The organism is Streptomyces sp. NPDC030991 (assembly GCF_055571235.1).
In genome coordinates, this window is the sequence record NZ_JBVIFR010000028.1 from 1 (window position 1) to 92,802 (window position 92,802).

Consider the following 92,802-nt stretch of genomic DNA (forward strand, 5'->3'; position numbering starts at 1 on the left):
CGTCGGTGAGTTCATGTCGTCGCACCATACGAAGCCACTTCCCACCCGACCAAAAGATCCACCCAGCACACCAAGAGCCATCAGAAACGGCCTAGGGCAGGGCGTGGCGAAGTACGCGGCGCCACATCGAGCCGTACTGGCGCCGCAGTGGCCCCGTGACGTAGGGGAGGCCATACCGGTCGCATATCTCCCGTACACGCGGGGCGAGTTGGGCGTAGCGGTTGCTGGGCAGGTCGGGGAAGAGGTGGTGCTCGATCTGGTGGCTCAGGTTGCCGGAGAGGAGGTGCAGCAGGGGGCTCCCCTCGATGTTCGCCGAGCCCTGGATCTGCCGCAGGTACCAGTCGCCGCGGTTCTCGCCGTCGAGCCGGTCCTCGGTGAAGGTCTGCACGTCGCTGGGGAAGTGGCCGCAGAAGATGATGGTGTGGGCCCAGATGTTGCGGGCGCCGTTGGCGGTGAGGTTGCCGACGAGGCAGGGCAGCGCGGACGGGCCGGCCAGGAGCGGGAAGAGGACGTAGTCCTTGGCCGCCTGATGAACGGCCTTGCGGGCGAGGTCGGTCGCGTCACGCAGGAAGGCACCGACACTCTTGCGGCCGGCCGTCACCGCGTCGGCCTCCAGGTCGTACAGGGCGATGCCCCACTCGAAGACGGGCGCGAGCAGGGCGGTGTACAGCGGCTGGAACAGATGGACCGGCCGCCACGGCTGGTCGGGGCTCATCCGCAGGACGGTGTACCCGAGGTCGCGGTCGCGGCCGACGACGTTGGTGTACGTGTGGTGGAGGTGGTTGTGGGTGTGTTTCCACGCGTCGGCCGGGGTGAGGAAGTCCCACTCCCAGGTCGTCGAGTGGATCGCGGGATCGCCGAGCCAGTCCCACTGGCCGTGCAGGACGTTGTGGCCGAGTTCCATGTTCTCCAGGATCTTGGCGACCGCGAGGAGGCTGGTGCCCGCCACCCAGGCCGGCGGGAACAGGGAGACGGCGAGTGCGAGCCTGCCGCTCACCTCACAGCCGCGCTGGACCGCGATCACCGTACGGATGTAGTGGGCGTCGTCCGGTCCGCGGGCGGCGATGATCTCCGCCCGGAGCCGGTCGAGCTCCCGGCCGAGCTCCTCCGCGCGGTCGGTGCCGGGCTCCACCGCGGGAGGCGGGTCGCCGGGCCCGGGGTCGGCCAGGGGCGGGTGTGCGGGCAGGTCCGTGGGCACGTCCATGGTGACGTTCATGAAGGTGAGGCCTCCTTGGAGAGCTCTGATGTCCGGGGCTGCTGTCCGTCCGAGAATGCACAGGCCAAGAATTCACAGGCCGATGGTGCGCGAGCCGTTGGGCGCGGGCCGATGGTGCGCGGGTCGATGGTGCGCAGGTTCATGGTTCACGTGTCGATGGTTCACAGGTCGAGGACGAGCGGACCCGCCGCGGCGTTGACGCAGGTCTGGATCGACTCGCCCGGCCCGCCGTGCTCCTCACCGGTCCGCAGATCGCGCACGCGACCGTCGAGAAGCGGGACGAGACAGCCGAAACAAATACCGCGCCGGCACCCGTGAGGCATCGCCACGCCCGCCTCCTCACCGACCGCGAGGAGGGGCGTGGCGCCCGTCGCGGCCGCCTCCGTGCCGCTGCGCGCGAACCGCACCCGGCCGCCGGCGGCAGCGGCGCCGGTCGACCGCACCGGCGCCAGGTGGAAGCGCTCAAGGCGCAGTCGCTCGCGTACGCCTGCGGCGGCCCACTGCCGCTCGGCCGCGTCGAGCAGGCCCGCCGGTCCGCACACCCAGGCATCCCGGCGGTGCCAGTCGGGGCAGAGCGCGGCGATCCGGTCCGCGGTGAGCCTGCCGTCCGTACGCGTATGGGTCACGCGGACGCTCAACCAGGACAACTTACGGCTCAGCGAAGCGAGTTCGGCACGGAAGAGGCACTCGTCCGGTGACGGCGCGCTGTGCAGAAGAAGCGTGTCCGGAACGGGTCCTTGGTGCCGGGCGAGGGTCCGCAGCATCCCCATGACAGGTGTGATGCCGCTGCCGGCCGTCACGAACAGCATGCGGTGGCGCAGCGGTCGCGGAAGCACGAAGGCGCCCTGCGCCGGACCGAGACGGAGCACCGTGCCGGGTGTGATCCGGTGCGCCAGATGCGAGGAGACCGTCCCGTCGGGGCGGGCCTTCACGGTGACGGTGACCTCGGCGGGCCTGTCGGTGGCCGGTGAGGTGATCGAGTACGTGCGCCAGTGCCGTACGCCGTCGATCTCGATGCCGAGCGGAAGGTACTGCCCTGCCCGGTGGCCGTGCCAGCCCCGGCCCGGCCGGACGGTCAGGGTGACCGCGCCGGGGCCCTCCGGTCGTACCGCGCCGACCCGGCCCGCGGGATGCCGTGCCGACCACAGCGGGTCGAGCAGGCCGAGGTAGTCGTCCGGCGAGAGCGGGCTGGTCAGCCAGGAGAGGGCGGACAAAGCGGCCCGGCTCACCGGCCACCCACCCGCCCGGCTCGTGCGGGACGGCGACAGCGGCCCCGACGGCCACTGGGGATACCTGGACATGCGGGCGCCTTCCCTGTCCTGATCACCTGTTGGGACGGTCGCGAACTGCCTGCGGACGCAAGGGGGTTGGCCGGATGCGCGCATACCGGGACGTCCACATCACTGCGACGCGGACCCCCACATCCACACCCGCAGCCGTACACGCACCCACGTCCGCGCCCGCCGCCGTCGCCGGGCCGCTTGCGCCGAGGGAAGCACATCGCGGGCCGGAGCACCTCGCCGTACGGCCTGCTTTGCGCCATTCGTCGCGCGTCCCCTGTCAGGCCGGACGCGCCGGCCTCCAGCGTGCCGCCGTCCTTCACACAGCCGAGGATGGCCCGATGGCGACGCCTCGGTGGGGCAGCGGCGAGTCACCAGACGCAGTCGATGTCGGTCCATCCTCCGCGCAGCACCGGGTCGGTGGGCGTGCCGCTGACGCGCAGAAGCCCACCGTCCGCCCGCCAATCCAACGCGTAGTGCCCATCGGCGACGGGCCGGTAGCCGTCGTCGACCGTCCAGGCTCCCGCCTCGCCCCAGGACAGGCCGGTGCGCCCGACCGCGTACGCCTCACCACTGCCGCTCACGAGGAAGGACGTCTCTCGGACCACAGCCGTGCAACCGCCGGGCCCGGCCGGACGCAGCACGTAGTACTGCGCCGACGAGACCAGGTCGTCCACCGCTCCCCAGCCGGTGCCGGAGACCGCCGCGACGGTCAGCAGAAGGCCGACCAGCCGTGTCCCCTTCGCTCTTTTCCGGGGCAGCTCCGAGGGGCCGGTCGGGGGCTTCGCCCGGTCGAGGGCCCGCCGGAACACGAGTGCCGCCACCAGAAGGGCCGCGCTCACCACCCAGCCCGGGACGACCCGCTCCCGTACGACCATCAAGGGGTCGCTCCAGCTCGCGACGGCGGCCAGGCCCAGACTTCCGACACCTGCCGCGGTGAAGACATCGGGCGTCGACCGCGCGGCAAAGCGCGTACGTGTTCCGATCATGGCGGTTACGACTCCTCGCGCGCCCCGACGGTTGCGGCCGACGGCGTCGATCACGCGGTGACGACCTCGCGCTTCTCGCGCAGGATGTCCACGTCGGACGCGGACGGCAGTTGCGCGTCGTCCGGCAGCCCGACGGTCGAGCCGCCGAAGTAGGCACCCCGAACGTCAGGACAGCCCTCTCAGGCCCAGGTGACCAGCGCGTCCAGCGCCTCCACCCGGGCACCGGAGACCAGAAGGGGATTGACTTCGAGGGACTCCAGGCGCGGGCCGAGCGCGCGGGCGAGTTCGCCGATGCGCACCACCGCGTCGGCCACCGGGCCGAGGTCGGCGGGTTCGGTGCCGCGTGCGCCGTCGAGGAGCCGCGCTCCGCGTAGTTCGCCGAGGGCACTCCGGACGTCCGCCGGGGTGACGGGCAGCAGGCGCAGGGCCGAGTCCGCGAGGATCTCGACCCAGACGCCGCCGAGTCCGACCGCGAGGGTGAGGCCCCAGGCCGGGTCGCGGACGACGCCGACGAGGAGTTCCACGCCGCCTGTGCGCTGTGGCTGTACGAGCACGGAGGGGCTGGAAGGGCCGGCCGGGTCGGTCGCGTAGCCGTGCCGGCGCAGGGCGTCGCGGATCTCCTTGAAGGCGCCGCGGACGGCGTCGGGTCCGGCGAGGCCCAGCCGGACGCCGCCGATGTCGCTCTTGTGCCGCAAGCCTTCGGCCGCCGCCTTCAGGACGACGGGGTAGCCCAGCCGCTCGGCGGCGGCGACCGCGTCGTGCTCGTCCGCGGTGAGGGCGGAAGGGACCACGGGCACGCCGTGGTCGGCGAGGAGCCGCGCGGCCCGGTGTTCCGCCCATGCCTCGCCGGGCTGTCCGGGGAGCACATCGACGGAGCCGGGGTCGGGCGGGTCGGCGCGGTCCACGCCGGGCAGCGAGCGGGACCAGCGGACGGCCGCGCCCAGCGCCTTCATGGCGTGGTCGATGCCGCCGGCGATGTACGGGAATCCGGTCTCCGCCTGCACCTGGCGCCCGGCCTCGGTGACGTCCGTGAGGACGTTGCCACTGACCACGACGGGTTTGCCCGCCCGGTGGACGGCGTCGGCGAGGGCGCCGAAGTACGCGCGGGCCGCCTCGGGGTCGGCCGGTTCGGTGCGCGGCAGGTCGACGAGGGCGAGCACCACGTCGATCCCGGGGTCGGCGGCGACGGTGTCGAGCGCGCGGGCGAGCAGGGTGCGGTCCACCAGTACGTAACCGGTCACGTCGAGCGGATTCTGCACGGTGGCGAAATCGGGCACGCTCTCCTTGAGCCGGGCCGTGGTGGCGGCCGCGAACGGCGGTATCTCCAGGCCCTCCTGCTCGGCGCGGTCGGCGATGAGCTCGCAGGCCCCGCCGGAGGGAGTGACCACGCCGATCCGTCCGCCGGGCAGCGGTCCGGTGCGGGCGAGCAGTCCGGCGGTGAGGATCAGCTCCTCCAGCGAGTGGACACGGACGACGCCGAGCTGCCGGAAGGCGGCGTCGACGACGCGGTCGTCACCGACGAGCGCGCCGGTGTGGGCCTGGGCCGTGCGGGAGGCGAGGCGGCTGGCGCCGATCTTCAGCGCGACGACCGGTTTCCCCGCACGCGCCGCGCGGCGGGCGACCCGGGCGAACTCCCGCGGGTGGCGCACCGTTTCGAGAAAGAGGGCGATGACTTTGGTCGCCGGGTCGTCGATCAAATAGTCGACGACATCGGTGACACCGAGCGACATCTCGTTGCCCATGGAGGTGAGCATGCTGAGGCCGATGTTGCGGGCGTGCATGAAGGTGAGCACGGCGCTGGCCAGCGCCCCGCTCTGCAGCACCACGCCGACCGGGCCGGCCGGTGGCGGCTGGGTGATGGCGAGGCCGTACGGGGTGACACCGGCGGCGGCGTTGACGTACCCGTTGCCGTTCGGACCCAGGACGTTGAGGTCCCGTTCCCGGACGAAGGCGTGCAGGGCTTCCTCGCGGGCGCGCCCCTGCGCGCCGGTCTCGCCGAACCCGGCGGTGAGCACGACGTAGTTGCGGATCCCGAGCTCGGCCCCCTCGCGCAGTACGTCGAGGACGACACCGGTCGGCACCATGACGAAGGCCAGGTCGACCGGTCGGCCGATGTCGGTGAGGCTCTTGTGCGCCGGGCGCCCGTGCACGTGGGACGAGCGCGGGTTGACGAGGTGGACAGGGCCGGTGAAGCCCTGGGTGAGCAGGTTCTGGTACGTGCTCAGGGACCAGCCGGACTTGTCGGTGGCGCCGACGAGCGCGATGGACGTCGGTGCGAACAGCCCTCGCAGCGAGCCGGCGGTGCCTGTCTTCTCGGGGTCGCTCACGCGTCCACCTCCTCGCGGAGACAGGGGAGTTCGGGGTCCCCGGGCCCGTCGTCGAGCCGTGGCACGTGCGGCCGGAAGCGGTCGCCGATCGACACCGGTGTCCCGCCGACGATCCTGGACATCATGCGGGCTCCCTCGTCGAGATCGGTCAGGGTGATGGTGAAGGGGACCTGCTCCCCGAAGGCCCCGAAGGCGCGGTGGACGACCTTCTGCGGGTGGACCGTCCCGGTGCCGCTCGCGGTGGACTGCCCCAGCCCGTCCGAGAAGCAGTGCGGGCCGACGGCCCGCGCGGCGAAGACGGCCCGTGCGCAGTCGCGGCAGTGCCGGCGGCGCAGCCGGCCCCGGGCGACGCCGTCCCGGGACGGCCGGGATTCCCTGTCCGTCCCGGTGACCCCGACGACGCCCGCCCGGCGCCGCGGGGTCACTCGCCGATCCCGCCGAGCCGCGCGTGGCCCTTGAGGAGGTTGCGGGCGATCGTACGCTTCTGGATCTCGTCGGTGCCCTCGAAGATCCGCAACAGCCGCAGCTCGCGGTACCAGCGCTCGATCGGCAGCTCCTTGGTGTAGCCCATGCCGCCGTGGATCTGCAGGACGCGGTCGACGACCTGGTTGGCCATCACGGCGCCGTTGAGTTTGGCGATGGAGGAGGCGTGCCGGGCGTCGAGCCCCTGCTGCACCCGCCAGGCCGCGTACAGGGTGAGCCACTTCGCCGACTCGATCTCCACCTGGGAGTCGGCTATGTGCCACTGGATCGCCTGGTAGTCGGCGATGGGCCGGCCCATGGAGTGCCGTGTCCTGGCGTAGTCGACGCCCATCTGCAGCATCCGCTCGGCGGAGCCGATCGCGCGGGCCGGGATGAGATAGCGGCCCTGGCCGATCCACCGCATGGCGAGCTCGAACCCGTTGCCGACCTCGCCGAGGACATTGCGGCCCGGGACGCGCACCTCGTCGAAGACGAGCGAGGCCGGGCCCCACTCGCCCATGGTCGCGATCGGTTCGGACTTCCAGCCCATGTCACGGTCGACGAGGAAGCAGGTGACGCCTCCGTCGGCACCTTTCTCCGGGTCGGTGACGGCGAACACCATCACGAAGTCCGCCTCGTTGCCGCCCGTGATGAAAGTCTTCTCACCGCTGATCAGCCAGTCGTCGCCGTCGCACACGGCGCGGCTGCGGATGTTGCGGGCGTCGGAGCCGGCCCCGGGCTCGGTGATGGCGAAACAGGAACGCCGCTCGCCCTCGATGGTCGGCAGGAGATACCGCTGCTTCTGCTCGTCGTCGCAGGCGTAGAGGATGTTGTCGGCACTGCCGCCGAAACTGAAGGGGACGAAGGTCCGGCCGGTCTCCATCGCGATGATCGCCGACATCACCGCGCCGAGGTTCATCCCCCCGTACTCCTCCGGCGTGTTGACGCCCCAGAAGCCGGACGCGCGTGCCTTGGCGCGGAGTTCGGTGATGACCTCCAGCGAGATGCCCGGGGCCCCCGCCCGCTCGTTGCGCAGGACCTCCTGCTCCAGCGGCATCACCTCCTTGGTGACGAAGGCCCGGACGGTGTCCCGGATCTGGCGTTCCTCGGTGGACAGTGAGAAGTCGACCACGGCGGTGTCCCCTTCCACAGGCTCCGCAAGCGGGCCCGGCGAGCGCGCCGGACGGCCGCGAATTCCTAGAACGGGAATCCAGGAATGTGTTCAACGTGCCTGCCGCGAAGCAGTCGGTCAAGAGGTCGGAAGAGTTTCAACCGTGCTTCTGGTGCATCGAGTTGGAGGATTCTAAAATGCGGTTCGGTATGGGGTGCGGTGTCGGGGACGGCCCGGCGGCAGAGGGGCGGCTCGGATGACACGCAAGGCGGGGCGGACCGCGCCCAAGGGCGGCGCCTGGCAGTGGAACCGTTCGGAGCAGACCCGGCGAGCCCTGCTCGACGCCGCCCGCGAGATCTTCTGCGAACAGGGTTTCACCGACTCCGCCATCGTCGCGGTGGTGCGCCGCGCCGGGTCCAGCGTCGGCAGCCTCTACCACCACTTCGGCGGGAAGACGGAGCTGTTCGTGGCCCTCTGGGAGGACTACGAGGACGTCCGCGAGCGCGACGCCTCCGAAGCTGTGGCCCGGGCCAGGGAAGCCGGCGAGAGCGACCCGCTGGAGCTCTTCCTCGTCGGCACCCGGAGCTTCCTCGACGGCTGCTGGCGCAGGCGGGACCTGGTCCGGCTCTGGATGGACGGCGACGGGCCACCCGGCTTCGAGCTGATGCGCCGCGCGCGCGGACGCGAGTGGATCCGCCGCAACGCCGTGCTGCTCGGAGCCGGCAGCGAACCCGTGGACCGGCTCGTCGTCGGCGTCCTCACCTCGGTCATCGGCGAGGCAGGCCGGGAGATCGGCACCTGTTCGCGCAAGCGGGACGCCGACGCGGTCTGCCGGGCCACCCTCGTCCTCATCCGCAGACTCGACCCGCTCAACCTCCCGTAGCAGTACGGAACATCGGCACGGCCCGGCAGGGGGCCGTACGGAAAGGGGGCCCACTCGTGGCCCAGACCGAGAACGCGGCGCCCTACTTCACCCTCGACGGCGACGCCTTCGTCCCAGGACCGCACGCGCGGGGCTGGTGGGCGCCCGGCACCGTGCACGGCAGACTCCTGGGCGGCCTCGCCGCGCGGGCCCTGGAGCGCGAGCACGCCGCCGAGGGGATGCACTTCGCCAGGCTCACCGTCGATCTCTTCCGCAGCGCGCCCTTCGCCCCCGTCCGGGTCCGGACCGACCGGGTCCGCGACGGTCGCCGCATCCGAGTCGCCGACGCCGTCGTGCACAGCGACGGCGTGCCGCTCGCGCGCGTCAGCGCGGTACTGCTGCGTACCGGCACCCCACCGCCCGGACACGTCCCGGCCACCGGCCCCTGGGACGCGCCGCCGCCCGACGCACTCCCCGCGCCCCACACGTCGCACACCTTCTGGCGGTTCGACGAGGAGCTGCGGCCGGTCCGGGAGTGGCGGGGCGACGGGCGCCGCCGCGCCTGGCTGCGCGAGACCCGGCCGCTGGTCGCCGGGGAGTCCGTCTCCCCTCTCGTGCGCGTCACCCTCGCCGCCGACACCGCCAGCCCCATGGCCCACGCGAGCGACGAGGGCCTGCACTACATCAACGCCGACTACACCCTGAGCCTGAGCCGGCTCCCGCTCAGCGACGAGATCGGCCTGGAGGCCGGCGCGCACACGGCCGAGGACGGCATCGCCGTCGGCCACTGCACCCTGTACGACGCGGCGGGCCCCATCGGCTACTGCGCCACCACCGCGATCGCCAACACCGCACCGGGCCGGTGACCGCCCACGGCGACCCTGCTGCGCCCCGGGGCCCCGCCCGCGACGAGTCGGTATCCTGAGAGCGGTGTTCAGGCTCCGGGATACAGTCCAGGACATCTCAGAGGAGTGGGGGAGCGAAGTGACCGAGCCGCGGGCGAGCTATTCGCCGGAAGGCGGAAGCGCGATCCGTGTGGCCGAGTTGAGGTTCTCTCCCTTGACGGGCCGCGCCGGACTGAAAGTGGCCGGGGAGATCTGTCTGCCCACGCACGACACGTGGGAGAGAGCCCTGGAGCGCGTGGTCCAGCATGGCGAGGATGCGTATCACCTCGAGCTTTCGGCGGTGACCTTCGTCGACATCGCCGGGGTCACGGCTCTGGCGGTCACCGCGCAGAACCTCGACCGCGGCCGACGCGTCGTGCTCGACCGCCCGCCGGCCAGTATGAGCCGCCTGCTGGAACTGTTCTGGCCCGATTTGCCCGCCATCGAGGTGTCCGCCGCATGAGCACCGTGTCCGCAACCGAACCCTTCGACCATCCGGCCCTGTTCTACCGGGACGAGCAGGAGTACCTGGCCGGCACCGTACCGTTCGTCCGCGAGGGTCTCGCCGCCGGCGACCCGGTGGCCGTCGCGGTGCCCGGTCCGGGCCTCGCCCTCATCCGCGCCGAACTGGGCGAGCAGGCCCAGGACGTCCGGCTGCTCGACATGACGCGAGCCGGCCGCAACCCGGGACGGATCATCCCCCGGGTGCTGCGCGCCTTCGCCGACAGCCACCCCGGGCGGCGCCCGCGCATCATCGGCGAGCCGATCTGGGCCGGTCGCTCCGAGACCGAGTACCCCGCGTGCGCGCAGCACGAGGCGCTGATCAACCTGGCCTTCCAGGGCCGTGACGTGACGATTCTCTGCCCGTACGACACGACGCGGCTGGCGGAGTCGGTGCTCGCCGACGCCTGGGCCACCCACCCCACGGTCATCCGTTCCGGCACGCGGACCGTCAGCGCGGAGTACGCCCCTCAGGTGCTGGTCGACCGCTACAACCAGCCGCTGAGCGCGCCGCGCGGCGTGGCGGCGACGGCCTACGCGAGGGCCACCCTGACCGCGGTCCGTCAGTACGCGACCCGCCAGGCGGCCGACCTCGGCCTGCCCGGCTCACGCCTGGACGACTTCGAGCTGGCCGTCGCCGAGCTGACGACGAACAGCGTGGTGCACGGCGGGGGAGAGGGCTCGCTGCGGATCTGGGCCCAGAACCAGCACATCATCTGTGAGGTCCACGACGCCGGACTCCTCGACGACCCGCTCGCCGGCCGCCGGCTCCCGGCCGGGGACCAGCGCGGCGGGCGCGGTCTCCTGCTGGTGAACGTGGTGGCCGACCTCGTCCGAGTCCACTCGACGCCGGAGCACGGCACGACCACGCACATCTACTTCCACTCCTGACCGTCACCGGGCCGCTCCCGGGCGGTCAGGTCGTGCAGGGGCAGCTGATCCCGCAGCACGCTGTGCGACAGGGCCTCGTGCACGCAGCGGCTGGGGTTGGCGAGGGTGAGGCTGCCGCCGGCGAGGTGGACGGCCTGGCGGATGCCCAGGAGCGTGTAGAAACTGGCGTTGTCGCAGCGGGTCACCGCGGACAGATCCATGATCAGATGCCGGCTGCCCTCGGCCAGGACCTGCGAGGTGAGTTCGCACAGCGCGGGAATGCTGCCGGTGTCGAGCTCGCCCTCGAAGTCCAGGGTCATGAAGTAGTGGGCCGTGATGGGGGTGCGCTTCAGCGCCATCCGGACGTTGTGGCCCTGCCCCTCGGCCGGTCCGCCGCTCACCGCGCCTCGCACTCGCTCGGCGACGCGCGCGGCCACCAGGGGCTCCATGGGAAGCGGCGGGGCCCAGCGCCGGCCGGACGCCGGCCCCGCGCGGCTGTCGGCGTCGGCCGGCGGCGCGCCCGCGCCCGATTCGGCCCGCCGCGCAGCACCACGTACAGCTCGACCTCCCACACCGGCACCCGCATCCCATCCTCCCCACGGGAGAAACCCATCCATTGTCCCACCATGAAGCCCTCACCGCCTTCGAAACCGGGATACATCGCATAGATCGCCCGCTTCGGTTCCCGCGGGCCCCCGGGGTGGCGGGGGCTCTGCAACTTTTTTGCGCGGCAGGCGCCGCGCCCGCTGCGCCGCGCCGCGGGGGCTGCTTAAGATCCGTTCGTGGAGCTACCTGACGACTTGATCGAAATGCAGCGCGCGGCCGACGTCGAGGGCAAGAAGCTGGAGCGCCTGGACGACGCCGAGCGGGAGACACAGCGCCTCGTGTGGTTCGGTGCCGCCGAGGAGGTCAGAACCGCGGTCGCCGACTACGCGCACGAGCACGAGCTGAACCAGCACGAGGTCGCGCAGAACCTCAGGCAGACCGTGCGCCACCCCCCACGCCCTCAGGAGTAGACCGCTCATGGCACGGGCGGGGCGACGACCAGCGCGTTGCCCCGCCAACTGACTCCGAATTCACGGGTGTTCGACGCCGAGAAGGCCGCTGAGGCGCTTCGCCGAGCGGATCGCGGAGGCCCTCAGGAACCGAGGGGCCCCGAGCCGATGTGCGGGCGGAGGGTGTTCGGCGCAGACTCGTCCTGTGCAGAGGAAGAGCGGCGGCGAGCCGAGCGACGAAGGCCGCTACATCGTCATTAACGGCCGCAGATGGCGGGCCACCGATCCGTCGGTGCCCGAGGAGGTCGCGGCGGAGCTCCGGCGGCAGCTCATGGCGGCCCGCCGGGCCGTGCGTGACGCTCTGCGTCAGGAGGACGCCGAAGCCGAGAGCCGGGCGCGGGCCCGGGTCCAGCTGGCGAAGACCGCACTCGGCGAACGAGGCACCGCCTGGTGGGAGCAGTCGGAGGCGGAGCGCGAGGAGCGGTGGGAGCAGGGGTTGGAACAGCTGCGCGAGGAATGACCCCGCGCCTCGGCCGGAGCGCCGGGGCGAGCGACAGGACGTCGCCCACCCCGGCCGCCTACCGAGCGGACAGCACCAGGATCAGTACTGCTCGGTCTCGATGAAACCGGTGTCCGCGTCGTCCGCGGAGGCGAACGTGTCGGCAGCGGTGGTCGGGTCGAACCCGGGAGGGCTGTCCCTGAGCGCGAGGCCCATACCGGCGAGCTTGGCCTTGATCTCGTCGATCGACTTCGCACCGAAGTTGCGGATGTCGAGCAGGTCCGCCTCGGAGCGTGCGACGAGCTCACCCACGGTGTGGATGCCCTCGCGCTTCAAGCAGTTGTACGAACGGACGGTGAGGTCGAGGTCCTCGATCGGCAGCACCATGTCCGCGGCCAGGGCGGCGTCCGTGGGGGACGGGCCCATGTCGATGCCTTCGGCGTCGATGTTCAGCTCGCGGGCGAGACCGAACAGCTCGACCAGCGTCTTGCCGGCCGACGCCATGGTGTCGCGGGGACGCATGGCCTGCTTGGTCTCGACGTCGACGATCAGCTTGTCGAAGTCGGTGCGCTGCTCGACACGCGTGGCCTCGACCTTGTACGTGACCTTGAGAACCGGCGAGTAGATCGAGTCGACCGGGATGCGCCCGATCTCCTGACCGACCTGCTTGTTCTGCACGGCGGAGACGTAGCCGCGACCGCGCTCGACGGTCAGCTCCATCTCCAGCTTGCCCTTGCCGTTGAGCGTGGCGAGGACGAGGTCGGGGTTGTGCACCTCGACACCGGCCGGGGGCGCGATGTCGGCGGCGGTGACCAGACCCGGGCCCTGCTTGCGCAGGTACATCACCACGGGCTCGTCGTGCTCCGAGGAGACGACGAGCTGCTTGATGTTGAGGATCAGGTCGGTGACGTCTTCCTTGACGCCCGGCACGGTGGTGAACTCGTGCAGGACACCGTCGATACGGATGGACGTGACCGCCGCACCCGGGATCGAGGAGAGCAGAGTCCGGCGCAGGGAGTTGCCAAGGGTGTAACCGAAGCCCGGCTCCAACGGCTCGATCACGAACCGGGAGCGGAATTCGTCGACGACCTCTTCGGTCAGCGAGGGTCGCTGGGCGATCAGCATGAAGTGTTGCCTCCAGTATTCGGCGCCCGCCATTTGGCGCCCTAGACACTGTGAAGCGTAACGGGCGAAAGAGGTCCGCAAGCGCCGACCTGCCCCGCGCCACGCCCTTTGCCTCCTCGCGGCCGGCCAGGCGTGCGGCCCCACCGTCACCACTCCCACGGTCAACTCCGCTTCCCCGTGGGCGACTTCGCCGACTCGTCGGGCCTGGCGCCGCAGCTCCGCCGACTGTCCCGACGTGAGTTTTTCCATTGGGTCGACAGTGATCACGATGCGTTCACCCGGTCAGTGCGGCGCTCTGCTCCATGGGGGGCACGCCCGGATTCGTGTACGGCACCTGCCGTCCCCGGTCCGCCCCGGAGGCGAGCGCCCCACGGTGCGTGCGCGTACGTGCTCAGGAACGGGGCCAGGGCTGGCCGCTGAGCCGCTCGATGCTCGTGTTGAACCGCTGCACGTAGTGGGCGAAGGTCTCCACGTCCTCGGCCGACCAGTCCTCGAAGACCTTGTCGAGTTCGCTGATGTGCACCTCGCGCTCGACGTCGAGGCGCCGCCCGCCCTCCTCGGTCAGGCGGAACTTGCGCGCCATGCCGCCCTCGGGGTCGGGGATCCGCTCGAGGAGCCCCGCTTTGACCGCGCCCGCCGTCTGCCGGTTGAGGGTGGAGGCGTCGAGCTGGAACGCCTCGCTGAGCTGGCCGATCGACATCGGCCCCTGCACCCGGATCCGGCTGAGCATGATGTACGCGCTCCGCTCCAGGCGGTCCTGCTGCCGGCGGCGCCTGTCGTTGCCGAACTGATGGCGGCCGAGAACCATGTGCTCGAACTCGACCAGGTGCGATGGCTTGTCCATGTACGTGCGTCCTCCCGGACCGACGTTATCGCAAGCCATTGCGGCTCCCCTTCATGTATGTGGCACGTACACGTAATATGCATGATGCATGCCATGTGTACTATGCACATCGTTTCCTACGTGGAGAGATTGAGGAGTCCGTCATGGATGCCCCCGAGTCGAGCAGCCGGGCGGGCGCGGTCATCGCCACCCTCGCGCTCGCCGGCACCGTCGCCGCGATCATGCAGACACTGGTGACGCCGCTGATCGCCGAACTGCCGCAGATCCTGCACACGTCGTCGTCGAACGCGGCGTGGGTGGTGACCGTCACCCTGCTGGTCGCGGGCGTGTGCGTCCCCGTCTCGGGTCGCCTCGGTGACCTCGTGGGCAAGCGCCGCATGATGCTCGTCTGTGTAGTGCCGCTGATGGCCGGATCGGTGGTGTGCGCGCTCTCCTCGTCGCTCGTGCCGATGATCGTCGGACGCGGCCTGCAAGGCATGGGCATGGGCATGGTGCCGCTCGGCATCGCGCTGCTGCGGGACGTCGTGCCCGCGGAGAAGCTCAGCGGCTCCATCGCCCTCGTCAGCGCCTCCATGGGCATCGGAGGCGCGATCGGCCTGCCGATAGCCGCCGCCGTCGCGCAGTACGCGAACTGGAGGGTGCTGTTCTGGGGGTCCGCCGTCCTCGCCCTGCTCGTCGGCCTGATGATCTTCATCATCGTGCCGGACGCTCCGGCGGCCGCCAAGGGGCAGCGCTTCGACGCGCCCGGCGCGGTCGGGCTCGCCATCGGTCTCGTCTCGCTGCTGCTCGCGATCTCCAAGGGCGCCGACTGGGGCTGGGCCTCGGGCACCACGCTCGGACTGTTCGCCGTCGCCGTCGTCGCGCTGCTGGTCTGGGGCGGCTACGAGCTGCGCACCCGTGACCCGCTGGTCGACCTACGGACCACCGCCCGTCCGCGCGTTCTGTTCACCAACATCTCCTCCATCCTCATCGGCGTCGGCATGTACTCCTTCATGCTGATCGCGCCGCAACTGCTCCAGTTCCCGGAGGCCACCGGCTACGGCCTGGGCCAGTCGATGCTGGCGGCCGGCCTGTGGATCGCGCCCGGCGGCGTCATGATGATGCTCATCTCCCCGCTGGGCGGGAAGCTGATCAACACGCGCGGCCCGAAGTCCGCCCTCATCTGCGGTGCCGTCGTGATCGCGCTCGGCTACGGCGTCGCCCTGCCGCTCATGGGCACCGCCTGGGGCGTCATGATCGCCGGCATCGTGATCAACAGCGGTGTCGCCCTTGCCTACGGCGCCATGCCTGCCCTGATCATGGGCTCCGTGCCCCTCTCCGAGACGGCCGCCGCCAACGGATTCAACGCGCTGATGCGTTCGCTGGGCACCACGATCGGCTCCGCCGTGATCGGTGTGGTCCTGGCCCAGATGACCACCAGCCTGGGCGGCGTCAGCTTCGCCTCCGAGGACGGATTCCGTACCGGTCTGATGATCGGCTGTGGCGTCGCCCTGCTGTCCGCCGCCGTCGCCGCGCTCATCCCGGCAGTGCGGGACGCCGCCGGTACCGTGCCCGTCGGCGAGCAGCCCGCCGACGCCGACGAGGCCGCGGCTCGCGCCTGACCCATCTGCGCCGTGCGGCGCGCACCGGCCACCCGTCCCGCAGAACAACGTAGGGGGGCCTTTTCCTGCGTGGACAGACGATCAGTGGGCACATGGGGCTGTCTGAAGGTGTTCACCTTTTCGTTCGGACGGTGATGCGCCTCCGTCCCAGGAGGCACATCATCGATCGTGGAGAGCGATGGTACGTACCGGGACAACCGGGGCGCTCCTGTCCGGCGGGAAGCCAGAGGAAGGAAGACCGTCCGTGAGCGCGGAGACGACGCAGGCGGCAAGTGAGAGTGAGCCGGAATGGGATCCGGAGGCGGTACGCCGCCACCGGGGACTGTTCCGGGCGATCGAGCGGCGCCGCAACCCCAAGCTGCGGCGCAGCGACATCACGGTGACCGAGGAGCCCACGGTTCGGCGCGCGGTGAAAGCCGCGATGCTCGGCAACGCCATGGAGTGGTTCGACTTCGGCATCTACTCCTACATGGCCGTCACCCTGGGCAAGGTGTTCTTCCCGTCGGGCAACCCGACGGCCCAGACCCTCGCCTCCTTCGGCGCCTTCGCCGCGGCCTTCCTGCTGCGGCCGATCGGCGGATTCGTCTTCGGCCCGCTCGGTGACCGCATCGGCCGCAAAAAGGTCCTGTCCCTCACGATGATCATGATGGCGCTCGGCACCTTCGGCATCGGCCTGGTGCCCTCCTACGCCGCCATCGGGATCTGGGCGCCCGCCCTGCTGCTCCTCTTCCGCGTCATCCAGGGCTTCTCGACCGGCGGTGAGTACGGCGGCGCCGCCACCTTCATCGCCGAGTACGCGCCCGACAAGAGGCGCGGCTACTTCGGCAGCTACCTGGAGTTCGGCACGCTCGCCGGGTACGTGGGCGCGGCCGGGCTCGTCACGATCCTGACGACGGTCCTGGACGACGGCGCCATGACCTCCTGGGGCTGGCGCGTGCCGTTCCTCGTCGCCGGTCCGCTCGGCGTGGTCGGCCTGTACATGCGGCTCAAGCTGGAGGACACCCCGGCCTACCAGGAACTGGAGCGCGAGCAGAGCCGGGCCGAGCGCCCCAAGTTCCGCTTCGGCCCGTTCTTCCGCGAGCACTGGCGCGCGCTGCTGCTCTGCATGATCCTCGTCGCCGCCTACGACATCGCCGACTACGGCCTGCTGTCGTACATGCCGACCTACCTCACCGACGAGCTGCAGTACGGCTCCACCGCCGGGCTCGTCGCCCTCGTCATCGTCATGATCGTGCTGATGTGCCTCGTGCACCCGCTCGGCAGCCTCTCCGACCGCATCGGCCGCAAGCCCGTACTGCTCGCCGGCATGGCCGGCTTCGTCGTACTGACCCTGCCCGCGTTCCTGCTGCTGCGCACGGGCGGGCACGTGGCGATCTACGCCGGTCTGCTGCTGCTCGGGCTGTGCCTGCTGGCGTTCCTCGCGACGATGTCCGCCGTTCTGCCCGCGCTCTTCCCGACGGAGGTGCGCTACTCGGCGCTCGCCATCTCCTTCAACGTGGCCGGCTCCCTCTTCGGCGGCACCACGCCTCTGGTGATGGAGGGCCTGACCAGCGCCACCGGCAACAACCTCATGCCGGCGTTCTACATCATGTTCGCGTCGGTGATCGGCGCGGTCGCCGTCCTGTTCGTCAAGGAGACCGCGCGGCTGCCGCTGGAGGGCTCCCCGCCCGCCGTCTCCACCGCGGAGGAGGCCGGGGACCTGGTCGCCGCGCAGTACGTCCGCGGGCCGCTCGCGCAGTACCCGGCCGACAGCACCGACCGCGACACCCCGGAACCGGCCACGGCCGCCTGAACCCGGGTACGCGAAAGAGGCAGCCCCTGAGCTTGTTCCTTGAGGTCCAACGATCTTCGGGACCTTGAGGAACAAGGGCCTGGGCGTTTTCCGCAGGCTCCGCCGATCAGAGGCTGTCGAGGATGCGCTCCAGGTCGCGTTCGCCCTCCCGGGTCTGCACGCCCGCAGCGAGCTGCTTGTGGGCCGACGCGACCATGTCGTCGGTGAACAGGGAGAACAGGGCGGTGTTCTCCACGGCGTACGCCTGGTGGGGGATTCTCGGGGTGATGGTCTCGACGGTGGCCTTGATGGCGGCGACGACCTCGGGGCGCAGGCGAGCGATCCGGCGCGCCAGCCGGTCGACGAAGGCGTCGATCTCGTCCGCGGGGACCGCACGGTTGACCAGGCCGTACCGTTCGGCCAGCTCGGCGTCGACCAGCTCGCTGCCGAGGAGCAGTTCCAGGGCGCGTGCCCGGCCGAGCAGACGGGCCATGTTCACCGTTCCGCCGCCGCCGGGAAGGATGTCCATCACGGCCTCGGGCTGGGCCTGGCCGGACCGGCCGATCGCCGCGAACCGCATGTCGAGGTACATCAGAAACTCGTTGCCGGCGCCCCGGGCGAAGCCGGCGATCTTGCCGATGGTGACCTGCGGCGGGCGGTGACGACGAGGCGAAGGCGCGACGCCGGGTGATGATGGCGACGGCAGGGATCTTCACGGGGCGTCAATGACCGAACCCTGATCCCGCCTGTCTGTCGTGACCAGCCATATTCCTGATCAGTGATCACTGATCAGTGCACGGCTCCGGCCGCGCGTACGTCGGCAAGCGCCTGTCGTGCCAGCGGGCCGAAGCCCTCTCTGTTGTCGGCGTCGATCCACTGGTCGTAGGCGATCTCCCAGGCGAGCGCGCCCAGTTGCGCGGCCACGCGCGCGGACAGGCTCGGGACTCCGCGGCGGTCGAGGGCCTCGATCATCGAGGCGGTGAGCTCGATCCTCTTCAGGGCCTCGCGTTCACGCAGTTCCGTATGGGCGTTCAGCACGGCCTGGCGCCGCCCACTGAACTCGCGGCGATCGGCCGTGAAGAACGTCCGGCCGAGCGCGTCCAGGGCCTCCGCCACCGCGCCGAGCGGCCCGGCCGTCGGCGGCGCCGACGCGATCCCTTCGACGAGGAGACCGCTCATCGCGCCCCTGCCGAAGAGCACCTCGCGCTTGTCCGGGAAGTGCCGGAAGAAGGTGCTCTTGGTGAGCCCGGCGTGCTCCGCGATCTCGATCACGGTCGTGTTCTCGTAGCCCTGTTCCTCGAAGAGGTCGAGGGCAGCGGCGGCGAGTCGTCCTGGTGCGTCGGGTTGCCAGCGAGCCATGGGGACAGTGTACGGGACTTGGTCCCATCAGTGGTGTACGGTCGATAAGACCAAGTCCCATCACTGGCCAGGAGTCATCGATGAGCAGAGCTGTCCGTTACCGGCGATCTGGCGGTCCCGAAGTACTGGAACTGCAGGAGATACCCGAGCCGCACGCCGCGCCGGACGAGGTTCGCGTCCGGGTCACGGCCGCCGGACTGAATCCGATGGATTGGCAGATCACCACCCAGCCCGACATGGCGGCGCGGTTCGGCATCACCCTGCCGGCCGGGTTCGGCAGCGACTTCGCCGGAGTGGTGGACGAAGTGGGCGCCGAAGCCACCGGATTCGCGGCCGGCGACCGGGTGTTCGGGGCGGCGATCGGCCGGTCCGTCGCGGATTTCGTGCTGGTCAAGACCCCCGCCGCAGACCTGTGGCCCACCCCGGACGGCATCGGCGACGAGGTGGCGGCCACGCTTCCGGTGTCCGGTCTGACGGCCTCCGCCGCGCTCACCGCGATCGAACTCCGCGCCGGGGACACCGTCCTGATCGGTGGAGCGGCGGGGGGCGTGGGCATCTTCGCCGTGCAGCTGGCGAAGCTCGCGGGTGCCCGGGTGATCGGCACCGCATCCGAGGGCACGTTCGGATTCCTGCGCGGGCTCGGCGCCGAACCCGTGGCGTACGGCCCTGGCCTGGCGGACCGGGTGCGGGCCTTGGCGCCCGAGGGGATCACCGCCGCAACCGACCTGTTCGGAAGGGAGGCGGCCGAGACCGCGTTCAAGCTCGGCGTGGCACCCGAGCGGATCTCCGTCGTGGCCGACGGCCCCGCCCTGCCGCCCGGTGTCCGCAAGGCCGGAGCCCTCGACGCGGGTCCGGGCACCCTGGAACGGATCGCCGACGCGATCCATGCCGGCGAGATCACGGTTCCGATCGCGGCGACCTTCCCGGTCGAGCAGATCCGCGAAGCCGTGACGACACAGGCCGAGAGGCACGTTCACGGCAAGATCGTGATCGCCCTGTGAACCGGCACGAGGTGGACTCGGCGACCAGGATCCACTTTCGCCACAAGCTCTCGTGATCCTGAACCCCATGGAACCGGTCTGATTCAAAGACAGCCCCTGACGGCCCGCGCGACGACACGCGGGGGCCGTCAGGGGCTGTCCGGCTCCTCGGACTTGCCGCGTCCGTCGATGACCTGCTGGGCGGCCTCGCCCAGCGGGATGGCGTTGGCGTAGGCGTGCGCGCGCAGGCGGGCCAGGGCCTCGTCGGGCGTGGAGCCGTTCTTGGCGGCCAGCATGCCGGCGGCCTGGTGGACGGCCGGGGGGTAACCCTGCGGCCCGGGCCGCGGAGCGACCGCCTCGACGTGCAGGATGTGGGGGTGCTCGTCGATCGCCAGCAGAGTCAGCACCCGGGCCCAGGCGTGTGACCTGTCCCGCTGCTCCTCGCTCAGGGCCTGTGAACGGCGGAGGTAGACATCCATCGCGCCGATGCACATGTGGCCGACCTTCAGGGGCAGGGCGGCCACGGACCGGATCCCCAGCTGGGCCGCTTCCGTGGCGAACGCGGGCCACCGCTCGACGGCCCGGTACAGGTCGCCCTCCTCCACGAGGCCCCGGCGGACGAACGCCTCGGTGCAGGGCCCTTCGCCGGTGACCAGCTGGGTGTTCTCCAGCCGGTGGGCGACCTCGTCGGTGGCGCAGGCCAGTACCCGCAGTTCACCGCCGCTGATCAGGGTGACGCCCATCGCGTCGACCCCGAGGTCGGTCGCGCAGACGGCGCCCGCGGCACTCAGGGTCAGGGGGCCGTCCGCCGGCGGGGCGGCCTGGGAAAGCAGGTTCCAGGCGTTGGCCTGGTGTCGGGCGTCATCCACTCATGTCTCCGCGTGCGCAGGGGTCAGGGCCGGGTCATTCGAGCGATGTCCAGACTGCCGTCGACGATCTGGGCGGCCAGGAGGGACAGGCGCATCCGGTGCGTACGGGCGTGCTGGCGCAGCGCGTCGAAGGCTTCGTCCAGGCTCGTCTGCCAGCGTTCGGCGAGAAAGCCCTTGGCCTGCTCGATGACGATACGGCTCGACAGTGCCTGTTCCAGCTGGGCGCGCTCCACGTAGCTCTGCCCGACGGTGCGCTGCTGGAGGATGGCGATGGTCGCCACGTCCGCCAGTGCCTGCGCCGCGCGGGCGTCGGCGTCCGAGAGGACCTGATGGCGGGTGTGGAAGAGGTTGAGCGCGCCGACGGCCTGCCCGCGCAGCCGCATCGGCAGGGCGTGTGTGGTGGCGAAACCCGCTTCGCGGGCGCGGGCGGCGAACGCGGGAAAGGTCCGGGTGGCGCCGGGCGAGGTGAGGTCGATGGTCAGATGGGCGTGGCCGTCGCGGTAGCACTCCACGACGGGGCCCTCGTCGTGCTGCAGGGCGAAGACCTCCAGCAGCCGGGTGTGCTCGTCGGACGCGGCGATCAGCTGCAGCCCGTGGTGCGGGTCGGCGAGCATGACTCCGGCGGCTGAGATGTCAAGGAGCTCCAGGCAGCGGTCGCACAGCCGGTGCAGGAACTCGATGAGATCGAAGTCGTCGACCAGCGTGTCGACTGCCTCCACGATGGCCTCCAGGAGGCGTTGCTCGCGAGTCATGGACCCTCTTCCCTTCCCTGGCCAGACGAGTCCGGCTCGATTCCGTCTTCCGTGAAGCGCACCCGGCGCGCGACCACGTCCTCGGCGAGGTCCACCACGGTGAGCCCGTGCCGGTAGGCGTGCGCCCGCAGCAACAGCAGGGACTGCGCCAAGGGCACCCCCGCTTGCGCGCTGACCATGCCGGTGGCCTGGTGGACGACCGCCCGGTAGAAGTCGCTGCCGTTCTCCGCCGCGGCGAACGCGTCCGGGCCCCGGCGTTCGGCCAGCACGACCGCGGTCAGCGCCCTGGCCAGCAGATGCGCGTCGCTCGTGGCCGAACCCTCCAGCGGACCCGCCGCAGCGCGCTGCAGTGTCAGAGTCCCCAGGCACGCCCCGCCCACATGGAGGGGGAGGGCGAACACGGCCCGTACCCCCAGATCCAGGACGTCGGGCAGGAGGGCGGGCCAGCGGCCGGCGGCCACCCGCGACAGGTCCGGTTCCGACACGGCGGCGCACGTGGCGACCGCTTCCGGTCCGGGCCCCTGGCCCAGCGTGTACTGGAGATCCTCGAGCCGGGCGCTGGTGGCCGACGAGTACCACACCAGTTCACCCAGGCCCGTGCCCATGGTGCTGGTGGCGAGGGAGACCGCGATGCCGTCGACGTGCAGCACCCGGGCGCACAGCGCCGGATCGCCGCCGATCAGTCCCGCGCCGTGGGGACGTAGATTGCCGAGAACAGTGGCGATGCCCTCCCTCTCGGCCACCGCTGCCTCCGCTTCGTGCTCATGCGAGGTCCCCGCGAGTCCACGGGCGTACGCTCCCACCCTAGTCTCCCCAGCTGCCGCGATACGGCTGACCGCGGTGTGTGCGCCGGGGGACTCCCCATGGGGTCTCTGGCGTGAGCCGAGTCGGTACGACTGCTGGCCTCATGGCGTACCGGCCGGTATACAGACGACGTTGGCTTCAGGGGAGGGGCATGATGATGAGACAGACACGTCCGGGCGAGGCCGTATCGAAGCGACGTACCGCGGTGGTGCTCGCCGTGGTGGGCAGTTGCGTGCTTGCCGCCGGCACCGCCGGAACGGCCTCCGCCGCGGGGGAGCGGCACGGGGAGCCGCACTCGAACTACGTGGCGCTGGGGGACTCGTACACCTCCGGGCCGCTGATCCCCCGCCAGGTCGACGCGGACTGCGCGCGCTCCGACCACAACTACCCGTCGATCACCGCGCGCGAGCGCAAGGCGACGTCGTTCACGGATGTCAGCTGCGGCGGCGCGACCACCGCCGAGATGTGGCAGGCGCAGGGGAGCAACGGACCCCAGCTGGACGCCGTCGAACGCGACACCGACCTCGTGACCGTGCAGATCGGCGGCAACGACATCGGCTTCGGCTCGATCATCGGCACGTGTGCGGCGCTCAGCGCGAAGGACGTGAACGGCAACCCCTGTCAGCAGTACTACGGGGCGTCGGGCCACGATCAGTTGACGGTGAAGATCCTTCAGACGGCGCCCAAGGTGGCCCGCGTGCTGCGGGCGGTACACGCCAAGGCCCCCCACGCGCGCGTGGTCGTCGTCGGCTACCCCGACCTCCTGCCCGACGACGGAACGGGCTGCTACCCGTCGGTCCCGTTCGCCGCGAAGGACTTCCCCTACCTACGGGACACGGGCAAGCGCCTGAACGTCATGCTGCGCGCGGTCGCGCTCCTGAACCGGGCCGAGTACGTGGACACGTACCGCCCGACGGTGGGCCATGACATGTGCAAGGCCCCGGCCGATCGCTGGATCGAACCGCTGAGCCCGACCTCACCGGCGGCTCCGGCCCACCCCAACGCCAAGGGCCAGCAGGCCATGGCGCAAGCGCTCATGAAGACGCTGGACAGGCCCTAGTCCGTCCCGCGTCCGGACGCGGCGCCCCACCGCGCGAGTTGTCGCAGCAGGGCGTTCCGGCCGCGAGACGGTACGGTCCACAGCTCGTGGCCCCGGAGCCCCCACCGCCCGAGCAGCGCGTTGGCCGCGAGCATGCCACTGGTCGCGGCCCGTTCCATCAGAGCCACCGGCAGCGCGGTGCGCACCAGGTCACCGGCGACCATGAGGGAGGGGTTCGACGTGCGCACGGTGGGCCGGTCGTCGTATCCGTCCACGGCGAACATCGGGCAGTCCTGACGCCATTCGTGCCGGACGTCGACGACTCGCGCCGCGCGGGTCTCGGGATACAGCCGATGCAACTGGTCGATGAGGCGCTTCTGCTCGACCTCCCGGTCGGCGTCGTCCGCGACGGCGTAGGCGTGCAGTTCGACCACCGAACCGCCCGTGCGGCGCGCCCAGTTGTGCGCCTCGTGCTCCCACCGATCCAGCACACTCACGTTGTCGAGGCCGGCGTAGCCGCTGGTCCCGAGAAAGCCCGCCCGGTCGGCGGCGACCGGCCGGTCGAGCCACAGTCGGGAGACGAGGAAGGCGGGCGCGGTCCGCAGGCGCGCGACGCGGGCGTACCAGTCCTCGTCGGCCAGACCGGGGCTGCGCCGGAGCAGATGTTGCAGGCCGCCCGTCTCGAGCGCGAGAACACAGGCGTCGTAGTGGCGTGTGTGCGCTCCCGCGTCCACCTGAAAGCCGCCGCCCGGCGCCGGGGCGACACGGTCGACCGGTTCGGACACCCGGACATCGACGCCCAGGCTCTCCAGGTAGTCGCTCAGGGGGTCCCAGAGAGCGGTCGGAAAGGGGGCGTTGGGCACGTCGAACAGGAGCCCCTCGGCCGACCCGAGGAAGTAGATGTGGAACATCAGCGCCATCTCGGCAGCCGAGAGCCGGCGCGGATCGGCGAAGAAGCTGCGCGAGAACACCTCGAAGGCCAGGTGGTGGGCGGCCTCGGGGAACCGGATCGAGGCCAGGAGGCCGTGGGCGCTGACCGAGTCCAGCCGTTCGTAGATCTCCGGAACGCGTACGTCCATCAGTGGCAGGGCCGCCCGGGCGTTCATCCGGGGCAGGTCGCGGGGGGTGAAGGTGGGGCTGCGCAAGGCAAACCCCATGGCGCTCCACGGTGGCGTGCGCGGGACATGTCGGAAGCTGTCCCGCGTCCCGGACGCGTGCCACAGCGGATAGTCGGGCAGGGGCGTCAGCCGCTCCAGCCGCGGATCGGTGCGGCGCAGCAGAGCCCGCAGGTTGTAGTACTGACGGAAGAAGGCGTGGAAGCCGCGGCTCATCGTGGCCGACGACCCGTCGGCGAGCTGGGTGCGCCAGCCGGCAAGACGCCCGCCGAGCGTGCTCTCGCGTTCGAAGAGGGTGACGCGCACCCCGCGTTCGGCCAGCCCGACGGCGGCCGCGAGACCGGCGATCCCTCCTCCGACGACGGCCGCCGACGGGGGCGCGCCGCCGGCCCCGGAGGATCCGGGAGAGGCCGGCAGGTATACGGCCCGGCGGTCCCGCGCGCCCGGCGGCAGCGGGTGTCGGCGCTTCATCCGCGGAGCCCCTCGTCCGGTCCCCGGCCGTCCGGCGGCCTCGCACCGTCCGGCCCCCGCCCCTCCGGCACCCGGCCCACGACGGTGTGCGTGATGCCGGTCTGCCAGCCGGGCAACGGCAGGATGCGCACCTGCGCGAACCCCGCGGCCGTCAGCCGGGCGGCGAAGACATCGGCGGTGTCGAACTCGATGACACTGCGCCACAGATGGCGGTACAGGGCGCCGTCGCCCAGGGCGGTGGTGACCGGCAGGAGCCCGGCACACACGACCGACCACAGGGCGCGGTGGTGGCGCCTGCCGCTGAGCGTGTAGTCGTGCACGGCCAGTCGGCCGCCAGGTGCGAGCACGTCACGCACCGCGGACAGGATCCGGTCCGGGTCGGCCGTGTTGCGGAACAGGTAGGCGGCGAGGACCGCGTCGAACGGGCCGCGGACGCCGGCCTCGGCCAGCCGCTCCGCCGGCGCGTGGACGAAGGTGACGTTGTCCGGCCAGCGTTTGGCCGCCGCCCGCTCCAGCATCCCGGCCGACGCGTCCACCGCGGTGATCTCCGCCTCGGGCAGCACCGACAGGAGGGCCGCGGTCGACGCGCCGGTACCGCACCCCAGGTCGAGCACGCGCAGCGACCGCCCGCGCCCGGAGTGGCCGAGGCGGCGCACCGAGCGCCGCAGATGGGCGTGGTAACCGGGGTTGGCCCGCACCAGGGCGTCGTAGCTGCGTGCGGCATGGTCGAACGCCCGGGCGAGGGAGGCGTCGCGCAGGGTGGGCATGGGTCTCCTTGACGAGAACCCCGGCACGTCAGGGTGTCGGGGAGGGGCGCAGCGGGCGGGTGGGGAGCACCAGCGCGCTGCGCAACAGGGGCAGGACCGGGCTGTTCAGCCCGATGGACAGGTCCTCGTACAGCGTGGTGGCGCCGTCGAGGAAGCGCAGCAGCCGTTCGGTGGGGACCCGCGAGAACAGCCGCGTGAAGAAGGCCGCGCCGTCGAGCCCGCCGCTCGCCAGGGCGTGCAGCAGGACCGCGTCCATCGCGTGGGAGCGTGTGGAGTGGGGGGCCGGTGGCATCGGGCGGCGCCCCGCGAGCACGGCGGCGGCGATGGCCGACGTCTGGCGCTGGATGGCGGCGAAGGTGTAACCCGTCGACGGACGGGTGCAGCCGCCGGCCGCGCCGATCCGGAAGACGGATTCACCGCTCTGGCGGGCGAACCGGGCGTCGGTCATGGGGATCACCCCCTCCTCGCGCGCCTCCACCTGGAAGTCGCGGATCCCGAGGACGGAGCGCAGATAGCTCTCCAGGGCCCGGTCGTAGTGGTCCGACGGCAGCAGCGCCGCCGAGAACTGCGTGTACTCCACCAGCGCGCTGCTCGGACTGGTCGGCAGTACGTAGGTGAAGGCCAGGCCACGCTCGGGCTGCGGGGTGCGGAAGTCCATCAGCTCCACGGAGCCCGGGTCGAAGGCGGGCCGGTCCGTGCGCACGAACCAGCCGCGGAAATGTTGCAGCAGTGTCGTCCGTGCCCGGGGGAGGCTGCCGAGCGGCCGCGAGTCGAACACCCAGCGCGCGGGCAGGGTCTCCTGTCGGCCGTCCACGGTGCGCACCAGCACGTTCGCACCGCCGGTGACCCCCTCGACGGCCTCGACCGTTCCTTCCGTACAGGTCAGTCCACGGCGCCCGGCCAGCCGCCGTGCGACCACCGCCTCGAAGTCGTCGGAGCGGATCATCTTGTACCGCAGGGCGCCGGTGTCCGCGTCCACCACGTGCCCGTCGGGGCCGCGCACCCGCATGCGGTGCCAGGACGCGGTGACGGCCTCGTCGTAGCGGCCCGGGCCGTTCTCCCAGAAACACCATGTCCGCGAGGGCGGCCGCAGCGGCCCGGGCGGCGCCTGGACCAGACGCACGGTCAGCGGGGACCGGCCCTCCGCGGCGCCCAGCTGCTCCGCCAGCGAGAGCCCCGCGGCCCCGGCACCGATGATCACCATGTCCGACCGCACACTCACCTCCGGCTTCTGAAGCGCTCGCTCCGACAAACCCTTCCGCTCCGCGACCGATCACGGATGCGCCGATCCGCGGATCCGGAGCGCGCCGCGGACCCGGCGACGGCCGCGGGCGCTCAGGTTGCCGCAGGGCGGTGCATCCGATCACGTGGGAGACAAGGAATGCCTCTGGACAGCACTTTGCCAGCCCTCGCCACCCCGAAGGAGCCGACATGCCCGCCGATGAGGCAACAGGCGCCACCACGGCTGTTGCGCCGCACGACGGGGCCGGCCCGGCGGACCGCGGCCCGTTCGCGGACAACGGCCCCCGCCCGGGCGACGGTTCCCTCGGCGGCGACAGCCGCCCGCTGATCCCCCCGCACGTGCGCCGGATCGACGCCGGGGTAGCGCAGACGGTCGAACGCCGCCTGGACGGGCTGCTGTCCCGCCGGGTCGCCCAGGCCACCGCCGTCGACGCCACCTTCGGCGCCGACGTGGCCGAGCGCGTGGCCCGCCTCACGCTCGGCGGCGGGCGGCGCATACGTCCGCAGTTCTTGTGGTGGGGCCTGCGCGCCTGCGGTCCGCCCGACCACGAACAGACCGAGGCGGCCCTCCAACTGGGCGTGGCACTCGAACTCCTGCAGACCTGCGCCCTCATCCACGACGACGTGATGGACCAGGCCCCCACCCGGCGCGGCCGGCCCGCGCTGCACGTCGACTGCGCCGCGCAGTACGCGGCATCCGCGCACCCCGGCCGCCACCGGTTCGGCGAAGCGGCCGCGATCCTCGCCGGGGACCTCGCGCTGGCCTGGGCCGACGACGAGGCCGCCGCCCTTCACCTGCCGGGCCGGTACGCCACCCGTATCCGCGAGACCTGGTCGCGCATGCGCATGGAGATGGTCGCCGGCCAGTACCTCGACGTCCAGGGAGAGGCCACGCAGACCAGGTCTCTCACCCAGGCGATCAGCGCCGCGTGCCTCAAGACCGCCCTCTACACCGTGGAACGCCCCCTCCAGCTCGGCGCGATCCTGGGCAATGCGGACGGGCGGATCCAGCGCGCCCTGAGCTCGGCCGGCCGCGGCGCCGGTCTGGCCTTCCAACTGCGCAACGACCTCAACGACGTGTTCGCCGGCGCCTCCCTCCGCGGCAAGCCCGCCGGCGGCGACCTGCGGGCCGGCAAACCCACCTACCTGGTCGCCCTGGCCCACGCGCGGGCCGCGTCCGACGACGACCGCACGTCCCTCCAGGTCCTGAAGGACTGCCTGGGCCGACCGGGCCTGGACGAGGGCGACCTCGACGAGGTCCGGCTCGTGCTCGAACGCACCGGCGCCCGGCGCAGCGTCGAGGAGAAGATCAGCCGCCTGGTCGCACGGAGCATGGGCGAGCTGGACACCGCCCCCCTCGATCCCGTCGCCCGCGCCCGCCTGCGGAGCCTGATGCGCCAGGCGGCCGAGGCCCCCGCCCCGGCCGGTGACACGGCCCGCGGCCTGTCGAGCGCCACCGGTGAAGGAGCGGCCAGGTGAGGACCGTAGGAGGAAGGACGGACCACGTGGTCGTCGTGGGCGCGGGCCTGTCCGGTCTCGCGGCCACGCTCCACCTGCTGGGCGCAGGCCGCCGCGTCACCCTGGTGGAACGCGACGACCTGCCCGGGGGCCGCGCGGGACGGCTGGTGCGCGGGGGCTACCTGATCGACACAGGACCCACCGTGCTGACCATGCCCCACCTGGCCGACGAAGCCTTCGCCGCCGTCGGGGAACGGCTGCGCGACCGGGTGGAACTCATCGCGCTCCACCCCGCCTACCGGGCCTCGTTCGCCGACGGCAGCACCCTCGACGTGCACACCGACGCGGCGGCCATGGAACAGGCCGTCAGAGACTTCGCCGGCCCGGCGGAAGCAGCCGGATACACCCGCCTGCGCCACTGGCTGCACCGCCTCTACCGGGCCCAGATGAAGCATTTCATCGACACCAACTTCGACTCACCGTTCCAGCTGCTCACCCCCGACCTGGCCCGACTGGCCGCGCTCGGCGGCTTCGGCCGCATGGACGCGCAGATCAGCCGGTTCATCAAGGACGAACGGCTGCGCCGCGTCTTCTCCTTCCAGGCCCTGTACGCCGGGGTCCCCCCGGCCCGCGCCCTGGCCGCCTACGCCGTCATCGCCTACATGGACACCGTCGCCGGCGTGTACTTCCCCCGCGGCGGCATGCACGCCCTCCCGCAGGCCATGGCCGACGCCGCCGCGGCAGCCGGCGCCGATCTGCGCTACGGCCGGCAGGTGGAGCGCCTGGAACGCACCGGCGACCGCGTCACCGCCGTGGTGACCGACACCGAACGCATCCCGTGCGACGCCGTCGTCCTCACCCCCGACCTCCCCGTCGCCTACCACCTCCTGGGCCGCGCCCCGCGCCGCTCCGTACCCCTGCGCCGCGCCCCCTCGGCGGTGATCCTGCACGCCGGGACCGACCGCACCTGGCCCCAACTGGCCCACCACACCCTCTCGTTCGGGGCGGCCTGGCACGACACCTTCGACGAACTGACCCGGCACGGCCGCCTGATGAGCGACCCCTCCCTCCTCATCACCCGGCCCACCGCGACCGACCCGGCCCTGGCACCCCCCGGCCGGCATCTGCACTACATCCTGGCGCCCTGCCCCAACACGGACATCGGCCCGAGCCCCGCGCAATGGGGCGACCTCGCGCCCCGCTACCGCGCCGAACTCCTCACCGAACTGGAACGGCGCGGCCTGGACGGCATCAGCACCGCCATCGACGAACAGTGCCTCGTCACCCCCGCCGACTGGCACGCCCACAAGCACGGCGCGGGCACCCCCTTCTCCGCCGCCCACACCTTCGCCCAGACCGGCCCCTTCCGCCCCCGCAACCTCGTCCGCGGAACCGCGAACGTGGTGCTCGCCGGCTGCGGGACGACGCCCGGGGTCGGCGTCCCCACGGTCCTGCTGTCCGGAAAGCTCGCCGCCGCCCGGATCACCGGAGCCCGTACCGCTTCGGCGCCCCGCGCCCGCGACCGGTCCACGACCCATGGAGGAGCATCCGCGTGACCGCCCGAGAGCTCGACGCCGCCGGCCTCACCGATCCGGCGCTGCGCCACGCCTACACCCACTGCCGCCGGCTCAACGCCCGCCACGGCAAGACCTACTTCCTCGCCACCCGGCTCCTCCCCGCCCACCGGCGCCCCGCCGTCCACGCCCTGTACGGCTTCGCCCGCTGGGCCGACGACATCGTGGACGCGCAGGGCGGCCACCTCGACCGCCCGGACCGCACCGCCGCGCTGGAGAACCTGTCGACCAGCCTGCGGCACGGCCTGACCACCCGCCACAGCACCGAACCCGTCGTGCACGCCCTCGCCGACACCGCGCACCGCTACGCGATCGACCCCCGCCACTTCCACGACTTCATGACGGCGATGCGGGACGACCTCACCGTCACGGACTACCCCACCTACGCCGATCTGCGTCGCTACATGCACGGCTCGGCGGCGGTGATCGGACTGCAGATGCTCCCCGTCCTCGGCACCACCGTGCCGCGTACCGAGGCCGAACCCTACGCGGCCGCCCTCGGCGTGGCCTTCCAGCTCACCAACTTCCTGCGCGACGTCGGGGAGGACCTCGACCGCGGGCGGATCTACGTCCCCGGGGACCTGCTGAGCGCACACGGCGTCGACCGGGACCGGTTGCGGTGGAGCAGGGACACCGGCCGCCCCGACACCCGCATCACGCGCGCGCTCCAGGCGTTCGAGGCACTGACCCGTGACGTCTACCGCGAAGCGGCGCCGGGGATCGCCCTGCTGGCCCCGGTGTCCCGGCCCTGTATCCGCAGCGCCTTCGTGCTCTACTCGGGCATCCTCGACGCCGTCGCCGACGACGGGTACGCCGTGCTCCACCGCCGGGCCGTGGTCCCGCGCCACCGCCGCGCGGTCGTGGCGCTCGACGGCCTCGCGCGGATCGTGCACGCCCGGATCAGCCACCGCGCGGCCCCCACGGAGACCCTTCCCCGGCCCGGCGAAGCGGACCCCGCGCCCGCCCGGCCGAGGCCCGCCGAACCTGTGCACAGGGGTGCCGCATGAGCGAGAGCAACCGCCGCAGGACGCCCCGCTTCCCCCTGACCCTGCGCAAGAACCCACCGGGGTGGGAGCGCCAGGAACCCACCTGGCGCGCGGCGCGGCCCTCGGTGATCGAGAGCGCCCTGAAACGGGCGCAGGCACGGGCGTCGGGCAACTGGTACGTCGTCGGAGCCAGCGACGAGGTCCCTCGTCAGGCGCCGCTCGGGCGCACCGTGGCCGGCCGTGAGCTCGTCGTCTGGCGGGACGCCGAAGGCAAGCTGGCCGCCGGTCCTGGCGCCTGCCCCCACCTGGGCGCCCCGCTGAAGGACAGCCCCGTGCGGTGCGGAGTCCTCGTCTGCCACTGGCACGGCCTCGCCCTCGGCGCCCAGGACACGCCGGGCTGGCGCACCCTGCCGGTCCACGACGACGGCGTCCTGATGTGGGTCCGCCTGGACACCGCGGGCCAGGAACAGCCCCTCGACCGCCCGGTCGTCCCGCCGCGCCCGGAGCCGGCCCGATCCGTCCACGCCGTCTACACCGGCGCCGGCCGTTGCGAACCCGAGGACATCGTCGCCAACCGGCTCGATCCCTGGCACGGCGCCTGGTTCCACCCCTACTCCTTCGTCGACCTGCGCGTCGTCGACAGCCCTCCGGGCGACGCCACGAGCACGGGCCCGGACACCGGGACGGACCAGGACGCGTTCGTCGTGGAGGTCTCCTTCCGTCTCACCTCCCGGCTCGTCGTCCCGGTCCGCGCCGTCTTCACGGCACCGGAACCCCGTACCGTCGTCATGCACATCACGGACGGCGAAGGACGCGACTCGGTGGTCGAGACGCATGCCACGCCTCTGACCCCGGCCGGGCACCCGGCGCCGCGGACAGCCGTCGTCGAGGCGGTGATCGCCACCTCCGACCGCCCCGGCTTCTTCCTCGCGCGGCACGCGTCCTTCGCGCTGCGACCCTTGATGCGGGCGGCAGCGGGACGGCTGTGGCGCGACGACCTCGCCTACGCGGAACGGCGCTGGACGCTGCGCTCACGCCCGGGCCCGCGTGCCTGAGGCGGCCCGGGAAATTCAGGCGACAGCCGAAGGACCGGCGCCCTAACGTTCGCAGGCATGGCACCTTCACTCGAACGTCCCCCCATGCAGGCCGACGAGCGCACCGCGCTGATCGGCTGGCTGGATCTCCAGCGGCAGATCCTGCGATGGAAGTGCGATGGCCTGAGCGAGGCGGACGCACACCGCTCGGTGATCCCGACATCGCCGCTGCTGACGATGGCCGGGCTCATCAGCCACATGCGGTGGGTCGAACACCTCTGGCTGGAGGTGCTGTTCCTCGGCGGCGACAAGACGCAGAACCCCTCCTTCGACGAGACGGACGAGGACGCCGACTGGCGCACCGACGGCGTGCCCCTGCCGCAGTTGCTCGCGCGGTACGAGGCCCAGTGCGCCCGGAGCAACGACATCGTGGCCGCGGCCTCCCTGGACGACGTCGGCCGCCACCCCGACCACCGTTCCGGCAACGCCAACCTCCGCTGGATGCTCATCCACCTCGTCGAGGAGACCGGGCGGCACGCGGGACACGCGGACGTCGTACGGGAGTTGTTGGACGGCACGAAGGGGTATTACTGATTCCGCGGCGCCGCACCGGCGCCGTCGGCTCGGCGGCGCCGGGCACGGGCGGGACGAGGGCGTGGAGCCCGACTGCCCTGGTACGACTCAGGGTGGCACCTCAGGGGTGTATCGGGGTCGGACCGGTGTTGTGGCAGGTACGCGTCGTTCGACGATGAGGCCATGACACCTTCGACACCCCGCCGCTCCAGCCGTCTTCTCGCGCCCGCCGTGTGGACGGCGGTCGTGCTGGCGGTGAGTGCGGCCCTGTGGAGCCCCTCGGACACGGATCCCGGGCTCAGCCCGTTCCAGCTGACGGTCAGTGACTTCGCCGCGCTCGACCGCGGCGGACCCATCGAGACCACCATGGGGTTGCTGGGCGCCGTGTCCCTGGTGCTGTTGGGGGTGGCGAGAGCGCGGCGAATACCCGTACACGGCCTGCCGTCCGTGCTGTTGGTGCTCTGGGGCGCAGGACTCCTCATCGCCGCCCTGGTGCCGACCGACCCCCTCACCGCACACCTGAGCGGCTCCGCGTACGTGCATCGGTACGCCTCCGTCACCGCGTTCGCCGCGCTGCCCGTCGCCGGGTTGTCCATGGCCCGACGGCTCGCCGGAACCCCCGGGGCGGGCGGGACGGTCCGGTGGCTGCGGGTGCTGTCGTGGGCGGCGCTGACCGGGGGCGCGGCCATGGCGTACTCGGCAGGCTTCGGCGGCCGGGAGCTGATCGGCCTGGTGGAACGGCTGCTGCTCGGCTGCGAGGTGGCGATGCTCGGGGTCTTCGGCCACCATGTGCAACGCCTGGGAGAGCCGGGCTCCCGTGGCCTGCGCGTCTCCTTGGGCCGCTGATCACCGCGTCTCCGTTCGGGGTGAGTCGGTGGCGTGCGCGGACATGGGCAGAGAGAGGCGCTCGCACTCGCACTCCTGGTCGTCGCCACCGCCCTCCGCAAGGCCGCCCTCCGCATGGCTGCTTTGCGGACCCCCGCACTCCCCTTAACGTAACCATATGACTACGAAACGTGACAAGGTGACCTCGGTGCGTCGGCGCTCGTCGATCGCGCGGGGCATCGGTGTGCTGTGTGCCGTGGCGGCGGCCGGATCTCTGATCACGGGCTGCGACAGCGACGACGACAGCGGGGCCGAGAGCGGCTCCGCCTCCAGCAGTGCCGGGGCGACGGCCTCGCCCTCCGCCTCGGCCGGCAAGCTGACGGAGGATCAGGCCGAGCGGAAGGCCCTCGTGCCGAAGGCCAAGATCGGCTACGACAAGGCGCTCGACACCGCCGTGAAGGCCGTCGACAAGTCGAAGCCCGTCTCGATCGAGCTCCAGGGGCCGGCCGACAAGCCCGTCTGGGATGCCAAGGTGGCGACGGACGACGGTACGGAGCACGCCGTCCGCGTCGACGCCGTCACGGGCAAGGCCGGCCAGGCGAAGGCCGACGCGGACCAGGACAGTGACGACAAGCAGGAACTCGCGAAGTGGCTGGCCAAGGCCACGGTGACGCCGCGGCAGGCCGTGGGGACCGCGACGAACAAGACCAAGGGCACCGTCACCTCCGTCGAGCTCGACGACACCGACCAGGGCGGCCCCATGTGGTCCGTCGACGTGGTCACCACCGACGACTGGAACAAGACGACCTACGACATCGACGCGACCAACCGCAAGATCCTCCGCGAGCACACCGACCGGGACTGATCCGGGCGCGGCACCCAGGCGGACGGCCGGTGAGGGCCTGACGGCCACTCACCGGCCTTCCACCCGCTCACCCGCCGTCCCTCGGTCCTCAGTCCTCAGCCCTCAGCCCTCAGTCGAGAATCACCATCTCCCGGGAGAAGACCCCCAGGTCACGGTGGACGTCCTTGCGCTGGAAGCCAGGGGGGACGGGGGCATTGGCGTCGAAATAGAAAGCCAGGACAAGCAGTTGGGCGCCCTTGTGCGTCGCCTTCAGATGGTTCTGGAGTTTCGCCACGTCCGCCGCGACCTCCGCGACGAAGGCGGGTTTGACGTACTCGGTGGCGCGCATGGCCTTCAGTTCGACGATGATCCGCTCGCCGGGTACGGCGCTGGAGCCGTTGAGCATCAGGTCGCTGCGCTGCTGGCCTTCGAAGACGTACTGTTCCCGCCGTACGTCCAGCGTCGAGTCGTACGCCCGCAGACCGCCCGCGAGTTCGGCCTGCAGCCACCCCTCCCAGCCCCAGTCGAGGAGCTGTACGCGGTGGGCCCGTTCGCCGTTCTCCAGCATCCAGGCGAAGACGAAGTCCTTGAACTGCCCGACCTTGATCGACGGCATGTGGTCCCCCTCGGCTTTCGAAGCGCGCTCTACTCAGGGGTCTACTGCACGGTGGGAGGGCCGTCCATCGCCGGGACCGAAGTGGACCGAAGCGGACCGAAGCGGACCAGTCGCCGCCGCGCCCGGGCGCTCCTCGCGCCCCGTGGACGTACGCACTTCAAGAAGTTCGCGCCTGTGGACCGGCCCCTCGGCGACGGGCGCAGGGAGGGGCGCCCGCGACAGGCCGGGTGCCGTGTGCCCACGGGCGGGCGCGTCATGCAACGCCACTGGGCCGCCACGCGCAAGGCGCTCCATGGGACCCACCAGCTGTCTGCACGTCGTCTCCATGCAGGCGAGCGCTGTTACGCGGCTATGACATGGCGATCTTGACAGTGGCCGTCACTGCACAAGTAGGTTCACTGTGCAACGAAATTCCAGTGAGCCGGCGTCCCGCGCCGGGAGAAGGGATGCCGATGGGTTCCCATGCCCGCCCCAACCGACTGCACAGGACCGGGGCCCGGATCGCGACGGTCGCACTCGTCGGGGCCGTCCTGCCGATCGCCGCCGGCGGCCTCGCCGAGGCGGCCACCCCCACGGCCACACACGCGGCCGACGAGCAAGGCCAGTTGGGCGGCGCGAGCGCCGCGCCGGCCGGTCGGAGCGCGCCGGACGCCAAGGACCAGGACGTTCCCAGTGTCAAGGCCGACCACGCCTTCCTGCTGGATGCCCGCGACGGCAGCCAGGAGCGGGAGATGTGGGCCGGGGCCAAGGCCGACGAGAGCGTGTCGATGGCCAGCACGACCAAGATCATGACCGCGCTGGTGGTGCTCAAGCACCCGGAGTGGCTGGACCGGCAGATCGCCGTGAAGCAGTCCTACCGTGACTACGTCCAGCAGAGCGGCGCCAGTACGGCTGATCTCCAGACCGGCGACAAGCTGACCGTCAGGCAGTTGCTGCACGCCATGCTGATCCCGTCAGGGGCGGACGCCGCGCGGGCTCTGGCCGACACCTTCGGCTCCGGGGAGACCGAGGACGCCCGGATCGCCGACTTCGTGGAGCAGATGAACGCCGAGGCCCGGCAACTGAGCCTGACCGGCACGCACTTCGACTCCTTCGACGGCATCTCGCACGGCGACAACCGCAGCACCGCCCGCGATCTGGCCAAGCTCGGGCAGCGCGCGATGTTGCAGCCGGTGTTCGCCGAGGTCGTGAAGAACAAGCAGTTCGAGACCGAGGCCCCGGCGGCCAACGGTCACACCCGGTACTACACCTGGGTCAACACCAATGACCTGCTGAGCAGCTACGACGGTGCTCTGGGCATCAAGACCGGCAGCGGTGCCGAGGCCGGGTACTCCCTCGTCTTCGCCGCCGAGCGGGACAACCGGACCCTGGTCGGCGCGATCCTCGCGACCGACCGGACCCGCTTCGACGACGCCACCAAGATGCTCGACTGGGGCTTCGCGCACTGACCGCCTCCGCCCCGGGTGTTCCGGGGTTCCCCCGGTACGGAACAGGTGGCCTCAGGCCGCGCTCGGCCGAGGCGCGGCGCTCAGGCCCTGCTTGACCTGCCGGGTGAGCTCGTCGGCGACGATCTCGGGCAGGTCGGCCTCGATGCCGGCCAGGGCCTGCGCGGCGACGTCCGCGGGGTCGCTCTTCTGGTCGGCCGGAACGTCCGCGGCCATGTCGGTGTCCATGTAGCCGACGTGCAGCGCCGAGACGGCGATGCCGCGCGGGGCCAGTTCCTCCCGGGTCGCGTTGCTCAGCGCCCATGCCGCGGCCTTGGACGCGGAGTACGAGCCGAGGCCGGCCGGGTGGAACCAGGACAGCACGGACAGCACGTTGAGCACGGCGCCGCCGCCGTTCGACTCGATGACGGGGGCGAAGGCCCGGGCCGCGCCGAGCAGGCCGAAGAAGTTGGTCTCCATCTCCCGGCGGACCGCCTCCAGGTCACCCGCGATCAACGGGGCGCCGGTGGAGATGCCCGCGTTGTTGATCAACAGGGTCGCGTCGGCCGCGGTGCGGGCCGCGGCCCGCACCGACTCGGCGTCCGTCACGTCCAGCCGCAGCGGGACGACGCCCGGCAGATCCACCGTCTCGGGGCGGCGGGCCGCTCCGTAGACCTTCGCGCCGCGCTCGACGAGCTGGGCGGCGAGGTGCCGTCCCAGTCCCCGGTTGGCGCCGGTCACCACCGCGACCGCGTTCTTCAGTTCCATGTCTGCTCCCGGACCGCTCGGCGGGGCCGTCACGGCACCCGCGCTAAATAGATTACGAATATAATCTAACCACCGCACTACGATAGATGCCAGTCGACATCCGAACGGGAGGTGGCCCATGGGCCGCGTATCGCAGGCGCAGGCGGAGGAGAACCGCAGGCGGGTCGTGGACACCGCGTCCCGGCTCTTCCGTGGGCGGGGTACGCACGTCAGCGTCGCCGACCTCATGAAGGCGGCCGGTCTGACCCACGGCGCCTTCTACAAGCAGTTCGACTCCAAAGAGGCGCTCGTCGACGAGGCCACCGCCCATGCCATCGGCGAGCTCACCCGGCGCCACGCGAGCGGGCTCGAACGGCACGACGGGGGGCGCGAGGCGGCCCGGCGCGCGCTGATCGACAGCTATCTCTCCGTCGAGCACCGCGACGGCGCGGCCGACGGCTGCCCGGTCGCCGCCCTCGTCACCGACATCGCGCGGGAGCCCGGGAACGGCTCGGCGCGGCGCGTCTACACCGAGGGTGTGGCCCAGTTCGCCGACTTCCTCGCCGACGAAGACGCCGAGCACGCCGGGCACGCCGAGGGCGCCGAACGCGCCGCAAACACCGAGAATGCCGAGCGCGCCGAACGCACCGCAAACGCCGAAGGCGCCGTCGGGCAGGACGGCGTCACCCGGCTGTGCACGCTGCTCGGCGCGCTCCTCCTGGCCCGTGCCACCAAGGGCTCGCCGCTCTCCGAGGAGATCCTCGCCGCCGCGCACGCGGCGCTGACGGCGACCGACTGAACCCGGGCCGAGTCCCGGGCTGCTCCCGGACTGCTCGCGGGGCGGCGCTCCGGCCGCCGGGCCCGACGGTGAGCTGTGCCGCCGGCCGGTGAACTGCCTCCATTAGTTGATGGCGTCGCCCCTTCGACGTACCCGCTCCCTGCGCAAACGCGCAGGTCGGCAGCGGGTGAGGGCGCGGCCGGTGGGGTCGAGGGTTCGGAGCTCGAAAATACGGTGTCTCCGGGGGGTTGCCGAGCGATTGCCTCGCGCCTTAAATCAAACCCTGAACTAAGCCGTCCACTAAGGCCGTTCGCCTCGGCGACGGCCCGTTCCCCCTTTCCCCGGCAGGGGAGAGGACCCGCTCCGCTCCACCGCGCCCACCTCCTCAGGCGGGCGCTCGTTCGGTGACGGCCGCCGCGGGCTGCCGTCCTTCCTCGACCGCACGGAGTGAATCGCATGAGACTCAGATCCTTGGGGATAGCGCTCGTCACGGCGGCGGCGCTCGTGACCATCCCCGCCCAACTCCCCGCGGCGGCCGCCGATCCGCCGCTCTCGCAAGGCAAGACCGCCACCGCGTCCTCCACCGAGAACGCCGGCACCCCCGCCTCGGCGGCCGTCGACGGGGACGCCGGAACCCGCTGGTCGTCCGCCGCCACCGACAACCAGTGGATCCAGGCGGACCTGGGCCAGTCCGCGACCCTCACCAAGGTCGTCCTCAACTGGGAAGCCGCGTACGGCAAGGACTACAAGATCCAGGCCTCCGACAACGGGACCACCTGGACCGACCTCAAGACGGTCACCGGCGGCGACGGCGGCACCGACACCCTCGACGTGTCGGGCCACGGCCGGTACGTCCGCATGTACGGCGTCACGCGCGCCACGCAGTACGGCTACTCGCTCTGGGAGTTCCAGGTCTTCGGCGACGCCGGAACCTCGCCGGGCGGCACCTGCTCCACCGCCAACGCGGCCAAGGGCCGCCCCGCGAGCGCGTCCTCCACGGAGAGCGCCGGCACCCCCGCCTCTGCCGCCTTCGACGGTGACACCGGCACCCGGTGGTCTAGCCAGGCGTCCGACCCGCAGTGGGTCCAGGTGGACCTCGGCTCCGCACAGGACGTCTGCAAGGTCGATCTCACCTGGGAGGCCGCGTACGCCAAGGCGTTCAAGATCCAGGCGTCCGCCGACGGGCAGACCTGGTCGACGCTGAAGGACGTCACCGGCGCCACCGGTGGCAGCGCCTCCTACGACGTGAGCGGCTCGGGCCGCTACCTCCGCGTCCAGGGGGCCGCCCGGGCCACCGGATACGGCTACTCCCTGTGGGAGGTCGCGGTGCACACCGCGGGCGGCGGCACCACACCCCCCGTCGAGGGCGGCGGCGACCTGGGTCCGAACGTCATCGTCGTGGACCCCAGCACGGCCAACCTGCAAGGGAAGTTCGACCAGGTCTTCGCGCAGCAGGAGTCGAACCAGTTCGGCTCGCAGCGCTACCAGTTCCTGCTCAAGCCGGGCACGTACAACGGCATCAACGCGCAGATCGGCTTCTACACCTCGATCTCGGGTCTGGGCCTCAACCCCGACGACACGAAGATCAACGGTGATGTGACCGTCGACGCGGGCTGGTTCAACGGCAACGCGACGCAGAACTTCTGGCGCTCCGCCGAGAACCTCGCCGTCAACCCGGTCAACGGCACCGACCGTTGGGCCGTCGCGCAGGCCGCCCCGTTCCGCCGCATGCACGTCACCGGTGGCCTCAACCTCGCCCCCAACGGCTACGGCTGGGCCTCCGGCGGCTACATCGCCGACTCCAAGATCGACGGCACGGTCGGCCCCTACTCCCAGCAGCAGTGGTACACCCGCGACAGCTCGGTGGGCAGCTGGACCAACGGCGTCTGGAACATGACGTTCTCCGGTGTGCAGGGCGCCCCGGCGACCAACTTCGACACCGGTCCGTACACCACCCTCGACACCACCCCCGTCTCCCGCGAGAAGCCGTTCCTGTACCTCGACGGCAACGACTACAAGGTGTTCGTCCCGGCGAAGCGCACCAACGCGCGCGGGGTCTCCTGGCCCGCGAACGCGGGGACCTCGCTCCCGCTGAGCCAGTTCTACGTCGTGAAGCCCGGGGCGACGTCCGCCACCATCAACCAGGCGCTCTCCCAGGGCCTGAACCTGCTCTTCACCCCCGGCGTCTACCACCTCGACCAGACCATCAACGTCACCCGGCCCGACACCGTGGTGCTCGGTCTCGGCCTCGCCACCGTCGTCCCCGACCACGGCATCGACGCGATGCACGTCGCGGACGTCGACGGGGTGCGCCTCGCGGGCTTCCTCATCGACGCCGGTACGACCAGGTCCGACACGCTGCTGCAGATCGGACCGGCCGGCTCCGGCGCCGACCACGCCGCGAACCCGACCACCATGCAGGACGTGTTCGTCCGGGTCGGAGGAGCGGGCGCCGGCCTCGCCACCAACTCGGTCGTGGTCAACAGTGACGACGTCGTCGTCGACCACACCTGGCTCTGGCGCGCCGACCACGGCACGGGCGTCGGCTGGGAGACCAACCGCGCCGACTACGGGCTCGTCGTGAACGGTGACGACGTCCTCGCCACCGGACTGTTCGTCGAGCACTTCAACAAGTACGACGTGCTCTGGAACGGCGAACGCGGCCGCACCGTGTTCTTCCAGAACGAGAAGGCCTACGACGTCCCCAACGCCGCGGCGGTCACCCACGACGGCATCGTGGGGTACGCCGCCTACAAGGTGGCCGACAGCGTCACCACCCATGAGGCATGGGGGATGGGCAGCTACTGCAACTTCACCTCGGATCCAGGGATCGTCCAGCAGCACGGTTTCCAGGTCCCCGTGAAGCCCGGCATCAAGCTGCACGACATCCTGGTGATCTCGCTCGGCGGCAAGGGCCAGTACGCCCACGTCGTGAACGACACCGGCGCCCCGACCTCGGGGACCGACACGGTGCCATCCAAGATCACTTCGTTCCCGTAACACCGCGCGCCCGCTGTCGGAACGGCCCTCGCGGGGCCGTTCCGACAGCGGTGCTCAGCCCTCGCGCCGGGTCACACGTGGCGCGAGCGCGTCGAGCCGTTCACGTGCCTCCGTGACGGCTCCCGGGTCGGCGTCGGTGGGCAGGGTCAGTACCCGGGAGAACACCTCGCTCGCCTCCGCCGGCCGGCCCGCCTCCAGGAGCACGACCCCCAGGTCGATCAGGCGCCGGCTCTCCAGCCACGTGTTGCCCGCCTCGTGACACATGCGGACCGCCGTCCGCAGATGGGGGAGAGCCTCGTCCCACTGTTTCGACTGGGCATGGGTGACACCCAGGTTGCAGTGCAGTTCGAGGCGGGTGATGTGGGCGATGTGCGGGTCGATGCGCTCGCCGGCTTCCTCCAGGAAGGCGTAGGTCGCGCGGAAGGCCACCATGGCCTCCTCGGACCGCTCCTGTTCCATCAGGCTGACGGCCCGGCTGTGCATGCATTGGAGGCTCCCGTGCACATCGCCCGCGGCGTCGAAGAGTTCGGCGGCCCTGCCCATGTCCTCGCCGGACTTCCCGTGGTCACCCATCTTGCGGTACGCCCAGGCGCGGTACTGGTACGCCCATGCCTGTTGCGGCAGATCCCCGGCGCGCCGGGCGGCGGCGAGCGCCTGGCCGGAACGGGCGACGCTGTCGTCGAGCCGGCCCTCGCAGACCAGAAGCGCCCAGGCGTGGTAGTTGAGCTGGGTCGCTTCGAGCAGCGGATCGTGCAGCGCGAGCGCGCACTCGGCGGCGGTGCCGAAGACCTCCGGCCAGTGGCCCCAGGCGATCCACTGGTCGGAGAACCAGTGCAGCGCCTCGGCCACCTCCACCACCTTCGCGTACTCATCGTTCGCGGCGGCCCTGCGCAGCGCCGCGAGCCAGTTGACGCCCTCCGCCTGGAGCCACCGGCGGGCGAGGTCGGCCGAGGAGAGGTCGACGGTGCCCCGCCAGTCCGCCGGCGGCGCCCCGTGGTCGGGCTCGAACCAGCGGCCGGCCATGATCGTGGTTTCCAGCAGCCAGTCGTTCAGCGCCGCCTCCGCCCGGTCGGCGGCCTCGGCACCCTCGTCGGCCATGAGGCGGGCACGCGCGAACAGGCACAGCAGGTCGTGCAGGCGGTAGCGCTCCCCGTCCGAACCCAGCAGCCCCGCCTCGACCAGCTCCTCCAGCGTGTCCTCGGCGTCGAACAGACCCTGCCCGGTCAGCCGGGCGGCGCAGGCGGCCCCGGCGTCCGGGCCCGCGATCAGCGCCAGGCGCCGGAACATCCGGGCGGCCGACGGAGTGAGCTGGCGGTAGGAGAGGTCGAAGGCCGCCGAGACGTCCATCTCGCCGCCGGACAGGGCGTCCAGCCGCCGGTCCTCCTGCGCCAGGCGGTCGGCGAGTCTGCGCACCGACCAGCCCGTGCGGGTGGCCAGCCAGCTGCCCGCCACCCGCAGGGCCAGCGGCAAGTGCCCGCAGAGGCGGGCGACCTCCGCGAGCGACGCGGGATCATCCGCCGCCCGGTCCGCTCCGACCAGGCCGGCCAGGAAGTCCGCCGCCTCCGCCGGTGACAGCTCGCCCAGCCGGAGCCGCTCCACGCTCTCCAGACCCGTGAGCATGCGCCGGCTGGTCACCACCACCATCCCCGCGCCGGCGCCCGGCAGCAGCGGGCGGACCTGTGCCTCGTCGCGGGCGTTGTCCAGCACGAGCAGGCAGCGCCGCTCCGCCAGCAGTTGCCGGTACAGGCCGGGGTGCCCCTGCGGCCCGGCCTTCGCCAGGTCCCGGTCCGCCACCTGAAGCGCCCTGAGCACCGTGAGCATCAGCTCGGCAGGCTCGGGCGGTGCGACGTCCGTGCCGCGCATATCGACCACCAGCTGCCCGTCCGGGAAGCACCCCGCGAGCTCCCGGGCCGCATGCAGCGCGAGCGTGGTCTTCCCCGTGCCGGGCGGCCCCGAGACCGCCACAGCCACCTGGCTCGCGTCCCCCGCGCCGCCGCGCCGGGCGGCTGCCGCCTCCGCGAGGCCGGTGAGGGACGCCAGTTCCCGGCACCGGCCCACGAAGTCGACGATCCCGCGCGGCACGGCCCGCACCCCGGCCGGGCTGTACCCCGTACCCCGGCCGGCTCTGGCGGTCGCGAGCAGTCGCTCCCGTGCGGCCTCACCCAGGCCCAGGCCGTCCACCAGCGCCGCGACCGTCCGCCGCTGCGGCGCGGCCCGCCGCCCGCGCTCCAGATCCCCGATGGCCCGGACACTGACCCCCGACGCCTCGGCGAGACCCTCCAGCGTCAGCGAAGCGGCGATCCGCAGTTCACGCAGCGCGGCTCCGAACGCTCCACGGTCATCGGTCACTCTGTGCTCCCTCCGCCGTGCCTCCCTCACCACCCCCGAGCACGGACCTCAGAAGTCTAGACAGCGCGAGTCAGCAGGTCACAGCCGCGCCCGGCATCGTCGGTTGTGCCATGTTTCTGCCTGTCTTCTGCCTGGAGCGCCGACCGGCGAACTGCTTGGCTGGCAGCAGCGGGGAACCGGGCCGCAGCGCTGCCGCCCGAGCCCGTCGCAGGGGGGTCTTCCGCGACGGGACATCCACACCAGCCCGGGCACGGCCGCCACCTCTTCGAGGCACTGAGCGGCCGCCAGGTTCGTACGGGCAACGGTGTTCCAGGTCTCCGCCGGTATTGCACGGATGAGAGGAGAGCCGGATGAGCCCGGTGCTGACGACCGCTTTGGTGCCCGACGAACACAGACTCACCTACTGGCGCCGGGCGGTGGAACAGTCACTGGTGCCCGTGGCCATAGCTCTGCAGGACGCCCGCTCCTTCGAAGGGCGTATCGTCACGCACCGGGTGGGCGCCCTGCGGGTCTCCGTCGTCGAGGCCGACGCCTACCGGGTCAGCCGGACCGCCGCCCACATCACGCGCTCGCCGGAGCCGCTCGTGGCCGTCGCCCTGCAGATGTCGGGTACGACGCTGCTCACCCAGGGCGACCGACAGGTCGTCGCGAACCCCGGCGACCTCTTCGTCTGGGACACCACACGCCCCTACTCCCTGGACTTCCCCGAGCGCTTCTCCACCCGCGTCGTCCACATGCCGCGCCACATGCTCGGGGTACCGGACGAGGATCTCCGTCATGTCACCGGCATCGTGTTCAGCACGGAGCGGGGGTGCGCGGCCGTGCTGATGCCGCTGCTCGCCACGGTGGTCGCCTCGGCACACATGTTCTCGCCCGCCGCCGCGACCGGTCTGGCCAACGGGCTCACCGACGTGTTCGCCGCCCTGGTCGCCGAACGCACCGAGAGTTCGTCGACGGAGGACTGGAACACGCGCCATCACCTGGTGCGACGCGTCCGCGACCACATCGACGAGAACCTGGCCGATCCCGCCCTGTCACCGGAGTCCGTCGCCCGGGCGAACCACATCTCGGTGCGCTACCTCCACCGGCTCTTCGAGGGCGAGGGCATCACCGTCAGCCGGCTCATCCAGCGGCGCAGACTGGAGGAGTGCGCGCGGGAACTGACCCGCAGCGGCCGGGCCGCGCCCACCGTCTCCTCCATCGCCCAGCGCTGGGGGTTCGTGAACCCCACCCATTTCAGCCGGGTCTTCCGCAGCGCCTACGGACTTCCGCCCCGCGAATGGCGCACCATGCGCCTGGCGACGGGGGACGCCGGCGGTGCCGTCATCGTGCAGCCCCGCGGGCGTCGCCTCACCCCGTCGCCGGCCGACGCCTGACGTACGTTCGCGGCGTGCGGTCTCCTCTCACCCGCGGGGCCGGATCCGCCCCGACCCGTGGGTGTCGGGCGGCAGCCGCCTTCACTCGCTCCGGAAGCGCTGGCGCAGCGAGCCGATCCCCTCGATGGAGCTGACGAGTTCGTCGCCGTCGGCGAGCCAGTGCTGCGGCGTGCGGCCGAGGCCGACGCCCGCGGGGGTGCCGGTGAAGATGACGTCCCCGGGCGAGAGCTCCAGTACGTGCGACAGCTTCGAGACGAGGGCCGCGACGGGGAAGATGAGGTCCCGTGTGCGCCCGAGCTGAACGGTCTCGCTGTTGACGGCGCAGGTCAGTTCGAGGTCGTCGGGATCGTCGAACTCGTCGGGGGTGACGAGGCACGGGCCCATGGGGGAGAAGCCCGGGAACGACTTCGCCAGACCGAACTGGGGCGAGGGCCCGCTCATCTGCAGGATGCGTTCCGACAGGTCCTGACCGGCCGTCAGTCCCGCGACGTGGTTCCATGCCTCCGCTTCCGGGACCCGGCGGGCGGGGCGGCCGATGACGACGACCAGTTCCACCTCCCAGTCGGTGTGCCCACCGGCCGGAAGCAGCACGTCGGTGACCGGGCCGCTGATGCTGTTCGCGAACTTGGTGAAGACGGGCGGCATGTCCTCGGGCGCGGTGAAACCGGCCTCGTCGACGTGCTCGCGGTAGTTGAGACCGATGGCGAACAGCTGACGGGGCGCGGGCGCGGGCGCCCCCAGCTCCGAGGTCCGGAAGGGGACCCCGGCGCTCGCGTCCACGTCGAAGGCCCAGCTCCGGAACTCCTCCCACCGGCTGTAGACGGCCTGCGGATCGGAGGGGAAGCGGTGGCCGCTGGCTTCGTGCACGTCCAGGGCCCGCTCCCCGGAGAGGAGGCACAGCCGTCCGGACACATTGGCGATACGCAAGGAGTTCTCCCGAGGGGCAGGGGTGCGGCGGGGCGGCACCGGGGTCAGGCGGGGCGGGTGACACGTTCGAGGAGCAGCAGCACGGACTGGTAGGGGCGGCCCGTGACGTGCTGCATGCCGATCTCGCAGGTGCGGTTGGCCGAGAGATAGGCGTCGTAGCTGCCCGCCGCGACCTCCTCCGCCTCCTGGAGGGTGGCCGCCTCGGTCAGTTCCTTGTGGAGCATGCCGCGGTCGCCGGCGAAGCCGCAGCACTCCGCGTGGACGGGGACGTCCACGCGGTGGGCGACGAAGCGCGCGAGTTCGGCGAGTTCCTCCGTGTCGCCGAGATGGCGCATCGAGCAGGTCGGGTGGATGACCGCGCTGTCGACCTTCCGGGTGGCCGTGAGGTGCGGGAGCAGCTCGGTGGCGGCCCAGACCAGTGAGTCGACGACGGTCAGGCCGTCGTGCTTGTGCCGGTTCTCCGGTGTGAGGTACGGGACGATCTCGTGCCCGATGCCGAGCGTGCACGACGAGGCGTCGACGACGAGGGGGAGCCGCCCGCCGTCCGTCCACTCCCAGGCCCGCTCGACCGTCCGGTTGGCCATGAACGTGTTGCCGTCGTCGTACCCCTTGGAGTGCCAGATCGTCGCGCAGCACGCGCCGGCGAGGTCCCGCGGCACCCAGACGGGGCGTCCCGCTCTGCGCGAGAGCTCCACGACGGCCTCGGGGAGGGACGGGGCCGTCGCGCCCTCGGGCCCGGCGAAGATCCTGTTGACGCAGGCCACGAAGTAGACGGCGGCGGCGGATCCCCGCTCCGTGGTCGGCAGTCGGCCGGCCGCGGGCCCGGGGATCGCGCTGATCCACTCGGGCACCAGGTCGGGCGAGACGACCTTGCGGGCGGCGGCGGTGACATCGGTCAGGAGCCGGTCCCCGACGTGCTCCGCGACGCCCAGAGCGGCCCTGACCGATGTCTCCACCGCGGCGAACCGCTTCGCGACGCGCTCGGCGTTGCGCTCGGCCGCATCGCCGTGCCGCTGGTGCCGGAACCGCTTCATCATCGCGCCGGTGTCGATACCGACAGGGCAGGCGATCTTGCAGGTCGAATCGCCCGCGCAGGTGTCCACCGCGTCGTAGCCGTACGACTCCAGCAGGCCCTCCGTGACCGGTGAGTCCGCGGGCTGGCGGAACATCTCGCGCCGCAGCACGATCCGTTGACGGGGTGTCGTCGTCAGATCACGGCTGGGGCAGACGGGTTCGCAGAAGCCGCACTCGATGCAGGCGTCGGCCACGGCCTCGATGGTGGGGATCGTCTTGAGGTGCTTCAGATGTGCCTGCGGGTCCCGGTTGAGCACCACGCCCGGAGCCAGCACACCGTGGGGGTCGAGTATGTCCTTGATCCGCCACATCACGTCGGTGGCGGACGCGCCCCACTCCGCTTCCAGATAGGGCGTCATGTTCCGGCCGGTGGCGTGCTCCGCCTTGAGCGAACCGTCGAAACGGTCCGTCACCATGCGGCAGAAGTCGTCCATGAAGTGCGCGTACCGCTGTACGTCGTCGGGGCGCGAGGCGTCGAGCGTGAGCAGGAAGTGCAGGTTCCCGTGGGCCGCGTGCCCGGCCACGGCGGCGTCGTAGCCGTACTGCTCCTGGAGCCGTGTCAACGCCTGGCACGCCTCGGCCAGGTGGGTGGGCGGGACGGCGAAGTCCTCGGTGATCAGCGTCGTACCCGTGGGACGCGCCTTGCCCACCGCCGTCATGAACGCCTCGCGGGCGTGCCAGTAGGTACGTACCACCCGGGGGTCGGTGACGAAGGCATTGGTCACCGACGCCACCGGGCGCACCAGCCGCAACCCTTCGAGGACGCCCGCGGCGGCCTGTCGCTGTGCGAGGTGCTCGGCCTGTGTCGCCGCGCGGAACTCGACCAGCAGCGCGGCGGTGTCACGTGGCACGTCGGCCCAGTCCGCGGGCACCCCGTCCACGGCGGCGCAGGCGCGCACGGTGTTGCCGTCCATCAGCTCGACGGCCCGGGCGCCGGCGCGATTGAAGAGCGGGACCGCGGCGGCGGCGGCCGTGAGGCCCGGGAAGAACAGCAGAGCCGTGTACGTGAGCTTGTCGAGAGGAACGGTGTTGAAGACGGTCTCGGCGATGAATCCGAGGGTGCCCTGCGAGCCCACCATGAGGCCGCGCAGGATCTCGACCGGGGTGGAGCCGTCCAGGAACGCGTCCAGCCGGTATCCGCTGGTGTTCTTCAGCTCGTACTTGGCACGGATCCTGTCGGACAGCGCGCCGTCGCTCTCCACCTCCGCCTTGAGCGCCAGCAGCTCCGCGCAGAGCTGCGGCTCCGCCGCGCGCAGGCGGGCGTCGGCGTCGGGTGCGGCCGTGTCGACGATTGTTCCCGAGGCCAGTACCAGGGTCAGTGAGGAGAGCAGGCGGTAGGAGTTGCGCGCGGTGCCCGCCGTCATTCCGGACGCGTTGTTGGCCACGACCCCGCCGACGGTGCAGGCGAGGGAGCTCGCGGGGTCGGGCCCCATCAGCCGTCCGTGCCGGGACAGCGCGATGTTGGCCCGTCCGATGGTGGTGCCGGGCCTGACCCGCACCTGGGCGCCGCCGTCGAGCACTTCCAGGCCGGACCAGTGGCGACGTACGTCGACCAGGATGTCCTCGCCCTGCGCCTGTCCGTTCAACGAGGTGCCGCCCGCCCGGAAGACCACGGCGCGGCCGTGCTCGCGGGCGTAGCGCAGCACGGTGGATACGTCCTCGGCCGTCTCGGCGATGACGACGACGCGGGGCACGAGACGGTAAGGGCTGGCGTCCGAGGCGTACCGTACGAGGTCGGAGACCTTGTGCAGCACCTTGTGTTCGCCGAGTTCCTTGCTGAGGCCGGACCGCAGGTCCCGCGGTGTGCCGGACGCGTGGTCCGCGGCGACGCGGTCGACGGAGGGGCTCCCGGTCGGCCGGGGGCGCAGCATCCCCGGCTCCGGTTCGAGCAGCGGCATGCCGTGCTCCTTTCTCCCGGCATGAAGCGCGGGTGGACGCTGAAGTACGGGTGGACGCTGAAGTACGGGCGACGGCCCGCGCCGCCTCCCCGCCGTCCGGTCGGACGACGGGGAGGCGGCGCTGTCGCCCGGGGCGGCGAACGGCCGGGTGCGCCGCGACCGCGGACGCACCCGGCCGTTCGCACGGGCCGCCGTGCCCGGTGTGTGCCGCCGGACGGTCAGTGAGCGGACCGGACGGCCCGCGCCGCCTCGAGGATCAGCTCGCTCACCGCGCGCGGGTCACTCACCGCGGCGGCGTGCGGCGCGTGGACGCTGACCGTGCGGGCCTTGGCGCGGGCGGCCATCCAGCGCTGCGCCGCCGGCGGGATGTTCCGGTCCTCGGTGGCTATCAGGTACCAGGACGGCAGCTTCTTCCAGGCGGCGACGGTGGCGCGTTCCTGGAGCGCAGCGACGGCGACCGGCCGCTGTCCCACCGCCATGGTCTGCGCGGTGGTGGCGGGGACCCCGGCCGCGAACTGCTGACGGAACAGGTCCTGACGGATGACGAGTTCCTCGCCCTGCCCGCCGCCGGGCAGCGGGAAGTACTGCGTGCTCGTGGCCCGCGCCAGGGTGCTGCCCGGGTACTTGTCCGTCAGCGACAGCGCGCTCTCGCCCACCTCGGGGACGAAGGCGGCCACGTATACCAGCGCCTTGACCTGCGAGGCGCCCGTGGCGGCATGGCTGATGACGGACCCGCCGTAGGAGTGCCCGACCAGTACGACGGGGCCGTCCAGGGTGTCCAGGACACTGCGCACGTACGCGGCGTCGGAGGCCACGCCGCGCAGCAGGACCGGCGGTGCCACGACGCGGTGGCCCGTACGCCGGAGCCTCTTGATGACGGCGCTCCAGCTGGAGGCGTCGGTGAAGGCGCCGTGGACCAGCACGATGGTGGGCAGCGGGCCCTTGTCCTTGTCTTTGTCTATGTGCTTGCCCTTGTCCGCGGGGGCGGGTCCTGCCGCCGCCGGGGCCGCGTGGGCGATACCGGCGGCTCCGAGGGCCGCGGCCCCCGCCACCATCGACACGGTCACGGCGCGGCGGGAGACCGAGGTCTTCGACGGGCCGGAGGCGTCGGACGAGTTTGCTGAATCTGCTGAGTTCATGAGCGACTTTCTGCGCGACCGTTCCGGGGGCTACTTGGCGGTGGCCTTGATGGCTTCCTCGATGAAGGCGACGACCTTCTTGGGGTGGGCCAGCATGACCAGGTGCGAGGAGTCGACCTCGATGGTGGTCATGCCGGCGCGCTGGTAGCCGAAGCGCTCGACGTCGGGGTTGATGGTGTGGTCGGAGGAGGAGACGAGGCCGAAGGAGGGCTTGGTCTTCCAGGCGGCGGCCGGTGCGGCGTCGGCGAAGGCCTGGGCCGCGAGGGGGCGCTGGGAGACGGCGAGCACGGCCGCGAGCTCCGGGTCGACGTCGGCGGCGAAGATGGCCGGGAACTTCTCGACGTCCACCGACACGTCGGTGCCCGGGGTGTCCGAGCCTTCGAGGGGGAACGGGGTGTAGACGAGGGCGGCGGCGAGGTCGGAGTCGGGGAACTGGCCCTGCAGTTCGCCGAGGCTCTCGCCCTCCTCCAGGGCGTAGCCGGAGAGGTAGACGAGCGCCTTCACGTTCTCCTCCACACCCGCGACGGTGATCACGGCGCCGCCGTAGGAGTGGCCGACGAGGACGACCGGGCCCTCGATCTGGCGGACGACCGAGGCGATGTAGGCGGAGTCGCCGAGCAGGCTGCGGTTGGGGACGGCGGGGGCGACGACCTTGTGGCCGCGCTTGAGCAGCTCGGGTATGACGCTGTTGTAGCTGGAGGCGTCGGCGAACGCACCGTGCACCAGTACGACGGTCGGGGTCTCGGAGCGGGACATGGGATCTCATCTCTGTGCTGTGACGAAAAATGGAGCTTTATGCGGGTGGTACGTCGGTAAACCTAGGGAGCGTCAGCGGTACCGCTTTGCTTTCCGCGCCCGGCGACGAGTCCGCGAGCGCACTGGTGGCGCCTCAGCCGGACCAGCCGTCCAGGAAGGCGAGCAGTTCGGCGTTGACCACCTCGGGCTGTTCCTCCTGGCAGAGGTGGCCGCACCGGGGGATGGCGACGCCCCGGACGTGGTGGGCGACGCCCTTCCAGACGTCGAGGACGTCGTAGGCCTTGCCGACCGCGCTGAAGTCCTCGCCCCACATGGTCAGTACGGGGCAGTCGATGAGCCGGTCGGCGTCCTCGCGGTCCTGGGCGACGTCCTCGGGCGCCGCCCGGTAGTCCGCGCAGGAACCGCGGACGGCGCCCGGTTGGCGGTAGGCGCGGACGTAGACGTCGATCTCCTCGGCCGACAGCATGTCCGGGTTGTAGGACCAGCTGCGGTAGAAGTGCGTGAGCCAGGCCTCCTCCTTGCCCGCGATGAGGGCTTCGGGGAGGTCGGGCACCTGGAGGAAGGTGAAGAACCAGTAGCCCTGGCGGGCGAGGGACACGTCGTAGGTGTCGGCGATGACCCGGGTCGGGATGTTGTCCATCGCCACGAACCGGTCGACGCGCTCACGGTGGTCCTTGGCGAACCGGGTCCCCACCCGAGCGCCGCGGTCATGACCCACCAGCGCGATCTTCTCGTGTCCCAGGTGGTCCATGAGGGCCAGGGTGTCGCGGGCCATCGTGCGCTTGTCGTACCCGGACGCGGGTTTGTCGGTGTCGCCGTACCCACGGAGATCCGGGGCGATGACGGTGTACTTCCGCGCCAGTGCCGGGATCTGTTTGCGCCAGCCGTACCAGGTCTGGGGAAATCCGTGCAGCAGGTAGACCGGAGGCCCCTGGCCGGCGCTGACCCAGTGCTGATTGATGCCGTTCAGTTCCGCGGTGTGATGCACGACATCGGGAATGTGTGCCTTATGGTCTCGCATGGATCCAAGAGAAACACCGCGCGCGGGAGGCCCTTGCCGGTGCGTGCACGGCTTCGGTTCCGCCAGTGACGGGATCGCCGTTCCGGACGCGCCCTTCACTGCCGCATGAGTCGCAGCACCACACTGTCCAGGTCCATGTGCTGTTCCTCGCTCCCTTTCGGTACGTGCGCGAAGGACTGCCGCAGGAATTCGGCCACCTCATCCATCGGGCACAGTACGTCGGCTTTTCCCGCCGTCGACCTGAGGGTGATGCCGATGAATCTTCGGCCGCCGATCATCCGTGGACGCACCAGGACGTCGCCGACGCCGCTCGGCCCCTGCGCACCGGCGGAGAGGAGGTCCCTGGCGAACGTCCACCGGACCGGTCGCGCACTGCGCGTTCCTATGGAGAGACCCACGGCATAAGGGTCGCTCGCGCAGTACGTGAACCGGGCGGGGATCGGCAGGGGAATGTCATTCGGAATCGATACGTGAACCGTCACGGCGCGGGCTGTCGTGGTGGTGGTCTTTTCCATGGGATTTCTCTCCCGGTATATCGAGTGTCCTGGCCTCCGTGCAGCGTAGTGACGTCCATTCGCCCCTGATTGTTTTTCAGCGCACAGCGCTTGCCCCAAAAAGAACGGTTCGCGGATCGGCCGAAGGCGGTGCACGCAGAGGCAAGTCGGCCGGCGTCCGACTCCCTACGTTGGGGCGGTCCGGAACAATCGCCTGTGCAAGGAGCACCCATGGGGAAGAAGACCGTCGCCGAAGAGTATGTGGACCTCTTGGCCCGGGCCGGTGTGCGCCGTGTCTACGGAGTGGTCGGCGACAGCCTGAACCCGGTCGTGGACGCGATCAGGCGCCAGGACGCCATGGAGTGGATCCAGGTCCGCCACGAGGAGACCGCCGCCTTCGCCGCGGGGGCCGAGGCCCAGCTCACCGGTGAACTGGCCGCCTGCGCGGGCTCCTGCGGGCCCGGGAACCTGCACCTGATCAACGGTCTGTACGACGCGCACCGCTCGATGGCCCCCGTCCTGGCGCTGGCCGCGCAGATACCCAGCAGCGAGATCGGCACGGGCTACTTCCAGGAGACGCACCCGGACCGGCTGTTCCAGGAGTGCAGCCACTACTCGGAGCTGCTCTCCTCGCCCCGGCAGATGCCCCGGGTCGTGCAGACGGCGATCCAGCACGCGGTGGGGCGCCGCGGAGTCTCCGTCGTCGCCCTCTCCGGTGACACCGCCGCCGAGCACGCGCCGGACGCGGGCACCGAACTCGCCCTCCCTCTCGATCGGCCGACCGTGAGCCCGGGCCCCCGTGAACTCGCCGACCTCGTGCGAATGATCGACGAAGCCCGCACCGTCACGCTCTTCTGCGGGCGCGGCGTCGCGGGCGCGCACACCGAAGTGACGGCGTTCGCGGAGAAGGTGAAGGCCCCGATCGGCCACACCCTGCGCGGCAAGGAGCACATCCAGTACGACAACCCGTACGACGTCGGCATGTCCGGCCTGCTGGGCTACGGCGCGGCCTACGAGGCGATGCACGAGTGCGACCTGCTGCTGCTCCTCGGCACGGACTTCCCGTACACGGAGTTCCTGCCGAGCCACGTCAGGACGGTGCAGGTCGACCTTCAGCCCGAGCACCTCGGCCGCCGTACGTCGCTGGACCTGGCCGTGTGGGGAGATGTCGGCGAGACGCTCCGGCAGCTGACGCCGCGGGTACGCGAGAAGACCTCCCGTACGTTCCTCGACCGGATGCTGCGACGCCACACGCACGCCCTGGAGGGAGCGGTCGGCGCCTACACGCACGACGTCACCGACCACAAGCCGATCCACCCGGAGTACGTCGCCTCGATCCTGGACGAGGAAGCGGCCGACGACGCCGTCTTCACCGTGGACACGGGCATGTGCTGTGTCTGGGCGGCGCGTTATCTGACGCCCAACGGCCGCCGCCGGATCCTCGGTTCCTTCGTCCACGGGTCGATGGCGAACGCGCTTCCGCAGGCCATCGGCGCGCAGTTCCTCGACCGCGACCGGCAGGTCGTCTCGCTCTCGGGCGACGGCGGCTTCTCCATGCTGATGGGCGACTTCCTGACCCTCGTGCAGTACGGACTCCCGGTGAAGGTGGTCGTCTTCAACAACTCCTCACTCGGCATGGTCGACCTGGAGATGATGGTCGACGGGCTGCCCCCGCACGGCACCGGCTATCCGCACACCGACTACGCGGCCATCGCCACCGCGGCCGGTGCGCGCGGCATCAGGGTCGAGGAGCCTTCGCAGGTCAGGGCGGCCCTGCGGGAGGCGTTCGCGCACGACGGGCCCGCGCTCGTGGATGTCGTCACGGACCCGAACGCGCTGGCCGTGCCGCCGAAGATCAAGAGCGGGCAGATCACCGGATTCGCCCTGTCGGCGGGCCGGGCCGTCCTCACGGGCGGCGTGGGCCGCATGGTCGACCTCGCCCGGGCCAACCTTCGCAACATCCCGCGTCCCTGACGCCGCCCTCACCGCGTCGCCGTGCGCTCCAGCCGGGCCACCTGCGCGCGTGACTCCTCGACGCGGTTGGGGTCGGCGTCGGAGCCGAGGTCGAGGCAGGCGCGGAACGCCTCCCGCGCCTCGTCCGGCCGGCCGGCGGCTATGAGTGTGCGTCCCAGATGGACGAGGTGGATGCTCATCATCACCGAGTGGTTGCCGAAGTCCTCGCACAGCCGCACCGCTTTCCGCAGGCAGGTGACCGCCTCGTCCCACCGCCCCAGCAGAGCGAGGCTCCTGCCGGTCCCGGAGAGGATGCCGATGCGCGCCGTCGCGGCGATGTGCGGCTCGATCCGGTCGCCGGCCTCGTCGAGGAAGGCACGGGTGTGCCGGTACGAGGCGAGGGCCGCCTCGCCGTCCCCGTCCACCAGCAGGTTCACTGACCGGGCGTGGTGCGCCTGGAGGCTGCCGTGCAGGTCGCCCGCCAGCGCGAACAGATCCGCCGCGCGGTTGCAGTGGTGTGCGGCCTCACCGGAGCGCTCCAGCTTCCGGTAGGCCCACGCGCGGTAATGGTGCGCCCATGCCTGCTGGTCGACGTCACCGGCCTCCACCGCGATCGCCAGTGCCCGCGTGGACAGGGGAAGACTCGCGGCCGGCCGGCTCTCGCAGACGAGAACGGCCCAGGCGTAGTAGTTGAGCTGCGTCGCCTGCGCGACCTTGTCCCCCAGTGCTTTGGCGCTGCTCGCGGCCGTGCGGAACACCTCCGACCAGTGCCCCCAGAAGATCCACTGGTCGGAGAACCAGTGCAGCGACTCCGCCACCTCCACCACCAGCGCGTGATCGCCCTCCGCCGCCGCCGCGTGCAGAGCGGCCAGCCAGTTCACCCGCTGCGTCCGGAGCCAGTCATGGGCCAGGTCGGCGGAGGAGAGGTCCACCAGCCCCCGCCACTTTGCGGAAGGCGCGCCATGGTCCGGCTCGAACCAGCGGCCGGCGACGACCGTGGTCTCCAGCAGCCAGCGGTACAGATCGGCCCGGACCTTCCGCGTCTCCTCCCTGTCCTCGTCGGCCTCCAGCCGCAGCTGCGCGTACAGGCGGAGCAGGTCGTGCAGCTTGAAGCGGTTCCCGTGGGTACCGAGCAGACCCGTCTCGACCAGTTCCTCCAGGATGTCCGCGGCCGAAACGAGATCCTTTCCGACCAGCTGCGCGGCGCAGGCCGACCCGGCGTCGGGCCCGGGCACCAGCGCAAGGCGCCTGAACAGGCGCGCCGCGTCAGGGGTGAGCTGACGGTAGGAGAGGTCGAACGCGGCCGACACCCGCCGGTCACCCGCGACCAGGGCGTCGAGCCTGCGCTCCGCCACGGCGAGCCGGTCGGCCAGCCTGCGCACGGTCCAGCCGGTCCGGGTCGCCAGCCAGCTCCCCGCCACCCGCAGGGCGAGCGGAAGGTACCCGCACCGCTGTGCCACGTCACGCAGCGCCGAGGGCTCGGCGGACGCGCGGCGCGCCCCGATCATGGCGGTGAGGAACGCGACCGCGTCGTCAGGAGGCAGCTCCCCGAGCACGACCCGGTGCGCACCGGGCAGACCGGTGAGCATGCGCCGGCTGGTCACCATCACCACGGCCCGCCCGTGCTCCGGCAGCAGTTGCCGCACCTGCTCCTCGTCCCGGGCGTTGTCGAGCACCAGCAGGCAGCGTCTGCGGGAGAGGAGATCCCTGTACAACGCGGCGTGCCCCTGCGGTCCCACCGTCGCGAGTTCCTGGTCCGCGACGCTGAAGGCCTTGCACACGCTCAGCATCAGCTCGGCCGTCGAGGCCGGGGTCTCGTCCATGCCGCGCAGATCCAGGACCATGCGGCCCCCGGGGAAGCGATCCGCCAGCTCCTGCGCCGAGTGCAGCACGAGCGTGGTCTTGCCCGCGCCGGGCGGACCCGACACGGTCACGACGACGGGCCGCTGCTCCTCGGCGCCCGTACCCGCACCCGGCGCCTCCTCCGACGCCAGCGCCATGAGCCGGGCCAGCTCCTCCTCGCGGCCGACGAAGTCGTTGATCCCGCGGGGGAAGGTGCGTACGGCGACGGATCCAGCGGTGTCGGGGGCCGCTCTTCGCGCGGCGGCGAGAAGCTGTTCGCCGCGCTCCTCGTCCAGCCGGAGACCGGCGGCCAGAGCGGCCACTGTCCGGCGCTGCGGCGCCGCGCGCCGCCCCCGCTCCAGATCGCCGATGCCTCTGACGCTCACCCCCGAGGCCTCGGAGAGACCTTTCATCGTCATGTAGGCGTCCAGCCGGAACTGCCGCAACAACGTGCCGAACTCCAGTTCCCTCCCGGTCACCGATGCCCACCCCTGCCCTTGTCTCGCCCTGTGGCGGATCCGGCCGCGCGCACCCCCTGCGCGTCGTCCTGGGCGACATTCTTGCCTCTCACCGCACAATGACCGAAATCGGGCTCAAGTTCGGCTGCCGACGAAGGGCGCCCCGGACACGTCGGTGCCACGGCCCTGGACACGCCGAAGCGGCGGCGCCGGACGCGCCGCCGCTTCGCGGTGGATGGGGTCGGTGGACGCGGTCAGTCGGTGGAGAGCGCCTCCACCAGACGTCCCGCGTCAGGGTCCTTGAGAGCGCGGGCGGCGTCCGCGAGGGCGACCATACCGACGAGGGTGGCGCCGTCGATCACGGGAAGCCTGCGGACCTTGTGCCGGGTCATGGTCGCGAAGATCTCGTCCGCGTCGTCGTCCGCTCCGATGGTGACGGCCTCGCCCTGTGCGAGCGTGCCGGTCTCCACCTCGGCCGGGTCGAGCCCGAACCCCAGGACCTTGACGACGATGTCGCGGTCGGTCACCACGCCGACCAGCCGGTTGTCGTCCCCGCAGATGGGCAGCGCGCCCACCTGGAGCTCCTTGAGCTTGCGGGCCGCGTCCAGTGCGCTGTCGTGGGCCCCGATGCACTGTGCACCACCGGTCATGATCTCTCGTGCCGTAGTCATGGTGAACGCCGTCCCTTCTCTTCTCCTACGTCCGCGGTGGCTCCCGCCCGTCCGGTGTGCGGGGGCAGGCCCGTGGCGGGTGACCGGGATCGGCGGCGGTGAAACGTGCCGGCCGCCGGGGAGCGGTGTCGACCATGGCCGATTCGGGCGCACCCGCCAAGTCCGGCCGGGTGGCCGCCCGCTTTCCGGACGCCGGGCACTCGTCGGCGCCGACGGACGGGACGGGAGGGCGCCCTGCGGTATGTGTCCCCTTCGGCTCCGAGCAGATCCGGTCGGATGCGGACGGCGCCGGGTACGGCCGGGGGAGGTGGGCCGCATCCGCTCCATCGGTACCCGAACCGGCCCGGCCGAGCGTTCGCTGACCGGCGTGCCGGAGCAACCCGGGACGGCCGGTAGCGAACCTGGGGGAATGAGCGCCTCGGTGCTGAGGTGAGGGCCTGGCGTTCGCGTGCTTGAAGCCGCGACATTTTCAGAGAGGGGACGCTCATGGCGTTCCTCAGGCACAAATCCACGGGGTTCCGCTGTGCGGTGGCCTGCCCGACCCCACAGGGGTGGTCCGCGATGTTCCTGCGGCCGGGCACGGCCGCGGGCATCAGCGAATCGGCGCTGCTGTTCGACACGGCGACCTACGACGCGTACGGAGCACAGTTCACCGAGCTGCGACAGGCGCAGTACCAGGACTTCCGGCTGTACCCGCAGGCCGTACTCCGCCTGCCCGCCCACACGGACGGGGCCGCCCAGTACCTCTTCATCACCGGCTCGGACAGCCTGCGGTACCGCGTCGGCACCGGTGTGGTGAAGCGCGAACCACTGGTCATGCGCGGCTGGCTGCCCGCCGAGTGGCAGCACAACGTCGACGCCCTGCTCCAGGCCCCCAGCTCCGCGTCGGGCGAATGGCGCACCTACGTCTTCAAGGGCAGCCGCGTCCTCACCTACAACGGGGGCGCGACCGCCGTCGCCGTCGAACGCGACGTGCTCATCACCGAGGGCCCGGACGCGGACGCGCCGGGATGGGCCCAGCTCCCGGCCGACTTCCGCTCCGACCTCGATCACGTCGTCGAACTGCCGCTCGCCGCCGGCGTACGCCGCTCGCTGCTCGTCAAGGGAACCAAGGGGGTCGTCCTCAACTGGCGCACCGGCGTGGAGAAGTCGGGCACGCTCACCTCGCTGACGGCGGGGCTCGGCAAGCTCCCGGCGACCTGCACGACGCAGTACCTCCCCCTGTCCGGGACCTACCGGGCCACCAACGCGGGTCAGAACGTCGAAGCACGGATCGACGTCGACGGGGTCGGCACGCTCTCCACGATCAGCGGGGATCTCTTCTCGGTGTCGGGCCAGAGCACGACCTACGCCAACTCCTTCCGCTCCAGCGCGGTGGAGGTGCAGTGGACCGACAACTACGTGGTGGTCGTGGGCAAGGGACTCACCTGGGCCACGTCGTCACCGGAGGTCACCCAGGCGCGCATCCTGATCAATCTGACCGCCGCCGGACAGCCCGCGCGGACGGCCGCGTGGCTGACCCTGGAGGACGCCAACTCCTACTACAGCGCCATCTGGTACGACCTGCCCAAGGCGTCCGCCTACTTCCGCACGGTGGACTACGAGGTCGACACGGTGGTCGGTGAGGCCGAGCTCGTCAGCTACGACACGTCCAAGGCCGCCACCCCGCCCGGATTCGTGAACCGGGTGCTCACCGTGGCCTCCTCGTTCGGTGAGGCGGGCGTGGAGATGCGCACCGCCGGGACCCGCACCGTCCTGGACACCACCGGATCCGGCGCCGACCTGCTGTGGTCCAAGGCCGAACTGCACGCGGCGATGGTGGCGAACTTCAGCGGGTACCGCGAGGTACCGCAGTGGAAGCTGTGGACCCTCGTCGCCCGCGACTACTCCGACGGCAACGGCGTGGCGGGCGTCATGTTCGACGCCATCGGCCTGCAACGACAGGGCATCGCGGTCTTCTCGAAGTACAACGTCGCCGGGACCAACGACGAGCTGCACACCTACGTCCACGAACTCGGCCACGCCTACAACCTGATGCACTCGTTCGGCAAGGACTCGGCGGACCCGCCCGCGCCGCTGGGCCCCAAGGGGCGCTACGGCGACCTGTCGTGGATGTCGTACCCGCACCTCTACGACGGAGACCCCAGCGCACCCGAGGACGAGCGGACCGCCGCGTTCTTCCGCGCCTTCCCGTTCAGCTTCACCGACGACGAGCTCCGGCACCTGCGCCACGGCTACTACCGCAACGTGATCCCGGGCGGCAGCAACTTCACGTCCGGCGCCGCGAAGGAGCGGCCGTCGCTGGAACTGGTCGCGCCGCCCCTCACCGACGAGTCAGGACTCACCCTGGAACTGGCGGGACAGGCCGCCTTCGCCTACGGCGAGCCGGTCGTCGCGCAGCTCAAACTGGGCCGCGCCGCCGACCGTGAGCGGATCGTCGTGGCGCCCGACCTGGACCCCGCCGGCGGCTACGTCACCGTAGCGATCACCGACCCCTACGGGCAGAGCCGCGTCTTCAGGCCCCTCACCCGCACCTGCGGGCACGAAACCAGCGCGCTCACCGCCGAGGCACCGGCCGTCTACACCAGCGTGTACCTCGGATACGGCGCCGACGGGCTCTACTTCAGCGAGCCCGGCCTGTACAAGGTGACCGCCGCCTACCAGGCCCCCGACGGATCGCGCGTGGTCACCGCCCCGCGCACCATCCGGGTCCGCGCGCCGCTCGCCGCCGCCGACCAGCGCATCGGCGAGCTGCTGCTCGGCGACGACCAAGGGCAGCTGCTGACGTTCCTCGGATCCGACGCGCCACAGCTCCAGGGCGGCAACGACGCCTTGCAGGAGGTCATCGAGCAGTACGGCGACCACCCGCTGGCCGCGCACGCCCGCCTGGCCCGCGGCGCCAACGCCGGGCGCCACTTCCAGCACATCCAAGGCGGCCGGCTCGTCGTCCGCGAACCCGACATCAAGGAGAGCGTCCAGCAGCTCAGCGCCGCCATCAACGCCTCCACCGGCGACGAGGGCCTCGACAACATCACCCTCAACAGGGCGATGCGCCGCCTCGCGAAAGTCCACGCCAAGGACGGGAACCTCCTGGAAGCGGACGCCGTGCTCAACAAGATGGTCGACACGTTCCGGGCCAAGGGCCTGCCCGCACCGGTCCAGAAGGCCATCCGCGCGCAGGCGGAGGAGACCCGCGCCACCATCCACCAGGGCCAGGCCAGGACCACCCACCGCAAGAAGAGGTAGGCACGGGCCCGCACGGCGGCCCCGGAGCGGAGACGGACTGATACCCGGTCAGTAGGGGACGCGCACACAGATGGCGTGCCCCCGGCGCTCCATCTGCCCGTGCGGAACCGAAGGTTCACCGCAACCCCGCAGATCACAGCCGCCCCTCGGAAAGGGGGCGGCTGTGCTGCGGGCGGCCCCTGATCCGCCCGTCGCTTGGACCGCGAGGCGCGGGGCAGCCATCGGCTGTTCCCGTCGCCGCAGGAGAAGTCAGGAGAAGACCGTGACCTTACTGGGCTTTCGAAGACGTGGGTGCCGAAGAAGCAGGCGCTCACCCCGCACAGCGGGCTCGCTGCTCGCCCTCTCTCTCATGGGTGTCGCACTGGCGGCCCCCACGCAGGCACGAGCGGACACCACCTTCTCGGCGAAGATCGACTTCGGTACGGCGTCCACCGTGCCCGTGAGCGGCTACGCACTCGACCACGGCCAGCCCTTCGGCGCCCGCACCGGCGCGAACCAGGGCACCGGACTCAGCTACGGCTGGACGGGGCTCACCAACACCACCCCGCTCGACCTGACGGGCAACGGCCGGGACAGGGGCACCGCCGAACCCGACCGGCTGCTCGCCACCTTCGTGCACATGCAGCTTCCCGCCTCCTCGGCCGGGGTGAGGACACCGGGCCGGTGGGAGATGGCCGTACCCGACGGCACCTACACGGTGACGGTCGCCGTGGGCGACGCGACGAGCCTGGACAGCGCCCACGCGCTCCAGGTCGAGAACCAGAACGCGGTCGACGGGTTCGTCCCCACGACCACCACCAAGTACCAGACCAGGACCGTGCAACCGACCGTCGCCGACGGGCGGCTGACGATCAGCCCGCTCGGCGGCACCAACACGAAGATCGCCTACGTGACCGTCGCGCCGCTCGCCGACTCCGCCGCCCACCCGGAGATCAGGACGGTGACCCCGGCCAACACCGCGACCGGAGCGGCACCGACCGGCAGCGTCGTGGCGGACCTGCGGCTGGTGGGGCCCGGCGTCGACGCCGCGACCCTCACGTCCGGCACGGTCACCCTCAGGGAGTCGGCGACCGGCACCGCCGTCCCCGCGCACGTGATCACCAGCGGCGGCGGCGACGTCATCAACCTGTCCCCGACGACCGGACTCAAGGCGAACACCCGCTACCGCTTCACGGTCACCAGCGGCGCCCACGACCTGGACGGACGGACCTTCACCCCGTGGAGCTCGGTGTTCACCACCGGCGCGGGCAGCGGCGGCGGCACCGTCGCGTTCGACAAGGTGGCCACGTCCGCGACGGGCAGGAACTTCGCCTCGGTGGTGAAGGGGCCCGACGGCAAGCTGTACGCGTCCACCCTCGACGGTTACATCATGCGGTACGCCATCGCCGCCGACGGCACCCTCAGCGGCGCGGAGACGATCTCCACCGTACGCACCGACGCGACGGCCCGCGGCCTGCCGGGGGCGCCCAACCGCTCCGTCATCGGGATGGCGTTCGACCCCGCCTCCACGGCGGCCGCCCCCGTCCTGTGGATCACCTCCAACACCATGTACGCCGGAGGCACCCCGAACGAGCCCGACTGGTCCAGCAGCATCGCCAGGCTGAGCGGCCCCGGCCTCACCACGTACACCGAGGTGATCAGCCACCTGCCCCGGTCCGTAAAGGACCACGAGACCAACTCCCTCGCCTTCGGACCCGACGGCGCCCTCTACGTGACCCAGGGCGCCAACAACGCCATGGGAGCCGCCGACCCGACCTGGGGCAACCGCCCCGAGCACCTCCTGAACGCGGCGGTGCTGCGCCTCGACCCCGCCGAGCTCCCGGCGTCCGGCGCCGTCGACGTGCGGACCGAGAGCCCGGGGACGTACAACCCCTTCGCCGCCGGCGCGCCGCTGACCCTCTACGCGACCGGCGTACGCAACGCCTATGACCTGGTGTGGCACACCAACGGCCACCTCTACACACCCACCAACGGCTCCGCGGCCGGCGGCAACACACCCGCTACGCCCGCGTCGCTGCCCGCCGCCTGTACCCGCCGGGCCGACGCGGCGACGGCCGGCGCCTACACCGGCCCGACCGTCCCGGGGATCACGTCCAACCCCGTGGCGGAGACCGACTACGTCTTCGACGTGAAGAAGAACCGCTACTACGGGCACCCGAACCCGGCGCGCTGCGAGTGGGTGCTGGCCGGCGGCAACCCCACGTCCGGCACCAGCCCCTTCGAGGTCACCGCCTACCCGGTGGGGACCCAGCCCGACCGCAACCTGGACGCGGCGGGCATGTACGACGCCGGCCTGCACGCCTCAGCCGACGGTGTCGTCGAGTACCGCGGCGACGCCTTCGCCGGCGCGCTCAAGGGCAAGCTCCTCGTGGTCCGTTACAGCAGCGGCCAGGACATCGAGGTCTTCGGGGTCGACGCCCAGGGGAAGCTGTCGGCGCCCACGGTGGGCGTCACCGGGTTCACCGGATTCCAGCAGCCGCTGGACGTCACGGAGGACACGGCCAAGGGCACCCTGTACGTCACCGAACAGGGCGCATCGAAGATCACGCTGCTCAGGCCAAGGGTGAGCTGAGAGGGGAGACGGCGGCCGCCGACCCGGCGGGGTTCACGCGTCGGCGGAGTTCACGCGTCGGTGGTGTCCGGGGCGGGCGGTTCCTGGGGCTCCTCGGCCCCGATCGTCCGCTCCGTACGCTCCACCTCGGTGTCGGTGACGTGCTGTTCGTGCTCGTCGTTCGCGTCCGACCGGCGCAGGGCGGCGGCACTGCGATCCAGCTCGGCGGCGTCGTTGCGCAGACCGGCCCGGGAGCGCTCCAGCGCCTCGTAGGACCGTCGACGCGGGGTGGCGGTCGGCGTGTGGGTCCCCCGGGCGTACCCGTCCAGTCTTCCTTCGAGCTCGTCGAGGCGCTGTTCCCGCTCGTCGGCGAGCAGCTCGCGCTCGTCGGCCCGGGCGTCACGGCTCTGCGCTCGTCGGTCCCGCTGGTCGGCGAGCGTGTCACGCCGGTCCGCGGACCGGTCGCGTTCGTCCTGATGCCGGGCATCCGGCTCATGACGCGGCGATTTGTTGCCCATACCGTCAGTATGCGCTCGCGCGCGGGATCCGACCGGCCCCGGAGGCCGCGGTGACGGGGCGGGGAACGGCCCGGCTATGGTCACCAGGTAGCTGGGTCGCCCCCGGTTCCACCCGGTCCCCGGACATGGAGGTTCTGCTGTATGCCGCAGCGCGATCAGTCCAGCGGCGGGCCCACCGCCTCACCGGAGCGCGTCGCAGAGGCCGAGGCGTTTCTCACCCGTGCCACCCGGTGGGCATCCCACCGGGTCGACATCGCGGGCCTGCTCCTCGTCGGCTCGTACGCACGCGACGCCGCGGGCCCCGACTCCGATGTCGACCTCATCCTGCTCACCACGGACGAGGCCCAGTACCTCCACGACGACACCTGGGTCGCGGAGCTCGGTCTCGGGGAGCTCGTGCGCGCCCAGTCGTTCGGGGAGATCACCGAGCGCCGCCATGCCACCGAGTCCGGCCTCCATGTCGAACTCGGCATCGGCTCGCCCTCCTGGGCGGCCACCGCCCCCGTCGACCCCGGGACGCGCCGCGTCGTCACCGACGGCGCGCGCGTCCTGCACGACCCGTCAGGGCTGCTCGCCGACCTTGTGGCGGCCTGCTGAGACATATCGGCGTCGCGGCGCGGGCGCTGGTGTGTCAGGTACTGATGGCGGTGACCGCGTCGAGGCCGTAGGTGCGGGCGTAGCCGTTCTCGGTGCCGACGAGGAGGTCGACGACCGTGAAGTAGCGGTCCCAGAACGGTGTTTCCCGCAGGACGTCGATGAGCAGCTGGTAGGCGTCGTGGTCGTCGGCCTCCCAGACCCAGACGTCGGTGACGCGGGTGGAGTAGAACTCCGTGTCGTAGAAGCGTGAGCGGACGCCGGTCGTCCGCGCCTTGACGGCGGGGACGACCTGCGAGGTGAAAGCGTCCACTCGTTCCTGGGGGGTCATGGCAAGCCACTCAGGAGTGGTCTTGATGAGCATGAACGCGGTGACCGGCGGTGCGGTGCGCTCGGTGGACATGACGGGTGCCTCCGGAGTACGGGGTTCGGGGGTGCGCGGGTTCACAGATCTGTGGGGTTCAGGAGACTGTGGGGTTCAGGAGACGATCGCCGGCTTGAGGGTCCGGGCGCACCAGTCCCGGAACGTGGTGGCGCCGTGGGTGCGGGCGATGTCCGCGGGGAGGGTGTCGAGACCTTCGTTCTTGGCCCGCTTCATGTCGACGATGCCCTGGACGAACGCCTCGTCGAGGCCGTAGCCGACGAGGCTGGTGTACAGCTCGTCGAGGGGCTGGCGTACATAGCGGACCGGGCGGCCGAGCTCCTCGGTCATGATGCGGGCGAGGTCGTCGGGCGAGAGGTCCTCAGGCCCGGGGACCGGGACGCGGTCACTGCCGGACCAGGAGCGGTCCAGCAGCAGCCCGGCGGCGATGGCGGCGATGTCGGCGACCGAGACCAGGGGAGTCTTGCGGCCGGCGTCGATGGCGTCGCTGAAGACACCCGTCTCCCGGATCGCGTCGGCGTCCTCCAGAAGGTTCTCGAAGAAGGACGGGTTGGCCAGGGCCCGGTAGGCCACGCCCGTGTCGGCGAGGAGGCCGTCCATGGCGAGGGACGCGGTGACGAGACCTGCGCGGTCGGCGACCGGAGTGCCGTGGCCGAGCGCGGAGACGCCGACGACATGCCCGACGCCATGGGTGACGAGGGCCTTCGCGGCGGGCCGGGTGAAACCGCGGTAGGCGTCATCCGGGGTCCGGGAGGAGTCCGGGGGGACGAGCCAGAACACGGCGTCGGCGCCCGCGAAGGCCCGGTCGACGGTCTCGGCGTCGCCGTGCGAACCGGTGATCACCTCGACGCGTTCGCGCACCGCGTCGGAGAGCCGGGCGGGGTCGCGTACGACCACCCGCACCTGCTCGTCGAGAGAGGGGGCGGCGTCCAGGAGCAGCGGCAGCAGGCGGCGGCCGATGTTCCCGGTGGGAGCAGTAATGACGATCATGAAAACCTCGTGGGTTGTGCGGGTTCGGAACGACCCCCATCCTGCGGAGAACCCCGGTGTTGCCACAATGGGAACTTCAGCACGGGATCATTGCCTGAAATGGAATAACGCCTATGAGCAGCAGCCCCGAGCCGGTCATCGACGCCAATCTGGCCGTCGCCCTGGACGCCTTGCTGGCCGAACAGAGCGTCACGCGTGCCGCCGCCCGCCTGCACACGTCACCCGCCGCCATGAGCCGCACGCTCGCCCGTCTGCGACGCGTCCTCCAAGACCCTCTCCTCGTGCGGGCGGGCCAGACCATGGTGGCGACCCCCCGTGCCGAGGCCCTGCGCGAGGAGACGGCCTCGGTGGTGCGCCGCCTCGGAGCACTGCTCGCCCCCGGCACCGGCGTCGATCCGGCCGCCCTGCGCGCGACCTTCACCCTCCAGACGGCCGATCTGCTCGGCGCGGCGCTGGCCCCCGGCATGCTGGGCCTGGCGCGACAGGAGGCGCCCGGTGTCTCGTTGCGGTTCCGGGCCGAGGAACTGGAAGCCGGACCGGCCCTCCGCGACGGCCGCATCGACCTGGAGATCGGCTCCATCGACCACGCCGACCCCGAGACCCGGGTCGAAGAACTGGTCACACTCCGGATGGCGGCGGCCGTACGGCCCGGCCACCCCCTCACCGAACAGCCCCTGACCCCGGAGCGGCTCGCCGCCGCCGAACACGTGGTGGTGAGCCGCCGCGGCCGATTCACCGGGCCCCTGGACACCGCCCTGGCCGAGCGGAACCTCCGTCGGCGCGTCTCGGTCGTCCTGCCCAGTCACATGGCCGCGATGACGCTCGCCGCCCGCAGCGACACCGTCTGTCTCATCCCCACCGCGCTCCCCACCGCGCTCCCCGGCGCCGCTCCCTCCCCGCTCACCGACGTCGCGACCGCCCTGGGCCTTCGCCTGCTCGACATCCCCCTGCCCCTGCCGCCCCTGACCATCGGCATGGCATGGCACCCCCGCCACGCGGCCGACGGTGGCCACCACTGGCTCCGCGACGCTGTCCGCCGGACACTGCACGCGACCGGGGACGCGGCTGCCTGAAGTCCCGGGCGGGGGAGGGGAACGGCGGGAGAGCGGAGGCGGCGGGCGCGGGGCGCGGGCAGGGTGATGTCAGCCCGGGACGTCGGCCCTGTCGCCCTCGCCGTCTCCGCCATCTCCGCCGTTCTTGGTGTCGTCTCCGGCGTCTCGGGCGTCTCCGTCGTCCTTGTCGTCTCTGGAGGCGCGGCGCCCTCGCGTGACCGCCAGGACGCTCCCCGCGACGGCGATCACAGCGATGGCGATGGCGATACTGAGCCCGCCCTCGGTGTCCCAGTACACGTCTTCGAGGCTGATCAGCAGGGCCGCCTCGTCGATGACGAGGGCCAGACCCACCCCGTAGGCCAGCCCCATCCAGGCGCGGGCGCGCGCCGAACGCTCGGCCAGGCCCGCCGCGCCGACCACCATGAGCAGGAGGATGCCCCACACGTAGTGGTGGATGTGCACTCCGCCGGCGCTCATGTCACCGACTCCGGCCGCGTCGATGTGGATGAGCCACGTCAGCAGGCGCATCCCGCCGAAGGTGAGTGTGAACCCCCACCAGGCCAGCACGAATCCGCGGCGCTTCGGGGAGATGCCCGGCAGCAGACGCAGCCAGGGCGAGAACCGTTCGCCGCGCCCCGACCGGGCGGGTCCTGTGGGTGTGGACGACATCACGCGGGTCCCTCCGACTCGTCCGCCGCGAACCCCTGGACCAGCGCGGCCAGGGCGTCCGGCGCGCTGTAGTGGGCCGCGTGTGCCGCGCCCGGGATCTCGGCCGTGCGTCCGCCGGTCAGGCGTGCCACGCGCCCGCTCCAGGCACGGGACGCGATGGGGTCGCCCGCCCCGCGTACGACGAGCGTCGGTACGCGGACCTGCGCCAGGTTCGCCTCGAACGACACGGCCGCGTCCCGCAGGGCGTGGCGGAACGAAGCGGCACAGCGCAGCGGGCCGGTGAGCAGGTAGTCCGCCGCGGCCGTGGAGAGCAGGCGGAGGGGTTCACGGGGTACGTCACGGAGCAGCCTGCCGAACTGGCGCAAGCCCGAGGCACCGGGATCGAGGGCCGGCCCGACCAGCACCATCCGGCTCACCATGAACGGGTCGCGGGCGGCGAGGGCGGCGGCCACCTGACAGCCGACCGAGTTGGCCACCAGCAGACTCGGCGCCAGAGCGAGCCGCCGGTGCAAGTGCGCCAGGGCCACGGCGAGTTGCCCGACATCGGGCGCACGGCCGACGGCGGCCCGGGACCGCGCGTTGCCCGGCAGATCGGGCACGAGCACGGCCGCCCCGTGCACGGCGAGCCGCCGCGCGAGGGGCACGAAGTACCGGCCGGAGAGCCCGAGCCCGTGCACGAGCACCACGGCGGGGGTGTCCTCGCGCGGGGGCGCCCCGAACCTGCGAGTGAAGAACCCGGCGTCTGTCATCTGATCCACCGGCCCACCATCACCTGTCCCCGGCGTCGGCCTTCGCTCTCACCGCCGCCGGGGACAACTACCACTCTTGGGACGCGGCAAATGGGGGCGGTGGAGTGCCCAGCGGCGAGGACGTGTGCCGGCCGGCGGACTGCCCGCTCACACGGGGCGACCGAGGCGCGCGCGCCGCCGTCGCCGGGGCCGGCGGGAGCGGAGGAGGCTCAGCGCAGGCGTCGCGCCCGCAGCACCACGTCGTCGGTGTGGTGTGCGCCCGCGCCGCCCTCGGGGGCCACGCGGGGCCGCTGCTCGTCCACCTCCACCACCCAGTCGTCGTCGAGGAGAGCGGCGACCATCGAGGGCCACACGTAGTCGGCCGGGTCGAAGCCGCTCTCGTCGTGGCCCTGCTGGGTGTCCATCCCCGCGTGGTGCACGAGCAGCAGTACACCGCCCGGCGCGACGGCCCCGAGCAGCGCTCGTTCGGCCGCGGCGCCGGGGGTGCGCAGCAGGGCCGGGTACTGGGCGGAGACCAGGTCGAAGGAGGCGGGCGGGAGCGCCGCCTCCGTGAGCGCGGCGTGGACCCAGCGAACGGCGACGCCGGCGTCCCTGGCGTGCCCTGTCGCCCGTTCCAGTGCGACGCCCGAGACCTCCAGGGCCGTCACGTCCCAGCCGCCGCGCGCGAGCCAGATGGCGTCCGCGCCCTCACCGCAGCCGACGTCGAGCACGCGGCCGGGTGTGAGCCCGGCGGTCTCGGCCACGAGCGCACCGTTGGGGCGGCCGCTCCACAACTGCTGCCGCTCGGCGTAGCGACTGTCCCACTCCGCGCGTACCGCGGGGTCCCCGGCGTACTCGCCGCCGGACGAAGGGGTGCCGGACGCGGGAGCTCCCGCGGTGATGTTGTCAGCCATGACCCCACCGTGGCCCAACGGCTGCCGATTCCGCCACACACGTTGCCGGTCCGGCAAAATCACGCCCGGCGACACCGGTTGCCCGCGCACGATCCCCAGCCGCGGCCGCCTCTCCTACAGCCGGTCGGCGAAGGCTTCGGCGAGGACGCGCCACTGGGCACGCGGCAGAGCGGCACCGTCCTCGGCCGGGGTGAGCACCTGGAGCGCGATGTGGTCGGCACCGGCGTCCAGGTACTCCTGCGCCCGCGTCTTCACCTGCTCGGCGTCGCCCAGGGCGAACAGGGCGTCGAGAAGCCGTACGCTGCCGCCGCCTTCGAAGTCGCTCTCGGCGAAGCCCGACCGCAGCAAGTTGTCGGTGTAGTTGGGGAGTTGCAGATAGCGCCGCAGCATGGAGCGCGCGGTGGTGCGGGCCCGGTCGAGGTCGGTGTCCAGCACCACGGACAATTCCGGTGCGAGCAGCGCGTCGGCGCCGAGCGCCTGGCGTGCCTGGGCCGTGTGCTCCGCGGTGACCAGGTACGGGTGGGCCCCGAGGGCGCGGTGGGAGGCGAGCCGGAGCATCTTGGGGCCCAGCGCCGCGAGGACGCGGCGTCCGCCGCCCACGGGCGGCTCGGCGGCGTCGAGCGCGTCCAGGTACTCCACCATGGCGCTGTAGGGCTTCGCGTACCGCGCCACCATCGGTCCGTGGCTGACGCCGAGACCGAGGACGAACCGGTCGCGTTCGCCCGCGGGCATGGCCGCGATCCGCTCCGCCACCGCCTCGGCGGTGTGGTCCCAGATGCTCAGGATGCCGGTGGCCACGGTGATCGTGCGGCCGGCGGCGAGGACGGCCGCGGCGGCGTCCGGGGAGGGGCTGCCACCCAGCCAGAGCGTGCCGTACCCCAACTCCTCGATCTCGGCGACCGCTTCCGCGATGGCGGCCCTGTCCGCGTCGGTACTCGCCCGCTCCACGTTCAGAGCGCTGCTCCAGATACCGATCCGCCCGAATGCCTCGTTCGCCTGTGAAGTCATGGTGTGATCAACAGCGCGTCCGGCCCGCTATTCCCCGAGGAGCGGGGTTCACCTGGCCGGGCGAACCGGGCGCCGCTCTACGTCACTGGTGGCGGCCAGGACGCCCCCCCCGGGGGCCCGGCCGGCGTGCCCGGCCGTCGATCAATCGGCGGACAGGGCGAGTTCGTACCGGCTCACCCAGGTGACAGGGCCCTCACCGAGCCGCTGCCCCGGGGCGCCGCCCACCGTCACATCACCGCGGTGCACGAACCCCCGGGCCTCGTAGTAGGCCCGCAGCCGCTCATTGGAACTCACGCAGTCCAGCCGCAGGGCGGCGGCGCCGCGGAGGTGCGCGGTATCGGACGCCCAGTCCAGCATCACGTCCCCGAGCCCGGCGGCCCGGCGGCGCACGGCCATCCGGTGCACGTAGACCGCGGAACCGCCGAGATCGGCCCACAGCGGATCGGCCCGGTCCAGCGTGATCGTGCCCGCGACCCTCTCTCCGACGTGGACCAGCCACGTCTCGCCGCGCGCTATCGCCTCGGCGACCCACTCCGCCTCGAAACGCGGGGGCCACTGCGCGATCCCGCGGGCACCGAGCCACCCAGCGGCCTCGTCGAGTACGGCCAGGACCTCGGCCGTCCGCTCGGCGCCCGCGACCTTGAACGCGATCGGGCCGCTGTTCCGGCCGGCCGACTCGGCGGTCGGGGAGCAACTCGACGACGGGGCAGCCGGGTTGGCGTGGGAGTTCTGCCGCTCCCCGTTCACTCCGGCGCCGGGCCCAGGTCGGCGCCGAGCCAGTGCTCCGGCCGCATGCGGACCACGACGTGGTCGGCCAACTGCCCCTCCGCGCGTGCCATGAAGGCGTCCAGCGCGTCCCCCGAGAGGTAGCGGCCGGCCATCTCGCGGTGCAACGAGACCGACCCCTCCGCGACTTCGGCGACCGGCCCCTCCACGGTGACGTACCGGGGTGTCGGCTCCGTACGCTGGACCGAAAGGCTGAAGCGGCCCGCTGCCCTGATCAGCCGCATCTTGCGGGAGTCCGCGCCGGTGAGGATCCACGGCAGGGCTCCGACCTCGTACGCGTACCAGAGGGGAACCAGCAACGGGCCGCGGTCGGGGCCCGCTGCCACGCCCAGCGTGGCGACGTGCGGGCCGGCCAGGAAACGTTCGCGTTCTTCGCGTGCGAGTGCCATGCGTTCGACTGTAGGTCCGACGCCGGTCGAACGGCGGCGTAACCGTCGGTCCGGCGCCGCGCCAGGTGCCGTCCGGCCACAGGAGAGTAGCCGTCCGGGGGTTGCCGGCCCCTGCCGTGAAGGTGGTGACCGGCTCGGTGGGTGTGGTGGGGTCCGTGCTGCTGGAGGCATCAGTGCCGGGGTTCGGGGGCAGGCTGAGTGAACCGTGTGCTTCGCCCTCGGTCTCGCTCGACCGGGGCGGCGAGGGGCAGGTACGAGCCGCGTCGCACGACGCGAGCGGATGTGCACGGAGCGAGTGGATGGGGGTGTGGGATGCGGTGGTACTTCGAGCGCAGACGTGCCCGGCGGACGCAGGCCGTGCACGTGGCGCACCGTGAGGCGCAGGTGCGGACGGCGGCGGACATAGCCATTTCGAGAGCCTGGCGCCGTTCGGCGCCGGAGCCGGACCCGGCTGGGGAACAGGGCGTCTGCGGGCAGCAGGTGCTTGTCGCGGAGGTCGTCCACGTGAGCCGGGAACACTTCGGGATAGAGGTGGACGAGCACGAGGCGGCGGCCGTGCTGCGCCAGCGCTTCCTGCTCCGGGCGGGCGCGCTGGGCCTGACGACGGACGCGTTCGACAACGACAAGGAACAGTGAGCCACGCCTGGTTGCCGGCCGATGGACTGTCTGTCCGGCCCGGCGAGGCCCCGGATGACGGCGGACGGCCACACCGCCGAGCCGCACCCCGCCGCGGCGGGGCCCGCTCCTGGCCCTCCCCACCGCCGCCGGCACCGCACCGGTGACGCGGTCCCGAACGACGGACGTCGTGTCGGGAGCGGTGGTCCCGGTCGCACCGGTCAGGGCTGAATGTTCTCCAGGTCCTCCAGAAGGCCGGGGTGCTTCGGCTCCCAGCCGAGCGCCCGGCGGGTGTGGGTGCTGGTCGCGGGCTGGTCGGTCGCGAAGATCGGGCCGAGAGCGCCGTACGTCTGCGCGGGCACGGACTCGACCGGAAGACCGAGGCGTCGGCCGATGACCGCGGCGATGTCCCTGACCGGGTCTCCCTCGTCGGCCACGGCGTGCCAGGAGCTGCCGGGCGGGGCCTGTTCCAGGGCGAGCCGGAAGAGGACGGCCGCGTCGAGCGCGTGTACGGCCGGCCAGCGCTGGGTGCCGTCGCCGGGGTAGCCGGACACGCCGGTTCCACGGGCGATGCCGGTCAGCATTCCGGCGAACCCGCCCTCCCCTCGGTTGTGCACGGTGCGGGGCAGGCGGACGGCCGTGCTCCGCACTCCGCGCGAGGCCAGGTCCAGGGCCGCAGCGACCGCGAGGCCACGACCGCCGACCGGCCCGTCGGTCATCGGCGGGTCGGTCTCGGTGGCGGCCCGGCCCGGCACGTACGGGGTGCCCGAGGCGGTGACGAAGGGACGGTCGCTGCCGACCAGTGCCTCGCCGAGAACCGCCAGGGCAGCGCTTTCCTCGGCGACGGCACGCGCGACGGCGTCGGCGCTGCTGAAGTCGTTGCTGAACGCCAGGTGGATCACCCCGTCGGTCCGGGCGACGCCGGCGCGCAGGACGTCCAGGTCGGCGAGACCTCCTCGGAGCGGTTCGGCGCCGGCCGCCTCGGCGGTCCGGGCGGACGCATCGGAGCGGGCGAGTGCGAGGACGGTATGGCCGTTGCCGAGCAGTTCGGCGACGACGGCGGAACCGATCAGGCCGGTGCCACCGGTGATGAAGACGCGCATGAAGGTCTCCCGAATGTGATGGGACTCTTGTCCCATCACTCTAACAGGGTGACGGGACAAGAGTCCCATCACATAGGATGGCCTCATGGGCAGATGGGAACCGGGCGCACGCGAACGCCTCGTGGTGGCCGCAGTCGACCTGTTCACCGAGCAGGGGTACGACGAGACGACGGTGGCGCAGATCGCCGAGCGCGCCGGAGTCACGAAGAGCACCTTCTTCCGGCACTTCCCCGACAAGCGCGGGCTGCTGGTGGCGGGACAGGAGACGTTGAGCCGACTGCTGAGCGAGGGGATCGCCGAGGCGCCCGGCGACGCGAGCCCGCTCCAGGCGGTCGCCGCCGGTCTGGAACGGGCGTCGAGCGCGATGGGCCCCATGAACCACGAACTGGCCCCCCGTCTGAAGGCGGCCGTCGCCGCCAGTGCCGCACTCCAGGAGCGCGACGCCCTCAAGAGCGTCGGCCTCGCGGCCGCGGTGACGACGGCTCTGGTCGCGCGCGGAGTACCCGACGCGACCGCGGCCCTCGCGGGAGAGCTGGGTGTCCTCGCGTTCAAACGAGGGTTCGCCCGGTGGTCCGAGGGTGACCGCGACGCCACGGACGTACTCGCCGAGTACACGCTGGCGGCCCTGGACGAGCTGCGGACGGCGAGCGCGTCGCTGGGCTGAGGCAGCGGCCACGCCACCTCCGTGCTCGTGCCTGTGACCCGCGTCGTCGCGCGAGCGTCCGGAGAACGCGGCGGACGGGCCGGGGGTCCTGGCGCACATTCCGTCGCGTCCGGCGCGAAGGCGGGCGGGGCGCGGCCGCGGCCCCGACCGGTCTGCGACAATCGCAGGCATGAACGCAGCGCCCCCCGCCCTGGAAGCCGTCCTCTCGATCCAGGCCCGCGACGAGTACCGCGCCCTGAGCGACGACCAGGCCAGCGTCATCGACCGTGCCATCGGGATGCTGGCCCGTAACCCCGAAGCCCGTGGCACCGTGGACGAAGGACAGGGGGCCCGCCGCGCGTTCGTCTCCCAGGACCTCCAGATCCGCTACGGCACCCACGAGAACATCCTCGTGATCGCCGAGATCATCGTCACGGGTGGTGGCTTCCTCCTCGGCGGCACGTCCTGACCCTGCCCGTCGACGGGCCGCCCTCGACGTCGGCCGCCCAGCGGTGCCCATAGGCCGCACAGGCACTACCGGTCCTCCTGCTTCTTCGCCGGAGAGTCCGCGTAGGCGGTCGCCCGAAGCGATCCGCTGCGCCTGAGCGGTACCCGCGCACTGTATGAGGGCATGGCAAATGGTCGCCTTCGAGCGAAGGGATGCGACCCGGCCGCCGAAACGCATCGCCGTTGACGGGGTGCATGCCGCCGCAGCGAATCGAGACGCGGCAAGTGGCGCCGAAACACCGGCCGTTAGGCTGGTCAGCGTGAGCCGCTGTGGTTCTCATCGGCCTGAACTGCCGGGAGTTCTGGTGGAACCGACCTCCGCGCCCGATCCATCGGTGACGCACTTCTACGACGAACTGGCCGACGACTACCACCTGATCTACGCGGACTGGGACGCGAGCACGCGGCGGCAGGGAGCCGCCCTGGACGCCCTGATCGACCAGGAGCACGCGGCGGTCCTCGACTGCTCCTGCGGCATCGGTACGCAAGCCATCGGCCTGGCGCTGCACGGGCACCACGTCACCGGCACGGATCTCAGCCCGCGCGCCGCCGCCCGCGCCGCCCGTGAGGCCGCCCGCCGGGGCCTGGGACTGCGCACGGCCGCCGCCGACATGCGGTGTCTGCCGTTTCCCGACGGCCGGTTCGACGCCGTTGTCTGCGCCGACAACTCGCTGCCCCACCTGCTGACCGAACAGGACGTGCACACCGCCCTGGCCGAGATGCGGCGTGTGCTGCGCCCCGACGGCCTGCTGCTGGTCAGCACACGCCCCTACGACGACCTGCTGCGCGACCGCCCGGCCTCGGCGCCTCCACAGGTCCACCCGGGCGTCGACGGCGTCGACGGCGAGGGGCGGACCGTCACCTTCCAGCTCTGGCACTGGCACGACGACGGCGAGCACTACGACCTGGAGCACTTCCAGCTTCTTCCGGCAGGCGGGGAATGGCGCGTCCAGGTCCGCCGCACCACTTACTGGGCAGTCGGCCGGGACCGGCTGTCCCGCGTCGCGGCCGAGGCCGGGTTCGTCGGACAGGAGTGGCGGACGCCGGCGGACACGGGCTTCTTCCAGCCGCTGCTCGTGGCCCGCGCCGGTAGCAGGTGACTCCGGCCCGGCGATGATGCGCCGCGTCGTTCGGACGCAGACGGAGCGCCACCTACCGCCGGATCGAGGGCACCACGCGTCCTGGCCGGGACAGGCAGCGCACCGGCTCCCGCTGACGTTCCGGGGGAGCCGGCGGGCCCCGCATGACAAACCCCCGCGCTACAAACCCCTGCGCTACAAACCCCTGCGCTACAAACCCCTGCGCTACAAACCCCTGCGCTACAAACCCCCGCGCTACAGAGCCGCGTACACGCTGAGACCGGACAACTGCCCGGCGGGCCAGCCCGTGTTGGCGGTGAACTGGATCCGGACGTACTGGGTGCTCACGGCCGACGGCAGAGTGAGGGTGACGCTGTTGCCCGTGGCGGGGTCGAAGACGCGGCCCGCCGGTCCGGCGAGCGTGGAGAAGGTCGTGCCGTCCACGCTGCCGGTGATCGTGAGGGTCTGGGTGCGGGCGGCCCAGGCGGGGTTCGGCGGCAGGGTCAGGACGAGGCGTCTGACCGGCTGCCGGGTCCCGAGGTCGACCTGGATCCACTGCGGGAAGGCGTTGTTCGTGCTCTCCCAGTACGTGGCGGGGTCGCCGTCCACCGCGTTGCCGGGGCCGTACGTCTGCGTGGAGCCGCTGGCTGTCGCCGCGCGGCGCAGGGCCAGATCGCCCGTCGGCGGTGGTGTGGTGCCGGACAGGGGCGGCGTGGGCCGGATGGGCGTGAGGGCGATTTGGCCCTTGAGCATCCGCCCGCCGTCCGCCGTGAGGCGCAGGTAGTAGTCGGACGAGCAGGCGGTGCCGTCCTCGTCGAGGGCGCGGATCCCGGATTCTGCGGGCACATCGGCCGCTGTCGCGGCGGTCTTCGCGATCTGGTTGCCCTCGTTGAACTCGTCGAACATCGAGAGGTAGAAGCCCTGCACGCCGATGCCCGTGAGGTTGTAGAACTGCCGCCACATCAGGTCGCCGTGGGCCCGGTGCCCGGACTGGAGGTCGCCGGGTATGACGCAGGGCTGGTAGTCGATGCCGTGGGCGGCGCAGTCGGCGAGGTCGGGCTGGTTGAGGTCCCGCAGGAAGCGGTCGGCCCCCGCGGTGTCCCCGATCCGGCCGACCATCCAGGGCGAGATCATGTCGAACGAGCGGTACACGTCGAGGAAGCCCGGGCGCGAGTCGTCGGTCCCGGTACGCCAGTGCGTGGGCACGCCGCCGATCACGTAACACCCCTGCGCCTTGAACCAGTCCACGACGTCCTTGCAGGGGCCGGGCTCGAAGGGGCGGCCCGGATCGCTGAAGCCGAACCCCCAGATGCAGACGACGGGTTTGCCGTTCTGCCGGGCGTACGCCCCGGAGGCGGTGTGCGCCTTCATCTTCGACGTCCAGTCGTCCTTGATCTGCGACTGCATGGACGTCCAGCTGGTGACGTCGTACATGATGTAGAACTTGCGGCCGTACGCCTCCGCGGCCTGCCGGACCTTCTGCGCCATGCCGTCGCGGGTGGGCCCCTCCGCCCCGAACGGGTTGAACCGCTGAAGCGCCGCGGTGTCGCAGCCGTACTCCCGCATCCACCGGAAATGGGTGTCGACGGTCTGCTGGTCCCATGAGGAGAAGAGAGTGGCCGGGCGGCCGTCGCCGAGCGCCGGATAGGCCGAGGCGTAACCGCGGGTGTACTCCCTCATGTCGGGCCAGGAGACGAGCGTGGTGTTGTCGGGGGACGGAGGCCGGGAGGCGTCGCGGCTGTAGTGCCACCAGCTGTTGATGGGGGCGCCGTCACCGACGCAGGCGAACCAGCCCTGGTAGCCGACGGTGATCTTGCCGACCACGTCACCGGCGGGCGAGGTCGCCGCCGCCCGGGCCAGGGCCGGGCCGGCCGTACCGAGAACCGCTCCGGAAGCGAGCGCGGAAAGGATGACCGTACGTCTCGAGATGCTCAAAGTTCCTCGCCTGGGGTGGGGGAGCCCTGGGAACGCTGAACGCCCCGAGGCGCTGCGAAAGCCATGAGGAATGAGGGGTTCTTGAAGCCGTGGGTCAATCTATGGAGAGGGCGCTGCATAGACAAGATGAAGGTGCGCAAATTCTGTGCAGTACTCGTCAATTAGGCGACGATCTTGGTGGCGGCGTGCCGGTCCACTGCTCGCTCCCGGCCCTGCGGTGCCCCGTCAGCAGTCTCAGGGCGAGGAAGCCCGCCAGGAGGAGCAGCGCGGCCTGGACGTCCAGCGCCGGGAGGACGCCGATCGCTCCGCTCGACACGCCGGCCGCGAGCATGCCGAGGGCCTGGAGACCGTCGGACAGCCCCAGGACGGAGGCCATCACGCGGCCGCGTACTGGCAGGGGCGAGGACTCCTGGATGAGGGAGAGCCATGCCGCGGCGAGCCATACCGCGGGGACGCCCGCGGCGGTGAACAGTGCCACGTACACCCCGAACCCCGCCGGGGTCGCCGACAGGTTCCATGTGAGCGCGCTGAGCGCACCGAAGACGAGAGCCCCCACGCCCAACAGGCGCGGCGTCCCCAGCCGCCGGGTCAGCAGCCCGACCGTCGCCGCGCCCACGAACCCTCCCACGGCCTGCACCCCCCGCAGCAGACCCGCCCGGGCGTCGCCGCCGTCGACGAGGACGGTGACGAAGAGGAGGAAGAGCACCACGAACATGCCCTGAGCGACGGCCAGCAGAGCCACGCAGACGAATGTGCCCCACAGCGTCGGAACATCGCGCAGCGTACGCAGGCCCGCGCCGATGCCGGGCCAGAACCGGGCGTGCGTCCCGCCTTCGTGGCGCACGGCGGTGCTCGGGGGGATCGTCCACGCCAGGAGCGCGGCGCCGAGGAAGGCGCCCGAACCGAATGCGAGGACGTGCGGCAGCCCCGCGGCGCTCAGCAGGAGGCCGCCGAGCGGGCTGCCGATCAGTCGGCCGAGCGACCCGTTCAGGCCGATCGCGGCGTTGGCGGTGACCAGTTGCTCCTCGGCCACCATGGTCGACAGGGCGACATTCTTCACCGACTCGAACGCCACCGTGAGAGCCGCCTCGGCCCCGGTCACGAGGTACACCAGCCACAGGTCGCCGGGGTCGTCCACCAGCAACAGGACGGGCAGCAGCGTCGCCTGGGCCACGCTCACCAGGACCAGGAAGCGGCGCTGGTCCCAGCGGTCGACGAGCGCGCCGACGACCGGGGCGACGACCAGGCTCGGCAACAGCCCCAGCATCGCCACGATCGAGGTGATCAGGGCCGAGCGGGTCAGTTCCAACACGTAGAGCGGCAGCGCCAGTTGCAGGACCCACTTGCCTGTTTCGGTCAGCAACCCGGAGGCCCACAGCCGGGCGAAAGGCGCCTCCCGCAGCGGATTCCGTACGCCCGGGGGCGCGCCTTTCACCCGGTCCGCCCCGCGGAGTCCAGCCTGGGGAAGAGGCGCAGTCCCGCGTAGGCCAGCGTGGTGTCCTCGGGCGGAGCGTCCCGTACGGCGGCCAAGTAGGGCCGCAACAACGCGTCGATCTTCTCCGCCAGCTCCCGCGCTTCCTGCGGGGTGGCCCGCAGGACGTAGTTGTCCAGGCGTGCCGCGGCGAGCCACTCGGGGTCGAGGGTGTCGCGGCGGTTCAGGAAACGCCGGGTGAGCCGGTCCTCCTCCGTGAGGCCCGCGACGATCAGAGCGTCCTGTTCCGCCATGGTGGCGGGGTCCGCGCTCATCGCCCCGACGTCCAGCCCGATCTGGGCCGCGCGCCACGGGCGTTCCCGCTGGTCGGCCGCCTCGGCCGGTTCGACGAGGCCGTAGCGTGCCAGGTGCCGCAGATGCCAGCTGATGTTGGAGGCGCTCGACCCGACCTCGGCCGCGCACTCACTGGCCGTGCGCGGCCCGACCGCCATCAGGTACTGCAACAGGGCCAGTCGCAGCGGATGCGCCAAGGCGCGCAACTGCCGCGGGTCCCTGATCTGCCGCCGTGGGGGCGGAGCCTGTCCGTCAGTCATCTGAAAGAGACCTTTCGAAAGGGTTCTTTCATTCTTGGACCGCGGGACACGAGGTGTCCAGGGGCAGGCAGCGAGAAGAGAAGGGGCGCCGACTCCGGCGCCGGCGGCTCAGCCGGTGAGGGAGACGTGGGAGCCGGTCACCGTGAGGCGCAGGCCGTCGGCGCGGGGTTCGGCGGCCGAGAGCCGGATGCCGCCGGGGAGCCGCGTGATGGTCTGCTGGATGTCGGTTGCCGTCCGGATCCGGTCCCGCGGCACACCCGCGACGGCGGAGGGCAGACCTTGTGCGCGCAGGCGCAGAGTGTCGCCCTGCACGGAAACACCGCTGTAGACGGCGTACTTGCCGCCGTCGGAGGTCTCGAACCGCATTTTGACCCGGCCCTTGCCCCCGTCGGAGAGCCCGGTCACGCGGATGTTGTCGTCCTGGGCCGAGGCGGCGTGCATCAACTCGGCGTAGGGGACCAGGGCGGTGCCCGTCGCGGTCCGGGCGGTGGCGCTGGAGTAACCATTGGTGAACTCGACGCCGAGCAGCCTCAGTTCGAGGTTCTCCACCCGGCCGGTCGCGCCGCCGGGCATGGCCGACTCGAAGTGGTCCACACGGGCGTCGAGTTCATCGAGATCCCCCGCGACGGCCTGGGTGAGGAAGGGGAAGCCCTTGATCGAGACCTCGGTGGAGTCCGCGAAGCCGGTGGAGGCGCGGAGCTGGTCGACGGCCCGGTCCTCGGCGAAGCGGAGAGCGAGCCGGTCGGCGCCGACGAACACGGCGGCGAGGAGCACGAGGACGATCAGGGATCTTCGGAGAGTGCGCATGGGGCCACCACAGCAGGCGAATCGCCCGGCTGCTGTGACGCACGTCATGTTTTTGGCAACGTTATCGTCACGCGTGGTCGTGCGTCGTCTCCGGTGCGGCGGTGGCGAGTTCGAGCATGGCGCTCATGGCGCCGAGATGGATGCCGTATTCGGTGCGCTGGCCCGGCAGCAGGTCGGTACGGAGCGCCTGGTTGTAATAGTGCTCGGCTTGCGGGTGGTTGATCTGGCGCAGCGCCACGGCGTGTGCGGCGGGCGAGAGCGTGGAGCCGTGCACCGTCCGCTCCAGGTAGTAGTCGACGGTGCGTCGCCAGGTGTCCGGCGTGTGGTCGTAGCCGAGGCGGGCGAGCACCGTGGAGGTGCGTCCGGTGCCCAGCACGGTGGCCAGCATGAGGGTGTCGGCCTGTTTGGCGAGCTGATAGTTGCGCGGGTGGTCGCCGTCCTCCTCCATCAGCCGGTCGAGGCGGCCGAGATCAGGGCCGTAGCGCTCGGTGAGCTCCTCCAGGGTGACCTGTCGCAGCTGCTCGTAGTGGGCGAACTGTGAGATCACGCCGTCGTGGTGGGGCACGAACATGTGGCGGGAGATGTGTTCCCAGGCGGAGGCGTGGTCCTGGCCGAGACCGGTGGATTCCTCGATGTCCAGGCGGCGGCGCGGGGGCAGGGTGTGCCAGAGCCGGGCGGCGAGTTCCAGTGTGCCGGCGGCCGCGATGTTGGTGTAGGCGTTGTCGTCGATCCCTGGCTCGGTGCTGTCCGGCAGCATGTCGTGGAACTCGTCCGGCCCGACGACGTGACGCAGATGGTGGCGGCCCGTCCCCGCGTCGTACTGGCTGGCGGTGGTGTAGAACTGCGCGATCTGGAAGATCATCGCGGCGCCCTTGGTGTGCAGGTAGTCCAGGTCTCCGCTGTGCCGGGCGTACCGGTCGATGCTGTGGGCGAGAGCGGCGCCGACGTGCTGTTGCAGGGCCGTGTGGTCGCGTTGCCAGTGCCCGGTCAGGGGGTTGCGGACCCAGGGGACGGTGACCTCGTTGCCACCGATGCCGCTCTGCCACGGGTAGCGGGCGCCCGCGCTGCCGTGCCGTTCGGCCTCGCGGGTCGCCGCGGCCAGACGCCGGTGCCGGTAGTCGAGGGCTGCCCTGGCCGCCTCGGGGAAGGTGCGCGACAGCCAGGCGATGGCCGGGGCCTCGTCCCAGAACACCCGGCCCTGGTACTCCTCCCCGTGCAGGCCACGGGCCGGGATTCCGGCGTCACGTGTCTGGCTGAAGGTGTTGATGACCTGTTGCACGTGGAAGCGGTAGAGGCGGAGCACCTCGGCGTGCTTGATGTGCGCGGGCAGCGGGGCGGTGGTCCATTGCCGGTGCCAGGACCGGCCGTGCGTGGTCAGGAGGTGCTCGGGATCGGTGACGGCGGCGAGGTCCGCCAGCACGTGAGCGCGCAACGCCTCGATGGAGGAGGAGCGGTCGCACCGGAGCGCGGTCACCTTGTAGAGGGTGACCGGGGCGCCGGGCGCGACCCGGCAGCGCTCCTCGGCGAACGTGGAGCCCGCCATGCGCGCGGCGGCGGCGGGCGGGTCAGGCGGTGATGACCGGCGCACAGCCGACAGGACGGTGCAGGCGATCGCGACGCCGATCAAGGACTGAGTGGTGTGGCAGGTCAGCCACGCCGTACGGCCGCCGGGTTCGGAGGTCGCGACGCCGCCGAGGTGCCGGCTGTTCACGTACCGCCCCACCTGCGCGTTGCGTACGTCGCCGTCGATGCCGGCCGCCAGCGCCAGGGGGCCGCTCCAGTTCTCCGCGTGGACGGTCACCTTCTGCAGGGCCAGCGAGGCGTGATCGGCGTGGACGATCCGCTGTTCGTGGATGCGGGTGCGGCGGCCCGACGCGTCGAGCAGGGTGCGGTGGTGGTGCAGGATGCCTCGGTGCAGATCGAGGACGAACCGTTCCTCCTGCACGGTGCAGAGCGGGCCGGGGGCGAGCGCCGGGCCTTTGTGCCCGTCGGCGTCGAGGGGATGGAAGGTCAGGGGAAGCCAGTTGGGCAGGCGCACGGCCGCCTCGACGTCGACGTGGTCGCCCTCGATGACGGCGTGCGTGGTGTTGTAGACGCCCGCCGCGTAGGTACCGGGATAGCTGTGCGCCGAGTGGGCGTCGGTGCTGGTGGCACCGCGCGTGGCGAACATGCCGTTGCCCAGCGTGCACAGCGTGGCGTACCGCGCCACCTGCTCCGGATCGTCGGGGTCCGCACGGAACTCCCAGCGCCATGGCCGGTCGCCGCGCATGCCGTAGGCGTGCTCGGGGGGTCGGGGGGCGCGGCCGGGGTCGCTGTTCGTCATGGCCTCTCCGTCAGAGCAGTTGGGCGAGGTCACAGACGAGGACGTCCGGGTTTTCGCTGGTCAGATGGTGTGCGGAGCCGGAGCGGTGCACCGCCACCACGGGGTGGAACCCGCCGCCGCGTGCCGCCCGGATGCCGCTGGGCGCGTCCTCGAACACCGCGCAGCGCTCCACGGGAACACCGAGCTGCCGCGCGGCCGCCAGGAAGCTGTCGGGCTCCGGTTTGCCCGCCAGGTGCTGCCGGGAGATGTCGGTGCCGTCGACGACGGCGTCGAAGCAGTCGCTCAGCTCGGCGCGGCGCAGCACCTCACGGCACGAGGAACTGGCGGACACCACGGCGAGCGGCATCCCTTGATCACGCAGCTGGGAGAGGAGCCGCAGCGAGCCCGGGTAGGCCTCGGCCCCCTCGGCGGCGAGCATGGCGCGGTACAACTCCCGCTTGCGCGCGACGATTCCGTGGACCGTGGCACGCCCCGGCGGGTCCCGGTCCGTGCCTTCCGGCACCCGCACATCGCGGTGGCCGAAGAAGTCCGACAGGGCGGGCAGCGGGGCGAGGCCGTCGAGCTCGTGGTAGTCGGTGGCGGAGAACAGACACGGGTCGTCCAGCGCGGAGTTGATGGCTTCCTGCCAGGCGCGCCGATGCTGGATCTCCGTCTTGGTCAGGGTCCCGTCGAGGTCGAAGACGCAACCCGCCACGTCCTGCGGGAAAGTGATGCTTGACCCTGGCAACTGGTGCTCCTCAGTGCAGACTTGTGCCGCGCAGCACGAAGTCCGGGCCGGCGGTGTAGCGCTGCACCTCGGCCAGGAATTCCTTTGCCGGCGCCGCGTCGACGTGCGTGTCGAAGGCCCGCTCGTCCGCGTAGGCCTCAAGGATGTAGAAGCGGCTCGGATTCCACTCGTCGGAGAGGACGTCGAACCTCTCGGTGCCGGGTTCTGTGTCCAGCGCCCTCTTCCGGGCTTTCAGGGCGGCCTCCCGGAAGGCGTCGCGGCGGTCGTTCTCGACGGTGAAGGAGACAACGACTTCGTACACGGCTTCTCCTCGGATCGAAGCGGATTCGTTCAGAGTTGCCGCAGCGGCGGTTCGCGCGCGCTCTTTCGGCACATTGTCAAACGTACGAGGGAAGGCGCTGGGCCGTACGGGTGACAGTCGGTCTACTCTCGGCCTGCCGCGATACCCGTAGTTCGTGAATCAACAGGTGACTCGTACAGACACTGCTGAAACGACCGCCGACATCACGACCGCACCCCACACCGAATTCACCATGACCGCAGGCGTTCTGCGCCGCGTCGCCCTGACGTTCGTACGCGATCATGTCGTGCAGGTATGGGCTCAGCAGAAGAAACAGAAGGCCCGCTCCGACGACGGTGACTACCGGCAGGAGCACGGATACGAGCTGCCCGAGGGGCGCGAGCAGTTCGATCTGGTGCGGCAGGTCCACGACCAGGCCGACATCCTGGCCGAGGAATTCCCCAAGTACGCGGATCTCGCGGAGCAGAGCAGACGCCATGCCCGGAAGTTCGCCGACGCGAGTACGGGAATTCGCGCCCAGTGGGAGAACCTCCAGGCATTCCTGCGGGACCGCGAGGAGACGGAGGCCGACTCCCACCCGGGCCCCGGGCTCGCCCGAATGGAAGTGCACGACGGCCATGTGACAGTCCGTCTCGGCACGACGCCGCGCGCTCGCGACCGGGCGACGCCCGCACGGGCCCCGCAATACCTGCGTGCGGTGTCCCAACTGCTGGCGACCGTACGGGCCGAGGGCCGGACCCTGACACACACCGAGCGGATCGCGGTGCAACTGGCCTACCTGCTGCTCGACCAGGGAGCGCGGATCGAGGAGGACTACCAGACGTGGGGCGCCTCCGGGTTCCGCTCCCACCAGACCAGCATCTCGATCACCGACCCGGGCGAAGGGCACGTACTCGGCAGCACGACGCACGCCTCCTACCTGGAGGGCACCGTCGTGCACATCGAACACATCGAGCGCGCCGAGAGCAGCGACCGGGACGTCTGCGAGCCGTACCGGCTCCCGTCGATCCGCACCATCGCCCGCGTCCGCCTGCACACCGGACTCTCGGCGCCCGTCTCCGTGTACGTCGGCCGCCCGATGTTCGAAGGCGACTTCGAGACGTCCCTGGTCAAGTCCGTACGCTTCATCGCGGCCGCCTGCTCGACGCTGTTCCAGGCGGGCGTCGCGGAGTGCAAGGTCTCCATGGAGCGCATGACCGCCGAGCAGTCCGTACGGTTCATGCGCGCCGTCTGCGCGGACACCCTGATGAACCCGCACCGGCAGGTGCTCGCCGCGGCCTTCAACCTCAACACCCCCTTCGTCGACGACCGCGAGGACGCCGAGGCACGCACGGTCGAGGACCGCCTGGCACTCGGCCGCCTGGGCATCGAACTGACCCGCCGCGGCGGGTTCGGCAAGGTCGCCTGGGACGGCGCGGGCGACGACCACCCCAGCCGGCCCGTCATCGGCCAGCTCGGGCACCGGGCCGCCGCCACCCTGGTCCATGAGGCACACAGCGCCGGGCTGCTCACCTACATGTCGGCGGGCATCGGCTTCGGCGAACTCGCCGACGTCGTCCACACCGGGGTCGACGCGGTCGGGATCGGCAGCGCCCTGCACCACAAGGACTCCGACACGGGGTTCAACGGCCCCTTCATCGAGGAGCACATCACCCGGCTGCGACACATCCGCGACGCGGCCGAAGCGGCGCCGCGCGGCCAGGCCGCGAGCCTGCTCGCCCGCCTGGACCGCATGCACTACGAGGGTTCCCTGAGCGTCCGGGACGGGGAACACCGCCTGGAGCTGGCACGAGCGGTCACCTCCGACCCGGCCGACGGCCCCGACGAGACAGACCTGTGCGAACTGCTCGCACGGCTCGAACACATCGCCGCGCTGCCCTGCGACACCCGCCACCCCTATCTGAGCTGGGCCACCCGCCTGCTGCACACCGGTACGGCGTCCCTCGCCGCCCAGCGCAGCGCCACCTCCTGGAACGAGCACGCCGGTCTGCTGCACCAGCTGACCGCCCAGGAGGACCTCGAAGAACTCCACATCCGGCTGCACGCGGTCTCGCCGACCTTCCCGGCCCAGGCCCGCTGACCCGGCGACACACGACACGCCACACCCACGAAACGGACCCGCACCACGGAGGACACCATGGACCACACCCACACCAACAAGCTGATCCGCCAGGACGTCGAAGTCGGTCAACTGGGCCTGGGCGGCGTAGCCCTGGCCGGACTCTACGAAAAGGTCGACCACGACCAGGCCGTCGCCACGGTCCGCACCGCCCTCGACCGCGGGGTCCGCTACCTGGACGTCGCACCCTTCTACGGCACCGGCCTGGCCGAACTGCGCTACGGCGACGCCCTGCGCGACGCCGACCGTTCCGCGTACACCCTGTCCACCAAGGTCGGCCGGCGCCTGGAGAAGCTGCCCGGCGGCCGCCTCAGGGACGCCGACGCCATGTTCGAGGGGCGCACCCCCTACACCTTCGAGTGGGACTGGTCGCGCGACGGACTCCGGCGCGGCCTCGAAGGCTCCCTCGAACGCCTGGGCACCGACCACGTCGACATCGTCTACTGCCACGACTGCGACTTCTACGAAGAGGAGGAGAACACCCGCTTCGACGACCGCACCGCCCACGACGTCTTCGAGACCCTCGACGGACTGCGCTCCCAGGGCATGCTGAAAGCCATCGGGTTCGGCCTCAACCGCGACGACTTCCTGCTGCGCATGGTCAAGAACCTCGACCTCGACGTCGTCCTGTGCGCCGGCCGCTACACCCTCCTGGAACAGCCCGCCGCCCAGGAACTCCTGCCCGTGTGCGAAGAACGCGACGTCTCCGTGGTCATCGGCGGCCCCTACAACTCCGGCCTGCTCGCCGACCCTGACGACGCCCACTACGAATACGGCGACGCCCCCGACGAGATGGTCGACCGAGCCCGCGAACTCTCCGAGATCTGCGCCTCGCACCAGGTACCCCTGCAAGCCGCGGCCCTCCAGTACCCGCTGCGCCACCACCAGATCGCCGGCGTCCTCGTCGGCTGCAAGAGCCCGCAGGAGATCTCCGAGAACCTCGACCACTTCGCCACGGACATCTCCGAGGCCCTCTGGTCCGAGCTCGACGACTTCAACGAGTCCGGTGACTAGCCGCTCCCCGGAGCCCCCGTCAGCAGCCGACCTCCCCCAGGCCCCGGAGTCCGCCGTGCCCCTCACCGACGCGCACCACCGCACCCTGCTTCCGCACAGCCCACCCCTCGCATCCGCGCACGACTACGCTTTCCTCGACCTCGACGGCGTCATCTACACCGGGTCCCGGCCCGTCCCCGGAGCGGCCGAAGCCATCGTCCGGGCCCGCGAGGCCGGCCTGCGCTGTGCGTTCGTCACCAACAACGCCCTGCGCACCCCCGAACAGGTCGCGGACAAGCTGCGCAGTTTCGATGTCGCCGCGCGCCCCGAGGACATCGTCACCTCCGCCCAGGCCGTCGCCACGGTGATCGCCGGGCGCCACGGTCCCGGCACCCGTGTCCTCGTCGCCGGTGGGCCGGGCCTCGAACAAGCGCTCACCGAGAGCGGCCTCACCGTCGTCGACTCCGCCGACGACCGCCCGCAGGCCGTGGCCCAGGGGCACGGCGGCCCCGACATGCCCTACAGCCGCTTCACCGAGGCGTGCCTGGCCATCAACGCGGGCGCCCGCTGGTACGCGGCCAACCCCGACCCCACCATCCCCACCGACCGGGGGCCGGCCCCGGGCAACGGCGCGGCCATCGCGCTCCTGCACACCAGCACCGGCAGGACGCCGTTCGTCGCAGGCAAACCGTATCCACCCATCCACCGGGCCACCCTCGCCCGGACCGGAGCGGACCACCCCCTGTGCGTGGGCGACCGGCTGGACACCGACATCGCCGCCGGACACCACAACGACAGCGACACGCTCCTGGTCCTCACCGGGGTGACAGGCGCCGCCGACGTGATCGCGGCGCCGCCCGAACACCGGCCCACGTACATCGCCGAGGACCTCCGCGCCGGCCTCCTGGGTGAGCACCCCGCCGCCACGGGTGACGAGGAGACGTCACGTTGTGGGGGCTGGACGGCGCGGCGCGGCGGCGACGCCCTCGTCCTCGACGGAGAGGGCCGCGCGACGGACGCGCTGCGCGCCTTGTGCCACGCGGCCTGGACGGCGGCCCCCGACCGTGCCTGCGCGCTCGACTGCGAGGACGCCCTGGGCACCTTGAGGGCGCTCCGGCCGGGGAAGTGGGCGGGATGAGAGACCCGTACGGCATCCCGTACGGCAGCCCTTACGGCACTCCGCACGCCCCCCGGTTCGGGACCCCGCGCGGGAGCAGGGAACGGATACAGGCCGGCAGCCCGGGTCCTGAGTCAGGCTCAGTTCACACCCGGGCTGCCGGTGGAGGGAGCGGTGCGTCAGCGGATGGAGGTGACGCGCTTCTCCGTGAGGCTGGCGCAGTTGGAGCCGTACACCGAGACGTACACGTTCTTGATGTTCCCGCCCCAGTCGACACAGTGGGCCTTGCCGTAGACGGAGGCCGGTCCGGCGTAGGAGGTGTAGCGGCCGCTGTCCGAGTCGCCCTGGTCGGTGTCCGCGACGTAGATCCACGTCGACATGTCCACGGCGGTGCCGGGGGAGCTGCGGATGGTCGCGACGCAGTTGCGGCCGTTGGTCGCGTTGTAGGTCAGGTAGACGGTGCCCAGGGAGCCGACCGCCGCCGAGTTGACGGTCTTGTAGGCGCTTCCGCACACCTTCTGCGGCGTGGTGTTGGCGGCGGCGGAAGCCGGTGACGCCAGCACGGCGATAGAGCCGGCCGCCAGGCCCGTCACGGCGACCACGGACAACATGGAACGGGTGAATCGCATATTTCCCCCATGGCGTTCTTGGAGCGGTTGCTCCTGTTTGGTGTGACCCGCCGGGCACGGGAATGGTTGTTGTGCGGTGGCTGAACTGGCTGAGATGTGGGGGAGTGGCCGGAAATCGACCGAAGGGCGGAGCGTCGCTTCACGATGTGATCACTGAGATGTCACGAACGTGTCCTGAGTACATGCACGATGCAACTGGTGCGACCATGCCAACTGTCTGAGAGGGCGGAAAGCAACACGGACGACCGCCCGACGAAGCCCCACGCAGAGGAAAGACATCAGCATGCGCACTCGGAAGAGCTCGGTACTGACCATGACCGCAGTCGCCCTCGGCCTGGCGCTGACGGCCTGCGGCAACGACGGCGCCGGCAGCGCGGCCCCTTCCGCGAGCAGTTCATCGGCGACGTCGACGGCCACGGGCGCCCCGCGGTCCGGCACCGCGGACGGCGCGTCATCGGACACGCCCACCAAGACCTCGGGCACACCCGCCAACTCCTCCGGCGCCTCCGCCGAGTCCGGCACGAAGTGCACGGACCAGCTGGACTACGCCGACGACCCGCGCTCCAACGCCGAGATCAACTCCATCGGCGAGGACACCGGCACCTGCCCCGCGCCCCAGAAGTCCGACGCGGCGTCAGGTACGCCGAAGGACCCCGGCACGAAGTGCACGGACCAGCTCGACTACGCCGGCGACTCCCGTTCCAACGCCGAGATCAACTCCATCGGCGAGGACACCGGCACCTGCCCGCCGGTGAAGCAGTAGGGAACTGCCGCACGGCACACCCCGCGACGCCGGGCGCGCGACCTTCACGAAGGAGGCCGGTCCTAGGGCGTGTTTCGAAAGTCCCGCCTGCCCCGCGATGCCTGGCACGCACGCTCGCCGCGTTGCCGGAACGCCCGCATAGCTCCGCTATGAGGGCGCCCCGGCGCCTTGCGATCGCACGCACCAGACGCCGCGGGGCCCGCCCTTCGGGCGGACGACGGGACTTTCGAAACACGCCCTAGGAGGAGCGCGGGGGAGCCGTCGACGCCCGCAGCACGGGCGCGGCCGGCAGGCGTGAGGTGACAGTGCGCCGGTGGCCGTCGATGAGTTCGTGCAGGCGGGTGACGGCGAGCGTGCCGACCTCCCGCAGCGGCACATCGAGCGCCGTGACCGGCGGCGTCGTCGCGCCGAGCGTGCTCAGGTCATCGGCCGCGGCCAGGCTGATGTCCTCGGGGACGCGCCGCCCGGCCACGCCGAGCCCGTGCAGCAGCCCGAGCGCCAGATAGCTGTTGTACGCGAGGACGGCCGTGGCGGCGCCGGGCAGGGCCCGCGCGGCCTCGATGCCGGCGTCGAACGTGGGCGGCAGGGGACCGAGCACATGGATGCGGGCGCCCGCCCCGGACGCCTGCGCGGCGAGCGTGGCACGCCGCTGTTCGTCCGCCCAGGAACCGGCGGGCCCGGAGACGTAGGCGATGTCCCGGTGGCCCTGGGCCAGGAGGTGGCCGAGCAGTTCGGCCAGACCCGCGGCGGTGTCGGCCACGACGGCGGGCAGCCGGCCCACCTGGCGGTCGACGAGGACGAGCGGGCGGCGTCTGAACCGCTCGCGCAGCGCCGCGTCCGTGCCCACCGGCGTCACCATGATCAGCCCGTCGGCCTGCTCGGAGAGCCGGTCGGCCAGGGCGGCCTCGCGCTCCGCGTCGTACTCGGACACGGCGATGAGCAGATGACTCTCTGTCTCCTCCGCCGCCTGCTGCGCCCCGATGACCAGCGGCGCGAAGAACGGGTTGGAGAGCGTCGGCACGATCAGTCCGATGAGGCCGGTGCGGCCGGTGGTCAGGGCGCGGGCCGCGGCATTGGGGTGGAAGCCGAGCCGGTCCGCCGCCTCCCGCACGCGCAGCCGTGTGGCGTCCGCGACCATGTCGGGGCGCTGCAACGCTCGCGAGGCGGTGGCTTTCGACACCCCCGCCGCACGCGCCACGTCCAAGAGCGTCGCCACCGCTGTCCCCCCTTGCCTGCCGTCCTGCCCGAGAAGCCAGGCCCCCGACAGTCTGCCGCAGGCTCCCGGGAATCCGTCCGGGCCCCTGTTCACTTTCGCTTTACGTCGTGTCATGATACCTGCAACCGGTCTCTGCAACCGGTTGCAGAGACCGGTTGCAGAGGCCGTACCCAGTCGGGTGCCCCGCACGCCCGCGCCCCTCCCGCGCCGACGTCGCCGCAGAACCGCCCTGCCCACCCCTCATCCCCGCCGAGGTCCCATGTCCACCACCGCTCCGCCGACCGGCGAGCAGACCGGCGACGCGGCCCCCGCGCCCGCCTCCCTCGTCGAGCGGCTCTTCCGCGTCCGCGGCCGCGGCAGCAGCCACCGCACCGAACTCGTCGCCGGCGCGTCGATGTTCATGGCCGCCGCCTACGCCGTCGTCGTGGTCCCCGGCCAACTGGCGGGCGCCGGGGTGCCGCACGGCGCGGCCACCACCGCCGTCATCATCGCCATCGCCCTCGCGACCCTCGCCATGGGCCTCGTCGCCAACCTGCCGTTCGTCGTCGCCCCGGGCCTCGGCGGTGTGGCGCTGGTCGCGTTCACGATCGTCGGCCAGGACCACGTCCCGTGGGACACGGCCCTGGGCATGGTGTTCTGGTCCGGCGTCGCCTTCCTGCTGCTCACCCTGCTCGGCATTCGCGACCTGGTCACCCGCCTGATGCCGATGAACCTCAAGTACGCCATCAGCGGCGGCCTCGGCCTCTACATCGCCCTGATCGGATTCCGCGACGCCGACCTCGTCGTCGGCAACGCCGACAAGGCCGCGCTCGGCGTGGGCGACCTCTCCCAGCCCGCCGGACTGCTCGCCCTCGGCGGCCTGCTGCTCCTCACCGCGCTGGCCGCGCGCAAGGTACCCGGCGCCTTCCTCATCACCATCGCGGCGGTCACCGTCGTCGGTATCCCCCTCGGTGTGACGGACGTCCCCGGCAGTCTCTTCGCCGCCCCGGACTCACCCGGGCCGCTGGTCTTCAACATCGACATCGTCGGGGCCCTGCGGCCCGAGTACTTCCCGTACATCTTCGCGTTCTTCGTGTCCGAGTTCTTCTCCATGACGGGCACGCTCCTCGCGGTCTCGGGGCGCGCCGGGCTCCTCGACAAGGACGGCAACATCCCCGGCTCCCGCCGCCCCTTCCTCGTCGACTCGGTCTCGGTGATGGGTGGCTCGGCCGTCGGCGCCCCCTCGATGACGGCCTACCTGGAGTCCTCGGCCGCCGCCGACGCGGGCGGCAAGACCGGCCTCGCCTCCGTCTGGGCGGCCTGCGGCTTCGCACTGCTGCTGCTCGTGACGCCGTTCGCCACGCTGATCCCCTCGGCCGCCACCGCGCCGGTACTCATCTACATCGGCCTGAACATGCTCGGCGCCCTCAAGAACGTCGACTTCAAGGACCCGACCAACGCCGTCCCGGCGGCCCTGACCGTGGCGACCACTCTCTTCTTCGGCAACTTCGGCACCGGCATCGCGACCGGCCTCGCGGCCCACGTCCTGGTCAAGACCGTCAGCGGCCGCGTCCGCGAGGTGCCCTGGCCGCTGTGGATCGTCATGATCCCGCTGGGCTACTACTTCTACACGCTCGTCCCGTGACGGCCCCCGCCCCCGCGACGAACCCCCTCCGAAGGAGCACGACCCCCATGAGTGACCAGCACGACCTCCGGATCCACGGCGGGCGCGTGGTGTCCACCTTCACCGGCGAGGAGTTCGCCGCGGACGTCCTGGTACGGGACGACCGGATCAGCGCGGTCCTGCCCCCGGGCACCCCGGCCGACGCCCGGGAGGAGATCGACGCGACCGGCATGCTGGTCGTCCCCGGTTTCGTGGACGCGCACATGCACATCGAGAGCGCGTTCCTGACGCCGCAGGAGTTCGCCGCGGTGACCCTGGCCCGCGGCACGACCACCGTCCTCGCCGACCCGCACGAGATCGTGAACGTGGCCGGGCGGGACGCCATGCGCTGGATGATCGACGCCGGACACGAGACGGCCCAGACCCAGCTCTGGGGGGTGCCGTCGTGCGTACCCGCCCTGGAGGGCCTGGAGGAGGCGGGCGCCGCCCTGTCCGCCGACGACATCGCGGAGATGCTCCGCTGGCCCGGCGTGATCGCGCTCGGGGAGGTGATGGACTACCGGGCGGTCGTCGCCGGTGACCGGCGGATGCACGACATCACCGCCGTGGCCCGCGCGCAGGACGCCATCCTGGACGGCCACTGCCCGAACCTCAGCGGGGCGGAGCTCAGCGCCTACCTCGCCACCGGCGTCGACTCCGACCACACCAAGAACCGCACCGAGGTGGTCCTGGAGAAGGCCCGCCTCGGCATGACGATGATGCTCCAGGAGAAGTGCCTCACCGAGGAGGTGGCCGCGGCCCTGCTCGCCCTGCCCCAGCTCCCGCCGCTGTGCCTGGTGACCGACGACCTCGCGGCCGACCACATCGTCGACAAGGGACACCTCGATCACATCGCACGGGTCGCGGTGGCCGCCGGGTTCCCGCCCCACGTCGTGCTCAGGGCCCTGACGTGGACGCCGGCCCAGCGCCTGCGACTCCACGACCGCGGTGTCGTCTCCCCGGGCAAGCGCGCCGACCTGGTGCTGCTGCGCGGCGAACTCGCCGCGTTCGACCCCGCGTGGGTGATCGTCGGCGGCCGGGTGGCGGGCCGGAACGGCGCGCCTGTCCGGCCGACGACGGCCGACGACGCCCCGGCCGTCGTGCCCCTCGACAGCCGGGTGGACGTCGAGCCCCAGGACGCGGAGGCGTTCCGCTGGCGCGTTGACCTGCCGGACGGTGTGCACACCTTCCGGGCGATGCGGGTCAACCAGCGCGACACCTACACCGAAGCGGCCGAGATCGACCTCCCCGTCCAGGACGGCGAGGTGCACTGGGAAGGCCGCACCGCACTCGTCCGCGTCCGCAACCGCTACGGGCGCCCCGGCGCCGTCTTCGCCCCCCTGCTGGGCCGCGAACTGACCGAGGGCGCCGTCGCCTCGACGTACGCGCACGACAGCCACAACCTGCTGACGATCGGCACGTCCCGCGCGGCGATGGCCACCGCCGCGGCCACCGTCGTCGCCGACGGAGGGGGAGTCGCGGTCGTCCGCGGACCCGCGGGCGAGTCGGTCGCGGCCCGCATGCCGCTCCCCGTCGGCGGCGTCCTCTCCGCCCGCCCGGCCCGTGACGTCGCCGAACAGGCGGCCGCGGTCCGAGCGGCCCTCGAGGACTGGGGCTGGCTGCATCTCAACCCGTTCATGAGCGTGTCGACCCTGACCCTTGCCGTCTCACCGGCGCTCAAGATCACCGACCGGTCACTGGTGGACGTCGTACGGCGTGCGGCCGTGGGAGCGACGACGACGAGCTGAACGGCGCCACCCCCGCGTCGCGGCACAGCCCCCCGCTGTGCCGCCGCGCGCCCCCCGGGAACCTTCTTCTTCCCACCCCACCGCCCCCAAACCCCCGTTTTGGAGGCCCCCCGACAACCCCCCTCCCCTCC

At 71.6% G+C, this 92,802-nt stretch carries 83 protein-coding genes; 36 read left to right on the forward strand and 47 right to left on the reverse strand.

Going from position 1 to position 92,802, the window contains the following annotated elements; translation table 11 throughout:
* Positions 1-91: 91 nt before the first annotated feature.
* The 6 genes from ACZ45E_RS35005 to ACZ45E_RS35030 form a co-directional block, all read right to left on the reverse strand.
* Positions 92-1,216, reverse strand: a complete 1,125-nt coding sequence (locus tag ACZ45E_RS35005; protein ID WP_468229047.1) for a fatty acid desaturase family protein — start codon at positions 1,214-1,216, stop codon at positions 92-94.
* Between the two features lie 161 nt (positions 1,217-1,377).
* Positions 1,378-2,445: a ferredoxin reductase gene (locus ACZ45E_RS35010; protein ID WP_468229264.1), complete on the reverse strand. Its 1,068-nt coding sequence runs from the start codon at positions 2,443-2,445 to the stop codon at positions 1,378-1,380.
* A gap of 422 nt (positions 2,446-2,867) precedes the next feature.
* The gene (locus ACZ45E_RS35015) at positions 2,868-3,485 is read right to left on the reverse strand and encodes a hypothetical protein (RefSeq protein ID WP_468229050.1); all 618 of its coding nucleotides are present in this window, start codon (positions 3,483-3,485) and stop codon (positions 2,868-2,870) included.
* A gap of 179 nt (positions 3,486-3,664) precedes the next feature.
* Complete coding sequence (locus ACZ45E_RS35020; RefSeq protein ID WP_468229053.1) at positions 3,665-5,812, reverse strand: acetate--CoA ligase family protein; 2,148 nt, start codon at positions 5,810-5,812, stop codon at positions 3,665-3,667.
* A complete protein-coding gene (locus tag ACZ45E_RS35025) occupies positions 5,809-6,237 on the reverse strand; it encodes a Zn-ribbon domain-containing OB-fold protein (protein WP_468229056.1) in 429 nt (142 codons plus the stop codon). Before ACZ45E_RS35025 ends, ACZ45E_RS35020 begins: the two co-directional genes overlap by 4 nt.
* On the reverse strand, positions 6,234-7,406 hold the full coding sequence (locus tag ACZ45E_RS35030) for an acyl-CoA dehydrogenase family protein (protein ID WP_468229059.1): 1,173 nt from the start codon (positions 7,404-7,406) through the stop codon (positions 6,234-6,236). Before ACZ45E_RS35030 ends, ACZ45E_RS35025 begins: the two co-directional genes overlap by 4 nt.
* Before the next feature lie 235 nt (positions 7,407-7,641).
* Here ACZ45E_RS35030 and ACZ45E_RS35035 point away from each other — a divergent pair, with 235 nt between their 5' ends.
* The 4 genes from ACZ45E_RS35035 (at position 7,642) to ACZ45E_RS35050 (ending at position 10,523) form a co-directional block, all read left to right on the forward strand.
* On the forward strand, positions 7,642-8,268 hold the full coding sequence (locus ACZ45E_RS35035) for a TetR/AcrR family transcriptional regulator (protein ID WP_468229062.1): 627 nt from the start codon (positions 7,642-7,644) through the stop codon (positions 8,266-8,268).
* 56 nt (positions 8,269-8,324) lie between these two features.
* The gene (locus ACZ45E_RS35040) at positions 8,325-9,113 is read left to right on the forward strand and encodes a thioesterase family protein (protein ID WP_468229065.1); all 789 of its coding nucleotides are present in this window, start codon (positions 8,325-8,327) and stop codon (positions 9,111-9,113) included.
* A 118-nt stretch (positions 9,114-9,231) separates the two neighbouring features.
* On the forward strand, positions 9,232-9,594 hold the full coding sequence (locus tag ACZ45E_RS35045; RefSeq protein WP_468229067.1) for an STAS domain-containing protein: 363 nt from the start codon (positions 9,232-9,234) through the stop codon (positions 9,592-9,594).
* Positions 9,591-10,523, forward strand: coding sequence for an anti-sigma factor RsbA family regulatory protein (locus ACZ45E_RS35050; protein WP_468229070.1), 933 nt, complete (start codon positions 9,591-9,593; stop codon positions 10,521-10,523). Before ACZ45E_RS35045 ends, ACZ45E_RS35050 begins: the two co-directional genes overlap by 4 nt.
* Here ACZ45E_RS35050 and ACZ45E_RS35055 read toward each other — a convergent pair.
* Entirely contained in the window at positions 10,508-10,939 is a 432-nt protein-coding gene (locus ACZ45E_RS35055) for an STAS domain-containing protein (protein WP_468229074.1), read from the reverse strand. The two genes, ACZ45E_RS35050 and ACZ45E_RS35055, sit on opposite strands and share 16 nt — an antisense overlap.
* A 345-nt stretch (positions 10,940-11,284) precedes the next feature.
* On the opposite strand from ACZ45E_RS35055, the gene ACZ45E_RS35060 reads away from it, so the two are divergent.
* Entirely contained in the window at positions 11,285-11,518 is a 234-nt protein-coding gene (locus tag ACZ45E_RS35060; protein ID WP_468229076.1) for a hypothetical protein, read from the forward strand.
* Between the two features lie 184 nt (positions 11,519-11,702).
* Entirely contained in the window at positions 11,703-12,017 is a 315-nt protein-coding gene (locus ACZ45E_RS35065) for a hypothetical protein (protein ID WP_468229079.1), read from the forward strand.
* Positions 12,018-12,098: 81 nt separating this feature from the next.
* Here ACZ45E_RS35065 and ACZ45E_RS35070 read toward each other — a convergent pair whose 3' ends face one another.
* Positions 12,099-13,121: a DNA-directed RNA polymerase subunit alpha gene (locus ACZ45E_RS35070; RefSeq protein ID WP_468229081.1), complete on the reverse strand. Its 1,023-nt coding sequence runs from the start codon at positions 13,119-13,121 to the stop codon at positions 12,099-12,101.
* A gap of 391 nt (positions 13,122-13,512) precedes the next feature.
* The gene (locus tag ACZ45E_RS35075) at positions 13,513-13,965 is read right to left on the reverse strand and encodes a MarR family winged helix-turn-helix transcriptional regulator (RefSeq protein ID WP_468229083.1); all 453 of its coding nucleotides are present in this window, start codon (positions 13,963-13,965) and stop codon (positions 13,513-13,515) included.
* 143 nt (positions 13,966-14,108) lie between these two features.
* Between ACZ45E_RS35075 and ACZ45E_RS35080 the strand changes: the two genes are divergently transcribed.
* Entirely contained in the window at positions 14,109-15,566 is a 1,458-nt protein-coding gene (locus ACZ45E_RS35080) for an MFS transporter (protein WP_468229085.1), read from the forward strand.
* A gap of 244 nt (positions 15,567-15,810) precedes the next feature.
* Positions 15,811-17,358, forward strand: coding sequence for an MFS transporter (locus ACZ45E_RS35085; RefSeq protein ID WP_468229088.1), 1,548 nt, complete (start codon positions 15,811-15,813; stop codon positions 17,356-17,358).
* Positions 17,359-17,464: 106 nt separating this feature from the next.
* On the opposite strand, the gene ACZ45E_RS35090 is transcribed toward ACZ45E_RS35085, so the two are convergent.
* Together ACZ45E_RS35090 and ACZ45E_RS35095 are read right to left on the reverse strand one after the other, a co-directional pair.
* Complete coding sequence (locus tag ACZ45E_RS35090) at positions 17,465-17,929, reverse strand: enoyl-CoA hydratase/isomerase family protein (RefSeq protein ID WP_468229091.1); 465 nt, start codon at positions 17,927-17,929, stop codon at positions 17,465-17,467.
* A 197-nt stretch (positions 17,930-18,126) separates the two neighbouring features.
* Positions 18,127-18,696 (reverse strand): TetR/AcrR family transcriptional regulator, encoded by a 570-nt coding sequence (locus ACZ45E_RS35095; protein ID WP_468229093.1) that lies wholly within the window; start codon positions 18,694-18,696, stop codon positions 18,127-18,129.
* Between the two features lie 80 nt (positions 18,697-18,776).
* On the opposite strand from ACZ45E_RS35095, the gene ACZ45E_RS35100 reads away from it, so the two are divergent.
* A complete protein-coding gene (locus ACZ45E_RS35100; RefSeq protein ID WP_468229096.1) occupies positions 18,777-19,697 on the forward strand; it encodes an NADP-dependent oxidoreductase in 921 nt (306 codons plus the stop codon).
* Between the two features lie 128 nt (positions 19,698-19,825).
* Here the strand turns inward: ACZ45E_RS35100 and ACZ45E_RS35105 are convergent, their stop codons facing one another.
* From ACZ45E_RS35105 to ACZ45E_RS35115, 3 genes are read right to left on the reverse strand one after another with little or no spacing between them, the layout of a single operon-like run.
* On the reverse strand, positions 19,826-20,545 hold the full coding sequence (locus ACZ45E_RS35105) for an ANTAR domain-containing protein (protein ID WP_468229099.1): 720 nt from the start codon (positions 20,543-20,545) through the stop codon (positions 19,826-19,828).
* Positions 20,546-20,568: 23 nt separating this feature from the next.
* Positions 20,569-21,297: an ANTAR domain-containing protein gene (locus tag ACZ45E_RS35110; RefSeq protein WP_468229101.1), complete on the reverse strand. Its 729-nt coding sequence runs from the start codon at positions 21,295-21,297 to the stop codon at positions 20,569-20,571.
* Positions 21,294-22,040, reverse strand: a complete 747-nt coding sequence (locus tag ACZ45E_RS35115; protein ID WP_468229104.1) for an ANTAR domain-containing protein — start codon at positions 22,038-22,040, stop codon at positions 21,294-21,296. Before ACZ45E_RS35115 ends, ACZ45E_RS35110 begins: the two co-directional genes overlap by 4 nt.
* A 215-nt stretch (positions 22,041-22,255) precedes the next feature.
* Here ACZ45E_RS35115 and ACZ45E_RS35120 point away from each other — a divergent pair, with 215 nt between their 5' ends.
* Positions 22,256-23,161: an SGNH/GDSL hydrolase family protein gene (locus ACZ45E_RS35120; RefSeq protein ID WP_468229267.1), complete on the forward strand. Its 906-nt coding sequence runs from the start codon at positions 22,256-22,258 to the stop codon at positions 23,159-23,161.
* Here ACZ45E_RS35120 and ACZ45E_RS35125 read toward each other — a convergent pair.
* Genes ACZ45E_RS35125 through ACZ45E_RS35135 form a run of 3 tightly spaced genes read right to left on the reverse strand, consistent with a single transcriptional unit; the run spans position 23,158 to position 26,715 of the window.
* A complete protein-coding gene (locus tag ACZ45E_RS35125) occupies positions 23,158-24,726 on the reverse strand; it encodes an FAD-dependent oxidoreductase (protein WP_468229107.1) in 1,569 nt (522 codons plus the stop codon). The two genes, ACZ45E_RS35120 and ACZ45E_RS35125, sit on opposite strands and share 4 nt — an antisense overlap.
* Complete coding sequence (locus ACZ45E_RS35130) at positions 24,723-25,493, reverse strand: methyltransferase domain-containing protein (protein WP_468229110.1); 771 nt, start codon at positions 25,491-25,493, stop codon at positions 24,723-24,725. Before ACZ45E_RS35130 ends, ACZ45E_RS35125 begins: the two co-directional genes overlap by 4 nt.
* Before the next feature lie 28 nt (positions 25,494-25,521).
* Complete coding sequence (locus ACZ45E_RS35135; RefSeq protein ID WP_468229113.1) at positions 25,522-26,715, reverse strand: lycopene cyclase family protein; 1,194 nt, start codon at positions 26,713-26,715, stop codon at positions 25,522-25,524.
* Positions 26,716-26,924: 209 nt separating this feature from the next.
* On the opposite strand from ACZ45E_RS35135, the gene ACZ45E_RS35140 reads away from it, so the two are divergent.
* The 7 genes from ACZ45E_RS35140 (at position 26,925) to ACZ45E_RS35170 (ending at position 34,050) form a co-directional block, all read left to right on the forward strand.
* Positions 26,925-28,214 carry a polyprenyl synthetase family protein gene (locus ACZ45E_RS35140; protein ID WP_468229116.1) on the forward strand — a complete coding sequence of 430 codons (1,290 nt, stop codon included), beginning with the start codon at positions 26,925-26,927 and terminating at the stop codon, positions 28,212-28,214.
* On the forward strand, positions 28,211-29,749 hold the full coding sequence (gene crtI / locus ACZ45E_RS35145) for a phytoene desaturase family protein (protein ID WP_468229119.1): 1,539 nt from the start codon (positions 28,211-28,213) through the stop codon (positions 29,747-29,749). Before ACZ45E_RS35140 ends, crtI begins: the two co-directional genes overlap by 4 nt.
* Complete coding sequence (locus ACZ45E_RS35150) at positions 29,746-30,774, forward strand: phytoene/squalene synthase family protein (protein WP_468229122.1); 1,029 nt, start codon at positions 29,746-29,748, stop codon at positions 30,772-30,774. The genes crtI and ACZ45E_RS35150 overlap by 4 nt, the downstream gene beginning before the upstream one ends.
* Positions 30,771-31,808 (forward strand): DUF5914 domain-containing protein, encoded by a 1,038-nt coding sequence (locus ACZ45E_RS35155; RefSeq protein WP_468229125.1) that lies wholly within the window; start codon positions 30,771-30,773, stop codon positions 31,806-31,808. The genes ACZ45E_RS35150 and ACZ45E_RS35155 overlap by 4 nt, the downstream gene beginning before the upstream one ends.
* Before the next feature lie 57 nt (positions 31,809-31,865).
* A complete protein-coding gene (locus tag ACZ45E_RS35160; protein ID WP_468229128.1) occupies positions 31,866-32,381 on the forward strand; it encodes a DinB family protein in 516 nt (171 codons plus the stop codon).
* A gap of 162 nt (positions 32,382-32,543) precedes the next feature.
* Positions 32,544-33,206, forward strand: coding sequence for a DUF998 domain-containing protein (locus ACZ45E_RS35165; RefSeq protein WP_468229131.1), 663 nt, complete (start codon positions 32,544-32,546; stop codon positions 33,204-33,206).
* 157 nt (positions 33,207-33,363) lie between these two features.
* Entirely contained in the window at positions 33,364-34,050 is a 687-nt protein-coding gene (locus ACZ45E_RS35170) for a PepSY domain-containing protein (RefSeq protein WP_468229134.1), read from the forward strand.
* Positions 34,051-34,159: 109 nt separating this feature from the next.
* Here the strand turns inward: ACZ45E_RS35170 and ACZ45E_RS35175 are convergent, their stop codons facing one another.
* Positions 34,160-34,645: a hypothetical protein gene (locus tag ACZ45E_RS35175; protein WP_468229137.1), complete on the reverse strand. Its 486-nt coding sequence runs from the start codon at positions 34,643-34,645 to the stop codon at positions 34,160-34,162.
* A 452-nt stretch (positions 34,646-35,097) separates the two neighbouring features.
* Between ACZ45E_RS35175 and ACZ45E_RS35180 the strand changes: the two genes are divergently transcribed.
* Entirely contained in the window at positions 35,098-36,093 is a 996-nt protein-coding gene (locus tag ACZ45E_RS35180; RefSeq protein WP_468229140.1) for a D-alanyl-D-alanine carboxypeptidase family protein, read from the forward strand.
* Between the two features lie 51 nt (positions 36,094-36,144).
* On the opposite strand, the gene ACZ45E_RS35185 is transcribed toward ACZ45E_RS35180, so the two are convergent.
* Positions 36,145-36,837, reverse strand: a complete 693-nt coding sequence (locus ACZ45E_RS35185) for an SDR family oxidoreductase (RefSeq protein WP_468229143.1) — start codon at positions 36,835-36,837, stop codon at positions 36,145-36,147.
* Positions 36,838-36,955: 118 nt separating this feature from the next.
* On the opposite strand from ACZ45E_RS35185, the gene ACZ45E_RS35190 reads away from it, so the two are divergent.
* Positions 36,956-37,615, forward strand: coding sequence for a TetR/AcrR family transcriptional regulator (locus ACZ45E_RS35190; RefSeq protein ID WP_468229146.1), 660 nt, complete (start codon positions 36,956-36,958; stop codon positions 37,613-37,615).
* A gap of 435 nt (positions 37,616-38,050) precedes the next feature.
* Positions 38,051-40,594 carry a discoidin domain-containing protein gene (locus tag ACZ45E_RS35195; protein WP_468229149.1) on the forward strand — a complete coding sequence of 848 codons (2,544 nt, stop codon included), beginning with the start codon at positions 38,051-38,053 and terminating at the stop codon, positions 40,592-40,594.
* Positions 40,595-40,648: 54 nt separating this feature from the next.
* Here the strand turns inward: ACZ45E_RS35195 and ACZ45E_RS35200 are convergent, their stop codons facing one another.
* Positions 40,649-42,943, reverse strand: a complete 2,295-nt coding sequence (locus ACZ45E_RS35200; RefSeq protein ID WP_468229152.1) for an ATP-binding protein — start codon at positions 42,941-42,943, stop codon at positions 40,649-40,651.
* A 350-nt stretch (positions 42,944-43,293) separates the two neighbouring features.
* On the opposite strand from ACZ45E_RS35200, the gene ACZ45E_RS35205 reads away from it, so the two are divergent.
* Positions 43,294-44,319 carry an AraC-like ligand-binding domain-containing protein gene (locus ACZ45E_RS35205; RefSeq protein ID WP_468229155.1) on the forward strand — a complete coding sequence of 342 codons (1,026 nt, stop codon included), beginning with the start codon at positions 43,294-43,296 and terminating at the stop codon, positions 44,317-44,319.
* 81 nt (positions 44,320-44,400) lie between these two features.
* Here ACZ45E_RS35205 and ACZ45E_RS35210 read toward each other — a convergent pair whose 3' ends face one another.
* The 6 genes from ACZ45E_RS35210 to ACZ45E_RS35235 form a co-directional block, all read right to left on the reverse strand.
* Complete coding sequence (locus ACZ45E_RS35210; protein WP_468229158.1) at positions 44,401-45,246, reverse strand: fumarylacetoacetate hydrolase family protein; 846 nt, start codon at positions 45,244-45,246, stop codon at positions 44,401-44,403.
* Positions 45,247-45,290: 44 nt separating this feature from the next.
* Entirely contained in the window at positions 45,291-48,218 is a 2,928-nt protein-coding gene (locus tag ACZ45E_RS35215; RefSeq protein WP_468229161.1) for an FAD-binding and (Fe-S)-binding domain-containing protein, read from the reverse strand.
* 218 nt (positions 48,219-48,436) lie between these two features.
* Positions 48,437-49,357, reverse strand: a complete 921-nt coding sequence (locus tag ACZ45E_RS35220) for an alpha/beta fold hydrolase (protein ID WP_468229163.1) — start codon at positions 49,355-49,357, stop codon at positions 48,437-48,439.
* 30 nt (positions 49,358-49,387) lie between these two features.
* Positions 49,388-50,113, reverse strand: coding sequence for an alpha/beta fold hydrolase (locus tag ACZ45E_RS35225; RefSeq protein WP_468229166.1), 726 nt, complete (start codon positions 50,111-50,113; stop codon positions 49,388-49,390).
* A 133-nt stretch (positions 50,114-50,246) separates the two neighbouring features.
* Positions 50,247-51,101 carry an alpha/beta fold hydrolase gene (locus tag ACZ45E_RS35230; RefSeq protein ID WP_468229169.1) on the reverse strand — a complete coding sequence of 285 codons (855 nt, stop codon included), beginning with the start codon at positions 51,099-51,101 and terminating at the stop codon, positions 50,247-50,249.
* A 128-nt stretch (positions 51,102-51,229) separates the two neighbouring features.
* Positions 51,230-51,649 carry an SsgA family sporulation/cell division regulator gene (locus tag ACZ45E_RS35235; RefSeq protein WP_468229172.1) on the reverse strand — a complete coding sequence of 140 codons (420 nt, stop codon included), beginning with the start codon at positions 51,647-51,649 and terminating at the stop codon, positions 51,230-51,232.
* A gap of 210 nt (positions 51,650-51,859) precedes the next feature.
* Between ACZ45E_RS35235 and ACZ45E_RS35240 the strand changes: the two genes are divergently transcribed.
* A complete protein-coding gene (locus ACZ45E_RS35240; RefSeq protein WP_468229174.1) occupies positions 51,860-53,602 on the forward strand; it encodes a pyruvate dehydrogenase in 1,743 nt (580 codons plus the stop codon).
* 8 nt (positions 53,603-53,610) lie between these two features.
* On the opposite strand, the gene ACZ45E_RS35245 is transcribed toward ACZ45E_RS35240, so the two are convergent.
* Both ACZ45E_RS35245 and ACZ45E_RS35250 read right to left on the reverse strand, forming a co-directional pair.
* Complete coding sequence (locus ACZ45E_RS35245; RefSeq protein ID WP_468229177.1) at positions 53,611-55,902, reverse strand: ATP-binding protein; 2,292 nt, start codon at positions 55,900-55,902, stop codon at positions 53,611-53,613.
* Positions 55,903-56,135: 233 nt separating this feature from the next.
* Positions 56,136-56,552 carry a CBS domain-containing protein gene (locus tag ACZ45E_RS35250; RefSeq protein WP_468229179.1) on the reverse strand — a complete coding sequence of 139 codons (417 nt, stop codon included), beginning with the start codon at positions 56,550-56,552 and terminating at the stop codon, positions 56,136-56,138.
* 486 nt (positions 56,553-57,038) lie between these two features.
* Here ACZ45E_RS35250 and ACZ45E_RS35255 point away from each other — a divergent pair, with 486 nt between their 5' ends.
* Positions 57,039-59,798 (forward strand): hypothetical protein, encoded by a 2,760-nt coding sequence (locus ACZ45E_RS35255; RefSeq protein ID WP_468229182.1) that lies wholly within the window; start codon positions 57,039-57,041, stop codon positions 59,796-59,798.
* A 349-nt stretch (positions 59,799-60,147) separates the two neighbouring features.
* A complete protein-coding gene (locus ACZ45E_RS35260) occupies positions 60,148-62,370 on the forward strand; it encodes a PQQ-dependent sugar dehydrogenase (RefSeq protein ID WP_468229185.1) in 2,223 nt (740 codons plus the stop codon).
* Positions 62,371-62,420: 50 nt separating this feature from the next.
* Here the strand turns inward: ACZ45E_RS35260 and ACZ45E_RS35265 are convergent, their stop codons facing one another.
* The gene (locus ACZ45E_RS35265; protein ID WP_468229188.1) at positions 62,421-62,867 is read right to left on the reverse strand and encodes a hypothetical protein; all 447 of its coding nucleotides are present in this window, start codon (positions 62,865-62,867) and stop codon (positions 62,421-62,423) included.
* A gap of 141 nt (positions 62,868-63,008) precedes the next feature.
* On the opposite strand from ACZ45E_RS35265, the gene ACZ45E_RS35270 reads away from it, so the two are divergent.
* Entirely contained in the window at positions 63,009-63,464 is a 456-nt protein-coding gene (locus ACZ45E_RS35270; protein WP_468229191.1) for a nucleotidyltransferase domain-containing protein, read from the forward strand.
* A 34-nt stretch (positions 63,465-63,498) separates the two neighbouring features.
* Here ACZ45E_RS35270 and ACZ45E_RS35275 read toward each other — a convergent pair whose 3' ends face one another.
* On the reverse strand, positions 63,499-63,864 hold the full coding sequence (locus ACZ45E_RS35275; protein WP_468229194.1) for a darcynin family protein: 366 nt from the start codon (positions 63,862-63,864) through the stop codon (positions 63,499-63,501).
* 75 nt (positions 63,865-63,939) lie between these two features.
* On the reverse strand, positions 63,940-64,833 hold the full coding sequence (locus ACZ45E_RS35280) for an NAD(P)H-binding protein (protein WP_468229197.1): 894 nt from the start codon (positions 64,831-64,833) through the stop codon (positions 63,940-63,942).
* 113 nt (positions 64,834-64,946) lie between these two features.
* On the opposite strand from ACZ45E_RS35280, the gene ACZ45E_RS35285 reads away from it, so the two are divergent.
* Entirely contained in the window at positions 64,947-65,906 is a 960-nt protein-coding gene (locus ACZ45E_RS35285; RefSeq protein ID WP_468229199.1) for a LysR family transcriptional regulator, read from the forward strand.
* A gap of 69 nt (positions 65,907-65,975) precedes the next feature.
* On the opposite strand, the gene ACZ45E_RS35290 is transcribed toward ACZ45E_RS35285, so the two are convergent.
* The 6 genes from ACZ45E_RS35290 to ACZ45E_RS35315 all read right to left on the reverse strand — a co-directional run bounded on the left by ACZ45E_RS35290 (position 65,976) and on the right by ACZ45E_RS35315 (position 70,379).
* Complete coding sequence (locus ACZ45E_RS35290) at positions 65,976-66,554, reverse strand: hypothetical protein (protein WP_468229202.1); 579 nt, start codon at positions 66,552-66,554, stop codon at positions 65,976-65,978.
* Positions 66,554-67,303, reverse strand: coding sequence for an alpha/beta fold hydrolase (locus tag ACZ45E_RS35295; protein WP_468229270.1), 750 nt, complete (start codon positions 67,301-67,303; stop codon positions 66,554-66,556). Before ACZ45E_RS35295 ends, ACZ45E_RS35290 begins: the two co-directional genes overlap by 1 nt.
* Before the next feature lie 209 nt (positions 67,304-67,512).
* Positions 67,513-68,196, reverse strand: coding sequence for a class I SAM-dependent methyltransferase (locus tag ACZ45E_RS35300; RefSeq protein ID WP_468229205.1), 684 nt, complete (start codon positions 68,194-68,196; stop codon positions 67,513-67,515).
* 114 nt (positions 68,197-68,310) lie between these two features.
* Positions 68,311-69,204, reverse strand: a complete 894-nt coding sequence (locus ACZ45E_RS35305) for a TIGR03620 family F420-dependent LLM class oxidoreductase (protein ID WP_468229207.1) — start codon at positions 69,202-69,204, stop codon at positions 68,311-68,313.
* 141 nt (positions 69,205-69,345) lie between these two features.
* The gene (locus tag ACZ45E_RS35310; RefSeq protein ID WP_468229209.1) at positions 69,346-69,951 is read right to left on the reverse strand and encodes a GNAT family N-acetyltransferase; all 606 of its coding nucleotides are present in this window, start codon (positions 69,949-69,951) and stop codon (positions 69,346-69,348) included.
* On the reverse strand, positions 69,948-70,379 hold the full coding sequence (locus tag ACZ45E_RS35315) for a pyridoxamine 5'-phosphate oxidase family protein (protein ID WP_468229212.1): 432 nt from the start codon (positions 70,377-70,379) through the stop codon (positions 69,948-69,950). Before ACZ45E_RS35315 ends, ACZ45E_RS35310 begins: the two co-directional genes overlap by 4 nt.
* Before the next feature lie 312 nt (positions 70,380-70,691).
* On the opposite strand from ACZ45E_RS35315, the gene ACZ45E_RS35320 reads away from it, so the two are divergent.
* Positions 70,692-71,015, forward strand: coding sequence for a hypothetical protein (locus tag ACZ45E_RS35320; protein ID WP_468229215.1), 324 nt, complete (start codon positions 70,692-70,694; stop codon positions 71,013-71,015).
* Positions 71,016-71,215: 200 nt separating this feature from the next.
* Here the strand turns inward: ACZ45E_RS35320 and ACZ45E_RS35325 are convergent, their stop codons facing one another.
* A complete protein-coding gene (locus ACZ45E_RS35325; RefSeq protein WP_468229218.1) occupies positions 71,216-72,097 on the reverse strand; it encodes an SDR family oxidoreductase in 882 nt (293 codons plus the stop codon).
* A gap of 85 nt (positions 72,098-72,182) precedes the next feature.
* On the opposite strand from ACZ45E_RS35325, the gene ACZ45E_RS35330 reads away from it, so the two are divergent.
* The 3 genes from ACZ45E_RS35330 to ACZ45E_RS35340 all read left to right on the forward strand — a co-directional run bounded on the left by ACZ45E_RS35330 (position 72,183) and on the right by ACZ45E_RS35340 (position 74,347).
* Entirely contained in the window at positions 72,183-72,761 is a 579-nt protein-coding gene (locus ACZ45E_RS35330) for a TetR/AcrR family transcriptional regulator (RefSeq protein ID WP_468229221.1), read from the forward strand.
* A 169-nt stretch (positions 72,762-72,930) separates the two neighbouring features.
* Positions 72,931-73,209: a hypothetical protein gene (locus ACZ45E_RS35335; RefSeq protein ID WP_468229224.1), complete on the forward strand. Its 279-nt coding sequence runs from the start codon at positions 72,931-72,933 to the stop codon at positions 73,207-73,209.
* A gap of 340 nt (positions 73,210-73,549) precedes the next feature.
* Positions 73,550-74,347, forward strand: a complete 798-nt coding sequence (locus ACZ45E_RS35340; RefSeq protein WP_468229272.1) for a class I SAM-dependent methyltransferase — start codon at positions 73,550-73,552, stop codon at positions 74,345-74,347.
* Between the two features lie 234 nt (positions 74,348-74,581).
* On the opposite strand, the gene ACZ45E_RS35345 is transcribed toward ACZ45E_RS35340, so the two are convergent.
* From ACZ45E_RS35345 to ACZ45E_RS35375, 7 genes are all read right to left on the reverse strand, one after another.
* Entirely contained in the window at positions 74,582-76,261 is a 1,680-nt protein-coding gene (locus ACZ45E_RS35345) for a glycoside hydrolase family 99 protein (RefSeq protein ID WP_468229226.1), read from the reverse strand.
* Between the two features lie 157 nt (positions 76,262-76,418).
* Positions 76,419-77,696 carry an MFS transporter gene (locus ACZ45E_RS35350; RefSeq protein ID WP_468229229.1) on the reverse strand — a complete coding sequence of 426 codons (1,278 nt, stop codon included), beginning with the start codon at positions 77,694-77,696 and terminating at the stop codon, positions 76,419-76,421.
* Positions 77,693-78,286 (reverse strand): winged helix-turn-helix domain-containing protein, encoded by a 594-nt coding sequence (locus tag ACZ45E_RS35355; protein WP_468229232.1) that lies wholly within the window; start codon positions 78,284-78,286, stop codon positions 77,693-77,695. The genes ACZ45E_RS35350 and ACZ45E_RS35355 overlap by 4 nt, the downstream gene beginning before the upstream one ends.
* A 108-nt stretch (positions 78,287-78,394) precedes the next feature.
* Positions 78,395-79,093 carry an LmeA family phospholipid-binding protein gene (locus ACZ45E_RS35360; RefSeq protein WP_468229234.1) on the reverse strand — a complete coding sequence of 233 codons (699 nt, stop codon included), beginning with the start codon at positions 79,091-79,093 and terminating at the stop codon, positions 78,395-78,397.
* 67 nt (positions 79,094-79,160) lie between these two features.
* Positions 79,161-81,416, reverse strand: coding sequence for a glycoside hydrolase family 65 protein (locus tag ACZ45E_RS35365; RefSeq protein ID WP_468229237.1), 2,256 nt, complete (start codon positions 81,414-81,416; stop codon positions 79,161-79,163).
* Positions 81,417-81,426: 10 nt separating this feature from the next.
* Entirely contained in the window at positions 81,427-82,143 is a 717-nt protein-coding gene (locus ACZ45E_RS35370; protein ID WP_468229239.1) for an HAD family hydrolase, read from the reverse strand.
* Positions 82,144-82,153: 10 nt separating this feature from the next.
* Positions 82,154-82,444, reverse strand: a complete 291-nt coding sequence (locus tag ACZ45E_RS35375) for a putative quinol monooxygenase (RefSeq protein WP_468229241.1) — start codon at positions 82,442-82,444, stop codon at positions 82,154-82,156.
* Between the two features lie 232 nt (positions 82,445-82,676).
* On the opposite strand from ACZ45E_RS35375, the gene ACZ45E_RS35380 reads away from it, so the two are divergent.
* The 3 genes from ACZ45E_RS35380 to ACZ45E_RS35390 are packed head-to-tail and all read left to right on the forward strand — an operon-like array spanning position 82,677 to position 86,694.
* On the forward strand, positions 82,677-84,524 hold the full coding sequence (locus ACZ45E_RS35380) for a hypothetical protein (protein ID WP_468229243.1): 1,848 nt from the start codon (positions 82,677-82,679) through the stop codon (positions 84,522-84,524).
* Positions 84,525-84,581: 57 nt separating this feature from the next.
* Positions 84,582-85,577, forward strand: a complete 996-nt coding sequence (locus tag ACZ45E_RS35385) for an aldo/keto reductase (RefSeq protein ID WP_468229246.1) — start codon at positions 84,582-84,584, stop codon at positions 85,575-85,577.
* A 55-nt stretch (positions 85,578-85,632) separates the two neighbouring features.
* Complete coding sequence (locus ACZ45E_RS35390) at positions 85,633-86,694, forward strand: HAD-IIA family hydrolase (protein ID WP_468229248.1); 1,062 nt, start codon at positions 85,633-85,635, stop codon at positions 86,692-86,694.
* Positions 86,695-86,852: 158 nt separating this feature from the next.
* Here ACZ45E_RS35390 and ACZ45E_RS35395 read toward each other — a convergent pair whose 3' ends face one another.
* Positions 86,853-87,302, reverse strand: coding sequence for a spore-associated protein (locus ACZ45E_RS35395; protein ID WP_468229251.1), 450 nt, complete (start codon positions 87,300-87,302; stop codon positions 86,853-86,855).
* Between the two features lie 283 nt (positions 87,303-87,585).
* Between ACZ45E_RS35395 and ACZ45E_RS35400 the strand changes: the two genes are divergently transcribed.
* Positions 87,586-88,065: a hypothetical protein gene (locus ACZ45E_RS35400; protein ID WP_468229254.1), complete on the forward strand. Its 480-nt coding sequence runs from the start codon at positions 87,586-87,588 to the stop codon at positions 88,063-88,065.
* 238 nt (positions 88,066-88,303) lie between these two features.
* Here ACZ45E_RS35400 and ACZ45E_RS35405 read toward each other — a convergent pair whose 3' ends face one another.
* Positions 88,304-89,281 carry a LacI family DNA-binding transcriptional regulator gene (locus tag ACZ45E_RS35405; RefSeq protein ID WP_468229256.1) on the reverse strand — a complete coding sequence of 326 codons (978 nt, stop codon included), beginning with the start codon at positions 89,279-89,281 and terminating at the stop codon, positions 88,304-88,306.
* A 259-nt stretch (positions 89,282-89,540) separates the two neighbouring features.
* Here ACZ45E_RS35405 and ACZ45E_RS35410 point away from each other — a divergent pair, with 259 nt between their 5' ends.
* Positions 89,541-90,905: an NCS2 family permease gene (locus ACZ45E_RS35410; protein WP_468229259.1), complete on the forward strand. Its 1,365-nt coding sequence runs from the start codon at positions 89,541-89,543 to the stop codon at positions 90,903-90,905.
* Positions 90,906-90,952: 47 nt separating this feature from the next.
* A complete protein-coding gene (locus ACZ45E_RS35415; protein WP_468229262.1) occupies positions 90,953-92,671 on the forward strand; it encodes an adenine deaminase C-terminal domain-containing protein in 1,719 nt (572 codons plus the stop codon).
* Positions 92,672-92,802: the final 131 nt, after the last annotated feature.

Coding starts and splice junctions, on each gene's coding strand:
- ACZ45E_RS35125 (WP_468229107.1), bottom strand. CDS start 24,726: ATGAAGCGCCGACACCCGCTGCCGCCGGGCGCGCGGGACCGCCGGGCC.
- ACZ45E_RS35380 (WP_468229243.1), top strand. CDS start 82,677: ATGACCGCAGGCGTTCTGCGCCGCGTCGCCCTGACGTTCGTACGCGAT.
- ACZ45E_RS35320 (WP_468229215.1), top strand. CDS start 70,692: ATGCGGTGGTACTTCGAGCGCAGACGTGCCCGGCGGACGCAGGCCGTG.
- ACZ45E_RS35385 (WP_468229246.1), top strand. CDS start 84,582: ATGGACCACACCCACACCAACAAGCTGATCCGCCAGGACGTCGAAGTC.
- ACZ45E_RS35080 (WP_468229085.1), top strand. CDS start 14,109: ATGGATGCCCCCGAGTCGAGCAGCCGGGCGGGCGCGGTCATCGCCACC.
- ACZ45E_RS35120 (WP_468229267.1), top strand. CDS start 22,256: ATGATGAGACAGACACGTCCGGGCGAGGCCGTATCGAAGCGACGTACC.
- ACZ45E_RS35250 (WP_468229179.1), bottom strand. CDS start 56,552: ATGACTACGGCACGAGAGATCATGACCGGTGGTGCACAGTGCATCGGG.
- ACZ45E_RS35305 (WP_468229207.1), bottom strand. CDS start 69,204: ATGACTTCACAGGCGAACGAGGCATTCGGGCGGATCGGTATCTGGAGC.
- ACZ45E_RS35415 (WP_468229262.1), top strand. CDS start 90,953: ATGAGTGACCAGCACGACCTCCGGATCCACGGCGGGCGCGTGGTGTCC.
- ACZ45E_RS35295 (WP_468229270.1), bottom strand. CDS start 67,303: ATGACAGACGCCGGGTTCTTCACTCGCAGGTTCGGGGCGCCCCCGCGC.
- ACZ45E_RS35165 (WP_468229131.1), top strand. CDS start 32,544: ATGACACCTTCGACACCCCGCCGCTCCAGCCGTCTTCTCGCGCCCGCC.
- ACZ45E_RS35170 (WP_468229134.1), top strand. CDS start 33,364: ATGACTACGAAACGTGACAAGGTGACCTCGGTGCGTCGGCGCTCGTCG.
- ACZ45E_RS35355 (WP_468229232.1), bottom strand. CDS start 78,286: ATGACTGACGGACAGGCTCCGCCCCCACGGCGGCAGATCAGGGACCCG.
- ACZ45E_RS35220 (WP_468229163.1), bottom strand. CDS start 49,357: ATGAACTCAGCAGATTCAGCAAACTCGTCCGACGCCTCCGGCCCGTCG.
- ACZ45E_RS35275 (WP_468229194.1), bottom strand. CDS start 63,864: ATGTCCACCGAGCGCACCGCACCGCCGGTCACCGCGTTCATGCTCATC.
- ACZ45E_RS35130 (WP_468229110.1), bottom strand. CDS start 25,493: ATGCCCACCCTGCGCGACGCCTCCCTCGCCCGGGCGTTCGACCATGCC.
- ACZ45E_RS35140 (WP_468229116.1), top strand. CDS start 26,925: ATGCCCGCCGATGAGGCAACAGGCGCCACCACGGCTGTTGCGCCGCAC.
- ACZ45E_RS35330 (WP_468229221.1), top strand. CDS start 72,183: ATGGGCAGATGGGAACCGGGCGCACGCGAACGCCTCGTGGTGGCCGCA.
- ACZ45E_RS35285 (WP_468229199.1), top strand. CDS start 64,947: ATGAGCAGCAGCCCCGAGCCGGTCATCGACGCCAATCTGGCCGTCGCC.
- ACZ45E_RS35205 (WP_468229155.1), top strand. CDS start 43,294: ATGAGCCCGGTGCTGACGACCGCTTTGGTGCCCGACGAACACAGACTC.
- ACZ45E_RS35255 (WP_468229182.1), top strand. CDS start 57,039: ATGGCGTTCCTCAGGCACAAATCCACGGGGTTCCGCTGTGCGGTGGCC.
- ACZ45E_RS35300 (WP_468229205.1), bottom strand. CDS start 68,196: ATGGCTGACAACATCACCGCGGGAGCTCCCGCGTCCGGCACCCCTTCG.
- ACZ45E_RS35005 (WP_468229047.1), bottom strand. CDS start 1,216: ATGAACGTCACCATGGACGTGCCCACGGACCTGCCCGCACACCCGCCC.
- ACZ45E_RS35110 (WP_468229101.1), bottom strand. CDS start 21,297: ATGACTCGCGAGCAACGCCTCCTGGAGGCCATCGTGGAGGCAGTCGAC.
- ACZ45E_RS35235 (WP_468229172.1), bottom strand. CDS start 51,649: ATGGAAAAGACCACCACCACGACAGCCCGCGCCGTGACGGTTCACGTA.
- ACZ45E_RS35090 (WP_468229091.1), bottom strand. CDS start 17,929: ATGTACCTCGACATGCGGTTCGCGGCGATCGGCCGGTCCGGCCAGGCC.
- ACZ45E_RS35360 (WP_468229234.1), bottom strand. CDS start 79,093: ATGCGCACTCTCCGAAGATCCCTGATCGTCCTCGTGCTCCTCGCCGCC.
- ACZ45E_RS35395 (WP_468229251.1), bottom strand. CDS start 87,302: ATGCGATTCACCCGTTCCATGTTGTCCGTGGTCGCCGTGACGGGCCTG.
- ACZ45E_RS35260 (WP_468229185.1), top strand. CDS start 60,148: ATGGGTGTCGCACTGGCGGCCCCCACGCAGGCACGAGCGGACACCACC.
- ACZ45E_RS35195 (WP_468229149.1), top strand. CDS start 38,051: ATGAGACTCAGATCCTTGGGGATAGCGCTCGTCACGGCGGCGGCGCTC.
- ACZ45E_RS35190 (WP_468229146.1), top strand. CDS start 36,956: ATGGGCCGCGTATCGCAGGCGCAGGCGGAGGAGAACCGCAGGCGGGTC.
- ACZ45E_RS35410 (WP_468229259.1), top strand. CDS start 89,541: ATGTCCACCACCGCTCCGCCGACCGGCGAGCAGACCGGCGACGCGGCC.
- ACZ45E_RS35180 (WP_468229140.1), top strand. CDS start 35,098: ATGGGTTCCCATGCCCGCCCCAACCGACTGCACAGGACCGGGGCCCGG.
- ACZ45E_RS35240 (WP_468229174.1), top strand. CDS start 51,860: ATGGGGAAGAAGACCGTCGCCGAAGAGTATGTGGACCTCTTGGCCCGG.
- ACZ45E_RS35155 (WP_468229125.1), top strand. CDS start 30,771: ATGAGCGAGAGCAACCGCCGCAGGACGCCCCGCTTCCCCCTGACCCTG.
- ACZ45E_RS35015 (WP_468229050.1), bottom strand. CDS start 3,485: ATGATCGGAACACGTACGCGCTTTGCCGCGCGGTCGACGCCCGATGTC.
- ACZ45E_RS35270 (WP_468229191.1), top strand. CDS start 63,009: ATGCCGCAGCGCGATCAGTCCAGCGGCGGGCCCACCGCCTCACCGGAG.
- ACZ45E_RS35280 (WP_468229197.1), bottom strand. CDS start 64,833: ATGATCGTCATTACTGCTCCCACCGGGAACATCGGCCGCCGCCTGCTG.
- ACZ45E_RS35160 (WP_468229128.1), top strand. CDS start 31,866: ATGGCACCTTCACTCGAACGTCCCCCCATGCAGGCCGACGAGCGCACC.
- ACZ45E_RS35335 (WP_468229224.1), top strand. CDS start 72,931: ATGAACGCAGCGCCCCCCGCCCTGGAAGCCGTCCTCTCGATCCAGGCC.
- ACZ45E_RS35075 (WP_468229083.1), bottom strand. CDS start 13,965: ATGGACAAGCCATCGCACCTGGTCGAGTTCGAGCACATGGTTCTCGGC.
- ACZ45E_RS35050 (WP_468229070.1), top strand. CDS start 9,591: ATGAGCACCGTGTCCGCAACCGAACCCTTCGACCATCCGGCCCTGTTC.
- ACZ45E_RS35265 (WP_468229188.1), bottom strand. CDS start 62,867: ATGGGCAACAAATCGCCGCGTCATGAGCCGGATGCCCGGCATCAGGAC.
- ACZ45E_RS35365 (WP_468229237.1), bottom strand. CDS start 81,416: ATGACGAACAGCGACCCCGGCCGCGCCCCCCGACCCCCCGAGCACGCC.
- ACZ45E_RS35185 (WP_468229143.1), bottom strand. CDS start 36,837: ATGGAACTGAAGAACGCGGTCGCGGTGGTGACCGGCGCCAACCGGGGA.
- ACZ45E_RS35175 (WP_468229137.1), bottom strand. CDS start 34,645: ATGCCGTCGATCAAGGTCGGGCAGTTCAAGGACTTCGTCTTCGCCTGG.
- ACZ45E_RS35325 (WP_468229218.1), bottom strand. CDS start 72,097: ATGCGCGTCTTCATCACCGGTGGCACCGGCCTGATCGGTTCCGCCGTC.
- ACZ45E_RS35215 (WP_468229161.1), bottom strand. CDS start 48,218: ATGCCGCTGCTCGAACCGGAGCCGGGGATGCTGCGCCCCCGGCCGACC.
- ACZ45E_RS35035 (WP_468229062.1), top strand. CDS start 7,642: ATGACACGCAAGGCGGGGCGGACCGCGCCCAAGGGCGGCGCCTGGCAG.
- ACZ45E_RS35315 (WP_468229212.1), bottom strand. CDS start 70,379: ATGGCACTCGCACGCGAAGAACGCGAACGTTTCCTGGCCGGCCCGCAC.
- ACZ45E_RS35290 (WP_468229202.1), bottom strand. CDS start 66,554: ATGTCGTCCACACCCACAGGACCCGCCCGGTCGGGGCGCGGCGAACGG.
- ACZ45E_RS35225 (WP_468229166.1), bottom strand. CDS start 50,113: ATGTCCCGCTCCGAGACCCCGACCGTCGTACTGGTGCACGGTGCGTTC.
- ACZ45E_RS35070 (WP_468229081.1), bottom strand. CDS start 13,121: ATGCTGATCGCCCAGCGACCCTCGCTGACCGAAGAGGTCGTCGACGAA.
- ACZ45E_RS35095 (WP_468229093.1), bottom strand. CDS start 18,696: ATGGCTCGCTGGCAACCCGACGCACCAGGACGACTCGCCGCCGCTGCC.
- ACZ45E_RS35100 (WP_468229096.1), top strand. CDS start 18,777: ATGAGCAGAGCTGTCCGTTACCGGCGATCTGGCGGTCCCGAAGTACTG.
- ACZ45E_RS35400 (WP_468229254.1), top strand. CDS start 87,586: ATGCGCACTCGGAAGAGCTCGGTACTGACCATGACCGCAGTCGCCCTC.